Annotated in this window: 101 protein-coding genes and 2 tRNA genes (2 of these 103 running past the window's edge); 40 read left to right on the top strand and 63 right to left on the bottom strand. The window is 69.4% G+C overall.

The window, feature by feature from the left end; translation table 11 throughout:
• A protein-coding gene (locus ACFSVL_RS17380) for a hypothetical protein (RefSeq protein WP_378305327.1) crosses the window boundary here: on the top strand, window positions 1-330 show its 3' portion. 147 nt of this gene lie to the left of the window's left edge; the window shows 330 of its 477 coding nt (coding positions 148-477); its start codon lies off the left edge, out of view; it ends in the stop codon at window positions 328-330.
• A 2-nt stretch (window positions 331-332) separates the two neighbouring features.
• On the opposite strand, the gene ACFSVL_RS17375 is transcribed toward ACFSVL_RS17380, so the two are convergent.
• Complete coding sequence (locus tag ACFSVL_RS17375; RefSeq protein WP_378305325.1) at window positions 333-1,577, bottom strand: FAD-dependent oxidoreductase; 1,245 nt, start codon at window positions 1,575-1,577, stop codon at window positions 333-335.
• A gap of 95 nt (window positions 1,578-1,672) precedes the next feature.
• Between ACFSVL_RS17375 and ACFSVL_RS17370 the strand changes: the two genes are divergently transcribed.
• Complete coding sequence (locus ACFSVL_RS17370) at window positions 1,673-2,296, top strand: TetR/AcrR family transcriptional regulator (RefSeq protein WP_378305323.1); 624 nt, start codon at window positions 1,673-1,675, stop codon at window positions 2,294-2,296.
• Here ACFSVL_RS17370 and proB read toward each other — a convergent pair.
• From proB to ACFSVL_RS17345, 5 genes are all read right to left on the bottom strand, one after another.
• A complete protein-coding gene (gene proB, locus ACFSVL_RS17365) occupies window positions 2,293-3,399 on the bottom strand; it encodes a glutamate 5-kinase (RefSeq protein WP_378305321.1) in 1,107 nt (368 codons plus the stop codon). The genes ACFSVL_RS17370 and proB overlap by 4 nt on opposite strands.
• Window positions 3,396-4,916: a GTPase ObgE gene (gene obgE / locus ACFSVL_RS17360; RefSeq protein ID WP_378305319.1), complete on the bottom strand. Its 1,521-nt coding sequence runs from the start codon at window positions 4,914-4,916 to the stop codon at window positions 3,396-3,398. Before obgE ends, proB begins: the two co-directional genes overlap by 4 nt.
• A gap of 120 nt (window positions 4,917-5,036) precedes the next feature.
• Window positions 5,037-5,294, bottom strand: a complete 258-nt coding sequence (rpmA, locus tag ACFSVL_RS17355) for a 50S ribosomal protein L27 (RefSeq protein WP_116200471.1) — start codon at window positions 5,292-5,294, stop codon at window positions 5,037-5,039.
• 48 nt (window positions 5,295-5,342) lie between these two features.
• The gene (gene rplU, locus ACFSVL_RS17350) at window positions 5,343-5,657 is read right to left on the bottom strand and encodes a 50S ribosomal protein L21 (protein ID WP_009081084.1); all 315 of its coding nucleotides are present in this window, start codon (window positions 5,655-5,657) and stop codon (window positions 5,343-5,345) included.
• A 161-nt stretch (window positions 5,658-5,818) separates the two neighbouring features.
• Window positions 5,819-9,115: a translation initiation factor IF-2 N-terminal domain-containing protein gene (locus ACFSVL_RS17345; RefSeq protein ID WP_378305317.1), complete on the bottom strand. Its 3,297-nt coding sequence runs from the start codon at window positions 9,113-9,115 to the stop codon at window positions 5,819-5,821.
• 510 nt (window positions 9,116-9,625) lie between these two features.
• On the opposite strand from ACFSVL_RS17345, the gene ACFSVL_RS17340 reads away from it, so the two are divergent.
• Entirely contained in the window at window positions 9,626-11,059 is a 1,434-nt protein-coding gene (locus tag ACFSVL_RS17340; RefSeq protein ID WP_378305315.1) for a S8 family peptidase, read from the top strand.
• Window positions 11,060-11,077: 18 nt separating this feature from the next.
• On the opposite strand, the gene ACFSVL_RS17335 is transcribed toward ACFSVL_RS17340, so the two are convergent.
• The 6 genes from ACFSVL_RS17335 to ACFSVL_RS17310 all read right to left on the bottom strand — a co-directional run bounded on the left by ACFSVL_RS17335 (window position 11,078) and on the right by ACFSVL_RS17310 (window position 18,978).
• Window positions 11,078-11,917 (bottom strand): ABC transporter permease, encoded by an 840-nt coding sequence (locus ACFSVL_RS17335; protein WP_378305313.1) that lies wholly within the window; start codon window positions 11,915-11,917, stop codon window positions 11,078-11,080.
• Window positions 11,917-12,723 carry an ABC transporter permease gene (locus ACFSVL_RS17330; RefSeq protein WP_378305311.1) on the bottom strand — a complete coding sequence of 269 codons (807 nt, stop codon included), beginning with the start codon at window positions 12,721-12,723 and terminating at the stop codon, window positions 11,917-11,919. The genes ACFSVL_RS17335 and ACFSVL_RS17330 overlap by 1 nt, the downstream gene beginning before the upstream one ends.
• Entirely contained in the window at window positions 12,723-13,664 is a 942-nt protein-coding gene (locus tag ACFSVL_RS17325; protein WP_378305309.1) for an ABC transporter ATP-binding protein, read from the bottom strand. The genes ACFSVL_RS17330 and ACFSVL_RS17325 overlap by 1 nt, the downstream gene beginning before the upstream one ends.
• A gap of 279 nt (window positions 13,665-13,943) precedes the next feature.
• Complete coding sequence (locus ACFSVL_RS17320; RefSeq protein ID WP_378305307.1) at window positions 13,944-17,297, bottom strand: phosphodiester glycosidase family protein; 3,354 nt, start codon at window positions 17,295-17,297, stop codon at window positions 13,944-13,946.
• A 106-nt stretch (window positions 17,298-17,403) separates the two neighbouring features.
• Window positions 17,404-18,129: a maleylpyruvate isomerase family mycothiol-dependent enzyme gene (locus ACFSVL_RS17315; RefSeq protein WP_378305305.1), complete on the bottom strand. Its 726-nt coding sequence runs from the start codon at window positions 18,127-18,129 to the stop codon at window positions 17,404-17,406.
• A gap of 9 nt (window positions 18,130-18,138) precedes the next feature.
• A complete protein-coding gene (locus ACFSVL_RS17310; protein WP_378305303.1) occupies window positions 18,139-18,978 on the bottom strand; it encodes a helix-turn-helix transcriptional regulator in 840 nt (279 codons plus the stop codon).
• 86 nt (window positions 18,979-19,064) lie between these two features.
• On the opposite strand from ACFSVL_RS17310, the gene ACFSVL_RS17305 reads away from it, so the two are divergent.
• A complete protein-coding gene (locus ACFSVL_RS17305; RefSeq protein ID WP_378305302.1) occupies window positions 19,065-19,835 on the top strand; it encodes an SDR family NAD(P)-dependent oxidoreductase in 771 nt (256 codons plus the stop codon).
• 62 nt (window positions 19,836-19,897) lie between these two features.
• Here the strand turns inward: ACFSVL_RS17305 and ndk are convergent, their stop codons facing one another.
• The 3 genes from ndk to ACFSVL_RS17290 form a co-directional block, all read right to left on the bottom strand.
• On the bottom strand, window positions 19,898-20,308 hold the full coding sequence (gene ndk / locus ACFSVL_RS17300; RefSeq protein WP_020660996.1) for a nucleoside-diphosphate kinase: 411 nt from the start codon (window positions 20,306-20,308) through the stop codon (window positions 19,898-19,900).
• Window positions 20,309-20,379: 71 nt separating this feature from the next.
• A complete protein-coding gene (locus tag ACFSVL_RS17295; protein WP_378305301.1) occupies window positions 20,380-21,939 on the bottom strand; it encodes an alkaline phosphatase D family protein in 1,560 nt (519 codons plus the stop codon).
• Window positions 21,940-22,036: 97 nt separating this feature from the next.
• Window positions 22,037-22,510, bottom strand: coding sequence for a GNAT family N-acetyltransferase (locus ACFSVL_RS17290; RefSeq protein WP_378305299.1), 474 nt, complete (start codon window positions 22,508-22,510; stop codon window positions 22,037-22,039).
• 53 nt (window positions 22,511-22,563) lie between these two features.
• Here ACFSVL_RS17290 and ACFSVL_RS17285 point away from each other — a divergent pair, with 53 nt between their 5' ends.
• Window positions 22,564-22,944 carry a VOC family protein gene (locus ACFSVL_RS17285; protein WP_378305297.1) on the top strand — a complete coding sequence of 127 codons (381 nt, stop codon included), beginning with the start codon at window positions 22,564-22,566 and terminating at the stop codon, window positions 22,942-22,944.
• Here ACFSVL_RS17285 and ACFSVL_RS17280 read toward each other — a convergent pair.
• Genes ACFSVL_RS17280 through folC form a run of 3 tightly spaced genes read right to left on the bottom strand, consistent with a single transcriptional unit; the run spans window position 22,928 to window position 25,287 of the window.
• Window positions 22,928-23,194, bottom strand: a complete 267-nt coding sequence (locus ACFSVL_RS17280) for a hypothetical protein (protein WP_378305295.1) — start codon at window positions 23,192-23,194, stop codon at window positions 22,928-22,930. The two genes, ACFSVL_RS17285 and ACFSVL_RS17280, sit on opposite strands and share 17 nt — an antisense overlap.
• 3 nt (window positions 23,195-23,197) lie before the next feature.
• Window positions 23,198-23,611, bottom strand: a complete 414-nt coding sequence (locus ACFSVL_RS17275; RefSeq protein ID WP_378305293.1) for a DUF4233 domain-containing protein — start codon at window positions 23,609-23,611, stop codon at window positions 23,198-23,200.
• Window positions 23,608-25,287 (bottom strand): bifunctional tetrahydrofolate synthase/dihydrofolate synthase, encoded by a 1,680-nt coding sequence (folC, locus tag ACFSVL_RS17270; protein WP_378305292.1) that lies wholly within the window; start codon window positions 25,285-25,287, stop codon window positions 23,608-23,610. The genes ACFSVL_RS17275 and folC overlap by 4 nt, the downstream gene beginning before the upstream one ends.
• A 168-nt stretch (window positions 25,288-25,455) precedes the next feature.
• On the opposite strand from folC, the gene ACFSVL_RS17265 reads away from it, so the two are divergent.
• Together ACFSVL_RS17265 and ACFSVL_RS17260 are read left to right on the top strand one after the other, a co-directional pair.
• The gene (locus tag ACFSVL_RS17265) at window positions 25,456-26,088 is read left to right on the top strand and encodes a class I SAM-dependent methyltransferase (protein ID WP_378305290.1); all 633 of its coding nucleotides are present in this window, start codon (window positions 25,456-25,458) and stop codon (window positions 26,086-26,088) included.
• Between the two features lie 94 nt (window positions 26,089-26,182).
• A complete protein-coding gene (locus ACFSVL_RS17260; protein WP_378305288.1) occupies window positions 26,183-27,061 on the top strand; it encodes an SGNH/GDSL hydrolase family protein in 879 nt (292 codons plus the stop codon).
• 265 nt (window positions 27,062-27,326) lie between these two features.
• Here ACFSVL_RS17260 and ACFSVL_RS17255 read toward each other — a convergent pair whose 3' ends face one another.
• Window positions 27,327-29,954 (bottom strand): valine--tRNA ligase, encoded by a 2,628-nt coding sequence (locus ACFSVL_RS17255; RefSeq protein ID WP_378305286.1) that lies wholly within the window; start codon window positions 29,952-29,954, stop codon window positions 27,327-27,329.
• A gap of 60 nt (window positions 29,955-30,014) precedes the next feature.
• Between ACFSVL_RS17255 and ACFSVL_RS17250 the strand changes: the two genes are divergently transcribed.
• A complete protein-coding gene (locus ACFSVL_RS17250; protein WP_378305284.1) occupies window positions 30,015-30,353 on the top strand; it encodes a hypothetical protein in 339 nt (112 codons plus the stop codon).
• 4 nt (window positions 30,354-30,357) lie between these two features.
• Here ACFSVL_RS17250 and ACFSVL_RS17245 read toward each other — a convergent pair whose 3' ends face one another.
• Complete coding sequence (locus tag ACFSVL_RS17245; RefSeq protein WP_378305282.1) at window positions 30,358-30,855, bottom strand: hypothetical protein; 498 nt, start codon at window positions 30,853-30,855, stop codon at window positions 30,358-30,360.
• 81 nt (window positions 30,856-30,936) lie between these two features.
• On the opposite strand from ACFSVL_RS17245, the gene ACFSVL_RS17240 reads away from it, so the two are divergent.
• From ACFSVL_RS17240 to ACFSVL_RS17230, 3 genes are all read left to right on the top strand, one after another.
• Window positions 30,937-31,383 carry a MarR family winged helix-turn-helix transcriptional regulator gene (locus tag ACFSVL_RS17240; protein WP_378305280.1) on the top strand — a complete coding sequence of 149 codons (447 nt, stop codon included), beginning with the start codon at window positions 30,937-30,939 and terminating at the stop codon, window positions 31,381-31,383.
• A 72-nt stretch (window positions 31,384-31,455) separates the two neighbouring features.
• Window positions 31,456-32,799 (top strand): MFS transporter, encoded by a 1,344-nt coding sequence (locus ACFSVL_RS17235; RefSeq protein WP_378305278.1) that lies wholly within the window; start codon window positions 31,456-31,458, stop codon window positions 32,797-32,799.
• Window positions 32,800-32,845: 46 nt separating this feature from the next.
• Window positions 32,846-35,158 carry an FdhF/YdeP family oxidoreductase gene (locus ACFSVL_RS17230; protein WP_378305276.1) on the top strand — a complete coding sequence of 771 codons (2,313 nt, stop codon included), beginning with the start codon at window positions 32,846-32,848 and terminating at the stop codon, window positions 35,156-35,158.
• Between the two features lie 297 nt (window positions 35,159-35,455).
• Here the strand turns inward: ACFSVL_RS17230 and ACFSVL_RS17225 are convergent, their stop codons facing one another.
• The 3 genes from ACFSVL_RS17225 to ACFSVL_RS17215 are packed head-to-tail and all read right to left on the bottom strand — an operon-like array spanning window position 35,456 to window position 38,099.
• Window positions 35,456-36,880, bottom strand: a complete 1,425-nt coding sequence (locus ACFSVL_RS17225) for an LCP family protein (RefSeq protein WP_378305274.1) — start codon at window positions 36,878-36,880, stop codon at window positions 35,456-35,458.
• Window positions 36,881-36,936: 56 nt separating this feature from the next.
• The gene (locus ACFSVL_RS17220) at window positions 36,937-37,680 is read right to left on the bottom strand and encodes an SDR family NAD(P)-dependent oxidoreductase (RefSeq protein ID WP_378305272.1); all 744 of its coding nucleotides are present in this window, start codon (window positions 37,678-37,680) and stop codon (window positions 36,937-36,939) included.
• Window positions 37,677-38,099: a VOC family protein gene (locus ACFSVL_RS17215; protein ID WP_378305270.1), complete on the bottom strand. Its 423-nt coding sequence runs from the start codon at window positions 38,097-38,099 to the stop codon at window positions 37,677-37,679. Before ACFSVL_RS17215 ends, ACFSVL_RS17220 begins: the two co-directional genes overlap by 4 nt.
• A 71-nt stretch (window positions 38,100-38,170) precedes the next feature.
• Between ACFSVL_RS17215 and ACFSVL_RS17210 the strand changes: the two genes are divergently transcribed.
• Together ACFSVL_RS17210 and ACFSVL_RS17205 are read left to right on the top strand one after the other, a co-directional pair.
• Window positions 38,171-38,839, top strand: coding sequence for a GntR family transcriptional regulator (locus ACFSVL_RS17210; protein WP_378305268.1), 669 nt, complete (start codon window positions 38,171-38,173; stop codon window positions 38,837-38,839).
• Window positions 38,840-38,962: 123 nt separating this feature from the next.
• Window positions 38,963-39,310, top strand: coding sequence for a hypothetical protein (locus ACFSVL_RS17205; protein ID WP_378305266.1), 348 nt, complete (start codon window positions 38,963-38,965; stop codon window positions 39,308-39,310).
• Here the strand turns inward: ACFSVL_RS17205 and ACFSVL_RS17200 are convergent.
• The 4 genes from ACFSVL_RS17200 to ACFSVL_RS17185 form a co-directional block, all read right to left on the bottom strand.
• Window positions 39,294-40,538: an MFS transporter gene (locus ACFSVL_RS17200; protein WP_378305264.1), complete on the bottom strand. Its 1,245-nt coding sequence runs from the start codon at window positions 40,536-40,538 to the stop codon at window positions 39,294-39,296. The two genes, ACFSVL_RS17205 and ACFSVL_RS17200, sit on opposite strands and share 17 nt — an antisense overlap.
• Entirely contained in the window at window positions 40,535-41,077 is a 543-nt protein-coding gene (locus tag ACFSVL_RS17195) for an ArsR/SmtB family transcription factor (protein WP_378305263.1), read from the bottom strand. Before ACFSVL_RS17195 ends, ACFSVL_RS17200 begins: the two co-directional genes overlap by 4 nt.
• Before the next feature lie 69 nt (window positions 41,078-41,146).
• Complete coding sequence (locus ACFSVL_RS17190; RefSeq protein ID WP_255443335.1) at window positions 41,147-41,278, bottom strand: MFS transporter small subunit; 132 nt, start codon at window positions 41,276-41,278, stop codon at window positions 41,147-41,149.
• Entirely contained in the window at window positions 41,278-42,630 is a 1,353-nt protein-coding gene (locus ACFSVL_RS17185) for an L-lactate MFS transporter (RefSeq protein ID WP_378305261.1), read from the bottom strand. The genes ACFSVL_RS17190 and ACFSVL_RS17185 overlap by 1 nt, the downstream gene beginning before the upstream one ends.
• Window positions 42,631-42,780: 150 nt before the next feature.
• On the opposite strand from ACFSVL_RS17185, the gene fdhD reads away from it, so the two are divergent.
• The gene (fdhD, locus tag ACFSVL_RS17180) at window positions 42,781-43,605 is read left to right on the top strand and encodes a formate dehydrogenase accessory sulfurtransferase FdhD (protein ID WP_378305259.1); all 825 of its coding nucleotides are present in this window, start codon (window positions 42,781-42,783) and stop codon (window positions 43,603-43,605) included.
• On the opposite strand, the gene ACFSVL_RS17175 is transcribed toward fdhD, so the two are convergent.
• Window positions 43,606-44,919, bottom strand: coding sequence for a carotenoid oxygenase family protein (locus ACFSVL_RS17175; protein WP_378305257.1), 1,314 nt, complete (start codon window positions 44,917-44,919; stop codon window positions 43,606-43,608).
• A gap of 66 nt (window positions 44,920-44,985) precedes the next feature.
• Between ACFSVL_RS17175 and ACFSVL_RS17170 the strand changes: the two genes are divergently transcribed.
• Entirely contained in the window at window positions 44,986-45,636 is a 651-nt protein-coding gene (locus ACFSVL_RS17170) for a TetR/AcrR family transcriptional regulator (RefSeq protein WP_378305255.1), read from the top strand.
• A 48-nt stretch (window positions 45,637-45,684) separates the two neighbouring features.
• Complete coding sequence (locus tag ACFSVL_RS17165) at window positions 45,685-46,614, top strand: alpha/beta hydrolase (protein ID WP_378305254.1); 930 nt, start codon at window positions 45,685-45,687, stop codon at window positions 46,612-46,614.
• Window positions 46,615-46,656: 42 nt separating this feature from the next.
• Here the strand turns inward: ACFSVL_RS17165 and ACFSVL_RS17160 are convergent, their stop codons facing one another.
• The 5 genes from ACFSVL_RS17160 to tig form a co-directional block, all read right to left on the bottom strand.
• On the bottom strand, window positions 46,657-47,049 hold the full coding sequence (locus ACFSVL_RS17160; RefSeq protein WP_378305252.1) for a hypothetical protein: 393 nt from the start codon (window positions 47,047-47,049) through the stop codon (window positions 46,657-46,659).
• 70 nt (window positions 47,050-47,119) lie between these two features.
• On the bottom strand, window positions 47,120-48,415 hold the full coding sequence (clpX, locus tag ACFSVL_RS17155; protein ID WP_009081145.1) for an ATP-dependent Clp protease ATP-binding subunit ClpX: 1,296 nt from the start codon (window positions 48,413-48,415) through the stop codon (window positions 47,120-47,122).
• 223 nt (window positions 48,416-48,638) lie between these two features.
• Window positions 48,639-49,292 carry an ATP-dependent Clp protease proteolytic subunit gene (locus ACFSVL_RS17150; RefSeq protein ID WP_378305250.1) on the bottom strand — a complete coding sequence of 218 codons (654 nt, stop codon included), beginning with the start codon at window positions 49,290-49,292 and terminating at the stop codon, window positions 48,639-48,641.
• Between the two features lie 25 nt (window positions 49,293-49,317).
• A complete protein-coding gene (locus ACFSVL_RS17145) occupies window positions 49,318-49,923 on the bottom strand; it encodes a ClpP family protease (RefSeq protein WP_378305248.1) in 606 nt (201 codons plus the stop codon).
• A gap of 142 nt (window positions 49,924-50,065) precedes the next feature.
• On the bottom strand, window positions 50,066-51,448 hold the full coding sequence (tig, locus tag ACFSVL_RS17140) for a trigger factor (RefSeq protein ID WP_378305246.1): 1,383 nt from the start codon (window positions 51,446-51,448) through the stop codon (window positions 50,066-50,068).
• 175 nt (window positions 51,449-51,623) lie between these two features.
• Between tig and ACFSVL_RS17135 the strand changes: the two genes are divergently transcribed.
• The 6 genes from ACFSVL_RS17135 to ACFSVL_RS17110 all read left to right on the top strand — a co-directional run bounded on the left by ACFSVL_RS17135 (window position 51,624) and on the right by ACFSVL_RS17110 (window position 60,336).
• Window positions 51,624-52,472 (top strand): fructosamine kinase family protein, encoded by an 849-nt coding sequence (locus tag ACFSVL_RS17135; RefSeq protein WP_378305244.1) that lies wholly within the window; start codon window positions 51,624-51,626, stop codon window positions 52,470-52,472.
• Between the two features lie 563 nt (window positions 52,473-53,035).
• Window positions 53,036-54,532 carry a sensor histidine kinase gene (locus ACFSVL_RS17130; protein WP_378305243.1) on the top strand — a complete coding sequence of 499 codons (1,497 nt, stop codon included), beginning with the start codon at window positions 53,036-53,038 and terminating at the stop codon, window positions 54,530-54,532.
• 39 nt (window positions 54,533-54,571) lie between these two features.
• Complete coding sequence (locus ACFSVL_RS17125) at window positions 54,572-56,383, top strand: glycosyltransferase family 39 protein (RefSeq protein ID WP_378305241.1); 1,812 nt, start codon at window positions 54,572-54,574, stop codon at window positions 56,381-56,383.
• Between the two features lie 68 nt (window positions 56,384-56,451).
• Complete coding sequence (locus ACFSVL_RS17120; RefSeq protein WP_378305239.1) at window positions 56,452-57,717, top strand: glycosyltransferase; 1,266 nt, start codon at window positions 56,452-56,454, stop codon at window positions 57,715-57,717.
• Complete coding sequence (locus tag ACFSVL_RS17115) at window positions 57,714-59,546, top strand: ArnT family glycosyltransferase (RefSeq protein ID WP_378305237.1); 1,833 nt, start codon at window positions 57,714-57,716, stop codon at window positions 59,544-59,546. The genes ACFSVL_RS17120 and ACFSVL_RS17115 overlap by 4 nt, the downstream gene beginning before the upstream one ends.
• Before the next feature lie 88 nt (window positions 59,547-59,634).
• Window positions 59,635-60,336: a PP2C family protein-serine/threonine phosphatase gene (locus tag ACFSVL_RS17110; protein WP_378305235.1), complete on the top strand. Its 702-nt coding sequence runs from the start codon at window positions 59,635-59,637 to the stop codon at window positions 60,334-60,336.
• A gap of 6 nt (window positions 60,337-60,342) precedes the next feature.
• Here ACFSVL_RS17110 and ACFSVL_RS17105 read toward each other — a convergent pair whose 3' ends face one another.
• From ACFSVL_RS17105 to ACFSVL_RS17095, 3 genes are all read right to left on the bottom strand, one after another.
• A complete protein-coding gene (locus tag ACFSVL_RS17105) occupies window positions 60,343-60,828 on the bottom strand; it encodes a DUF2127 domain-containing protein (protein ID WP_378305233.1) in 486 nt (161 codons plus the stop codon).
• A gap of 85 nt (window positions 60,829-60,913) precedes the next feature.
• The gene (locus ACFSVL_RS17100) at window positions 60,914-61,891 is read right to left on the bottom strand and encodes a hypothetical protein (protein ID WP_378305231.1); all 978 of its coding nucleotides are present in this window, start codon (window positions 61,889-61,891) and stop codon (window positions 60,914-60,916) included.
• 574 nt (window positions 61,892-62,465) lie between these two features.
• Window positions 62,466-63,092: a maleylpyruvate isomerase family mycothiol-dependent enzyme gene (locus ACFSVL_RS17095; RefSeq protein ID WP_378305229.1), complete on the bottom strand. Its 627-nt coding sequence runs from the start codon at window positions 63,090-63,092 to the stop codon at window positions 62,466-62,468.
• Window positions 63,093-63,578: 486 nt separating this feature from the next.
• Here ACFSVL_RS17095 and ACFSVL_RS17090 point away from each other — a divergent pair, with 486 nt between their 5' ends.
• The 5 genes from ACFSVL_RS17090 to ACFSVL_RS17070 all read left to right on the top strand — a co-directional run bounded on the left by ACFSVL_RS17090 (window position 63,579) and on the right by ACFSVL_RS17070 (window position 67,406).
• The gene (locus tag ACFSVL_RS17090; RefSeq protein WP_378305227.1) at window positions 63,579-63,917 is read left to right on the top strand and encodes a hypothetical protein; all 339 of its coding nucleotides are present in this window, start codon (window positions 63,579-63,581) and stop codon (window positions 63,915-63,917) included.
• A gap of 628 nt (window positions 63,918-64,545) precedes the next feature.
• Window positions 64,546-64,857 (top strand): DUF397 domain-containing protein, encoded by a 312-nt coding sequence (locus tag ACFSVL_RS17085; RefSeq protein ID WP_378305225.1) that lies wholly within the window; start codon window positions 64,546-64,548, stop codon window positions 64,855-64,857.
• A gap of 155 nt (window positions 64,858-65,012) precedes the next feature.
• Window positions 65,013-65,891, top strand: a complete 879-nt coding sequence (locus ACFSVL_RS17080) for a helix-turn-helix domain-containing protein (protein ID WP_378305223.1) — start codon at window positions 65,013-65,015, stop codon at window positions 65,889-65,891.
• Between the two features lie 56 nt (window positions 65,892-65,947).
• On the top strand, window positions 65,948-66,817 hold the full coding sequence (locus tag ACFSVL_RS17075) for an SAM-dependent methyltransferase (RefSeq protein ID WP_378305221.1): 870 nt from the start codon (window positions 65,948-65,950) through the stop codon (window positions 66,815-66,817).
• 40 nt (window positions 66,818-66,857) lie between these two features.
• Window positions 66,858-67,406, top strand: a complete 549-nt coding sequence (locus tag ACFSVL_RS17070; RefSeq protein WP_378305219.1) for a phosphoribosyltransferase family protein — start codon at window positions 66,858-66,860, stop codon at window positions 67,404-67,406.
• Between the two features lie 88 nt (window positions 67,407-67,494).
• On the opposite strand, the gene ACFSVL_RS17065 is transcribed toward ACFSVL_RS17070, so the two are convergent.
• A complete protein-coding gene (locus tag ACFSVL_RS17065) occupies window positions 67,495-68,334 on the bottom strand; it encodes an MmyB family transcriptional regulator (protein ID WP_378305217.1) in 840 nt (279 codons plus the stop codon).
• A gap of 101 nt (window positions 68,335-68,435) precedes the next feature.
• On the opposite strand from ACFSVL_RS17065, the gene ACFSVL_RS17060 reads away from it, so the two are divergent.
• Complete coding sequence (locus ACFSVL_RS17060; protein WP_378305215.1) at window positions 68,436-69,200, top strand: SDR family oxidoreductase; 765 nt, start codon at window positions 68,436-68,438, stop codon at window positions 69,198-69,200.
• Window position 69,201: 1 nt separating this feature from the next.
• Here the strand turns inward: ACFSVL_RS17060 and ACFSVL_RS17055 are convergent, their stop codons facing one another.
• The 5 genes from ACFSVL_RS17055 to ACFSVL_RS17035 are packed head-to-tail and all read right to left on the bottom strand — an operon-like array spanning window position 69,202 to window position 75,775.
• A complete protein-coding gene (locus ACFSVL_RS17055) occupies window positions 69,202-70,473 on the bottom strand; it encodes a transporter (protein ID WP_378305214.1) in 1,272 nt (423 codons plus the stop codon).
• Window positions 70,474-70,475: 2 nt separating this feature from the next.
• The gene (locus tag ACFSVL_RS17050; protein ID WP_378305212.1) at window positions 70,476-71,000 is read right to left on the bottom strand and encodes a hypothetical protein; all 525 of its coding nucleotides are present in this window, start codon (window positions 70,998-71,000) and stop codon (window positions 70,476-70,478) included.
• Window positions 70,997-73,129 carry a hydantoinase/oxoprolinase family protein gene (locus ACFSVL_RS17045; protein ID WP_378305210.1) on the bottom strand — a complete coding sequence of 711 codons (2,133 nt, stop codon included), beginning with the start codon at window positions 73,127-73,129 and terminating at the stop codon, window positions 70,997-70,999. The genes ACFSVL_RS17050 and ACFSVL_RS17045 overlap by 4 nt, the downstream gene beginning before the upstream one ends.
• A 28-nt stretch (window positions 73,130-73,157) precedes the next feature.
• Window positions 73,158-74,774 (bottom strand): FAD-dependent oxidoreductase, encoded by a 1,617-nt coding sequence (locus ACFSVL_RS17040; protein ID WP_378305209.1) that lies wholly within the window; start codon window positions 74,772-74,774, stop codon window positions 73,158-73,160.
• Between the two features lie 8 nt (window positions 74,775-74,782).
• Window positions 74,783-75,775 carry a LacI family DNA-binding transcriptional regulator gene (locus ACFSVL_RS17035; protein WP_378305207.1) on the bottom strand — a complete coding sequence of 331 codons (993 nt, stop codon included), beginning with the start codon at window positions 75,773-75,775 and terminating at the stop codon, window positions 74,783-74,785.
• A gap of 189 nt (window positions 75,776-75,964) precedes the next feature.
• On the opposite strand from ACFSVL_RS17035, the gene ACFSVL_RS17030 reads away from it, so the two are divergent.
• On the top strand, window positions 75,965-76,966 hold the full coding sequence (locus tag ACFSVL_RS17030; protein ID WP_378305205.1) for a hypothetical protein: 1,002 nt from the start codon (window positions 75,965-75,967) through the stop codon (window positions 76,964-76,966).
• Here the strand turns inward: ACFSVL_RS17030 and ACFSVL_RS17025 are convergent.
• Window positions 76,963-78,417 carry an amidohydrolase gene (locus tag ACFSVL_RS17025; RefSeq protein ID WP_378305204.1) on the bottom strand — a complete coding sequence of 485 codons (1,455 nt, stop codon included), beginning with the start codon at window positions 78,415-78,417 and terminating at the stop codon, window positions 76,963-76,965. The two genes, ACFSVL_RS17030 and ACFSVL_RS17025, sit on opposite strands and share 4 nt — an antisense overlap.
• Window positions 78,418-78,965: 548 nt before the next feature.
• On the opposite strand from ACFSVL_RS17025, the gene ACFSVL_RS17020 reads away from it, so the two are divergent.
• Genes ACFSVL_RS17020 through ACFSVL_RS17010 form a run of 3 tightly spaced genes read left to right on the top strand, consistent with a single transcriptional unit; the run spans window position 78,966 to window position 80,400 of the window.
• Complete coding sequence (locus ACFSVL_RS17020; RefSeq protein WP_378305202.1) at window positions 78,966-79,304, top strand: ArsR/SmtB family transcription factor; 339 nt, start codon at window positions 78,966-78,968, stop codon at window positions 79,302-79,304.
• Window positions 79,301-79,771 carry an SRPBCC domain-containing protein gene (locus ACFSVL_RS17015; protein WP_378305200.1) on the top strand — a complete coding sequence of 157 codons (471 nt, stop codon included), beginning with the start codon at window positions 79,301-79,303 and terminating at the stop codon, window positions 79,769-79,771. The genes ACFSVL_RS17020 and ACFSVL_RS17015 overlap by 4 nt, the downstream gene beginning before the upstream one ends.
• Entirely contained in the window at window positions 79,771-80,400 is a 630-nt protein-coding gene (locus ACFSVL_RS17010) for a dihydrofolate reductase family protein (protein WP_378305199.1), read from the top strand. The genes ACFSVL_RS17015 and ACFSVL_RS17010 overlap by 1 nt, the downstream gene beginning before the upstream one ends.
• 32 nt (window positions 80,401-80,432) lie before the next feature.
• Here the strand turns inward: ACFSVL_RS17010 and ACFSVL_RS17005 are convergent, their stop codons facing one another.
• Entirely contained in the window at window positions 80,433-81,653 is a 1,221-nt protein-coding gene (locus ACFSVL_RS17005) for an alkaline phosphatase (protein WP_378305197.1), read from the bottom strand.
• 136 nt (window positions 81,654-81,789) lie between these two features.
• Here ACFSVL_RS17005 and ACFSVL_RS17000 point away from each other — a divergent pair, with 136 nt between their 5' ends.
• Window positions 81,790-82,512 carry a dienelactone hydrolase family protein gene (locus ACFSVL_RS17000; protein ID WP_378305195.1) on the top strand — a complete coding sequence of 241 codons (723 nt, stop codon included), beginning with the start codon at window positions 81,790-81,792 and terminating at the stop codon, window positions 82,510-82,512.
• Here the strand turns inward: ACFSVL_RS17000 and ACFSVL_RS16995 are convergent.
• On the bottom strand, window positions 82,509-83,642 hold the full coding sequence (locus ACFSVL_RS16995) for an ROK family transcriptional regulator (protein WP_378305193.1): 1,134 nt from the start codon (window positions 83,640-83,642) through the stop codon (window positions 82,509-82,511). The two genes, ACFSVL_RS17000 and ACFSVL_RS16995, sit on opposite strands and share 4 nt — an antisense overlap.
• Before the next feature lie 79 nt (window positions 83,643-83,721).
• Here ACFSVL_RS16995 and xylA point away from each other — a divergent pair, with 79 nt between their 5' ends.
• The gene (gene xylA, locus ACFSVL_RS16990; RefSeq protein ID WP_378305192.1) at window positions 83,722-84,870 is read left to right on the top strand and encodes a xylose isomerase; all 1,149 of its coding nucleotides are present in this window, start codon (window positions 83,722-83,724) and stop codon (window positions 84,868-84,870) included.
• 289 nt (window positions 84,871-85,159) lie between these two features.
• Window positions 85,160-86,395 carry an aspartate--tRNA(Asn) ligase gene (aspS, locus tag ACFSVL_RS16985; RefSeq protein ID WP_378305190.1) on the top strand — a complete coding sequence of 412 codons (1,236 nt, stop codon included), beginning with the start codon at window positions 85,160-85,162 and terminating at the stop codon, window positions 86,393-86,395.
• A gap of 385 nt (window positions 86,396-86,780) precedes the next feature.
• Here the strand turns inward: aspS and ACFSVL_RS16980 are convergent, their stop codons facing one another.
• Window positions 86,781-87,233 carry a MarR family winged helix-turn-helix transcriptional regulator gene (locus tag ACFSVL_RS16980; protein WP_378305188.1) on the bottom strand — a complete coding sequence of 151 codons (453 nt, stop codon included), beginning with the start codon at window positions 87,231-87,233 and terminating at the stop codon, window positions 86,781-86,783.
• A 245-nt stretch (window positions 87,234-87,478) separates the two neighbouring features.
• Here ACFSVL_RS16980 and ACFSVL_RS16975 point away from each other — a divergent pair, with 245 nt between their 5' ends.
• A complete protein-coding gene (locus tag ACFSVL_RS16975; protein ID WP_378305186.1) occupies window positions 87,479-88,777 on the top strand; it encodes a serine/threonine-protein kinase in 1,299 nt (432 codons plus the stop codon).
• Window positions 88,778-89,417: 640 nt separating this feature from the next.
• Here ACFSVL_RS16975 and ACFSVL_RS16970 read toward each other — a convergent pair.
• On the bottom strand, window positions 89,418-90,929 hold the full coding sequence (locus tag ACFSVL_RS16970; protein ID WP_378305184.1) for a PP2C family protein-serine/threonine phosphatase: 1,512 nt from the start codon (window positions 90,927-90,929) through the stop codon (window positions 89,418-89,420).
• 155 nt (window positions 90,930-91,084) lie between these two features.
• Here ACFSVL_RS16970 and ACFSVL_RS16965 point away from each other — a divergent pair, with 155 nt between their 5' ends.
• On the top strand, window positions 91,085-95,806 hold the full coding sequence (locus ACFSVL_RS16965) for a HAMP domain-containing protein (RefSeq protein WP_378305182.1): 4,722 nt from the start codon (window positions 91,085-91,087) through the stop codon (window positions 95,804-95,806).
• Here ACFSVL_RS16965 and ACFSVL_RS16960 read toward each other — a convergent pair.
• Window positions 95,775-95,848 (bottom strand) — tRNA-Gly (locus tag ACFSVL_RS16960). The two genes, ACFSVL_RS16965 and ACFSVL_RS16960, sit on opposite strands and share 32 nt — an antisense overlap.
• Window positions 95,849-95,966: 118 nt before the next feature.
• On the opposite strand from ACFSVL_RS16960, the gene ACFSVL_RS16955 reads away from it, so the two are divergent.
• Window positions 95,967-96,040: transfer RNA gene (locus ACFSVL_RS16955), tRNA-Pro, on the top strand.
• 583 nt (window positions 96,041-96,623) lie between these two features.
• Here ACFSVL_RS16955 and ACFSVL_RS16950 read toward each other — a convergent pair.
• The 13 genes from ACFSVL_RS16950 to ACFSVL_RS16890 form a co-directional block, all read right to left on the bottom strand.
• A complete protein-coding gene (locus ACFSVL_RS16950; protein ID WP_378305180.1) occupies window positions 96,624-97,031 on the bottom strand; it encodes a hypothetical protein in 408 nt (135 codons plus the stop codon).
• An 850-nt stretch (window positions 97,032-97,881) separates the two neighbouring features.
• Window positions 97,882-98,457 carry a hypothetical protein gene (locus ACFSVL_RS16945; RefSeq protein WP_378305178.1) on the bottom strand — a complete coding sequence of 192 codons (576 nt, stop codon included), beginning with the start codon at window positions 98,455-98,457 and terminating at the stop codon, window positions 97,882-97,884.
• 12 nt (window positions 98,458-98,469) lie between these two features.
• Window positions 98,470-99,456 carry a hypothetical protein gene (locus tag ACFSVL_RS16940; protein ID WP_378305176.1) on the bottom strand — a complete coding sequence of 329 codons (987 nt, stop codon included), beginning with the start codon at window positions 99,454-99,456 and terminating at the stop codon, window positions 98,470-98,472.
• Between the two features lie 458 nt (window positions 99,457-99,914).
• On the bottom strand, window positions 99,915-100,823 hold the full coding sequence (locus ACFSVL_RS16935; RefSeq protein WP_378305391.1) for an ROK family protein: 909 nt from the start codon (window positions 100,821-100,823) through the stop codon (window positions 99,915-99,917).
• The gene (locus tag ACFSVL_RS16930) at window positions 100,726-101,169 is read right to left on the bottom strand and encodes a hypothetical protein (protein WP_378305175.1); all 444 of its coding nucleotides are present in this window, start codon (window positions 101,167-101,169) and stop codon (window positions 100,726-100,728) included. The genes ACFSVL_RS16935 and ACFSVL_RS16930 overlap by 98 nt, the downstream gene beginning before the upstream one ends.
• Window positions 101,170-101,295: 126 nt before the next feature.
• Window positions 101,296-102,204: a phytanoyl-CoA dioxygenase family protein gene (locus ACFSVL_RS16925; protein WP_378305173.1), complete on the bottom strand. Its 909-nt coding sequence runs from the start codon at window positions 102,202-102,204 to the stop codon at window positions 101,296-101,298.
• Window positions 102,204-103,475: an SDR family oxidoreductase gene (locus ACFSVL_RS16920; protein ID WP_378305171.1), complete on the bottom strand. Its 1,272-nt coding sequence runs from the start codon at window positions 103,473-103,475 to the stop codon at window positions 102,204-102,206. The genes ACFSVL_RS16925 and ACFSVL_RS16920 overlap by 1 nt, the downstream gene beginning before the upstream one ends.
• Before the next feature lie 4 nt (window positions 103,476-103,479).
• A complete protein-coding gene (locus tag ACFSVL_RS16915; protein ID WP_378305169.1) occupies window positions 103,480-104,943 on the bottom strand; it encodes an MFS transporter in 1,464 nt (487 codons plus the stop codon).
• A gap of 119 nt (window positions 104,944-105,062) precedes the next feature.
• Window positions 105,063-106,067 (bottom strand): glucose-6-phosphate dehydrogenase (coenzyme-F420), encoded by a 1,005-nt coding sequence (gene fgd / locus ACFSVL_RS16910; RefSeq protein ID WP_378305389.1) that lies wholly within the window; start codon window positions 106,065-106,067, stop codon window positions 105,063-105,065.
• Between the two features lie 22 nt (window positions 106,068-106,089).
• Window positions 106,090-107,007, bottom strand: a complete 918-nt coding sequence (locus ACFSVL_RS16905; RefSeq protein ID WP_378305167.1) for a cyclase family protein — start codon at window positions 107,005-107,007, stop codon at window positions 106,090-106,092.
• On the bottom strand, window positions 107,004-107,747 hold the full coding sequence (locus ACFSVL_RS16900; protein WP_378305165.1) for an SDR family NAD(P)-dependent oxidoreductase: 744 nt from the start codon (window positions 107,745-107,747) through the stop codon (window positions 107,004-107,006). Before ACFSVL_RS16900 ends, ACFSVL_RS16905 begins: the two co-directional genes overlap by 4 nt.
• Window positions 107,740-108,597, bottom strand: coding sequence for a TIGR03619 family F420-dependent LLM class oxidoreductase (locus ACFSVL_RS16895; protein ID WP_378305163.1), 858 nt, complete (start codon window positions 108,595-108,597; stop codon window positions 107,740-107,742). The genes ACFSVL_RS16900 and ACFSVL_RS16895 overlap by 8 nt, the downstream gene beginning before the upstream one ends.
• Window positions 108,597-109,034, bottom strand: a complete 438-nt coding sequence (locus tag ACFSVL_RS16890; protein WP_378305161.1) for a Zn-ribbon domain-containing OB-fold protein — start codon at window positions 109,032-109,034, stop codon at window positions 108,597-108,599. The genes ACFSVL_RS16895 and ACFSVL_RS16890 overlap by 1 nt, the downstream gene beginning before the upstream one ends.
• Here ACFSVL_RS16890 and ACFSVL_RS16885 point away from each other — a divergent pair.
• Together ACFSVL_RS16885 and ACFSVL_RS16880 are read left to right on the top strand one after the other, a co-directional pair.
• Window positions 108,986-111,340, top strand: coding sequence for an acetate--CoA ligase family protein (locus ACFSVL_RS16885; RefSeq protein ID WP_378305160.1), 2,355 nt, complete (start codon window positions 108,986-108,988; stop codon window positions 111,338-111,340). The two genes, ACFSVL_RS16890 and ACFSVL_RS16885, sit on opposite strands and share 49 nt — an antisense overlap.
• Window positions 111,337-112,476: a thiolase C-terminal domain-containing protein gene (locus tag ACFSVL_RS16880; RefSeq protein ID WP_378305158.1), complete on the top strand. Its 1,140-nt coding sequence runs from the start codon at window positions 111,337-111,339 to the stop codon at window positions 112,474-112,476. The genes ACFSVL_RS16885 and ACFSVL_RS16880 overlap by 4 nt, the downstream gene beginning before the upstream one ends.
• Here the strand turns inward: ACFSVL_RS16880 and ACFSVL_RS16875 are convergent.
• Window positions 112,443-113,399, bottom strand: a complete 957-nt coding sequence (locus tag ACFSVL_RS16875; protein ID WP_378305157.1) for an alpha/beta hydrolase — start codon at window positions 113,397-113,399, stop codon at window positions 112,443-112,445. The two genes, ACFSVL_RS16880 and ACFSVL_RS16875, sit on opposite strands and share 34 nt — an antisense overlap.
• Window positions 113,396-113,949, bottom strand: partial view of a TIGR03621 family F420-dependent LLM class oxidoreductase gene (locus ACFSVL_RS16870; protein ID WP_378305155.1) — the 3' portion only. The gene runs 364 nt beyond the window's last position; the window shows 554 of its 918 coding nt (coding positions 365-918); its start codon lies beyond the right edge, outside the window; its stop codon occupies window positions 113,396-113,398. Before ACFSVL_RS16870 ends, ACFSVL_RS16875 begins: the two co-directional genes overlap by 4 nt.

Here is a 113,949-nt window from a genome sequence, read left to right as displayed (position 1 = left end):
GGCAAGAAACCCCAGCTCGTGCACCTGGCCGGGCTCCGCGTCACTCCACTGTGGACGACCGTCGGCACCGGGGTCTCCGACGTCGACGTGCGGTACCCGGTGACCGCGCGCCGCCGGTTCACGATCGGGTGGCGCTGGCTCGTCCGGCACGACTACGACGAGTTCCGCGTGCCGATCTCGCTGGTCGCCGACGCCAGCGGCCAGGCGGTGCTGATCGCGCCGGGCGGCCGGACCTTCACCGCGGACGAGACCGGCTGGCAGGCCCTGGCCGGCCTGCTGTACACGGAGTACGCCATGCCGCCCGGCGGTCGCTGGTACGGCGCGGGCTGACTTCAGCCCCGCAGCTTCCGGCGCAGCGAGAGGCCCACCCCCAGCGCGGTCACCGACGCGCGCATCGCCCCGCGGCTGAACCGGCTTTCCGTGACGAACTGCCCCGCGCTGCGCAGCGAACCACGCACTTGCGGGTACGCGTACTTCCGCATCTGCCGCTCGTAGTCGGCGACAGCGGCCGTCACGTCGCCGCCTTGGGAAAGGTTGCGGCACAACACTTGCGCGTCCCGCAGGGCGATGTTCGCGCCGATGCCGCGGAACGGCGTCATGCTGTGCGCGGCGTCGCCGAGCAGGGTGACCGGGCCGGTCTCCCACGCGCGGACGGGCACCGACGTGCGGATCGGCAGCATGCTCACCGTGCCGTCCGGCGAGTCCTGTACGAGGCGGCTGAACGACGGATGCCAGCCGCGGATCCGGTCCAGGATCAGCGAACGCAGCTGGGGAGCGGTCAGCTCGGCGAGGTCGGCCGGGAAGTGCGCCGCCTTCGCGCCATAGGACCACATCACGTAGCTGCCGGTGTTGTCGAACAGCACCGGGTCGACGGCAGCGGTCTCGTCATTCGCCGACGCCGCCGGAAACTCGTGCGGCGCGGTGAACATGCCGCAGCCGGGCGGGGGCAGCACGAGCGTCGGAGCCGTCGCCAGCTGACGCGGAATCAGCGCGCGGGACTCGGCGGTCAGCGGGAATTTGCCGATGACGGTGCGGATTCCGGTGTCGACCCGCTTGGCGTGCGGCAGCAGCTGCGCGCGGACCCTTGAGCCCGCGCCGTCCGCGCCGACCACCAAGTCCGCCTCCGCGGTGGTGCCGTCGGCGAAGTGCAGCACCACGCCTTTCGAGTCCGTCTCGTAGCGCACGAATTCCTTGTCGTACCAGAGGATTCCGTCCAGGCCGGACGACAGCACCTGGTGCATCGAGATCCGGCTGACCGAATGGTGCGCGGCGGCCGGGTCGGCGCTGGACGGAGCGTTGAGGATCGCCAGCTCGCGCATGCGCTCGGTGACGAAGCCGAACGCGCCCTCGCTGACCCCCGTGGCGGCGAGGAATCTCTCCCACGCCGCCGGCGGGAGGCATTCGCGCAACGCGGCGGACCCCATCGGCGCGATGTGCACGCGGTAGCCCTGCAGACGTTCGGTCCGGGTGCGGCTGCGCTCGTACACCGCTACCTCGACGCCAGCTCGTGACAGGCCGTGCGCCAGGCACAACCCGCCGGTGCCGCCGCCTACCACCGCCACCTTGATCTTCTTCACGGTCGCTCCCCTCTCGGTTGCCTGCTGCCATAATTATCCACACGGATGATTGTGTCAACCGTCAGGATGATTAACCGGTCGGTTAGGCTGCGGTGGTGTCCGAGACCACGCCGCGCCGCGCGCCGCGCCCCGCCGAGCGGCAGCGCGATCCCGAACGCACGAAGGCCCGCATTTTCGAGGCGGCGAAGGCCGAGTTCGGCAGCAAGGGGTACGCGGCCGCGCGGGTCAGCGACATCGCGCAGCGCGCGGGGGTCAACAAACAGCTGATCTCGTACTACTTCGGCGGCAAGGAAGGCCTGTACTCCGAGGTCGCCAGCGAACCGTTCGCCGGATTCGCCGCGATGACGACGGCGGACCGGCCGCTCGCGGACGTGGTCTCGGATTTCGCGCGGGGCGGGCTCGCCGACCAGGACCAGGCCCGGCTGTTCCTGCGGGAGAACATGGCCGAGGGCGCGCCGGGCGAGGCGGGGGCGGAGTCGCAGCGCGAGTTCCTGCGGGGGCAGCTCGAGTACATGCGGGCACGGCAGGAGGCGGGCGATTTTCCGTCCGATGTGGACCCGAAAGCGCTGCTGCTGATGCTGATGGCGGCGGCTAGCGCGCCGATGTCGCTTCCCCGGATCGCGCGGGCGCTTACCGGGGAGGATCCGTCGTCAGCGGAGTTCGTGGAGTATTACGCGGAGCAGCTGGCTCGGCTGACCCGGCATCTGGCGGGTTCTTAGCGGCGCAGCGGAACGAGATCGTCGGCATGCACGACCTCCCGGCGGTGCTCCACCGGAACCTCGTGACTGGACCGCCCGATCAACGCGGGCAGCTCCCCCGCGTCGAAGCCGACCACGCCGCGCGCTACCGGGACGTCCGAGGAATCCACGAGGTCGACGACGTCGCCGGCCTCGAAATCCCCTTCCAGGCCGGTGATTCCCGCCGCCAGCAGCGACCGGCGGCGCAGGATCGCCCGCACCGCGCCGTCGTCCAGGCGGAGGCGGCCGGAGGTGTCGGCGGCGTAGCCCAGCCAGAACCGGCGGGCGGACAGGCGGGTGTCGGCGGGCGCGAAGGCGGTGCCGACGTTCGCCGCGCGCAACGCGTCTCCGGCGTCGGCCGCAGCGGCCAGCAGGACCGGGATGCCAGCTCCGGCCGCGGTGCGGGCGGCGGAGAGTTTCGAGACCATGCCGCCGGTGCCGAGGCCTGAGGACGACATCCCGACCGCGATGCCCTCCACATCGGACTCGCCGCGCACCTCGGTGATCTTGCGGGTCGCGCCGTCGCGCGGGTCGCCGTCGTACAGGCCGTCCACATCGGACAGCAGGACCAGTGCGTCCGCGCCGACGAGGTGGGCCACCAAAGCGGCGAGCCGGTCGTTGTCGCCGAAGCGGATCTCTTGTGTGGCAACGGTGTCGTTCTCGTTCACGACCGGCACCGCGCCGAGCGCGAGCAGCCGGGAGAACGTGCGTTGCGCGTTGCGGTAGTGCGCGCGGCGGACGACGTCGTCCGACGTGAGCAGCACCTGGCCGACCGTCAGCGAGTAGCGGCCGAACGATTCCGCGTACGCGTGCGCCAGCGCGAGCTGCCCGACGCTCGCCGCAGCCTGCTGAGTGGCCAGGTCACGCGGACGTTTGCCGAGCTTCAGCGGGGCGAGCCCGGCGCCGATCGCACCCGAGGACACGAGCACGATCTGCGCGTCGCGGGAGACGCGGTCCGCGATGGCGTCGACCAGCGCGTCGAGGCGAGCCACGTCGAGCCCGCTGCCCGCGGTGGTCAGCGCCGAGGAACCGACCTTGACGACCAGCCGGCGGGCTTCCGCGATCTCCTGCCGCGTGCCGCTCACCGGTCGCGCTCCGCCTGCTCCTCGTCGTCCCACACGTCGTCGAGTTCGGCGTCGACGGACGGGATTTCCTCGTCGACCAGCTCTTCTTCCTCGTCGGGGCCGTCGCGGCGGATCCGGCGGGCTTCCTTGCGCTCGGACGCGCCGACGCGGTCGGTGCGCTCCAGCCGGACGTCCGTGCCGCGGCCGGACAGGTGCACCGCCACGCCCGGCGTGGAGGGCTGCCATTCGAACTGGATGTCGCCGATGGTGACCGGGCTGCCCGGCCGCGCGCCGTTCTTCGCGAGCGCTTCCTCGACGCCGAGCCGGTTGAGCCGGTCCGCGAGGTAGCCGACGGCCTCGTCGTTGGCGAAGTTCGTCTGCCGGATCCACCGCTCCGGGCGCGACCCGCGGACGATGAACCCGCCCTCTTCCTCCGGATCGCGTGCGACGGTGAACCCGCTGTCGTCGATCGCGAGCGGGTGCAGCACGATCTTCTCCGGCTCCAGCACCGGCTGCGCCTCGCGATAGGCCTCGACGACCTCCGCCAGCGCGAAGCTCAGCTCCCGCAAGCCCTTGCGCGACGCGGTGGACACCTCGAACACGCGCAGCCCGCGTGCCTCCAGGTCGGGGCGCACGAACTCGGCCAGCTCGGCCGCTTCCGGGACGTCGATCTTGTTCAGCACCACCACGCGCGGGCGTTCCTCAAGCTTGCCGCCCAGGCTCGGCGTGTACCGCGCCAGCTCCTCTTCGAGAGCGTCCACATCGGACAGCGGATCGCGGCCGGGCTCCAGCGTCGCGCAGTCGACCACGTGCACCAGCACGGCGCAGCGTTCGATGTGGCGCAGGAAGTCCAGGCCGAGGCCACGGCCCTCGGACGCGCCCGGGATCAGGCCCGGCACGTCGGCCATCGTGAACACCGACGAGCCGGCGGTGATGACGCCGAGGTTCGGCACCAGCGTGGTGAACGGGTAGTCGGCGATCTTCGGCTTCGCCGCGGACAGCACGGAAATCAGCGACGACTTGCCCGCGGACGGGAAGCCGAGCAGGCCGACGTCGGCGACCGAACGCAGCTCCAGCACCAGGTTGCGGCTCTCGCCCGGCTCGCCGAGCAGCGCGAACCCCGGCGCCTTGCGGGCCTTCGACGCGAGCGCGGCGTTGCCGAGCCCGCCGCGGCCGCCCTGCGCGGCGATGAACCGGGTGCCCGGGTTGGTGAGGTCGGCGACGAGTTCGCCGTCCTCGGTGAACACCACGGTGCCCGGCGGGACCTTCATTTCCAGGCCCTCGCCAGCGGCGCCGTTGCGGTTGCTGCCCATGCCCATTTTGCCGTTGCCGGCGCGGGCGTGCGGGCGGAAATGGAAGTCGAGGAGGGTGTGCACGTTGGCGTCGACGATCAGCGTGACGTCACCGCCGTTGCCGCCGTTGCCGCCGTCCGGGCCGCCGAGCGGCTTGAACTTTTCGCGGTGCACCGAGGCACAGCCGTTTCCCCCGTCCCCGGCGGTCAGATGGATGACCGCGCGGTCCACGAACCGGGACGCCATGGGTCTGCCTCACTTCACGTGCGAAAAAAGTATCCGGACAAAAAACAAACGAGGGGTGGTGCCGGAGTTATTCCGGTCCCACCCCTCGCTTGGAGGTTCTGACGCTGCTGAGACCGTAGATCAGGCCTCGGCTGGCACGATGTTGACCGTCTTGCGGCCGCGCTTCGAGCCGAACTCGACCGCACCGGCGGCGAGCGCGAACAGCGTGTCGTCGCCGCCACGGCCGACGTTCACACCGGGGTGGAACTTGGTGCCCCGCTGGCGGATCAGGATCTCGCCCGCGTTCACCTCCTGGCCGCCGAAGCGCTTCACGCCCAGTCGCTGGGCGTTCGAATCACGACCATTGCGGGAGCTGGACGCACCCTTCTTGTGAGCCATCGCTCAAGCCCCTTCCAGGAAAAGTTTCAGTCTCGAAAGTTCGAAGAACTACTTGGAGATGCCGGTGACCTCGACGCGGGTCAGCTTCTGCCGGTGACCCTGGCGCTTGTGGTAACCAGTCTTGTTCTTGAACTTGTGGATCCGGATCTTCGGACCCTTGGTCTGCTCGACGACCTTGCCGGTGACCGAGACCTTCGCCAACGCGTCGGCGTCCGTGGTGACCTCGCCACCGTCCACGAACAGCACGGCGGGGAAGGTGTGCTCGGTGCCCGGCTCGCCCTCGAGCTTCTCGACCTCGACGACGTCGCCAACGGCAACCTTGTACTGCTTGCCGCCGGTCTTGACGATCGCGTACGCCGACACGGATGTCTCCTGCATTACTCGACAATGGGTTAGGGGGCTGGCGCGGCCGGCCCGCCCGAAGACGGTCCAGGTGCTCGCGCAGCAACTCATGCTTGCGATGAGCCGTACTACAGGTTACGGGAGGCCCCGGGCGCTGCCGCACCCGGGGTACCCGTGGTGGATCAACTCTGGTCCGAAGCCTTCACCGGCGGCCCCGCCGGACGCGAAGCGGCGCGGCGCGGACGCCGCCGGGTGCTCCGCACGGCCGGGGCCGGGACGTCGACCTCGGGTTCCTCGCCCGCGTCCGCCTCAGCGGCTTCGGGCTTGGCTTCGGGCTGCTTCGCCTCGACCTCCGGCGCGGCCTGGCTGACCGCGGGCTCCGGCTGCTGGACGGCGGCCTCAGTCTTCTGCTCAGGCTGCGCGACCGTCTCCGGCTCCTTCGCCTCGACGGGCTCGGCTTCCGGAGCGGGGTGCTCGTGCTTCGCCTTGGACGCGTTGGCCATGGCCTGCACCGCCGACACCACCGACTCGCGCTGCTCCGGCGTCGGGGCCGGGGCGGCCTGCTCCGGCTTGGGCTCCTGGTGCTGCTGCTCCTCGCCCTTGCCGCGGCCGCGGGAACGCCGCGAGCTCTTGGTGTCGCCGCCGTGGCTGTGGCCGTTGTGCCCGTTGCTGCCGTTGTTCCCGTTGCCACCGCCGCCGGTGCGCTGCGGTTCGGTGGACACGACGACGCCGCGGCCCTTGCAGTGCTCGCACGGCGTGGAGAACGCCTCGAGCAGCCCGGTGCCGATCTTCTTGCGCGTCATCTGCACCAGGCCCAGCGACGTGACCTCGGCGACCTGGTGGCGCGTGCGGTCGCGGCCGAGGCATTCGGTGAGCCGCCGCAGCACCAGTTCGCGGTTGGACTCGAGCACCATGTCGATGAAGTCGATGACGATGATGCCGCCGATGTCCCGCAGCCGCAGCTGGCGGACGATCTCCTCCGCCGACTCCAGGTTGTTGCGGGTCACCGTCTCCTCGAGGTTGCCGCCCGAGCCGGTGAACTTGCCGGTGTTGACGTCGATGACGGTCATCGCCTCGGTGCGGTCGATGACCAGGTAGCCGCCCGAGGGCAGCCAGACCTTGCGGTCGAGCGCCTTCGTGATCTGCTCGTCGATCCGGTGGTCGGCGAACGCGTCGCCGGTGCCGGTGTAGCGCTTGAGCCGGTCGGTCAGCTCCGGCGCGACGTGCCGGACGTAGTCGTTGATCGTCTCCCAGGACCGGTTGCCCTGGACCTCCAGCTTCGCGAAGTCCTCGGTGAACAGGTCGCGCACGACCTTGACCAGCAGGTCCGGCTCCTCGTAGAGCATGGTCGGCGCGCCGCCCTTCTTGGCGGACCCGGCCGAGGCCTTCTCCTTGATGACGTCCCACTGCGCCTTCAGGCGGTCGACGTCACGGCCGAGTTCCTCCTCGCCGATGCCCTCCGAGGCGGTGCGGATGATGACGCCCGCGTCCTCCGGGACGATCCGCTTGAGGATGTCCTTGAGCCTGCGGCGCTCGTTCTCCGGCAGCTTGCGGGAGATGCCGGTGGCCCCGCCGGCCGGGACGTAGACGAGGAAGCGGCCGGGCAGCGAGATCTGCGTGGTCAGCCGGGCGCCCTTGTGCCCGACCGGGTCCTTGGTGACCTGCACCAGCACGCTGTCGCCGGTGGACAGCGCCTGCTCGATCTTGCGCGCCTTGCCTTCCAGGCCCGCGGCGTCCCAGTCGACCTCGCCCGCGTAGAGCACGGCGTTGCGGCCGCGGCCGATGTCGATGAACGCGGCCTCCATGCTGGGCAGCACGTTCTGGACGCGGCCCAGGTAGACGTTGCCGACGATCGAGCCGGTGCCCGACGACGTCACGAAGTGCTCGACCAGCACGCCGTCCTCGAGCACGCCGATCTGCGTGGAGTCGCCCTTCTCGGCGACGACCATGGTGCGCTCGACCGACTCGCGGCGGGCGAGGAACTCGGCCTCGGACAGGATCGGGGCGCGGCGGCGGCCCGCCTCGCGGCCGTCGCGGCGGCGCTGGCGCTTGGCCTCCAGCCGCGTGGAGCCGCGGACGCTGCGCACCTCGTCGCGCGCCGGGCGCTCGGCCTCGGCGGCCTTGGCCTGGCGGACGTGCGTGACGGTGTTGGGCGGGTCGTCGCCGCCGGTCGCCTCGGCCCCGTCGTCGTCCCCGCCCTTGCGGCGGCGGCGACGGCGGCGGCGCTTGCTGCCGCCGTCGGACTCGGCGTCGTCGTCGGAGTCCGCGTCGGCTTCGCCCGCCTCGTCCGGCTTCTCGGTCTTGTCCTTGCCGTCTTTGCTGTCTTTGGTGTCCTTGACCGGCTGGTCCTGCTGGCTGTCGGAGGTTTCGTCCTCGTTCTCGTTCTGGGCCTCGTCGCCGCCCTTGCCGCGGCCACGGCCGCGGCGGCCGCGACGGCGCCGGCGACGGCCGTTCGCGTCGTCGCCGTCCTCGTCGGGACGCTCCTCGCGGGACTCGCCCGAGGTCTCTTCTTCCGCGGTGTCGGCGGCACGGTCGGTCCGGCCGGGACGTTCGGCCTGCTCGGAAGCCTCGCCGACGCCGAACACCGGTTCGGGCTTGCTGCGCGTCTGCTGCGCGGGCTCGGGCGGCAGGAAGACCGGCGAGGGCGCGGCGAAGACCGGCACGTGCACCGGGCCGCGGGCCGGGGTGGCCTGCTCGGTTTCCTCCTGCCCGGCCGGGATCGCGGGCGCGACGGCCCGGCGGGCGCGCCGGGTGCGGCCGCGGGCGGGCTTCTCGCCCTCCGGAGCGGACTCCTGCTCGGCGGCTTCGGCGGTGGCGGTCTCCGCCGAGAACGGACGGGACGACCAGCTCGCCGGGACCACGGTGGTCGCCTGCTCGGCGGCGGTTTCCGGGGCACCGGTCTCGGAAGCAGCGGTCTCGGGGGCAGCGCCCGGTGCGGCACCGGTTTCCTGCTTGCCGCTCTGGGCGGCGGTGCCCTGCTCCGCAGCGGTTTTCTGCTCGGCGGCGGTGGCCTGCTCACGGCCCTTGACGGCAGCGTCCTGCTCGGCGGCGTCCGGCGCGGCGGTTTCCGCGGCGGTGCCAGCGCTCGGCGCGGCAGCGGCGTCCTGAGCGGCGGTCGCCTGCTCGGCGGAGTCGCTTCCGGCGACGGCCGCGGCGGTGGCTTCCTGCGCGGCCTCGGCGGTCGCGCTCTGCCCAGCCGCTCCGGCGGGCTCCGGAGCGGACTCGTCGGTGGTTCCGGCGGCCTCCGCGTCGAGGATCACCGCCACGCGGTGCGCGACCTCCTTGGTCACGCTGGACTGGGCGCTGCGGGGGCTCTCCCCCAGCTCGGCGAGCTTGCCGAGCAGGTCGCGGCTGCTCAGGCCGAGCAGCTTGGCCAGCGCGTGCACGCGGATGCGCGGCGGCAGCTCGCCCAGCCTGCTGGTCGTGGGTGCGACGGTATTCCCGCCGGTCTGATCGGCGGGTGTGTCCGCGTTCGACATATGTCTCCTCCGCCCCCGGGCGCGTCAGCCGGTTCGCACCGGTGGTGACGCGGCCGCGCAGGGGCCCTTTCTGTTCCGTGCCCGCCGTGGTGGTGACCAGCGGCGGGAATCCTGCTGGCAGCCGTGCGGTCCGCCGGGTCGGCGGCCGCGCGGTTCCTGGTCTGCTCGGCGGGGTGCCGGCCTGCTCGCGACCCCCGGGCCACCCGCCACGACATCGACCTTGGCCCGGCCTCCCGGGGGCGACGCGCGTGGTGCCGGTCCGGCACTCCTCCGGGCCGCTCACGACGCGAACAGGATGCCCGTCGGCGCAGCGGCCAACGCGAGTATCCCACACCCGGGGGCGCACCCGGTGTAGTCGGTGCCCCGCGGCAGGCGCCCGGGCGCGCCGCGCTCATGCACCCGGGCGAACTTCCGCGCTTCGCTTGTCGCGCCGGGCCCGGGGTGGTTAGCGTGCGGGCTCGGGCGCTCGCGCGGGCGCCCGGCATAACCCCGCGCGCGGTGGGAGGTCCGGTGTCTGTGCTGGCGCGGCCGTTGCGCGCGGCCGTGTGCTCCCTCCTGGTCCTCGCCGGATGCGCCGCGGTTTCCCCGCAGGCCGTCGCGAGTCCGGGATGCGCCTCCGGCGGGCGGGCGGCGCGCTACGTCGTCGCGTTCGACCGCGGTACCCCGGAATCTTCCGCCCGCCAGCAGGCGAGCGCGAGCTGCGGGCAGCTCGCCGGCTATTACCCGCAGATTTCCGTGGCGGTCGTCACGTCAGCCGATCGGGCGTTTCCGGATCGGGTCGGCCCGGAGCGGGCGTTCAGCGCGCAGGCCACCCGGACGGCCGCCGAACAGCCGGGCGTCGCCGCCGCCCAGCCCGCGCGGTCCCAGCTCCCGCTCAGCGACCCGGCGCGGGTCCCGGCCACGGACCTTTCTTCGCAGCAGTGGGACATGAACCTGATCGGGGCCCCGGCCGCGCACCAGGTCACCGGCGGGAACCGGGCGGTGGTCGTCGGCGTCCTGGACTCCGGTGTCGACCCGAAGCACCCCGACCTCGCCGCCGCGATCGACCCGGCCGATTCCGCCGGCTGCCTCACCGGCGTCCCCGACCAGAGCCCGGCCGCGTGGCAGCCGACGACCTCGGTGCACGGCACGCACGTCGCGGGCATCGTCGCCGCGGCCGACGACGGCAAGGGAGTGACCGGCGTCGCACCCGGCGTGCGGATCGCGTCGGTGAAGGTGATCGACGACCGCGGCTACGCCGATCCGGAGGCGGCGGTCTGCGGGATCATGTGGTCGGCGGCGAGGCGCCTGCCGATCACCAACAGCAGCTGGTTCGTGAACCCGTGGTCGCTGTCCTGCGTGCGCGGCAACGACCGCGGCGTGGTGCACGAGGTGCTGGCGCGGGCCGTGGAGTACGCGACCTCGCAGGGCACGCTGAACGTCGCGGCCGCGACCAACGAAGCGGTCGAACTCACGCCCTCGGCCCGCTCGGGTTCGCCGTCCGCCGCCGGGAAGTGCGAGGCGCTGCCCGCCGGGCTGCGGGACGTGGTGACCGCGTCGGCGGTCGGCCCGGACCGCGTGAAGTCGGGCTACAGCTCGTACGGGCTCGGTGTGGTCGATGTCACCGCGCCGGGCGGCGATGACGACCGGTGCGTGGTTTCGACCGTGCCGGGCGGGTACGCGCCGCTGTGCGGGACGTCGATGGCCGCGCCGCACGTCGCGGGCGTGCTGGCGTTGCTCAAGTCGGTGCATCCCACGTGGACAGCCGCCGAGCTGCGCCGCGCGCTGGACTCCCGCGCGACGCCGATGGCGTGCCCGGACAACTACGACCTGACCGGCGACGGCGCCCAAGACGCCTACTGCTCCGGCTACGACGGATACAACGGCTTCTACGGCCACGGCATGGTGGACGCCCGGTCCGCGGTGGCACCCGCGCGGACCGGACTGCCCAGCCCGGCCCGCTGACCGGATCGCCCTCGGCCCTCAGGTAAGCAGCAGTTTCGCGATCCTCCTTGTCGCGCCCCAGATCCCGACCGCAGCCAGCACCAGCAGGTACGCCAGGTTGCCCAGCATGCTCCAGGAGAAGATGCCGGTGGCGAGCCCGCGCATCAGCTCGATCCCGTGGTACAGCGGGAAGCAGCGGACCAGCCACTGCAGCGCCTCCGGGTAGACCGTGATCGGGAAGAACGTGGTGGAGAACAGGAACATCGGCATCAGGACGAGCTGGATGTAGTCGAACTGGGACGTCGACTTCAGGAAGCTCACCAGCGTGATGCTGATGGCCGCGAACGCGAACGACACCAGCAGCGCAGCGGGCAGGAGCAGCAGCGCCCACCACGAGGTGAGCAGCCCCATGCCGCCGGTGACCGCCAGGAACGCGACCGAGTAGAGACCGCCGCGCATCATCGCCCACGCGATTTCGCCGAGCGCGACGTCGAGCGGGCCGATCGGGGTGGCCAGCATCGCGTCGTAGGTCTTGGCGTAGCGCAGTTTGAAGAACAGGTTGTACGTGCACTCGAAGACCGCGCCGTTCATCGCCGACGACGCCAGCAGCGCGGGCGCGACGAACGCGACGTAGCTCATCGGCTGCCCGTCCGGCCCGGGCACGGTGGTGACCAGCTTGCCGAAGCCGACCTGGAACGCGAGCAGGTAGAACAGCGGCTCGAGCGCGCCGGACACGAGGATCGTCCACGACCGTCCGTAGACGGTGAGCGCGCGTTCGATCAGCGCGCTCGCGCGGCCGCTGTACATGCCCGCGGGCAGGACGCGGAGCAGAATTCCGCGCCGCTGCGGGAGAATCGGGGCGCTGCGCAGATCGGTCATCACGCCACCAGCCGTCGGTAGAAGCCGCGGTGCGCGATCGCCCAGCCGGCCGCGACCAGCACTGCCAGATACGCCAGGTGCCCGAGCACGGGCAGCAGGCTGTGCCCGCCGAGCGTGGCGGCGCGGGACAGCTCGGTGCCATGCCACAGCGGGGAAATCCAGGCGAGCCACCGCAGGTACAGCGGCAGCTGCGCGATCGGGAAGAACGTGCCGGAGAACAGCGTCATCGGGATGACCACGAACCGGAAGATCAGCCCGAACCGCTGTCCTTCGTCGAAGGTCCACGCCGCCAGCGCGGTGAGCAGCGAGCCGCAAGCGAGCCCGGTGAGCACGCCGACGAGGATCACCAGCAGCGCTCCCGCGTTCTGCCACGCGCCGAACAGCAGCGCGACGAGCGCGTAGACGGAGCCGGACAACGCGAGCCGCAGGGTGGTCCAGATCTGGTGCCCGCCGAGGACCTGGCCCGGCGACACCGGCGTCGCGGTGACCGCCAGATAGTCCTTCTGCCATTTGAATCCGCTGAGGACGGGATAGCTCGACTCGCCGACGCCCTGCTGCGCCGCGCCGGCCACGAGCAGCGCCGGGGCGACGTACACCAGGTACGACACGCCGCCGGTCGCCGGACCGGCTTGGACCTGCGAGCCGAACCCGAGGCCCATCGCGGCGAGGAACAGCACCGGCTGCAGGCCGGTGGAGTAGAGCGTGCTGACCCAGTGCCTGCGGTACCAGGTCCAGTAGCCCTCGACGCGCAGCCAGGCGCCGTGGAACCGGCCGACCACGCGGCCGGTGGCGGGTGTGGTGGTCATCAGTCCACCAGCGTCCGGCCGGTGAGGCGGAGGAAGACGTCCTCCAGGGAACTGCGCCGCACGAGACTCGACAGCGGGTGCAGGCCGCGTTCGTGGACGCGCTCCAGGGTGGTCTCGCCGGTCATCGTGTAGAGCAGCACCCGGTCCGGGAGGACCTCGACGCGTTCGGCCAGCCCGTCGAGCCGGTCAGCCGCGCCCTGCTGCTCCCCCGGCGCGAACCGCAGCTCGACGACCTCCCGGGTGGAGTGCCGGGCGATCAGGTCGGCGGGCGAGCCTTCCGCGGCGATCCGGCCGCCGTCCATGACGACCAAGCGGTCGCACAGCTGTTCAGCCTCGTCCATGTAATGAGTGGTGACGATGAGCGTGGTGCCGCGGGCCTTGAGCCGGAAAAGCCGGTCCCACAACAGATGCCGCGCCTGCGGGTCGAGGCCGGTGGTCGGTTCGTCGAGCAGCAGCAGCTCCGGGTCGTTGACCAGCGACCGGGCGATGGTGAGCCGCCGCTTCATGCCGCCGGACAGCGAATCGACCGGTTTCTCCGAACGGTCGGACAGCTGCGCGAACTCCATCAGCTCGACCGCCTTGCGCCGCACGTGCGCGCGGGAGAGGCCGAAATAGCGGCCGTAGACGTGCAGGTTCTGCCGGACGGTGAGCTCGACGTCGAGATTGTCCTCCTGCGGCACCACGCCGAGCCGCGCGCGGATCTTCGGCCCGTCGGTGTTCGGGTCCATGCCGAGGACGCGCAGATCGCCGTCGCTGCGCGGAGACACGCACGCGATCATCCGCATCGTCGACGACTTCCCGGCGCCGTTGGGCCCGAGGAAGCCGAACGCCTCCCCTGGCCGCACCTCGACGTCGATGCCGCGCACTGCCTCGAATTCCCCGAACCGTTTGACCAGCGCCTTCGCTTGCACGAGGGCTGGTTCCGTCGCCGAATCTCCCACGAGGAACGACAGTAGAGGGAGGGACCGACAATTCTCGACCGGTTTGCTCGGGACGCAGGATCCCCTCACGGACCCCATGCCTGGGACTCAAGGCGGTGCCATGGGTGCGGTCGAGGCGTGCTGGCCCGGGTCGACGGGACCGGCGCTAGTGCCGGGTTTGGTCGTCCGTGAGGGGAACCCTGACGGACTCTGATTCCCTCAGGGTTCCCCTCACGGACTTGAAGAACCGGTCATATAGGTCAATTCAGTCATTTCACCGTGATGGGTGGCCTTTCCGGATCAGCGCACCGTCACCGGCACCGACTGGGAAACCCCGTTCACGGTCACCGAGATCTGCGCCGTCCCCGGACGCAGCCCCCGCACCGTGCCGGTGGCCGGGTCCAGCGAGACCACGTCCCACGGCGCGGGCGGCCAGCTGCCGATGTGCACCCCGCGTCCGCCCCAGACCGCGCTCACCGGGTAGGCCACCGGAATCGACCGGCCCTCCTGCGTCACCGCGGCGGTCACCTTTCCGGTCCCGCCCCACGGCAGGGCGCCCGGGCCGGTCACGGTCAGCGCGTCGACGTTCGGGCGCGTCTCGAACCGCACCGGCTGGCTGCGGTCGGCCGGGTTGACCTGCAGCAGGGTCCAGCCGACGAACCCGCCGTCGCCGGGAGCGCCGGCGGGGGCCTTTCCGGAGTTGCCGTTCACCAAGTACGGCACGCCGTCCGTGCGCGACAGGCCGAACACGCCCGCGTGCGAAGCCAGCGAGGCGGCCGGTTTGCCGGACTTTTCCTCGAAACCGGTCAGCCACGTCTGCAGCAACGCGGCCTCCTTCCGGTCGCCCAGCTGCGAATTCCCGGTCGGGCTCGGGTCCTTCACCGGGTGGTGCATCGCGACGACCACACCGCGCACCGAACGGTCTTGCGCAGCGCTGTCGAGGGCTTCGCGCATCATGCGGACCTGGTCGAACCCGCCCGCGCGCAGCGAGCCGCGCGAGGAGTCCATCAGGATCAGCCGCACGCCGTGCACGTCGACCACACGGTGCGTTTCCCCGAAGGCGGCCTGGAAGTTCTTCAGGCCGTCGCCGCCCTCGGCCTCATGGTTGCCCGGCACGTAGTACCAGGGGACGCGGCCGTCCAGTTCTTCGGTGATGATCTTGCGCGCGAGAACGAAGTCCGGCGCGGTGCCGCGGTCCACGAAGTCGCCGTTGATCAGGACGAGGTCCGGTTTCGCGGCCACGGCTTCGCGCAGTGCCCGGCGGGCCTGGGCGACCAGCGGGCCGTCCGGGGCGTCGGCGGTGAACTGGGCGTCGCTGACGACCGCGACCTTCAGGCCGCCCTTGCCGAGCGTGCCGTTGGTGACCAGCGCCGGGTCCGGGACGGCCGGATCGTGCGGCACGGACGTGGTCGGCGCAACCTCGAAGGTGAGGTCGTTGAAGACCAACTTGCCCTCGTATTGCTTGCCTGCCACGGTTTCCACGGCGTAGAACCGGGTGAACCGCTGTCCGTCCGGCAGCCCGGCGGGCACCGCGGCGGTCACGTATCGCCAGCCGGTCCAGTCGACGTTGCGCGAAAGGTCCACAATGGACGCGGTGTTGGCACCGTCGCGGAGTTCCGCACGGATCCAGGAACCCTTGCCGTCGCCGTTGATCCACATGCCGATCTTCTGCGTGCCGGCCGGCACCGGGATCGGGTTGGCGGCGTTGACGTACGCGGCGCGGGTTGCGGTGGTGCCGGTGAGGCGGTAGTCGAGCGCCAGGCCCTTCCCGCCATTACGTCCGTCCGCCGAAGAAAGCGCAGCGCCGACGACGGCCGGGTACACGGTGGCAGACCAGCCTTCCGGGCCAGCCAGCGAAGCCGCGACGCGCGCTTCAGTGCCCACAGAAGCCGCTAGGTGCATGGTCTTCCCACCGGCGTGCACAGTGACCGCAGTAGCCCCGGACGCGGTCTTCGCGGTGACTGCGAACCCCTTGCCCGACGGCTCGATCTTCACCACGGCGGGGTCGTATTCAAGCTTCACGTCCGACGGCTCGATCCAGGTGCCGTAACCGTCCGCGTCGTAGCCGTAGACCTGAAACTCACCGCGCGCATCGGAGCCGGACAGCGCGACCTGCTTCGTGCTCGCGCCGAGGCGGACCGGCTTACCCAGCACAGTCAGCTTCGTCTGGCCTTTCACGAAGTTTTGGTGCGCGGTGACCGTCACGTCGGCTCGCGCGTCCGGGTGCAGGAAGTCCGGCTGCGCGGTGAAGACGTTCTTCGTGACAGTGCCGCGGAACGGGTTCGACGTGGTCCAGAACGGCTTAGCGGCGACCGCCGCACCGGTCTCGTCGTGTCCGTTCGGCACAAGCGCACGGCTCAGGCCGGACAGCACGCGGGTCGAGTTGTCGCCCTCCTGTGCGGGGGCGGGCGCGAAGCCGCGAAGCCGTCCGCTGCCGGGGACGGTCGCGACGCCGATGCCGTTGGGCACCAAGCGTTCCCCGCCGTCCGAAGGCGAGTTCCGCACCGCCGGCGCGGCCTCTCCCTCGCCACGCGCGAGCAGCGTCGAGGAACCGCCGCCGTCGAGGTTGATCGCGTCGTTGGCGCCGAGCCGCTTCAGCTGCCGGGCCATCTCCAGCTCGGTCATCCCGCGGCTGTCGGCCTGACGGCCGTCGACGGTGACGAGCCACATCCGCTTGCCGTCCGCGGAGAAGCCGACGCCGGTACGCGGCGCGAGGGTGACGTCGTCGAGCTGCTGGAGCTGTCCGTCCTTCAGCAGCGTCTTGTTGCCGCCGACCGCGACAGCGATCTTGCCCGCGTCGGACCGCGGCGCGTACGAAACGCCTACGCGGTCACCAGCGTGCAGGGCCGACAACGCATCCGCGCCAGCCTCACGGCCGAGCAGCAGCGTGCTACCAGCCGGAATCGGGCCGTCGGCGGGCTTCGGCCGCACCTGCGTCACTACGCCGTCTCGGACCTCTACCTCGGCGACGCGCTGCGCGCCGGCAACCGACGTGGCGCGCGCCGAAGCGCCCCAGAGCGGCGTGTAGACACCGAGAGCGTCCTTCGCGAGCACCGGGCTGTTGAAGTTCGTAGCGGGGACAGCGCGGCCGTCCGGCAGCGTGACCGACGCTTCGAGGAAGATGTCGGCGAGCTTCGCGCGTCCCTCGGCGGTGATCGCGGCAGTGGTGTTGTGACCGGACGCGGGCGCGTTGTGCAGCTCGCCCTTGTCGATGCCGACACCGAGCGGCGCGCCGGAGGCGTTGATGTCGAAGAAGTCGCCGTTGACGCCCGCGACCGCACCGGCGCGAGCGACCTGCTGAGACAGCGGGGTGCGCGCGGAAACGGTGCCCGGGCTGAGGTAAGTCGGCTTCAGGACCTTGCTGGTGAGGTCGACGCTCAGCGCGTCGCCGCGGATCCAGCCCTTCGGGTCGAAGCGGTCGAACTGCGTGAGGTTCAGACCAGGCGCCACCGCGTTGGTGGCGCTGCTGGTCTCAAGCCCGTCGTCGGCGACAGGCGCCGCGGCGACGGCCGGGGCCTCACGAGCGGAAGAGAAGGCGGATGCGCTCTCGACCGGCGGCGGGCCGAGCGGAGCGGAGAGCGGGTCGGCTTGCGCCGGAGTGGCCAGCGGCAGCGTCAGCAGGACGCCGAGCAGCACGGATCTTGATCTTTTCACCAGGTACCCCACGATCGCGAAAATGGCTCAGACCAGCCAAATCCATCGGCGCGACCGCCGGAAGGCCCTGCGGTGAACGGGACCTGAATGGCGCAGGATGTTCAGCTCAGGGTGTCATGCGCGCGGCGAGAAACTCCTTCGCGACGCTCTCGTCGCCCGCGATCTCCGGCTGAAGGTCGGTGCGATTCCACAACAGCACCAGCAAATCCCGCGCGGGCGCCGCGACCGTGGCCACCGCTTCGCCCTCGCCCAGCTCGGGCGGTTCGCCGGGCACGACCGTCCACGCGTGCCCGGTGTCCGTGGCACGCAAGGCGATCGGCGCGGCGAGCGGAACCACGTGCTTCCAGCGGGCGACGCGCGGCAGCATCGTGCCGAGGACTTCGTGCACGCCGTCGGCGGCGATCAGCGGGTCAAGCTCGGCCACCGCGCCGCGGGCACCGAACAAGTCGACCAGGTGGACGGCCGTTTCGTGCACCTGGCGACGGAACCAGAACGCTTTCGTCTTCGCCGCGGCACCGAAAACCCAGCACGGATCGGCGGGATCGGCCGCTTCGAGCGCGTCCAGCAGCTCGGCGGCGCTCTCGGCGTACCAGGGCGCGAGATCGCCGCTCGGCGAGACGTCGAATTCCTGCTGGCTCAGCTCGCCGGTGCGGACGATCCCGGCGGCCCAGCGGTGCACGTTGCCGAGGTGCGTGACGAGGTCGCGTTTGGTCCAGTCGCCGCAGTAGGGCACCGGATTGCCCAGGTCGCCAGGGGCTTCCGCGGCGAACGCGCCGGTGAGCGAGCGGAGGTGCGGCAGGTAGTCGCGGGGCGGCAGCGGCAGAGCAGTCACCGAGGGAGGTTAACCGATGCGCTGGGTTCCGAGCACCGACAATAATCGCATCGCCTCCTCCCCCGGCGAGCCCGGCGCGGCGGTGTACAGCACTACCTCCTGGTCCCGGTCGGCAATGCCGAGCACGTCGCAGTCCACCGTCACCGTCCCGACGACCGGATGCTCGAACGTCTTGCTGAACGTCGATTCGGCCACCACGTCGTGGGTCGCCCACAGTTCGGCGAACTTCTCGCTGCCGGCGAGCAAATCCGCCACGAGAGTCCGGACCTCGGGGTCTTCCGGGTACTTCGCCGAAGAAGCCCGCAGCCGATTGGCCATGACACGGGCGAACGCCTCGGCTTCCACCAAGCCGTACAGGCGCGCCCGGCCGTGTTCCGGCGCTAGGAAGACGCGGCGCGGCAGGCTGCGCTCTTCCCGGGACAGCGCGGAGAAGTCCTCCAGCAGCGCGGCGGCGAGCGGATTCCACGCGAGCACCTCGTAGGTCGCCGAGAACACGATCCCGGCCGTCTGCGGCAACCGGTCCAGCAGGTCGAGGATGGTTTGCCGGACCGCGCGCGACGGGCCCCGCGCGGGCCGCGGCGCACCGGCGAGGTCGTGGAGGTGGTCGCGTTCGACGTCCGAGAGCCGCAGCGCGCGGGTCAGCCCGGCCAGCACCTCGTTCGACGGGTTCGGGCCGCGCGCCTGTTCGAGCCGCGTGTAGTACTCGACCGAGATGAACGCCAGCCGCGCGACTTCCTCGCGCCGCAGCCCGGGCGTGCGGCGACGCCTTCCGGCGGGCAAGCCCACGTCGGCAGGGGCGATGCGTTCGCGCCTGCTGCGCAGGAAACCCGCCAGTTCCGTTCGGTCCACCTGTCCAGTCTGCGCGGTCCGGACGGGCTAAGCCAGGTACACCCGATGCCTGGCTGCCGTCGCCGCGCCGAAGAACCCTCGTAGCCATGACCGAAACACGAACGAACAGCCTGCTCGACGGCAAGATCGCGTTCATCACCGGAGCCGGGCGCGGGATCGGTGCGGCGGCGGCGCGGTTGTTCGCCGAGGAGGGCGCGAAGGTCGTCCTGGCCGCGCGGACCGAAACGCAGTTGAAGGCAGTGGCCGAACAGGTGCGAGCAGACGGCGGCGTCGCGGACTACGTGCGGTGCGATCTCGCCGACCCGGACAGCGTTCAGGCCGCGATCGACCGGGTGCTGGAGCTGCACGGCCGCCTTGACCTCGCCTTCAACAACGGTGCGATCGCCACGCGGCCAAGGCCGCTGGACCAGGTGCCGCTGGCCGATTTCGACCGCCTGTACGAGGTGAATCTGCGCGGACCGTGGCTGGCGATGGCCGCCGAGGTGAAAGCGATGCGGGCCGGCGGCGGCGCGATCGTGAACACGTCCAGCATCGGCAGTTTCGGCGCGAACCCCGCGCTGCCTGTTTACGGAGCCGTGAAACGTGCGCTGAACAGCCTGACCGAATCGGCGGCGGTCGCTTACGGGCCGGAGGGAATCCGGGTGAACGCGATCACGCCCGGCACGACGATGACCGAGATGATCCGGAGGTGGGAAGCGGAATCGCCGGGATTGCTCGACCAGCTCGCCGAGACCACTCCCCTCGGCCGCGCGGCCGAACCCGCCGAAATCGCCGAAGCCGCGGCGTGGCTGCTGAGCGACCGCGCTTCCTACGTGACCGGCGCCGTCCTGCGCGTCGACGGCGGCGCCCGGGTCTAAAACCACGAACGCCGGGCGGGAACCGAAGTCCCTGCCCGGCGTTCGCGAGGTCTAGCTCCGGATCACAGGTCCGGGAACCACAGCTTCAGCTCGCGCTCGGCCGACTCCGGCGAGTCCGAGCCGTGCACCAGGTTGTACTGGGTCTCCAGCGCGAAGTCGCCGCGCAGCGTGCCCGGGGTGGCCTTCTCGACCGGGTCGGTGCCGCCGGCCAGCTGGCGGAACGCGGCGATCGCGCGGGGGCCCTCGACGGCCAGCGCGACGAGCGGGCCCGACGTGATGAACTCCAGCAGGTCGCCGAAGAACGGGCGCTCCTTGTGCTCCGCGTAGTGCTCCTCGGCGACGGAGCGCTCGACGGTGCGCAGTTCCAGCGCGGCCAGCTTCAGGCCCTTGCGCTCGATGCGCGAGACGACCTCGCCGACGAGGCCGCGCGCGACGCCATCGGGCTTGACGAGGACCAGCGTGCGTTCAGTCACGACGGTATTTCTCCTTGTACGGATTCGTGTTATTCGGGTGCCGAGCCTATCCGACGTGCTGGCCGGGCCGGTCAGCGACGCCGCGGCTGCAGCGTCTTCGACCACAGCGACGCCCCGGTCGCGTCGCGCAGGTCGACCGTCAGCGCGCCGCTCGCACCGTCCACATTCAGCTCGCCGAAGTGCTGGAACCCTTGCACCGGCGAGGAATTCTGCGTCTGCGGGGCGTGCACGAACACCGCTTCCGGACCGAAGGTCGGGTCGAGTTTGTTCGGGCCGAACGCGCCGGCGTTGAGCGGGCCGGACACGAATTCCCAGAACGGGTCGAAGTCCTGGAACGCGGCGCGCTCGGGCGAATAGTGGTGCGCGGCGGTGTAGTGCACGTCGGCGGTCAGCCACACGACGTTGCGCACGCGGTGGCGCGAGATCTGGTTCAGCACCCAGGCCAGTTCGGTCTCGCGGCCGCCGGGCGCGCCGGGCAGGCCGTTGGCGACCGCCTCGATGTCCTTGCCGTCCGGCACGACGAGGCCGATCGGCATGTCCGCCTGCACGATCTTCCACGTCGCGGTGCTGCGCCGCAGCGCGTCGGCCAGCCAGCGGGCCTGCGCCTCGCCGAGGATGTGGCCGGGCTTGGTCTGGTCCGAGGTGTTGGCGTCGCGGTAGGTGCGCATGTCGAGCACGAACACCTCGACCCGGCTGCCGTAGCGGAAGTTCCGGTACACCCGGCCGTCCACCGCCTGGCGCCGGTCGATCGGATGCCATTCGTGGAACGCCTGGAACGCGCGCCGGGCGAGGACGTCGGCCCGCTTCTCGGTGTATTCGGGGCGGTCGTTGAGGATTTCGCCCGGGTACCAGTTGTTGACTACTTCATGATCGTCCCACTGCACATAGGCGGGCACCTCCGCGGCGAACCGGCGGAAGCTGGCGTCGAGCCGGTTGTAGGCGTGCTGGCCGCGGTACTCGTCGAGGGTTTCGGCGACCTTCGACTTCTCCGGCGTCACGATGTTGTGCCAGGTCCCGCCGCCGCCCGGCAGCGTGACGGTTTCGGTGAGCGGGCCGTCGGCGTACACCGTGTCGCCGCTGTGCAGGAACAGGTCCGGACGGCGGTCGGCCATCGCGGAGAAGATGGTCATGCCGCCGAGCGCCGGGTTGATGCCGTAGTTCTGGCCGACGACGTCGCCGCTCCACAGGATCCGCGTGTTCGCGCGGCCGATCGGCGCGGTGGCGAAGCGCCCGGCGACCGGCTCGCTCGCGCTGCGGCCGTCGAGGTCCACCGCGGTGACGCGGTAGTGGTACTCGGTGCCCGGAGCCAGCCCGGCGACGCGCACCTTGCCGGTGCCGCCGGTCGCGGGCGTGACGAACGGGCCGGGCACCCGCCGCGCGTGCCGGAACGACGGGTCGCGCGAGATCTCGACCATCAGCCGCGCCGGGCGGTCGGCCTTCGACCACACGATGCCGGAGCCGGTCGTCACGTCCCCGGACGCGACGCCGTGGGCGAGCACCGGACGGTCGCGGCGGACGAGCGGGGCGGCCGAGGCGGAGCCGGGCAGCAGCAGCCCGCCTGCCGCGGCGAGCGCGGGCACGGCGATCCCGGCTTTGAGCACGGAGCGCCGCGAGGGGGTCGTTTCGGTCATGGCGGTGGTTCTATCCGGCGACCACGGCCAAGCGGCCAACTCGGGCTGACCGCCGGGTGAACGGGTCACTCGTAAGGAGGAAGCTCACAGCCGGTCGTCACGCTCGGTGGGCTTCCCGAACCATCTCGTGCTCGCACTCGCTCGGTTCGGACAGCGGGCGCGCCACGAACCCGTGCCGCTGATACAGGGCCAGCGCGTGCTCGTTGCCGCCCGCGACGCGCAACGCCAGCTCGCCCGCCCCGCGCCCTTCGCTCCACCGCACGACGGCCCGGACGAGCGCGTCCCCGACTCCCCTGCCGCGCGCCGACGGGGCGACCCACATCGACATCAGCTCGGCTTTGTCGCCGCGTTCGGAAAGGTGCCCGCTGACCATCCCCGCCGGAACGCCGTCGAGATCGGCGAGGACGTTGAGCGACACGTCGCGCAACCGGGCGCGCCAGCGCGGTTCGCCTTCGCCTTGCCAGTCCGCGAGTTTCGAGCTGAACGCCTCCGGGTCCGCCCGCAGCGCGGCCAGCCGGAGGTCGCGCCACTCCGCCCAGTTGTCCACGCTCAGCTCGCGCACCACGATCACACTTGCACCGTCGTCGTGGCGGCCCTTCCGTTACATCGGAATAGGGTGAACCCATGCGCATCGACCGGCTCGACCACCTTGTCCTCACCGTCGCCGACCTCGCCGCGACGGTGGATTTCTACACCCGCGTGCTCGGCATGACCGAGGTGACGTTCGGGGCCGGGCGCAAGGCGCTGACGTTCGGCACCAGCAAGATCAACCTGCACGAGGCCGGGCACGAGTTCGAGCCCAAGGCGGAGCGGCCGACGCCGGGCAGCGCGGACCTGTGCCTGATCACGGCCGACACCTTGGAGCAGGTGGTGGCGGATCTGGCGGCGGCCGGGGTGCCGGTCGAAGAGGGACCGGTCGACCGCACGGGGGCCACCGGGCCGATCCGCAGCGTGTACTTCCGCGACCCGGACCAGAACCTGATCGAGGTCAGCGTCTACCGCTGAGCCGCACCTCGCGGGAGTACACCGGCTCGGCGCCGGGTTCCGGGAAGCATTCGAGGCGCAGATCGCCGCGGAGGTCGTCGAGTTCGCCCGGCGCCTCCTCCAGCAGGGCGTCGGCCCACGCTTCGAGCGAGCCGTTCTTCAGCGCGTCGTTCGGGACCCGGCTGAACTCGCCCGGCCCCAGCGCCGCCCATCCCGGCTCGCCGTCCGCGCGGAACGACAGCCGCCACCAGTACGGTTGCCAGTAAGGCACCGGTCAGGCCTGCGGCTGCTGCTGGCTCGGCAGCGTCCCCGCGGCCATCCGGCGCGCGACGTCCCGGCGCAGCCAGAGGAACCACAGGAACGCGGCCAGGAAAATGATGCCGATGATCGCGATCGCCGGCTGTGTGATCCCGACTCCGATGATCGCCAGCTGCAGCAGGAGCACGACCGGCACCGCCCAGACGTGCTTCAGCATCCGGCACAGCACGATCAGCACCACGGCCAGCGCGATGATCGTCCAGCCGGTGAAGCTCGTGATGCCGCCGCCGAGTTTCGCGACGACCGGCAGCGCCAGCGCGACGGTGATCGCTTCCATGATCAGCGTTCCGGCCAGCACGCCGCGGAAGCCCTTCATCGGGTCCTTCGCGGGCGGCTTGGCAGGCTCATTGGCGGCGGGAGTCTCGCTCATGCCGGCTCCTTCCCGAACAGCGTCCGCGCGTCGCCCGCGGTGACCACCGAGCCGGTCACCAGCACGCCGCCGCCCGCGAGCGGTTCCTCCGGGTCGTCGTTCTGCTCCACGAGGCCGATCGCGGTCTCGATCGCGGTCTCCAGGTCCGGTTCGGCGAGCACGCGCTCCTCGCCGAAGATCGACGCGGCCAGCTCGGCCAGGTCCTCCACCGGCAGCGACCGCGGCGACGAGCTGCGCGTGACGACCACGTCGGTCACCACCGGCTCCAGCGCGTCCAGGATGCCGCGCGCGTCCTTGTCGGCCAGCACGCCGACGACCGCGACGAGCCGGCGGAAGTTGAACTCGTCGGTGATCGTGGTGGCGAGCGCCCGCGCGCCCATCGGGTTGTGCGCCGCGTCGACCAGCACCGCCGGGGCGGCCCGCACGCGTTCGAGCCGGCCGGGGTTCTCGACCTCGGCGAACGCCTCGCGCACCGCCTCCACGACGAGCTGTTTGTCTTTGCCCGCCCCGAAAAACGCCTCGACCGCGGCCAGCGCGAGCGCCGCGTTCGCCGCCTGGTGCGCGCCGTGCAGGGGAAGGAAGATCTCGTCGTACACGCCGCCGAGGCCCTGCAGCTTCAGCATCTGCCCGCCGACCGCGACCTCGCGTTCGAGCACCCCGAACTCGCTGCCCGCGCGCGCCACCGCGGCGTCGACCTCGACCGTGCGCTTCAGCAGGACGTTCAGCACCTCGGGGTCCTGCTCGCCGATCACCGCGACCGACCCCGGCTTGATGATCCCGGCCTTCTCCGCGGCCGCGTCGGCGGGCGTCGGGCCGAGGTATTCGGTGTGGTCCAGCCCGATCGGCGTGATGACCGCGACCTGGGCGTCGGCCACGTTCGTCGCGTCCCACGCGCCGCCCATGCCCGCCTCGACCACCGCGGCCTCGACCGGGGCGTCGGAGAACGCCGCGAACGCCATCCCGGTGAGCACCTCGAACTTGCTCATCGGCACGCCGTCCTCGCTCGCGCCGTCCACCATCGCCACGTACGGCGCGATGTCCTGGTACAGCTCGGCGTAGCGGGCGGCGGACACCGGACGGCCGTCGAGTGCGATCCGCTCGGTGACAAGCTGCAGGTGCGGGCTCGTGTAGCGGCCCGAGCGCAGGCCCATGCGGGTCAGCAGCGAATCGACCATCCGCGCGACCGAGCCCTTGCCGTTCGTGCCCGCGACGTGCACCACCGGATACCCCTGGTTCGGCTCGCCGAGCAGCGTCATCAGCGCCTGGATCCGGGCGAGCGACGGTTCGAGCTTCGTCTCCGGCCAGCGCTGGTTCAGCTCGGCCTCGGCGGCCATCAGGTCGCGGCGGGCCTCCGGGCCGTTCTCGTCGCCGAACTCGGCGGGCGCGCCCTCGTCGTCGAGTTCGTGCAGCTCGGCGCCCTCTTCGGCCCGCAGGTCCGGGACCGGGCCGAGCGCCAGGTTGTCCCCGAGCTGGCCGATGCCGCCGATCCCGCCGCGCGAACCGCCGCCGACGGTGTACGCCGCGTCCGGCGCGTCGAGGTCCGGCTCCAGCTCGTTCCCGGCGTCGTCCTCGTCTTCGCTGTGCGCCTGCGCGCCCAGTTCGTCGACCCCGGCGAAACTGTCCGGATCGGCGAGATCCGGCCGCCGGGTCTCCTCGGGCTCGTCACCGCGCGGCACTCGTGCACTCCTTGAAGTCGCTGTCCCGGCGCGGTCGCGCGACCGGGAAGACCAGGCGAAAGGTTCGGCCCAGCACGGTGTCGAGGGTACCCGGCGCCCGCCGCGCCCCCGGCGGCCCGGGGCCTCGGCGTGATCACGCCCGCGGTGACCCGTGGCAAAGTCGGGCGCATGCCCTTCGACCACAACCACCACTACCACCCGGCCCTGCTGCGGCTCCTGCCGCCGGGCCCCGGCCGTGCCCTGGACGTCGGCTGCGGCGACGGCCGCTTCGCCCGCAGGCTGGCCGCCGCCGGAATGACCGTCGAAGGCATCGACACGTGGGACGAAATGGTCGCCAGGGCCATCGCCGCCGGTTCCCCAGGACCGGGCACAGTGGAATACCGCCGCGCGGACGTGACCACCGAACCGCTGGACCTCGACGCGTACGCCTACATCTCCTGTCTCGCCTCACTGCACCACGTCCCGTTCGACACCGTCACGAGACTGCGCGACGCCCTGGCCCCCGGCGGCGTCCTCGCGGTGCTCGGCTGCGCCCGCCCCAGCAGCCTGAGCGACTACGCCCGAGAGTTCGTCTCCGCCCCCACGAACGCCCTGGCCAGGCTCATCGTCTTCGCCGGAGACCAGCTCAACGGCGGCGCGGACCCGGTCGCCAAGGCCCCCGTGCACATGAAATTCCCACCGCTGAACGACGTCCGCCGAGACGCGGCTCGCCTGCTCCCCGGCAGTACGGTCCGCCCCCTGGTGTTCTGGCGGTACCTGCTGACCTGGCGAAAACCCACAGATCACCCCGCAGCCGGGTGAAAACCCGCCGCGACCACCCGATCGGCGGAGAGCGCTCGCGCTCCGCTTGCCGAAAGGTAAGGCGGGTCGTACCGCTAGGGAGGACGGGGTTCGCATGCGCATCATCCGCATCGTGCTCGCCGCAATCGCGGCGATCGCACTGCTTCTGTCGACGGCGGCGGCCGCCAGCGCCGCGCCAAGGCACTATCGCCACTACGTCGCACTGGGCGACTCCTACACGTCGGGCCCGCTCATCCCGCTGCCCCGGCTGGACCCATTCGGCTGCTTCCGCTCGACGTCCAACTACCCGTCGCTGCTCGCCGACGCCCTGGACGTGGACCGCTTCACCGACATCAGCTGCGGCGGCGCCAACACGTCTCACATGACCAACCCGCAAAACGTCACGCTGGGCCAGAACGCCCCGCAGTTCTCCGCCCTGCGCCCGGACACCGACCTGGTGACGGTCGGCATCGGCGGCAACGACTCCAGCCTGTTCGGCACCCTCATCGACACCTGCCCCGGCCTGCGCGCCTCCGACCCGACCGGCAACCCGTGCCAGCAGCACTTCACCGTAGGCGGCGTAGACACAATCAAAGCCCTGCTGCCGAAAACGCAGGCAAGCATCCAGCAAGTACTGGCCGGAATCCACGAACGCTCGCCCCACGCGAAGGTGCTGGCCATCGGCTACCCGCGCATCGCCCCCGCAGAAGGCTATTGCCCGGACGTCCTGCCCTTCGCCAACGGCGACTACGCCTGGCTTTCCAGCGTGGAAGAGGCACTGAACGCAGCGGTAAGCAACGCGGTGGAAGCAGACGGCGATTCGTCCTATGTGGACACCTACACCCCGTCCTTCGGCCACGACGCCTGCCAGCCGCACGGCGTCGCCTGGATCAACGGCAAAGACCTGAACCTGCTGGCCGCAGCCCCCTACCACCCCCTCTACGCAGGCATGGCAGGCGAAGCAAAAGTAATCCGCCAACACCTGCGCAACTAACCCCAAGTCCGTGAGGGGAACCCTGAGGGAATCAGATTCCCTCAGGGTTCCCCTCACAGCCCTAAACCGCACCAGCGCACCCAACCCAGCGAGGCACCCACACCACCCCCGCACCCCGATACGAAGCCCAAATGCGGACGGCGGGTGCTTGTCAAGGCATCTTTCCCGCCTTGACAAGCACCCGCCGTCCGTCATCACAATTGGCTTCGGGGTGCCCTCTCAACCAGACAGGGCGCAATGTCGCCGCCAGGCGACGAGCCGCCCCTCAGGAACCAGGCAACGCAGCCAACCGAGCCTCAATCCGCCCGATATCAGCCACCGCGGTCTCCCGCCGCCCCTTGATCTTCTCGATCACATGCTCCGGCGCCTTCGCAATAAACGCCTCATTCCCCAACTTCCCCTCAGTCTGCGCCAATTCCTTCCGCGCAGCCCCGAGGTCCTTCTCCAACCGCTTCCGCTCCGCAGCAACGTCAATGGTCCCGGACGTATCCAGCTCCACCGTCACCACACCACCGCCGAGCGCCACTTCCAACGAAGCACTGACCGAGAACCCGTCCTCCGGCTCAGTAAGCCGAACCAACGACCGAATCCCGGCCTCATGCCCACCCGGGAACGCCTCCCCGGCCAACCGAGCCGCAACCTTCTGCCCCGGCTTCAACCCTTGATCAGCCCGGAACCGCCGAATCTCGGTAATCAGCTTCTGCACATCCGCCACCCGGGCATCCGCAACGGGATCGGCATACCCCTCAACCGCCGCAGGCCAAGCCGCAATCACCAACGACTCGCCACCGGTCAGCGCAGTCCACAACTTCTCAGTCACAAACGGCACGAACGGATGCAGCAACCGCAGCACCGTGTCCAGCACATGCCCCAGCACCTTCCGCGTAGCCTCAACTCGCGCGGAATCCCCTTGATACAGCTGAACCTTCGCCAGCTCCAAGTACCAGTCACACAACTCATTCCACGTGAACTGATACAGCGCATTGGCGACCTTGGCGAACTGGAAGTCCTCGAACAGACCGTCCACTTCGGACACCAACGCCGCAAGCCGCCCGAGAATCCACCGGTCCGACTCGGTCAGCTCATCGGCCGCGGGCAGCTCCCCGGAGACCGTAGCCCCGTTCATCATCGCGAACTTGCTGGCATTCCACAGCTTGGTGCAGAAATTCCGCGACCCGGCGGCCCATTCGTCGGCCAGCGCCATGTCCGCGCCCGGGTTGGCCCCCCGGGCGAGCGTGAACCGGGTGGCATCCGCCCCGTAAGCGTCCATCCACTCCAGCGGGTCAATGACATTCCCCCGCGACTTGGACATCTTCTTGCCGTTGGCGTCGCGAATCAGCCCGTGCAGATACACGTGGTCGAACGGCTGCCGCCCGTCCATCTCCTGCACGCCGAACATCATCATCCGGACGACCCAGAAGAACAGAATGTCGTACCCGGTCGACAGCACGCTGGTCGGATAGAACTTGGCCAGATCGTCCGTCGCACCCGGCCAGCCCATCGTCGACATCGGCCAGAGCCCGGACGAGAACCACGTGTCGAGCACGTCCGGGTCCTGCGTCCAGCCCTCGCCCGACGGCGGCTGCTCGTCCGGGCCCACGCACACGACCTCGCCGTCCGGCCCGTACCAGACCGGGATCCGGTGCCCCCACCACAGCTGGCGCGAAATCGTCCAGTCGTGCATGTTGTCGACCCAGTCGAAGTACCGCTTCTCCAGCTCCGCCGGGTGGATCTTCGTGCGCCCGTCCCGCACCGCGTCGCCCGCGGCCTGGGCCAGCTCGGCGACCTTGACCCACCACTGCAGCGACAGCCGCGGCTCGACGACCGTGTCGCAGCGGGAGCAGTGCCCGACCGCGTGCACGTACGGCCGCTTCTCCGCGACGATCCGGCCCTGCTCGCGCAGCGCGGCGACCACCGCGGGGCGCGCCTCGAACCGGTCGAGGCCCTCGAACGGACCGGGCACGGTGACCTCGGCGCGCTCGTTCATGACGGTCAGCATCGGCAGGTCGTGGCGGCGGCCGATCTCGAAGTCGTTCGGGTCGTGCGCCGGGGTCACCTTGACCGCGCCGGTGCCGAACTCCGGGTCGACGTGCCGGTCCGCGACCACCGGGATCTTCCGTCCGGTGAGCGGCAGCTCGATCTCGGTGCCGACCAGGTGCGCGTAGCGCTCGTCGTCCGGGTGCACGGCGACCGCGGTGTCGCCCAGCATCGTCTCCGCGCGCGTGGTGGCCACGACGATCGACGCGTCGCCGTCGCCGTAGCGGATCGACACGAGTTCGCCGTCGTCGTCGCTGTGGTCCACCTCGATGTCCGACAGCGCCGTCTGGCAGCGCGGGCACCAGTTGATGATCCGCTCGGCGCGGTAGATCAGGCCGGCGTCGTAGAAGTTCTTGAACACCGTCTGGACGGCCTTGGACAGGTTCTCGTCCATGGTGAAGCGCTCGCGCGACCAGTCGACGCCGTCGCCGAGCCGCTTCATCTGGCCCAGGATCTTGCCGCCGTACTCGGCCTTCCACTCCCAGACGCGCTCGACGAACTTCTCGCGGCCGAGGTCGTGGCGCGAGAGACCCTCGCCGGCCAGCTGACGCTCGACGACGTTCTGCGTCGCGATGCCCGCGTGGTCCATGCCCGGCAGCCACAGCACCTCGTAGCCCTGCATCCGGCGGCGGCGGCTCATCGCGTCCATCAGGGTGTGGTTGAGCGCGTGGCCCATGTGCAGGCTGCCGGTGACGTTCGGCGGCGGCAGTACGATCGAGAACGGCGGCTTTTCCGACGAGGCATCGGCCGTGAAGTACCCGGCCGCTACCCAGCGGTCGTACATCGGGGCTTCCTCGGCGGCCGGGTCCCAGGCACCCGGAAGGTCGGTTTTCTGCTGCGGAGCGTTCTCGGTCACAATGGACAAGTCTACGAACCCGCCGCGGCGGGGTTACGCAGGGGGAAAGGCGGTGCGCCGATGACTCGGCCGGAGGATCCGGACGACCGGATGGAAACCCATCCCGACCTCATGGACCCCGAATGGCGCAAGCACGCCCAGCGGGACGCCTGGCTCGGCGCGAAGAAGGACCTGAAGAAGCGGCGCAAGCGCGAACGCCGCAGCGCGCCGGCCCCGGTGTACGGCCGCGGCGGCGCGGCGCCGAGCCGCTGGCCGGGCATCGCGGCGATCGTCGGGCTCGTCCTGCTGCTCGCCGCCGCGATCGTGGTGCACCAGGTGCAGCCGGTCGGCGTGAACGACGGGAAGATCGGGTACATCGTCGGGCTCGGCTCGTCCGCGGAGACCAGCCAGCCGATCTAGGACGTCATCCGGATTTCAGGCTCAGGATCGCGGTGCCGTCCGCGATGCTCTTCACCGTCACCAGGCGTTTGACCTCGGTGCCGGGCATGTCCGGCGGTTCAGCCGAGCACCAGGTGATGTAGGCCGCGGCGGGGCCGCCCGCGAAGAAGGTAGCCGTGCAGCCGTTCTTGACGGTGGTGCCGATACTGGGCCCGTGGGACAGAACCATGCCCACCTCGACGCTGTCGGCGTTGATCTTCAGCACTTTCAAAGAACTGAGCCGTGCATCGGCCAACGGGATGGTGACCGGACCGGTCACGGCGACCTCGCAGGCACCGCCGGAACAAGCCGCGTAGTTCGTCCCGTCGCGGGCGCTCGGCGGCGCGGGCTTGGTCGTCGCAGGGCTCTTCGAGGCAGTCGAGGGCGTGCTCGCGGAACCAGTCACCTGCGTGCTGCACCCCGCCGCGACAGCTGTCGCCATCGCCACGCTCACCGCCCGGAAACGAAACGCCTGCCTCGTCATGCCGTCATCGTGAACCGCCCGTACCGGGACCAGTCCCGGCCGAGGATGCACAGGCTGAACTCAACAGGCTAGACTGTGCTTATGTCCGAAGACCCGTCCGTCCCGCCGCGCGTCGCCGAGTCCGCCGGCTGGATCCGCGGCGTCGTCGGCCAGCTGCACCGCAGGCTGCGGCAGGTCGACAACGCCGAGATCCTCACGCCGACCCAGACCGCGGTGCTCAACCGGCTGCACCGCGAGGGCCCGGCGACGCAGGCCGAACTGGCCGCGGCGGAGCACGTCCGGCAGCAGTCCATGGCCGCCACGCTCGGCGTGCTCGACACGCTCGGCTATCTGAACCGCACGCGCGACCCCGCCGACGGCAGGCGCGTCGTGCTTTCGCTGTCCGATCTCGGCGCCAAAACCGTCATCGGGATCCGGCAGCACCGCGACGAATGGCTCGCCGCCGCGCTGGCGGACGAACTGACCGAGGACGAACTCGAAACGGTCCGGCTCGCGCTGCCTCTGCTGCAGCGGATTGCCCAGCGCTGACCGGCCGAAACCTGAGGAGCACTGACGAACACCGCCACCGCCCCCGCGAAAACCCGCTTCGGCGCGCGCCTGGTGACCCCGCTGGTCGCGAGCGCCGTGCTGAATCCGATCAACTCCACGCTCATCGCCGTCGCGCTCGTCCCGATCGGACAGGCCTTCGGCGCCGGACCGGGCCGGACGGCCTGGCTGATTTCCGCGTTGTACCTGGCCACCGCGGTCGGGCAGCCGGTCGTCGGGCTGCTGGTCGACCGTTACGGCGCGCGCCGGGTACTGCTCGGCGGCGCGTCCGTGGTGATGGTGGCCGGGGTCGCCGGCATGATCCCGGTCTCGGTCGAATGGCTCACCGGCGTGCGCGCGGTGCTCGGCATCGGGACCTGCGCCGGGTTCCCGGCCGCGATGGCGGTGCTGCGGCGGCGCGCCGATCAGAACGGCGAAGGCGTGCCCGCGCGGGTGCTGTCCGTGCTGGCCATGTCCTCGCAGACGATCATGGTGATCGGCCCGACGCTCGGCGGCGTGCTGATCGCGCTCTTCGGCTGGCCGGCGATCTTCGCGGTCAACCTGCCGCTGGCCGGGATTTCCCTGGTGCTGACGCTGTTGTGGGTACCGAAGGACGCGCCGGCGGAGAAGCCTGCCGAGCGGATCGACGTCGCCGGGATCGCGCTGTTCTCCGCCGCGCTGCTGGTGCTGCTGTGCTACCTGATGGCGCCCGGCATCGGCGATCTGTGGCTGCTGGTGGCGGCGATCGTGCTCGGCGCGCTGTTCGTGCGGGTGGAACTGCGCGCCCGGAAGCCGTTCATCGACCTGCGGATGCTCGCCGCGAACGGACCGGTCCTGCGCACGTATTTGCGGCAGGCACTGAGTTTCCTGGCGATCTACACGATCATGTTCGGCTACGTGCAGTGGCTCGAAGAGGCGCGCGGGTTCGCCGAGTCCGCCGCGGGGCTGCTGCTCCTGCCCATGTCCGGGGTCGCGGTGGGTGCGGCCGCGCTGTCCGGCCGCCCGACCGGCGTTCGGTTGCGGCTGCTGCTGGTCGGTGCCGCACTCCTGGCCGGATCCGTCGCGCTGCTGTTCGTGGACGACGGCACCGCGCTGATCTGGCTGCTCGTGCTCGCCGCGCTGTTCGGCTTGGCGCAAGGGCTCACCAGCGTCGCCAACCAGACGACGCTCTACCGCGAAACTCCGGCCGAGTCGATGGGCACCGCGAGCGGTCTCTTCCGGACCGCGCAATACCTCGGCGCGATTGTCGCCGCCACGGTCATCGCCCAGTCCTATGGCGGGCACGCCGATTCCGGCGGGCTGCACCGGCTGGCCGTCGTGCTGATCGTGACCAGCGGGTTGCTGCTGGTCGTGACCGTCGCGGACCGCGCGCTGCTCCGGGCCGAGCGCCGCGAACGGGACCGCCACCAGACAGTGTGACGACCCCCCGCTTGGGTTCTCGCACTCCAAGGCGGACGATGAGCGCATGACTCGCGAAGCTCCGACTGGTGACGTGGACGAAGCCCGCCTCGAGGTGGGCAAGCCGAAAGGCTGGGCAGCCGGGATTCCGGGCGTCGCCGTTTCGCTCGCGCGCGGGGTGGAGCAGATGGGCCCGGTCCGCACCGCGCGCACGCTGCGGCTGCTGAACCAGCGCGAGGGCTTCGACTGCCCGGGCTGCGCCTGGCCCGAACCGCGGCAGGTCGACGGCGAGAAGCGCAAGATGGCGGAGTTCTGCGAGAACGGCGCGAAGGCGGTCGCCGAAGAGGCGACGAAACGCCGGGTCGGCCGTGAGTTCTTCGCCGCGCACCCGGTGTCCGAGCTGAACGAGCGCACCGACTACTGGCTGGGCCAGCAGGGCCGGCTCACCGAGCCGATGGTGCTGCGCGAGGGCGCTTCGCACTACGAGCCGATCTCCTGGGACGACGCGTTCGGCGTGATCGCCGACGAGCTGCGCGGGCTGGCGAGCCCGGACGAGGCGATCTTCTACACCTCCGGCCGCACCAGCAACGAGGCCGCGTTCGTGTACCAGCTGCTGGTCCGCGCGTACGGCACGAACAACCTGCCGGACTGCTCGAACATGTGCCACGAATCGTCCGGCGCGGCGCTGTCGGCGACCACCGGCATCGGCAAGGGTTCGGTGTCGCTGGCCGACATCCACCACGCCGACCTGATCGTGGTCGTCGGGCAGAACCCCGGCACGAACCACCCGCGGATGCTGTCCGCGCTGGAGCAGGCGAAGGGCAACGGCGCGAAGGTCGTCGCGGTCAACCCGCTGCCCGAGGCCGGGCTGATGCGGTTCAAGAACCCGCAGAACGTGCGCGGCGTGGTCGGCAAGGGCACGCCGCTGGCCGACGAGTTCGCGCAGATCCGGCTCGGCGGCGACCTCGCGCTGTTCCAGGCGGTCGGGCATCTGCTGCTGGAGTGGGAGGACGCCGCGCCGGGGTCCATTGTGGACCGCGAGTTCGTGGAGAAGTCCACGCACGGCTTCGAGGACTGGGCCAAGCAGCTGCGCGAGATCGACTGGCCGGAGACCGAGAAGGCGACCGGGCTCCCGCGCGAGCAGATCGAGCACATCGCGCGGATGATCGCGACGTCCGAGCGCACGATCTACTGCTGGGCGATGGGGCTGACCCAGCACAAGCACGCGGTGCCGACGATCGCCGAGGTCGTGAACCTGGCGCTGGTGCGCGGGATGATCGGCAAGCCGGGCGCGGGCCTGTGCCCGGTGCGCGGCCACTCGAACGTGCAAGGCGACCGCACCATGGGCGTGTGGGAGAAGATGCCCGAGCCGTTCATGGACGCGCTCGACCGCGAGTTCGGCATCACCGTGCCGCGCGACCACGGCTGGGACACCGTCGACTCGATCCGCGCGATGCTCGACGGCCGCGGCAAGGTGTTCTTCGCGATGGGCGGCAATTTCGCTTCCGCCACCCCGGATTCCGACCGGACCGCGGACGCGCTGCGCTCGTGCTCGCTCACCGTGCACGTGTCGACGAAGCTCAACCGCTCGCACGTCGTCCCGGGCCGCACCGCGCTGATCCTGCCGACGCTCGGCCGCACCGAACGCGACGAGCAGGAGTCCGGACGGCAGTTCGTGACCGTCGAAGACTCGATGTCCCAGGTGCACGCCTCGCGCGGACGGCTGGCCCCGGCGAGCGACGAACTGCTGTCCGAGGTCGCCATCGTGTGCCGGCTGGCGGAGCGGCTGCTCGGCGCGGACCACGCGGTGCCGTGGCGGTCGTTCGAGAAGAACTACGACCTGATCCGCGACCGCATCGCCGCCGTGGTGCCGGGCTGCCACGACTACAACCAGCGCGTCCGCGAGCCGGACGGTTTCGTCCTGCCGCACGCGCCGCGCGACTCGCGGGAATTCACCGGCACAGCCACCGGCAAGGGCACGTTCACGGTGTCCGAACTGGAGTACCCGCAAGCGCCCGAGGGCCGGTTGCTGCTGCAGACGCTGCGCAGCCACGACCAATACAACACCACGATCTACGGCCTGTCCGACCGCTACCGCGGCATCGAGGACGGCCGCCGGGTGGTGTTCGTGCACCCGGACGACCTGGCCGCGCTGGGCGTCACGGACGGCGAGATCGTGGATCTGGTCTCGGAATGGCGGGACGGAGACCGGCGGGCCCCGAGCTTCCGCGCGGTGGCGTACCCGACGGCTCGCGGGTGCGCGGCGGCGTACTTCCCGGAGGCGAATGCGCTGGTGCCGCTGGATTCTGTCGCGGAGAAGTCCAATACGCCGGTGTCGAAGGCCGTGGTGATCCGGCTGGAGCCGCACCGCCACGCGTGACCCGCTCGTGAGTGTTTATCCCGGTTAGAACCGGGATAAACACTCACGACCCCCACCCAGCAAGCTTCCGCTCCCGCCGCGCGCCGCCCGCCGCTGCGCCTCGCCGCCCCACTGCACGCCTGCTCCGGCGGGTCTTCGTCGCCGCCGATCTCGTGAGTGCGCATGCCGGTTAGAACCGGCACCAGCACTCACGAGCACTGCCTGGCGTCGCGGACTTCTACCCTGCCTCACGACAGCGCGCCTGTCCTGTCGTGAGTGGCTACGCCGGTTCTAACCGGCATAGCCACTCACGACCAGTCAGTCGATGCAGTTGTCGCCTTCCGACGTCACCGGCGGCGGCGCGTCGGCCTTCGCCGGGCTGCCCGCGGAGGAACCGCCGTCCGACACCCCCGGTCCGGAGTAGACCTTCCCGAGCACCACCTGGATGTGCCCGGCCGGCACGTCCGCGGATTCCTTAGTGGACAGTCCGCCCAGCTCCTTCGCCACCTCCGCGCCCTCGGCGGCGAGCGCGGCCGGGTAGCGCACGAGCGACGTCCGCTGCGACGGCGCGTTGCCCGCGGCGGTCGCGGCGAATCCCTTGCCCTTCAGCACTTCCGCGACCCGCGCCGCGAGCCCGGACGCTTGGCCTGCGTTGGAAACCTCCACCGCCGCCTTCTGCGCGTCGGGCTGGCCGGTGGGCGGTGCGGTGCCGACCAGACCGGCCGCAAACGCTTTCACCTGTGCCGGATCCACCTGCACCGCGGTCGCGGTGGGATGGGACTTGTCGTACCGGTAGTCCGGGTTCACCACCGGGACGGTCGTGAACTGGATGCCTCCGCCGGACACCCCGCGCATCTTGCTGACGAAGTCCAGGATGTCCCACGACTGGTCCAGCACCACCGACCGCTTCACCGCGTCGATGAGATCGCTCAGCTTGCCCGGGTCGGCGAGCGTCCCGGCCGAGAGCACCTGGTGCGCCATCGCGGCGAGGAACACCTGCTGCCGCCGCATCCGGCCGAAGTCGGTGCCCGGCAGGTTGTCGCGCTGCCGCACGAAGGCGAGCGCGGCCCCGCCGGAGAGCTTCTGCTTGCCCGCCGGGAAGTCCGCGCCCGAGTTCTCGTCCTTGGTGGCCTTCTTCAGGCACACCTCGACCCCGCCGACGGCCTTGCTGATCTCGGAGAAGCTCAGCAGGTTGACCTCGGCGTAGTGGTCGATGGTGACGCCGGTGAGGTCCTCGACCGCCTGCCGCGTCGACTTGCGCGCGGCGGTCATCGAGTCCTTCTCGATCTTGTCCTTGTCGGTTTCCCCGGCCGCGCGCAGTTTCGACGCCTCGGCCGCCTTGCCCCGGCCGAACGCGGCGTTGATCTTGCCTTTCCCGCCGGGCATCGAGACGTACGAGTCGCGCGGGATGGAGAACGCCTTGACCTCCTGCTGCCCGTCCGGGATGCGCAGCACGATCAACGTGTCGGTGAGGTCGTCGCCGTTCGCGCCCGCGCGCAGTTCGTCCAGCACGCTCTGCGGCAGCGGGGTCCCGTCCGGGCCTTTGCGCGCGTCCCGGCCGACCAACAGGATGTCCATCGCCCCGTCGGCGTGCTTCTGGCCTTCGTCCACCGATCCGCCGCCGCCGATCACGTCGCTGCGCGTGATGTCGTCGAGCGCGCTGAGCGTCGAAAACCCGTAAGCCGTGCCGGCGAACACCACGGTCGACAGCGCGCCGGCGATAACTTTCCCTGCGATCCGCACGCCCCCTGGACGCTTCAGGGTCACCCATCTGCTGCATTCGTGACACAGCTCACAGCTCAGCGCAGGTGCGAGGCTCCGTTCATGTCCAGAATCGCCCCGGACGCCCAGGTCGCCTCCGCCGACGCCAGGAACACCACCGCTTCGGCGATCTCCTCCGGCTCGGCGACCCGGCCGAACGGGCTCTGCCGCCGGACCTCGTCGGTGACCCGGTCCGCGACCCGCTCGGTGGCGGTGAAGCCCGGGGCCACCGAGGTGACCGAAATCCCGTGCGGAGCCAGCTGGACCGCCAGCGACTGGCCGAACGAGTGCAGCGCGGCCTTGCTCGCCCCGTACGCCAGGTAATCGGGCTCGCCGCGGAACGCCCCGCGCGAACCGATGTTCACGATCCGGCCGGGCACGCCTCGGCTGATGAGGTGGCGGGCGACGTGGAAGGAAACGTTGGCCGCGCCGAGGAGGTTGACGTCCATCGTGCGCCGCCACGCGTCCTGCCAGTCCGCATAGGACATGTCGGCGATCGGCGTGCGGGTGGCCGGGGTCGTCCCGACCGCGGCGTTGTTGACCAGCACGTCGACGCCGCCGAGCTGTTCCTCGGCCACGTCGGCGATCCACTGCGCGGCCTCGGGGTTGCCGAGGTCGCCGGACACGAGCACGTGCCCGGAGCCGGGCAGCGCCTCGAGCGTCTCGCGCGCGGCCTCCCGGTTGGATCCACAGTGGACAGCGACCCGGTAGCCCTTGGTCGCGAAGCCGACGGAAATGGCGCGGCCGATCCCGCGCGAAGCACCGGTGACGAGAACGTTCATTTCGCGAACAACTGGGTCTCGTCGCGGAACGCCTTGAACTCCAGCGCGTTCCCGGCCGGGTCGTGCAGGAACATCGTCCACTGCTCCCCCGGTTCGCCGGCGAACCGCTGATACGGCTCGATCACGAACTCGGTGCCCGCCGCGCGCAGCCGACCGGCCAGCTCGTGGAAGCTGTCGACGTCGAGCACCAGCCCGAAGTGCGGCACCGGCACGCTGTGGCCGTCGACCGGATTGCGGCCCGCTTCCGCGCGAGCGCCCGGGACGACGTGCGTGACGACCTGGTGGCCGTGGAAGTTCCAGTCGACCCACGCGTCGGCCGAGCGGCCCTCCGCGAGCCCGAGCACGTCGCCGTAGAACGCGCGGGCCTTCGGCAGGTCGTCGACCGGTATGGCCAGGTGGAAGGCGGGGCGGACAGCCATGGGCACTCCTTCGACGCGGGGATCGGTGCTTCCACGTTGACTTGCCAATGTCCGAATGTCAACATTAGCCCGTGGAAGTCACCCCCCTGAGGAAGGCGGCGCGGCGCGGGCTCGCCGACGAGGCAGCCGACCGGGTGCGCGAAGCGATCTTCGCCGGGCATTTCCGGCCCGGCGCGCCGTTGCGCGAGGTAGAACTGGCCGCGTCGCTGGAGATCAGCCGCGGTTCGGTGCGCGAGGGCATCGCCCAACTCGCCCGCGAAGGCCTGGTCCGCGTCGGCTGGCACCGCCCGACCACGGTGGTCGATGTCACCGCCGAGGACGTCGAAGAGGTCTACTCGGTCCGCGCCGCACTGGACCGGCTCGCCGCGGTCACCGCGCGCACCGCCGCGTCCCCCGGGGATCTGGACGCCCTGGACGCGCTGGTCGTCGACCTGGAGAAGGCGGTCCGGTCGAAGGCGGACGGGCCGCAGTTGCTGGCGCTGGACATCGCGTTCCACGACCGCGTCTACGCGGCGGCGGGCAACGGACGGCTCGCCGAGGCGTGGGAAGCCGTGCGCTCGCAGGTGTTCCTGTTCCAGCTGCAGCGGGTTTCGCTGGGACACGAGCATTACCGGGCCCGGGTGGTCGCCGAACACCGGGAACTGGCGGAGCTGATGCGCGCCGGAAACCGGGACCGGTTAGCCCAAGTGGCCGAAGCGCACGTCCATTCGGCGCGGGAAAGCCTGCTCGCCGGATTGTGACCCGGACGCCCGTCTCGGCGCTCACCCTGGGGTATCCGGTCTTCCTGGTCCTCGCGCTCGTCTGACCCGGCACGACAGCCGGTTTCTCCTCCGCCAGCCCCCGTGACCTGGCAGGATCATCAGGTGACCACCGAAACCGTCCAGCCAAGCAGGGCCCGCGTCGCGCTCATCGGCGCACTGCACGGCCTCAGCGCGCTTTTCGTCTGCGTCCTCGTGCTGTGCGGAATCTCGGCCGTGCTGCTGACCGCCGCGAAGGTCCTGAGCGTTCCGGCCATGGTCGGAGTCATCGTGCTCGGCATCTATCTGCATTTCGGGATCTATCTGGTGCCCATCGCGGCCGGAGCCGGAGCGCTCGCCGCCTCGCTCGGGGTGCCGGAGCGAGCGAAGCGGCGAGTGTGGATCACGGTCTCAGTGCTCTCCGTACTGTTCCCGATCGTCGTATTCGCCACCGCGACTATGCAACGGGCGTAACCGCTTTCGCCCGCGCGAGGGCCTCTTCGATCCGCTTGTTGCTCGTCATGCTCATCGTCACCACGGTCATCGACACCAGCACCACCGAAGCCGCCACGTACGGCACCCGCACCCCGGCCGTCGCGGCGAGCCAGCCGCCCAGCACGGCACCCGCCGGGGCAGCCGAAGCCGAGACCAGGCGCGACGCCGCCGCCACCCGCCCCATCAGCCGTGCCGGCACTACGACCTGCCGCAGCGAAGAGCCCAGCACCATCGTCACCGCCATGGCGCAGCCGCACAGCGAGAACATCGCCCCGGCGAACCACGGGTTCTGCGCAAGACCGAACATCAGCACCGCGCCGCCCTCGACCACCGCGGTGACGGTGAGCGCGGTACCCGTGCCCAGCCATTTCTCCAACGGCCCGGCGAGCACCATCGCGCCAACCAGTCCCCCGACGGCTTCCACCGCGAGCAAGAAACCGTAGCCCGCGGAGTGCAGCCCGAGCGCGTCCTTCGCGAACACCACCAGAACCGCCCCGAAAGCGCCGAACGCCAGGTTCCCCACCGCGGGCCGCAGAGCGAGGCCGAGGAGCAGCCGATCCTTGACTACGTAAGCGAAACCCTCCTTCGAGTCCGCCCACACCGAGCGTCCCGGCGCACGCTCAGGCACCGGTGCCGACGGCAGCGTCCGGATCAGCACCGCACTGGCCACGTAGGTCACCGCGTTCGCCGCGAACGGCAGCGTTCTCGCCACGGTGAAAAGGAAACTCCCGATCGGCGGCCCGGTGAACTGCCCGGCGGCGGTGGACGCCCCGCGCAGGTAACCGTTGGCCCGGCGGAGCAAGGTCTGGTCCCGCGCGAGCAGATCCGGCAGGTACGCCTGCGCGGCGGTGTCGAAGAACAGCGTGCCGGTGCCGAGCAGGAACGCCACCGCGAGCAGCACCGGAATGCTGAGCCAGCCCAGCGCGCCCGCGGCCACCGTCAGCAGCAGCAACCCCGCCCGCAGCAGGTCCGCGACCCACATCGTGCGCCGCCGGTCCCAGCGGTCGACCAGCGCGCCGGCGAACAGCCCGGCCACTGGATACGGCGCGAGCACCGCCACCGTCACCAGGCTGACCACCAGCGGATCGCTGTCCAGCAGCACCGCCAGCAATGGCAAGGCCGCGGAATACGCGCCGTCGCCGAGAGAACTGATCGTCGCCGCTGTCCACAAGCGACTGAACGCGGGCGGCATCTTCGGTTTGGTCATCTGGCCGCACCCGGCCCCGGCCGGAAGAACGCGACCGCGACGGTGGCGGCCTGTTCGTCGGCGTCGCGTGCGTCCCGCATCTCGTCGAGCAGCTCGGCCAGCCGGCGCTCGAACTCCTCGAACTGCGCCTCGCCGATCCTCGTGTGCTGCATCCGGACGTACCGGCGCGAGCCCTCGGGCGCGGTCGAGAGGTCGTCGATCGCGTGCTGCAGCAGCACGTCCCGCTGCCCGGCGGCCGGCTCGGGCAGCTCGATGCTGCGCCCGACGTGCGCGTAGTAGCGCTCCAGCACGCCGCGCACCTTCCGGGTGCGCACGACGTGCACGATCCCGGCCCGCTCCAGCACCCGCATGTGGTAGCTGGAGCTGCCTTTCGCGATCCCCAGCTGCTCGGCGACCTGCGTGATCGTCGCGGGCCCGTCGCGCAGCACCGCGAGCACGCGGTGCCGCACGACGTTGCTCACGGCGCGCAGCTGATCGGTCGTCTCGACATGGACAGTGTCGTGCGGCGGGACATAGCCCGCCTGATCGTCCCCAGTCACGGGGACAATGGTCAACGACTCTTGACCATTTGTCCAGTGCTTATTTTCCCGGGCCCTTCCCGGCCGTCCTCAGCCGCCGAACAGCCCGACCACCTTCCGGATCAGCTCGACCACGCCGTAGCCGAACGGGGCGAGCACCCACAGCCAGGCGATCACCAGCAGGACGGTCCGGCCGCTCGAACGGCCCTCGGCACTCGTCATCAGGCCTCACTCCCCACCGCGGCCTCGCCGGCCGGTTCGTGGAACTTCTCCTTGACCGGGCGCACGCACTCGTTCGCGACGAACCCGACCACCAGCAGGCCGATCATGATCCAGAACGACAGCTGGTAGAGGTCCGGCCCGGTCTTGCCCGCGGCCTTCTGGCTGTCCGCGATCCCGTCCACGATCAGCGGCCCGAGCACGCCCGCCGCGGACCACGCGGTCAGCAGCCTGCCGTGGATCGCGCCGACCTGGTAGGTGCCGAACAGGTCCTTGAGGTACGCCGGAAGCGTGGCGAACCCGCCGCCGTAGAAGGACAGGATCAGCATCGCGCACAGCACGAACACGAGCTTCGAGGAGTTGGTGGTCAACGCGATCACCAGGTACAGCAGCGCGCCGACGCCGAGGTAGAACCGGTAGATGTTCTTGCGCCCCACCAGATCCGACGTGGACGACCAGACGAACCGGCCGAGCATGTTGGTGAGCGAGAGCAGCGCGACGAACCCGGCGGCGGACGCGGCGCCGACCGGGGCCGAGGTGCCCTTGAAGAAGTCGGTGATCATCGGCGCGGCCTTCTCCAGGATGCCGATGCCCGCGGTCACGTTGAGGCACAAGACAATCCAGAGACACCAGAACTGCGGTGTCTTCAGCGCGTTCGCCGCCGAGACGTTCGCCGTGGAGATCAGCGGTTTGGCCGCCGCCTGCTTCACCGCGCCCGCCGGACGCCAGTCGTCGGCCGGGACGCGGACGATCAGCACGCCCATCGTCATGAACACCGCGTACACGATCCCGTGAATCAGGAACGCCGTCGCGATGTCGCCGGTCGCAGGCGAGGAGCCGAGCATCGCCGACGACCACGGCGAAGCGATGAGCGCGCCGCCGCCGAAGCCCATGATCGCGATCCCGGTGGCCATGCCCGGCCGGTCCGGGAACCACTTGATCAGCGTCGACACCGGCGAGATGTAGCCGATGCCGAGCCCGATCCCGCCGACCCCGCCGTAGCCGGCCACCACGAGCCAGAACTGTCCGGTCGCGACGCCGAGCGCGGCGAGCAGGAAACCGGTCGAGAAACACACTGTGGCGACTGCCATGGCCCAGCGCGGGCCGTTCTTCTCCACCAGCGTCCCGCCGAACGCGGCGGACAGGCCCAGCATGACGATGCCGAGCTGGAAGGGCAGCCCGGACTGCGTGCCGGACAGTCCCAGGGTCTTCTCCAACGGCGTCTTGAAGACGCTCCACGCGTAGGCTTGGCCGATCGACAGATGGATGGACAGCGCGGCGGGCGGCACGAGCCAGCGGGTCCAGCCGGGCGGTGCGACGATGCGGGAACGGGCAAGGAAGCCGGGGACAGCCATCGGCGGTCTCCTCCCAACAGAGACGAGGTGCTGGGAATGGTTTACCAGATCCTCGGCGTTGCGCTGGATGACTGTCGAATGACTTGAGAATGTCTTGTCGATGACAACAAAAGACCGCACTAAAGGCGACAAAACGAGTGGAGCGGGCAGATGGGCAGAGTGACCGTGCGGCGGCCGGTACGGCGGATCTCCGCGACCGGCGAACGGCGCCGGCCGGACTCGCTGGCCGCCGAAGAACCGCTGGAGCTTCGGGTCGGCGGCAAGGCGCTGGCAGTGACGATGCGCACGCCCGGCCACGACGTCGAACTGGCGCACGGCTTCCTGCTGTCCGAGGGCGTGCTCGGCTCCCGTGAGGACGTCGCCGTGGCGCGCTACTGCGACGGCGTCGACGACCAGGGCCGCAACACCTACAACGTGCTCGACATCGCCCTCGCCGAAGGAGTCGCCCCGCCGGACACCGGCGTCGAGCGGAACTTCTACACCACCTCGTCGTGCGGTGTCTGCGGCAAGGCAGCACTCGACGCGGTGAAGCTGCGCAGCCGGTTCTCCCCCGCCGCGTCCGAGTTCACCGTGAAGACCGACGTCCTCACGCAGCTGCCGGACCGCCTGCGGGAACAGCAAAAGGTGTTCTCGTCCACCGGCGGCCTGCACGCCGCCGGACTGTTCACTTCGGACGGTCAGCTGGTCGTGGTGCGCGAGGACGTCGGACGGCACAACGCGGTGGACAAGGTGCTCGGCTGGGCACTGCAGGCGGGCCGGATCCCCGCCCCGGACCTGGGGCTGCTGGTCTCCGGCCGCGCCTCGTTCGAGCTGGTGCAGAAGGCCGCGATGGCCGGCATCGGACTGCTCGCCGCGGTGTCCGCGCCGTCCTCGCTCGCGGTCGAACTGGCCGAGGAGAACGGCATGACGCTGATCGGTTTCCTGCGCGGCGACAGCATGAACCTCTACACCGGAGACCAGCGCCTGCTCACGTGATCAGGTTTCGGCCGGCACCCAGTTGCCGTGGAAACCGTGCGGGACGCGGTCCGGCAGATGCACGGCGGCGACAGTTTCGAGGGTTCCGGCGTCGAGCAGCACGAGATCGCTGCGCGCCTCGGCCGCGTCGTAGACGTAGCCCATCAGCACGCCTTCGTCCTCGCCCGCCTCCGCACTGGACGGAACGAACACGAACTCGCCCGGTTCGCGTCCGGGACCGAAGCGGTGCGCATCCACCGAACCCTTGCGCAGGTCGTGTTTGTACACCGCGCCGACGCTGCGCGACACGTCGTCCAGCGCCGTCGCGTAGCCGTACCGGTGCGGCAGCCCGACGAGACGTTCGTCCACTCGCGGGAATTCCTGGCCGTGCTCGTCGAGCCGGTCTTCAATCACCTTCCCGAGCGTGAGGTCGACCGTCCAGCGGTCCAGCGTCGGCTCGCCCTCGGCCGGGCCGTGCAGGGCGCGGTCGAACATCTTCGGGTGCCGGACCACGTCGAGCACGATCCGGTCGTCCTCGTCGTAGGCGTTGAGCGGGTGGAAGACGTAGCACTGGCCGACGTCGAACCACCGGACGTCGCCGTTGTCCCCCTCGCGCGGCATCACGCCGATGCGCGCCGGGTAGTCCGGATTCCAGCGGTACGGCAAGGAACTCACGCCGCGGCCGGTCCGCGCGGTCAGCGGGTCGGGCACGTCGACCGGCACCGGGGCCTGGTCCGGATCGAAGGTGACCGGCAGGTCGTAGAAGACCACGTACCGTTCGGTGAGCGAGAAATCGTGCATCATCGGCGCACCGGTGACCTCGACGTCGACCGTGCGCCGCGCCCGGCCGTCGGTGCCGACCACTGAGTACTGCACCCGGTTCCCCAGCCCGAATTGGTACGAGACGGCGTGCAGCTCGCCGGTCCGCGGGTCGCGTTTCGGGTGCGCGGTGTACCCGGAGAGGGTGCCGCCGAAATCGCAGACGCCGAGCGTGTCCAGCTCCTCGCTGAGTTCCCACTGCGGCGAGCCGCCCTCGACGAGCGCGATCGTGCGCCCGGCGTGCCCGATGACGTTGGTGTTGGCCCCGGATTCGTCCGTGCCGACCCGGCGGCTGCGGTACCACTCGGCCCGGCCGTCGCGCAGCCGCACGCCGTGCACCATGCCGCGGCCGAGGAACCAGTGGTGCGCTTCCGGGTCCGGATCGGCCGGGTTCGGCCCGTTGCGCAGGTACCGGCCGTCGAGATAGCCGGGCAGCTGCCCGGTCACCGTCAGCCGGGTGCTCGTGTACTCGCGCTCGACCGGCGCGAAGTTGCCTTCGAGGAAGGGGTTTCCCATGACGCGCTCCCGTCCATAACTTGGTTATGAGAACCGGTATAACAGGGTTATGGGATACTGGCAACCATGAGCGAGAGGACCCGGGGCGAACACGCGCGGACACAGCTGGTCGAGGCGGCGATCCGGCTGCTGGCCGACGGCGGCGCCGAAGCACTGCAGGCCCGCAAGCTGGCGGCCGAGATCGGCGCGTCCACGATGGCCGTCTACACGCACTTCGGCGGAATGGCCGCGCTCACCGAAGCCGTTGCGAGAGAAGGGTTTCGGCGGCTGATCGCGAACATGGCGACCGTCGGGCAGAGCGATGACCCGGTGGCCGATCTGTACGGCCTCGCACTGGCCTACCGCCGGACCGCGGTGGAGCACCCCGAACTGTTCACGCTCATGTTCCGGGAGGCAGGCGCGAGCGGGCAACCGGTGGGCGACCTGCTCAAGGAGAAGGAGGACACCGAAGCCGCGACGTCGTTCCAGGGCATGGTCACCGCCGTCGAACGCGCCATCGACGCCGGACGGCTCACCGGCCACCCGCTCTCCGTCGCCTCACAGGTGTGGAGCGGCGTCCACGGTTACGTCACCCTCGAACTGCTGGGCCACTTCGGCCGGGGCGACCGCGGCGTGACCGAGGTGCTCGCGCCACTCTGCGTGACCTTGGTCGTCGGCCTCGGAGACAGCCATGCCGCCGCTCGGGCGTCCGTGGGACTGATCACAACGACGGAGTGAAGATCTTCGGAAGGCAACGTTTCGTCCCTTACTCACGTCTTACGCTATATGGGTGAGGGGGAATGGGTGAACGAGGAGACTGAGGGCCGAAGGCGGGTGAGCCGCCGGTCCATGCTGATCGCCGGCGCCTCGGGCCTCGGCATCGCCGGGCTCGCGGTGGGAAGCGCGACCGGCGTGGTGCCGTTCAACCAGGCGCTGCAGCGCGCGCTGGGCGTCACGTCGTCGACTCCGGTCACCCAGCTGGGCAGCATGCGGGTGGAACGGGTCTACTCGCACGCCCGCGGCCGCGAGGTCGATCTCGTGTTCCTGCTGCCGAGCAAGAAGCCCCCGGCCGGCCTGCCGATGTCGCTGATGCTGCACGGCCTGCACGGCACCGCGCGCTCCGCCTCGCCGAGCGGCCTGCTGAAGCAGTTGGGCAGCGACGTCGCGCGGAAGGCCGTGCCCGCGTACGGCTTCGTCGCGGTCGACGGCGGCGACAACTACTGGCACCAGGTCCGCCCCGGCGACGATCCGATGGCGATGCTGCTGGAAGAAGTCCCGCAGTGGCTGCGCGCCCGCGGTTTCGGCGGCACGGACGGCCTGCCGTTCGCGTGCGCCGGAGTGTCCATGGGCGGTTTCGGGGCGCTGCTGTACGGCCGCCGCCGGGCCGAACGCCGCCAGCCGCCCGCCGCGATCGCCGCGGTCGCCCCCGCCTTGATCACGTCGTGGCCGGAAATGGCGAAACGCCGGATTTTCACCGGGATGACCGACTGGACGTCGCTCGACCCGCTGCGTCATCAGTCGGCGCTGCAGGGCATTCCGACGGCGGTCTACTGCGGCACGGAGGACCCGTTCATCAACGGGGTGCGGCGGTATATCGCGGAAACGCATCCGACCATCGGGTACACGGCGCACGGGAAGCACAGCGACACGTTCTTCCGGACCACGGTGCCGAGCATGGTGGGGTTCCTCGGGAAGCACCTGCGGCAGAAGGCGTAGGTCCTCGTGAGTGGCAATCCCGGTTCTAGCCGGGATAAACACTCACGACACCCAGCGCGCCACCACGGACATCACCCAGAACCCGACCATCGCGGCGAGCGCGGTCAGCAGCGACCAGCGCAGCTGCTGGGCCCGGGTCTCCGACGAGCGCAGGCGGCGCAGGAACAGCCACGACACCGCGAACAGCGGGATCGGCAGCAGCGGCAGCGCCGACAGCCGGGTGCCGACCGCGACCAGGCACGCCAGCGTGAACAGCACCAGCATGATCTCGGACGCGCGGACCAGCCACGGGAACCGCGTCAGCACGGACGCGGCCACCCGTTCGCTCAGCTCGAGGATGCCGACCGGCGCGGCCGCCGCGGTCTCAGCAGGGACCGCTTCGCCGGGGTCGGCGGTCTCGTCCCCCCGGGGTGCGGTCAGCGGCACGGTTGTCATCCTGTCCATTATCGCGCCTGCCGCCGACACCCGGACAGCCGACTCCTGCTAACGCCCGGCGGACGCCGGGTCAGGCCGACTTCTCGCCGCGCTCGCTGCGGGTGCGGCGCGACGGCTGGCGAGCCACGATCGTGGGGTTCACGTTCTCCCGCACGGTCTGCTCGGTGATCACGACCTTCGCCACGTCCTCGCGGCTCGGGATGTCGTACATGACCGGCTGGAGGACCTCCTCCATGATCGCGCGCAGGCCGCGGGCACCGGTGCCGCGCAGCACGGCCTGGTCGGCGATCGCCTCGAGCGCGGTCTTGGTGAACTCCAGCTCGACGTTGTCCATCTCGAAGAGCTTCTTGTACTGCTTCACCAGCGCGTTGCGCGGCTGCGTCAGGATCGAGACGAGCGATTCCTTGTCCAGGTGGTTCACCGTGGCGACCACCGGGAGGCGGCCGATGAACTCCGGGATCAGGCCGAACTTGATCAGGTCCTCGGGCATCGTCTCGGAGAACACGTCGCTGCCCTCGATCTCGGCCTTGGTGCGGATCTCCGCGCCGAAGCCGAGGCCGCGCTTGCCGACCCGCTCGTTGATGATCTTCTCCAGCCCGGCGAACGCGCCCGCGACGATGAACAGCACGTTCGTGGTGTCGATCTGGATGAATTCCTGGTGCGGGTGCTTGCGCCCGCCCTGGGGCGGCACCGACGCGGTGGTGCCCTCGAGGATCTTCAGCAGCGCCTGCTGCACGCCCTCGCCGGACACGTCGCGGGTGATCGACGGGTTCTCGCTCTTGCGGGCGATCTTGTCGACCTCGTCGATGTAGATGATGCCGGTCTCGGCGCGCTTGACGTCGTAGTCCGCCGCCTGGATCAGCTTCAGCAGGATGTTCTCGACGTCCTCGCCGACGTAGCCGGCTTCGGTGAGCGCGGTGGCATCGGCGATCGCGAACGGGACGTTCAGCAGCTTCGCCAGCGTCTGCGCGAGATACGTCTTGCCGCAGCCGGTGGGGCCGAGCATCAGGATGTTCGACTTCGCCAGCTCGACCGGCTCGTCCTTGGAGTCCTTCGGCCCGGACTTGTCGTCGGCCTGGATCCGCTTGTAGTGGTTGTACACCGCGACCGCGAGCGTCTTCTTCGCGTCGTCCTGGCCGATGATGTACTGCTCGAGGAACTCGTGGATGTCGGCGGGCTTCGGCAGCTCGTCGAGCTTCACGTCGCCGGCTTCGGCCAGCTCCTCTTCGATGATCTCGTTGCAGAGGTCGATGCACTCATCGCAGATGTAGACCCCTGGCCCGGCAATGAGCTTCTTCACCTGCTTCTGGCTCTTGCCGCAGAAAGAACACTTCAGCAGGTCGCCGCCGTCACCGATCCGTGCCATGGCCGTTGACCTCGTCCCCTCCGGTGCGCGAGGCGCACCTGCACTACTCTCTGGCGGCCCCGGGACTGCCAGGCGTTCCCGGGACCAACACGCATTGCCATCGACGGTACCCGCCCGAAGGCGCGGGCGGGAACACCCGACCCCAGTCGGGGGCGTCGACGACCGACAGTAGACCAGCGGACCGGTGCGCGTCGCGGATTCGCCGCGCACCGGCCCGTCGCGGTCAGTTCGCCGACGCCTTCCGGTACGGGAGCACCTCGTCGATCAGGCCGTAGGCCTTGGCCTCTTCGGCGGTGAGGATCTTGTCCCGCTCGATGTCGGCCTTGATCTCGTCCGGTTCCTTGTTCGTGTGCTTGCCGAGGATGATCTCCATCTGGCGGCGCACGCGCTGGATCTCGTTGGCCTGGATCTCCAGGTCCGAGACCTGCCCGTAGGTGCCCTCGGTGGCGGGCTGGTGGATCAGCACGCGCGCGTTCGGCAGCGCCATGCGCTTGCCCGGCGTGCCCGCCGCCAGCAGCACCGCGGCGGCCGAGGCGGCCTGGCCGAGGCACACGGTCGAGATGTCCGGGCGGATGTACTGCATGGTGTCGTAGATCGCCATCAGCGACGTGAACGACCCGCCCGGGGAGTTGATGTAGATGCTGATGTCGCGGTCCGGGTCCTCGTGCTCGAGGTGCAGCAGCTGGGCCATCACGTCGTTCGCCGACGCGTCGTCCACCTGCACGCCCAGGAAGATCGTCCGCTCCTCGTACAGCTTGTTGTACGGGTTGGACTCCTTCACGCCGTAGCTGGTGCGCTCGACGTAGGACGGGAGGATGTACCGCGACTGAGGAGTCTGCGGGGCCCGGAAGTCACCCGGGAGCCGGAAGTTGCTCATAACGCTCTCCTGTGTGCTTCGGGGCTCAGTTGCTCGAGTTCAGGCCGCTGTCGCGGGTCAGCACGTGGTCGACGAAGCCGTATTCCTTCGCCTCCTGCGCGGTGAACCAGCGGTCGCGGTCGCCGTCCTTGATGATCTGCTCGGTGGTCTGCCCGGTCTGCTCGGCGGTGATCTTCGCCAGCTCCTGCTTCCACTTGTTGAACAGGTCTGCCTGGATCGCGATGTCGGAGGCGGTGCCGCCGACGCCCGCGGACGGCTGGTGCATCAGGATGCGCGCGTGCGGGAGCGCGTAGCGCTTGCCGGGGGTGCCCGAGGAGAGCAGGAACTGCCCCATCGAGGCCGCCATGCCCATCGCGTAGGTCGCCACGTCCGGCTTGATCAGCTGCATGGTGTCGTAAATCGCGAACCCGGCGGTCACCGAGCCGCCCGGCGAGTTGATGTAGAACCGGATGTCGGACTCGGAGTCGTCCGCGTCGAGCAGCAGGAGCTGCGCGGTGAGCCGGTTGGCGACCTCGTCGTTGACCTCGGAGCCGAGAACGACGATGCGCTCCTGGAGCAACCGCTCGAACACCGAGTCGGTGAGGTTGAGCCCCGCGGTGCCGGTCCGCCCCTCGGGCATGTGCTGCTTCACGTCTGCCTGCCTTTTCACCGGCGGCGGGCCGCCTGTGAAAGCCGCGCCGCCGCTGTCGTGTTCATGCTTGAGATCTTGCAACCGACCCTAACGAACTTGGGCGGTGCAGAATGCCTGACACCGCCCAAGTTCGCTCACAGCTTTACTCGGCCGGGGTCGCCGCCGCTTCTTCGGTGACCTGCGTCTCCTCGGCGGGGGCTTCTTCGTCCGCGCCGAACAGCTCGCTCAGGTCGACCTCGGCCCCGGACGCGTCCTTCACCGTGGTGCCGCGCACGACGGAGGCGAGCGCCTTGCCGCGCCGGACGTCGGCGTAGATCGCGGTGAGCTGGCCGGACTGCTGGGCCCGCTGCACGTACTCGTCGGGGCTGACGCCGAAGCGCTGCGCCTGGTAGATGATCCGCTCGGTCAGCTCGCCGTCGTTGACCGACGTCTGCTCCTTGTCGGCGATGGTGTCCAGCAGCAGCTGCGTGCGGACGGCCTTCTCCGACTCTTCCTTCACCTCGGCGTTGAACTCGTCGAGGGTGCGGCCCTCGGCCTCCAGCGCCTTGGCGAACTGCTCCTCGTCGTGGTCGAACGGGTGAACCGCGTCGTGCTTGCGGTTCTCGATCTCGGCCTCGACGACCTTCTCCGGCAGCGGCACGTCGGTGCGCTCCAGGAGGATCTCCAGGACCTTGTCGCGCGCCTGGACGCCCTGCTGCATCGTCTTGACGCGGCCGAGCCGGGTGCGCAGGTCCTCGCGCAGCTCGTCGATCGTGTCGAACTCGCTCGCCAGCTGGGCGAACTCGTCGTCGGCCTCGGGCAGCTCGCGCTCCTTGACCGACTGCACGGTGACGGTGACCTCGGCGTCCTGGCCGGCGAACTCGCCCGCGACCAGCTTGGTGGTGAACACCTTGGTCTCGCCTGCGTTCGCGCCGACGATGGCCTCGTCGATGCCGTCGACGAGCTGGCCGGAGCCGATCTCGTAGGACAGGCCGGTGGTGGAGGCCTCCTCGACGGCCTTGCCGTCGACGCTGGCCGACAGGTCGATCGACACGAAGTCGCCGGTCTGGGCCGGGCGCTCGACGCCGGTCAGGGTGCCGAAGCGGGCGCGCAGCTCGTCGAGCTGCTCGGCGACCTCTTCGTCGGTGGTCTCGACGTCGTCGACGCTGATCTCGATGCCGGCGAGGTCGGGCAGCTCGATCTCCGGCCGCACGTCGACCTCGGCGCTGAACTCCAGCACCTCGCGGTCCTCGAGCTTGGTCACCTCGAACTCGGGCTGGCCGAGCGTCCGGACCTCGCCCGCGCGGACGGCCTCGATGTACTTGGCCGGAATGGCCTCGTTGACGACCTCGTCGAGCACCGGCGCGCGGCCGATCCGGCTTTCCAGGACGCGAGCGGGGACCTTGCCGGGACGGAAACCGGGGACCCGCACCTGCTGGGCGATCTTCCGGTACGCGGCGTCGAAGTTCGGCTTGAGCTCGTCGAACGGCACCTCGACATTGATCTTCACTCGCGTCGGGCTGAGCTGCTCGACGGTGCTCTTCAAGGTCTTCTCCTCGAGCGGTAAACGATGGGGGCGGACAGTCCCTCAGGACCGCCCCGGTCACCTGCTGACCGGGATATCCGAGTCTAGGCCAGAGGGTTGACAAGACTGGCTGCGGGGCACCTGCCGCATCCCCGCCGATCAGCAACGGTCGGCGAGCACCCGTAGCGTCGGAGACGTGGTTTCCGGGCAGCAGAGCGAAGGTCCGGCCGCAGCGGCGGCGCGGCTAACCGGGTTCGAGACAGTCTCACACGGCCCCGCAGGCACCCTCAGTGAGGTCGTATTGACCGACGGCCACCACGAGTTCGACGCCGTGGTCAAACGCGGCCACGCCCCAGGCGCCACCCGCGCCGAAGCAGCCGGACTCCGCTGGCTTGCGTCAGCGGACGCCGTACGAATCCCCCAGGTCCACGGCGCAGACGACGAGTGGCTAGTCCTGGACCGGGTCACGGAGACCACCCCGTCCCACGCGGAGGAGTTCGGCCGAGCCCTCGCCCGCCTGCATTCCGCCGGAGCACCGACGTTCGGCGCGCCTCCCCCAGATGGCCCAACGGAGGCATGGATCGGAACAGCCCCCATGCACAACTCCCCAGGCGACTCATGGCCAGAGTGGTACGCAGAGCACCGAGTCCTCCCGTACGTCCGAATGGCCGCCGGCCTTCTGGATACGGCGGTATTCGAACGAGCCTGCGCACGAATCCCGTCGATGGCTGGCCCGCCAGAACCACCCGCCCGCCTCCACGGCGATCTATGGAGCGGCAACGTCCTGTGGGACGCAACCGGAGCAATCCTGATCGACCCAGCCGCACACGGCGGACACCGAGAAACCGACCTGGCAATGCTGCACCTGTTCGGCTGCCCGCAACTGGACCGAATCCTGGCCGCCTACAACGAGGTCGCGCCCCTGGCAGACGGCTACCGAGACCGAATCGCCCTGCACCAGCTTTTCCCGCTCCTGGTGCACACAGTCCTCTTCGGCCGTTCCTACGCCAACCAAGCAACCACCGCAGCCCTCTCCCTGGGCTGACCCCGTCCGTGAGGGACCCCTTCACGGACGGAGATTCCAATGCCGGGGACTTCGGACGGCGGAAACTGAACGTGTCGTCCGTGAGGGGAACCCTGAGGGAATCAGATTCCCTCAGGGTTCCCCTCACGGACATTAAGAAACGGGCATTCCGGCATTAATTGGGCATTTCACCGGCAGCGGCGTCCTTTGTGGACGGTCAGCAGGCCGACGCCACCCGGCCTAACCCCGAGCACTGGCCCTACGCCGTCCGTGAGGGCCACCTTCACGGACTTGGATTCCCTCAAGGAGTCCTTCACGGACCGAAACCGCCACCAACGCACCCAACCAGCGAGGCACCCAGCCCCACCCCCGCACCCCGATACGAAGCCTCCCTGCGCTCGGCGGGTGCTTGTCAAGGCATCTTTCCCGCCTTGACAAGCACCCGCCGAGCGTCAGCACAATCCGGCTTCGGGGTGCCCCACGCAAACCCCCGGGCGCAATGTCGCCCCCAGGGCGACGAGCCCCACAGCCCCCACACAGCCACCACACACCTCCCCCACACCCGCGCCCCACACCCTCGACCCATGACCAGCGCCCGGCCCGCCCACTCCGGCCGCCGATCCCTGCGCACCAAACTCACCCTCTCCACCGTCACCCTCCTCTCCCTGGTCTGCCTCACCATCGGCGTAATCAGCGAATTCGCCCTCCACGCCTTCCTGCTGACCCAAACCGACACCCAACTCTCCGCCGCCACCGCCCGAGCCCTGGACTTCTCCACCCGCCCCACCCCACCCGGCGAGGAACGCACCCCCCTAGACGCCCCAGGCCAAGGCGCCGGCACCGTCACCGCCCACTTCACCCAAACCGGCACCAACGGCACCGGCGGCTGGCTCTCCCCCTACGGCCAGCGCATCACCCTCACCCCCGACGAACTCACCGCCCTGCAAGACCTCCCCACGAACGGCCGCCCCTACACCCGCACCATCGGCTCCCTGGGCGACTACCGCCTCGCCGCATTCCCAGTCCCAGACGGCGTAGTCATCACCGGCGTCCCCCTAGCCCCGATGCAGCAAACCCTCCTCACCGTCGGCCTGATCCTCTTCGGCGTCGCCGCCGCAGGAGTGACCGGCGCGGCGTTCCTAGGCGCCTTCGCCGTCCGCCGGACCCTCCGCCCGCTGGAACGCGTCGCGGAAACCGCCGCACAGGTCTCCGAACTCCCCCTCGACCGAGGCGATGTCGACCTCTCCGTCCGGGTCCCGGACCAGGACACCGACCCCCGCACCGAAGTCGGCCAGGTCGGCGCGGCGCTGAACCACATGCTCGGCCACATCTCCTCCGCCCTCGAAGCCCGGCACGCCAGCGAACTCCGCGTCCGCCAGTTCGTCGCGGACGCCAGCCACGAACTGCGCACCCCGCTCGCCGCCATCCGCGGTTACGCCGAACTCGCCGGCCGGTCCAGCACCTCCGCACCGCCGGACGTCGCGCGCTCGATGACCCGGATCGAATCCGAAGCCGACCGGATGACCGCGCTCGTCGAGGACCTCCTGCTGCTCGCCCGCCTGGACGCGGGCCGTCCGCTCGACGTCGCCGAGGTCGACCTGTCCCGGCTGGTCGCGGACACCGTCAGCGACGCGCACGTGGCCGGTCCGCACCACGTCTGGCAGCTCGCCCTGCCGGACGAGCCGGTCCTCGTGCCCGGCGATGTCCAACGGCTGCACCAGGTATTGGCGAACCTGCTCGCGAACGCCCGCGTCCACACCCCGCCCGGCTCGACGGTCCTCACCACTCTCACCCGATCCGCGGACGGCAGCGCCGTGGTGACCGTGACGGACAACGGCCCGGGCATCCCGGCCGAGCTGCAGCCAGCGGTGTTCGAACGCTTCGCGCGCGGGGACTCGTCACGCTCTCGGGCGGCCGGTTCGACGGGGCTCGGCCTGGCGATCGCGGCCGCGGTTTTGACCGCGCACCACGGCGCTATCGCGATGCAGAGCCGCCCGGGCCGCACCGAATTCGCTGTGCGGCTGCCGATCGCCGTCCCGGCGCAGCGCAACCCCCGGTCGCACAGCGGGCACACAGGGTAGGCACATCCCCGCCCCAGGTCAGGCCGCGAGGCTGACCGCATGACCGCAGTCGCGACCCCTTCGACCGTTCCCGCCGCGCCAGTCCGGCGCGCCGAACCGAGGTGGGTCCGTCCCGCGCTCGTGCTGCTCCTCGTCGCCACCGCCACGCTGTATCTGGGGGATCTGGGCGCGTCCGAGTGGGCGAACGCGTTCTACTCCGCCGCCGCACAAGCCGGGGCACAAAGCTGGAAGGCACTGTTCTTCGGCTCCACTGACGCGGCCAACGGCATCACGGTGGACAAGACGCCAGCCGCGCTGTGGGTGATGAGCCTTTCCGCACGGCTGTTCGGGGTCAACGCGTGGAGCATCCTTGTGCCGCAAGCGTTAATGGGCGTCGGATCGACGTGGCTGCTCTACGCGACCGTCCGGCGCACTTCCGGCGCGGCTGCGGGATTGCTCGCGGGCGCGGTCCTTACTCTCACCCCGGCTGCGGCGTTGATCTTCCGCTTCAACAACCCGGACGCGCTGCTCGTGTTGCTGCTGATCGCCGGTGCCTACGGCACGGTCCGGGCGATCGAGAAGGCCAGCCCGAGGTGGCTCGTTTTCGGCGGCGTGGCAATCGGATTCGGCTTCCTCGCCAAGATGCTGCAGGCGTTCCTCGTGCTGCCCGCGTTCGCCCTCGCCTACCTCGTGGCCGCGCCGACGACGCTCGGCAAACGGCTCCTGCACCTGCTCGCCGGACTGGCCGCCGTCGTGGTCTCCGCAGGCTGGTACCTCGCCGTCGTAGCGTTGTGGCCAGCTGCGGACCGTCCGTACATCGGCGGGTCGCAGAACAACAGCCTGCTCGAACTCACCTTGGGGTACAACGGTTTCGGGCGCATCACCGGCGACGAGACCGGCAGTGTCGGCGGAAGTCCGGGCGGCGGCTGGGGCAGCACCGGGCTGTTCCGGCTGTTCGGCAACGAAATGGCGGGTGGCATCGCGTGGCTGCTGCCCGCGGCCGTACTCGGGCTCGCCGCCGGATTGTGGTTCACCCGCTACACGCCTCGCACCGATCGCAGCCGTGCGTCGTTGCTGCTGTGGGGCGGCTGGCTGCTCATAACCGCCGCAGTGTTCAGCTTCATGGGCGGGATCATCCATCCCTACTACACCGTCGCGCTCGCCCCGGCGATCGCCGCGCTGGTCGGGACCGCCGCCGTCCAGTTGTGGCGGCTCCGCGGCAACCCAGCGGCGGTCGGGCTGCTCAGTGGTGGTGTCGCATTGACCACGGTGACGGCTTACTTCCTGCTGGACAGTTCTTGGCAACCGTGGCTCGCCCCGACCGTGCTCATTCTCGGGATTCTTGCTGCTATCGCACTGTTTTTCAGCCAGCACTTCGGAAGGATCGCCGCGGTCCTGGGGCTGGTCGTGCTGCTCGCCGGCACCGGCGCGTACAGCATCGCCACGGCGGCGGCTCCGCACACCGGCGCGATTCCGTCCGCCGGGCCGAATAACAGGCAGATGTTCGGCGGCGGCGGTCTGCTCGGCACCACCATGCCCGGCGAGAACCTGACCGCGTTGCTGCGGAAGTCCGGCGACCACCGGTGGGCCGCCGCGACCGTCGGGTCCAACAACGCCGCCGGATACCAGCTCGGCAGCGGCAAACCGGTGCTCGCGGTGGGCGGCTTCAACGGCACCGACCCGTATCCGACGCTCGCACAGTTCCAGCAGTACGTCCGCCAAGGCCAGATCCGGTATTTCCTCGGCGACGGCATGACGATGCGCGGAGACAGCAGCGGAAGCGACGCCGCCGCCCGGATCGTCGAATGGGTGGCCGACAACTACCGAATGACCACAGTGGACGGTGTGTCGGTGTATGACCTGGCCGCCTGATCCGCGGTCACAGGGCAGGCACAGGAACACCACAAGGTGGCCAAAGCCCGGCGGACGACGGTGGTCTCATGAACGCCACCGCCCCCTCCCGCAGCGGCTCCCCGCGGCCCGGGACGACTCCGGTCGGCCTCGGCGGCCCGCATCCCGTGCTGGACGTCGTCATCCCGGTCTACAACGAGGAAACCGGCCTCGAACCGTGCGTCCGCAGGCTGCGGGCGCACCTCGCCGAACGCGCCGGCTACCCGTACCGGATCACCGTCGCGGACAACGCGAGCACCGACAAAACCCTTGCCGTCGCTGAAAGACTGGCCCGCGAGTTCCCCGAGGTCGAGGTGCGCCACCTCGACGAGAAGGGCCGCGGCCGCGCGTTGCGGGCCGTCTGGTCCGCCTCGGACGCAGCCGTGCTGGCCTACATGGACGTGGACCTGTCGACCGACCTCGCCGCGCTGGGCCCGCTCGTCGCGCCGCTGCTGTCCGGACATTCGGACGTCGCGATCGGCAGCAGGCTCGCCCGCGGCGCCCGCGTGGTCCGCGGCCCGAAACGCGAGTTCATTTCCCGCTGCTACAACCTGATCCTGCGCGGCACGCTGGCGGCGAGATTCTCCGACGCGCAATGCGGGTTCAAGGCGATACGGGCCGACGTCGCCCGCGCGCTGCTCCCCCACGTGCGCGACACCGGCTGGTTTTTCGACACCGAACTGCTCGTGCTCGCCCAGCGCGCCGGACTGCGGATCCACGAGGTGCCGGTCGACTGGGTCGACGACCCGGACTCGTCGGTCGACCTCGTCGCGACCGCCACCGCCGACCTCAAAGGCATCGTGCGAGTCACGCGCGCGACCTTCACCGGCGAGATCCCCGTACACCGGCTGCGCGAACAGCTCGGCCGCGAACCGATCGGCGTGGAGGCCCCCGGCGTGTCCCCGAGCCTGGTCAAACAACTCGTGCGCTTCGCCGCGGTCGGCGTCGCCAGCACTGTCGCGTACCTGCTGCTTTTCTTGCTGCTGCGGACAATCGTCGGCGCGCAGGCGGCCAACTTCACCGCGCTGCTCGTCACCGCCGTCGCGAACACCGCGGTGAACCGCCGGGTGACGTTCGGCGTGCGCGGCCGGGCCGGAGCCGGGCGGCACCAGTTCGAAGGGCTTCTCGTGTTCGGCCTCGGACTGGCGCTGACCAGCGGTTCGCTCGCCTTGCTCAACCACACCACCCATCCCGGGCTCGTGCTGGAGACGACCGTGCTCGTGCTGGCGAACCTCGCCGCCACCGTGCTCCGGTTCCTGCTGCTGCGGGGCTGGGTCTTCAATCCGCGCCGTACCGCCAACGAGGAGTCGTCTTGAGCACTGTCCTGTCCGCCCGGCCCGCCGCCCCGGACGCGCCGGATCGCGCTAGGCCGCGCTGGGTCCGTCCGTCGGTGTTCGGGCTACTGGCGCTCACCGCTGTCCTGTACTTCTGGAATCTGACCGCCTCCGGGTTCGGCAACTCGTTCTACGCCGCGGCCGTGCAATCGGGCACGCAGAGCGTGAAGGCGTGGCTGTTCGGTTCGCTGGACGCCGGGAACGTGATCACGGTCGACAAACCGCCTGCCGCGTTGTGGGTGGGCACGGCTTTCGCGCGCCTGTTCGGGTTCTCCAGCTTCACCGTGCTGGCCCCGCAAGCGCTGATGGGGGTCGCCTCGGTCGGGTTGCTTTACCTGACTGTACGCCGGGTTTCCGGGCCGCTGCCGGGATTGCTGGCCGGCGCGATGCTCGCGCTGACGCCGGTCGCCGCGCTGATGTTCCGCTTCAACAACCCGGACGCGTTGCTCACGCTGCTGCTGATCGCCGGTGCCTACTGCACGGTGCGAGCAATCGAGAAGGCCAGCCCGAAGTGGCTCGTTTTCGCTGGCGTGGCACTCGGTTTCGGGTTCCTGACGAAGATGATGCAGGCGTTTCTCGTACTACCCGCGTTCGCACTGGCGTACCTGATCGCCGCGCCGACCGGTCTCGGGAAACGGTTGCTGCACTTGGTTTACGCCGGGATCGCGGTCGTCGTCTCGGCGGGCTGGTTCGTGGCGCTGGTGGAGATCTGGCCGTCGGCTTCGCGGCCGTACGTCGGCGGGTCGACCGGAAACAGCCTGCTGGAGCTGGCGCTCGGGTACAACGGGCTCGGCCGGATCGTCGGCGGGCAGGGCAACGGCGGCGGCATGGTCGTCATGGGCGGCGGTCCTGCTGGCGGCGGGAACACCGCGTTCGGCGGCAGTTCCGGCCTCGGGCGGATGTTCGGCGCGAGTTTCGGCACCGAGGTCTCGTGGCTGCTGCCCGCCGCGCTGATCGGGCTGGCGGCCGGGCTGTGGTTCACCCGGCGGGCCGCGCGCACTGACCGGACCCGCGCGTCGCTGATGGTCTGGGGCGGCTGGCTGCTCGTGACCGGGCTGGTGTTCAGCTTCATGGGCGGGACCGTGCATCCGTACTACGCGGTGCAGCTCGCGCCCGCGATCGCCGCGCTGGTCGCGATTTCCGGGCACGCGCTGTGGCGCGGCCGGGCGCACACCGCGCCGCGAATGGTGCTGGGCGGGATGATCGCGGCGACCGCGGTATGGGACTTCATCCTGCTCGACCGCACTCCGGACTGGTTCCCCGCGCTGCGCTGGGCGATCGTGGTGCTGGGGCTGCTCGTGAGCACCCTGGTGGTGGTCGGCGTACCGCGAGCGCGGACTGTGCTGATCGCGCTGGCGGCGGCGATCGTCGTGACGCTCGGAGTCGGCACCACCGGGTACGCCGTGGAGACGGTTTCCTTGCCGCACAGCGGTTCCATCCCCACCTCGGGTCCGCGTACGGACGACATGGGCGGTTTCGGGATGATGGACGAGACCAGCGCCGCCGTCGGGCAGTTGCTGGGCGGCACGACGACGAAGTGGGCCGCGGCGACGACCGGGTCGCAGTCGGCGGCGAGCCTGGAGCTGGCGAGCGGCAAGTCGGTGATCGCCATCGGCGGCTGGAGCGGCCGCGATCCGGCCCCGACGCTGGAAGAGTTCAAGCAGTACGTCGCGGCAGGCGAAGTGGCGTACTACGTGGACGGCGGCCGCGGCGGTCCCGGCGGCCGGTCGAGCGACATCTCCGACTGGGTGGCAGCGAACTTCACCGCGACCACTGTCGGTGGCGAGACTGTTTACCAGCTCACCCGGTAAGTCCGGAAATCCTCAGCCTCCTCCCAGGAACGAGGCGCATTCTGGAGAGCACGGGGAGTCACCCGCCGCGAACGTCCGGGAGGTCACGATGGCCGGATATCCACGCTGGCACACCGCGAGCGAGCAGGGGCCGCGCGAGCGCAACGCCGACGCGGTGAGCGCCTACGCGGCCGCCGGGGCGCGCGGCATCACCTTCGCGCTCGCCGACGGCGTCGGGGACGACCCCGGCGCCGGGCGGGCCGCACAGGTCGCCGCCGCGGCCGCCGCGCGCACCCCGGTCGAATCCGGCCCGGTGAAGGCGATTCTGGCCGCTCAGCAGGCCGTGCACCGGCTGGGCGGCACCGGGGACGCGGTGCTGGTGGTGGCGATGCCGTTCGCGGGCGGCTACCGGATCGCGTGGGTCGGCGACGCGCGGGCGTACGCCTGGGACGGGTCGATGATCCACAAGCTCACGCGGGATCACACGATGGCCGAGTACTTCCGGTCTCGGCACCAGCCGTATTCGCCGCGGATGGAGCACCTGGTGACCACGAGCGTCCGCACTACGAAGCCGGAGGAGATCGGCACCACGGAAACCCCGGGCGGCGGCCTCCTGCTCACCAGCGACGGGGTGCACAAGGTCCTGACGCCCGCCACCATCGACGAAATCCTCGCCGACCCGGCACGCGGCGCCTCGGCGTTGGTCGCCACCGCCATCGCCTTGGGCGGCCGGGACAACGCGACGGCGCTGTTCGTGGAAGCTCCGGACGTGGCCACGCTGGTCACGGAGAGGTTTCCCGCGGCCGCCTGAGCCGGGTCAGGCGTGAGCGCGTTTGAGGGTCCGGTACTCGCGGTAGACGAGCACGATGATCACCGCGTCGAGCGCGGCGAAGAACGGCAGCGCGATCGAGTGCGTTTCGACGGCGCGGTAGATCTCGTACACGACGAACGCGGCGAGCACGACCATCGCCACCGGATAGGCGCGCACCCACTTGCGCGCGAGCGCCCACACGAGCCCGAGTTTGAGCAGCCCGTGCGCCAGGAGGTAGACGACGGCGAACGTCTTGGTGCCCCCTCCGGCGAAGTGCTCGGCGGCGGTGGTCAGATGCCGCGCGAGCGTGCCGGAGGGGTCACCAAGGAGGTCACGGGTGATGACCGCGTGCGCGAACCCGGTGACGGCTGTCGCGGGAACGAACGCCAGTACCAGGGCGCCGATCAGCTGGAGGGCTCCGTCGAGGCCCTTCAGCGTGATGGCGATCCGGAACAGCCGCTCGGTGGAACGGGTGGAGGTCTCCTCGCTCATCGGTACAGGAAACCGGAAAACCCCGCGAGTCGCTGGGTTGCGGGCCGGTTTCCGCACCGGTGACCCGGTTCGCGCGCGCTAGGGTTCAGTGCTCAGTTTCCTCCTCTCCGTCCGGCTTGCCCGGCAAGTCGCGGCCCAGCACGGCGCCGCCCTTGCGCTGGCATTCCGCACATCGTTCGTACCGCTTCGTGTGATCGTGCGGATCCCGCCCGAACATCGGAAAACACGCCGCCCCGCACAGCCCGAGATACACCGGCCCGCACCGCAGCGGACGCCGCCCGACCTGATGCGCCGTCCGCGGCGCGTTCTCCGGCGCACCTGCCTGGGGCAGCCAGCCGTGCGCGGGCAGACTGGCCAGGACGGTCTCGTTCAGGTGATCGGCCCGCCGGACGAGCGCCCGCCCGAGATCGAGAAGCCGCTCGCCGAGATCCCGCACCGCGTCGGGCCGCGGGGAGCGCTCGTCGAGGGCGCGGGACAGGAACGCGAAGTCCAGCGCCAACGTCGCCTGCAGGTCCCGAAGCCAGGTCACCAGCTCGGGCCCGGTGAGCCGCACCGCCGAACCGCGCTGCTCCGGAAGCCTGCTCCAGCCGCCGCTCATGCGCCGGTCCCCGTCGGGGCGGGGCGCCGCATGGGCCGGAGATGCGCCGTGCGGCGCGCTGGATCCCGGAGTTTCGGCGGCGGGGCGGCTTCCGTTGCCGGGCTTTTCGCCGCTGGCGCGGAACGCAGTGCCGAACGCGGGCTTCTCGCCGCCGGTGCCGAACCCGGTGCCGAACCCGGGCTTCTCGCCGCCGGTGCCGAACCCGGTGCCGAACCCGGGCTTCTCGCCGCCGGTGCCGAACCCGGTGCCGAACCCGGGCTTCTCGCCGCCGGTGCCGAACGCGATGCCAAACCCGGGCTTCTCCCCACTGGCGCCGAACGCGGGCTTTTCGTCGCTAGTGCCGAACGCGATGCCGAACCTGGTGCGAGGACTGCGGCGGGCGTGGGATCCGCGCCTGCCCCGGCTCGCGCGAGCAAGGCCGTCACCGCCACGTCCGGCACCAGCGCCGGACACCGAACGTTTCACCTGGTCTCAGTGCGGACGGCCCGTCCAGTGCGTGCCGTATCCCTTCCGCCTGTTGCCCTCTCAACACCGGACTCCTCCCCTTGTGGTGCTTGGAGTCCTATTCCGGATGTCGCCGACAAGTAACGCAAGCCCCCGGTCCGGGTGATCATCGGGGCCGCGCTTTTCGCGCAGCCGCAAGCACTTTCGGCGCATACCGGCAGCCGAGCAGGGGCTACCGGCGGGTTAGGCGTCACCAGGTGGTGACACCCCCGCGGCGCCTCGGGGACGGACGCCGCCGCGGCTGGTACGGGACCCGCGCTGCCGAAGCGATGCGAGGCGCGGCGGCAGGACGGGCACCGCGAGGGGGAAGGCGGCGGGCGTCCGTCCGGGGCATCACCTCGCTTCCGGGAGTGCGGTCGCGCCATGACTGCTGTCGCCAAGCGCATACGCAAGCCTGGAGCGAGGGTTGTCACACGACAGTGGAGCCCGGCTCACGTCGCGACGCAGCGCCACAGCCAGGCCAAGCCACGGCATCCCGCTGTGCAACACGCCGAAGCCAAGACTCACGCGCCGTCGAGGTTGCCCATCGGCCGAGTCACACGACAGTGGTGCGACTGATCAGAACGTCCAGCCCCGGGCCGCTCAGGTCGTCGGCCGCCGCGCGGCGACCAGCAAGAGCCAGCAGCAGTGCCTCCGCCGGGCCGCGGACCTCGATCCCCTTCCCGGCCGTCCAGTCCACGTCGGTCGCGACCGCGCGCAGGCCGGTCAGCCGGCGCGGCACTCCGATCGGCGGCGCGCGCAGCGACAGTTCCAGCGCCCGGCGCAAGCGCACCGCCGGGATCGTGCGCGCCAAGCTAAGCGGGCGGCGGATGTCCTGTTGATGAATCAGGCCGTCGAGGAAGCCCACCATCCCGCCGAACGCACCGAGGGTCCGGCCCGGCTGCGGGTTCCGCCGCATGACGCCGATCAGGTCCTCCGGCGCGCGCACGCGGTACTCGGCGAGGCCGATTTCGTTGGACCGTTTCAGCGACAGCCCCGCGCGGACGAGCCGCTGCGCCAGCTGGCGTCCGCCGAGTTCGTCGTAGCTCACCACGTGTGCGACGACGTCGCGCACGTTCCAGCCGGCACACAGCGTCGGCGCGTCCCATTGCTCCGGCGAGAGCGTCTCCAGGAAGTCCGCGAAGTCGGCCCGCTCCTCGCGAGCCAGCGACCGTACGTCCATGCGCTCCCCTGTCTCCGGCGGACACTCACCGTAGCAGTCCCCCCGTCGCGTTCGCTGGGTTGACCAGGACAGCGGCCCCCAAAGTGGGCTTCCGTGCACATTCACTCGATCGGGTTGAAGATGTCCGCATTGATAACGCGCGGAATAGTCCGGCGGATAGTGAATACCCGTTCCGGAAACAGCAGGCGAGAGCACTTCCCGGAGAAATTTCCGGCCCCGGGTTAGCGCGACCGGCCCGGTGCGTGCCAAGATGGCATTGCCGCAGGCAGGAGGGGTTAACGAGGTGGAATATTCCGCACCCCGGACGCTCGCCGCGGCCGCCGGAACCAGTTCCCCTCGGGGGCGGGCTGGGAACTGTGTTCCGGCACTTTTCCGGCGGGCAAGAAAGGATCCACAATGACCAGTCCTGGCGCGAACAATGCAGGCCAGGCGTGCCGTCGGACAGAAAATTCGGACACTGTCGGCGACGGACCGTATGCCGTCGCCGTGCGTCAACGCCCCGGCCGGGTGACCGTGACGTTTCACGAACCGGGCATGCCGTGCCCAGTGCCGCCGTCGCCCGCGCCGCGGCCGAGCACCCGCCCGGCCTACCCGTCGTGGAAGACCGCGGTCACGTCGGTCGAACTGGCCGCGCGGCAGCCGGACAGCGGGACGCGGCCGTGGCAGCTGATCGCGCTGCTGCTGGTCCTGCTCGTCGGCGCGACCGCGATCGTCTTCGCGACCGCCGGAGCACTGGCCGGCCTCGCGACCGCGGGCGGAGTGGCGCTCGTGCACGTCACCGGAGCCGTGCTGCGCAAGCGGCACACGGCGAACCGGGACGCCTGACCACCCTCGAAGCGGACGCCGGCGGCGGCTCACGGCCGCCCGCGTTCTGCGCTCCCGGTGCCCGGTCGGGCAGGGCCGGGCACCGGGAGACGAGGGTCGCATGACCGAGATCGCCGCAGTCCGGGAGGACACCGCGCAGGGTCGGCACTCTCGCGCTGATCCGGGCGCTGCAGTCGAATCAACGGCGCCGCAAGGCTTCGAGCCACCGCGAGCCATCCACGGCACCACACGGTTCAGCCTGATCAAGGCACGCGCGAGACACGGCCGACACCCGCACCGCCATGCCAACCAACACTCACGCATGGCACCGCCGAAGCACACCACAAGTCACCGCTCGCGAGCCGCCACGCGCCCCCAAAACCCGCCCCCAACAGCCCAGCCAATAACTCCCCAGCCAAAACTGATCAGCCACCCCCACCCCATCCGCACCAAACAACGGAAAAAGCACCCGCCAACCACCCCTGCAACGAATTCCACACAACACCTTCGTATTGCACGTGCGAAAGCACCCCCCAATGCACGAGAAGTGTCCATTCAGGTGAAATCCCCCCGGCACAGCGCGATTGATCCACGGCACCACTACCCTCAGGAATATTCCGAACACATTCCGTACTCTGCGGAATATTCCATGAGCCAACCGAAACGAGGGGTTGCAGTGGACGCCTACGACCCGCACGAGCAGCAGCACGCGCACCAGCACCGGACTCCGGGACATCGTTCGCCCGCGGCCGGGCCTGGTGCGCGCTTCCCTGACCACGCCTGGCAAAAGCCCGCCGCCTGCGGGCCGAACTCCGGCAACTGCGTCGAGGTCAACCTGGCCGCGCGCGGGCTCGTCGGGGTGCGGGACAGCAAGATCGACGGCTCCCCCGTGCTGACCTTCGACCGGGGCGAGTGGGCCGAGTTCGTCGCCGCCGTCCGGCGCGGGGAATTCGACGGCTGACCAGCCACGACAGTGGAAGAAGCCGGGCGAAACCGCCGTCCGGACCCAGAGGACCTTACGAAAAAGGCGCCGACCCGGCGTATTGCCGGCCGGGTCGGCGCATTATCATCGGAAGTTCTCACAATCGGCCCCTTGACGAAATTACGGAGCCCCTGGTGACCTCGCCGATCCGGCAACCGCCGCCGTCCCTGCGGACCCAGCGTTCCCGGCTGGGCTCGCGGATCCTCAAGTGGCGCACCGAACGCGGGCTGACCCAGGTCGACCTCGCCGACGGGATCGGCTGCAAGCAGCCCAAGATCCAGAAGATCGAATCCGGCAAGGCGGGCACCCGGCCCGACGACCTCGAGCGGATCGTCGAGATCCTCGACATCCCGCCCGCGGAGGCCGACCAGCTGCGGGAACTCAACCAGGCCAACGATCCTTCCGCGCGCCGGGCCGAGCGGCGGATGATCACGCCGCAGTGGTTCCGCGAGATCCTCGAACGCGAACAGGCCGCGGCGGAAATCCTGAGCTGGACCGGCAACCGCATTCCGGGGCTGCTCCAATCGGAGTACTACATGCTCGCGCAGTTCCAGGCGAGCCGCCAGGAACGGGTCACCGACCGGGTCGCCGAACGCAAGGCGCGGCAACGGCTCTTCGAGCGCGGACCCGGTCCGCGGGCGGTGTTCATGCTGGAGTACAGCTGTATCGAGAAACTCGTCTACGGCAGCAAGGACAGCATCGTCACCGACCAGCTCGAGCACATGATCCGGATCGTCGAGACGCATCCCTTCGCCGAGGTCCGGATCCTCCCGCGCGACGCGGCCGCCTATCCGGACGAGGACTTCACCATCCTCCGCTTCGCCCAGCCCGACCTCCCCGATTTCGCCTACCAGGAAAGCAAGGTCAAGCTCATCACCGTGGCACAGGGCCAGGACGAGTTCGCCTCCTACGAGGAGTCGTGGGAGGCGCAGCTCGCCGCGACGCTCTCGCGCGACCAATCGCTGCAGTACCTGAAGGAATGGGCGAGCCGCTGCGCGCCGTTCGCCCGCTGACCGAAGACCCGACTGAGCCGATGTCCAGACTGTCCCGACGAAAGGAACCGTGGCCGGTGGCCGACGAACCCTTCCCGCCTCCCGGGGTCGATCTCGACCACCCGAGCGTCGCGCGAGTGTATGACTACTACCTCGGCGGCACCACGAACTGGACGATCGACCGGGAGTTCGCCGACGAGGTGATCCGCGAGTTCCCGCTGATCCGCCCGATCGCGAAGGCCAACCGGCTGTTCCTGCACCGTCTCGTGCGGCACCTGGTGAAACAGGGCGTGCGGCAGTTCGTCGACATCGGCTCCGGCGTGCCGACCATGGGCCACGCGCACCAGGTCGCCGACGAACTCGCGCCGGGCGAGAGCCGCGTCTGCTACGTCGACTACGAACCGGTCGCCGTCGCGCACTCGGAAACCCTGCTGCGCGAGTCCGGCGACCTCGACCGGCACGCGGTGATCCACGCCGACATGCGCGATCCGCTGCGGCTGTGGGACCAGATCGCCGCCACCGGGGTGATCGACGTCGACGAGCCGCTCGCGCTGCTGCTGATCGCGGTGCTGCACGTCCAGCAGCCGCCCGCCGAAGACAGCGGCGGCACCGACGATCTCGGCCCGGCGATCGTGGCGCAGTTCCGGGATCTCCTCGCGCCGGGCTCGGTGCTCGCCATCTCGCACATCACCGACCAGGGCGTTCCGTCCGATGTGGACGCCGGGCTGGTCGAGCTGAAACAGCTGTACGACCGGTCGAGCAGCCCGGTGATCTGGCGTTCGCGCGAGGAGATCCAGGCGCTGTTCGGCCCGTTCGAGATGCTGGAGCCGGGGCTCACCTGGACGCCGTCGTGGCATCCGGAGGAGTCCGGGGCCGGTGCGCCGCAGGTGGAATTCCTGACCCCGGCGCATTCGGTGATCCTCGCCGGGGCCGCGAGGAAGCCGTAATTCGCTCGCCTCGCGCGGGTGCCGCTGCGACCATCGACGCATGCGCACGGGCACCGTGGCGGACCGGATCCGCGAAGCCACCGTCGTGCTCGGGGACCGGACGGACGACGGCCGCTACCCCGACCCGACGGGATGGTGGCGTGCGCCCGAGCTGCTGCGGGAGCTGGGACCGGCGCTGGCCGCGTTGTTCGCCGACGAGCGGCCGAATGTCGTGCTGGGGCCCGAATCCCGCGGGTCTCTGCTGGGACCGCTGGTCGCGGTGGCGCTCGGCGCGGGCTTTGTCGAGGTGCGCAAAAACCGGGATCCGGCGTGCGATTCGGACCGGTGGCTGCAGCGCACCTCGCCGCCGGACTACCAGGATCGGCACCTCAAGCTCGGCTTCAGCCGACGGTTGTTGCAAGCGGGCGACCGCGCGCTGCTGGTGGACGACTGGATCGACACCGGCGGCCAGGCCTTCGCCGCACAAGGACTGGTCGCGGACGCCGGAGCGACCTGGGTCGGCGTCGCGGTGATCGTGGACGGCCTGCGCCGCCACGAACCCCGCCGACAGCTCCGCGTACGGTCCCTCCTGCACTCCCGCGATTTCTGATCACCGGAACGCGTCTACGTACACCGGACCGCTACCGCGTTGGGGGGAGGTCGTGAGTGGCAATGCCGGTTAGAACCGGGATTGCCGCTCACGACGAGAACTGCTCGGTCCCCAGCACCCCCAGCAGCTGGATCTTCTCGAACGCCTCGCTCCGCGGCGGCGCGGTCAGCACCAGCAACGCCTGTGACTGGTCCTCGGTGAAGAGCACCTGGCAATCCACTTCGATCTCCCCCAGCTGCGGGTGCACGAGCACCTTGTGGTCCTCGAACCGTTTGGCCACCTGGTGTTCTTCCCACAACCGCGCGAACTCCGGGCTCTCCCGGGTCAACGCGCGCACCAGCTCCCCCGCGCGCGAGCGCGGGCCCATCGACCCGTGCACCACGCGCAGGTTCGCCACCATCGCCCGGCTCTGCCGGTCCCGGTCGTGCTCGGGATAGACGAGCCGCTCGTCCGGGTCGGTGAACCACCGGTAGATCTCGCTGCGCGCCAGCCCGGTGTAGCGCGAGCGGTCCCCGTACAACGCCTCGGCCAGCCGGTTCTGCACCAGCACCTCGCCGAGGTTCGACAGGATGAGCGCGGGCGTGTCCGACAGCCGGTCGAGCACTCGCATCAGCGCCGGCGCGACGTGCGTCGCCGCGACGATCGGGGACGGGGCGTTGCGGCCAGCGAGGTGGAAGAGATAGTCCCGCTCGTCGTCGGTCAGCCGCAGGGCGCGGGCGAGCGCGGCCAGCATCTGTTCGCTCGGCTGCGGTCCGCGTTGCTGCTCCAGCCGGGTGTAGTAGTCGGTGGACATCGCCGCCAGCGCCGCGACCTCCTCGCGGCGCAGCCCAGCCGCCCGCCGGCGCGCGCCCGCGGGCAGCCCGACGTCCGCGGGCCGCAGCCCTTCGCGGCGGGTGCGCAGGAAGACGGCCAGTTCAGCTCGATCCATGAGTCCAGTATCCGGCGGGTCCGGCGCGCCAGCCAGGGATCGCCGATCCCCCGATATGCGGTCTCTGCCGCCGCCGCTTCGGAGCGCCGAAGCTCAATGGCATGAACATCACCGGAAACACCGTCTTCATCCCCGGCTCGACCAGCGGGATCGGCCTCGCTCTCGCCCGCGAGCTGCAGGCGAAGGGCAACACCGTCATCGTCGGCGGGCGGCGCGCCGAACTCCTCGCCGAGATCGCCGCGGACAACCCCGGTCTCGACACCGTGCGGATCGACACCACCGACCCGGCGAGCATCGAGGCCGCCGCGAAGGAGGTGCTCGCGAAGCACCCGGACCTCAACGTGCTCGTCCCGATGGCGGGCATCATGCGGGTCGAGGACTGGCACCAGCCGGAGTCCTTTTTGGACAGTGCAGAAGCGACGGTGACGACCAACGTGCTCGGCCCGATCCGGCTCATCGCCGCGTTCATCGAGCACCTGCGGAGCCGCCCGGACGCCACCATTCTCACCGTGTCCTCGGGCCTCGCCTTCGCTCCGCTCAAGGCCACGCCGAGCTACAACGCGTCGAAGGCCGCGATCCACATGCTCAGCGAATCGCTGCGGCTGCAGCTGGCCGGCACGTCGGTGAAGGTCGTGGAACTGGAGCCGCCGTCGGTGCGCACCGCGCTGCTGCCCGGCCAGGAGGAAAGCGAGTTCGCGATGCCGCTGGACGAGTTCGTCGCCGAGGTCCTGACGCTGCTCGAAACGCAGCCGGACGCCACCGAGATCCAGGTCGAGAACGTCAAGTTCCTCCGGCACGGCGAGGCCCGCGGCGACTATCACCAGGTGGTAGCGATGCTCAACGCCGCGGACCCGCACGGAAAATGAATCACAGATAGAGCACGGCGGTGAGCACCATGCCGCCGAGCGCGACCACCCAGGTGTAGGGCAGCGTCGAGGCCATCGCCCGCTCCGGGCGCACGCCGGAGTACTGCGCGGCCCACACCGTCTGGGTGCTGGTCGGGTCGGACACGCCGAAGACCTGGTTGTACGACGCCATCAACCCGACCACCGCGGGCAGCGGGTAGATGCCGCCGGTTACGAGCACGCCCGCGACGCCCGCGCCGAGGCCGAACACGTTGAGCGGCCCGCGGAACAGGCACAGCGGCACGAGAAGCACGAACACCACCACGAACCAGACCGCGCCGGACGGGCTGATCGCCGCCACGATCGGTGTCAGCGCGTTCTTGGCACCAGGCAGTTTCACCGCGGCGAGCAGCATGCCGATCGCGACGAACAACGCGATCGGCGGGGCGGCCACGTCGAACGCCTTGTACAGCGAACGCAGCGCACGGCCGTTCAGCTCGCCCCATTTCGTGGTGGTGACCAGCCCGTACAGCACGCCGGCCAGCAACGACGGGACGATCGGCACCGCGAAGCCGAGCGCCAGCACGATCGGCAGCAACGGCGTGAGCAGCGCGTACCAGGGCGCGTCGCCGCGCCGGACGCGTGCCTTGGGCCGGTCGAGCTTCACCGCCCACGCGTGCCGCGCGCCGCGGCGGGTCTGGACCAGGACGTAGACGATGCCGACCACCAGCGCCATCGGGAAGAGCTTGATCATGATGGACTTGACGTCGGCGACCGGCGCGCCCAGTGCGTCGGAAAGGAATTGCCACACCGGAAGTTCCAGCGGCGAGCCCGCGGAAATGCCCATCAGGACGGTGCCGCCCGCCGCCACCGGACGCACGCCGACCGCGATCATCGCCGGGATGCCGACGACCCCGGCGAGCATCGCGGCGGGGGCCGAGCCGGTGATGCTGCCGCACAGGATCGACACCGCGAACACGCCCAGCGCCACCACGGACGGCCGTTCCCCGCCGAACTCGACGATCTTGCGCACCAGCGTGCCGGCGATGCCGGTTTCGTCCATCAGCGTGCCGAGCCACGAGCCGAGCAGGACGGCGATCATCGTGGACGCCAGCGCCGCGGCACCGGTTTGCAGGACGCCGGTGAGGATGCTGTTCTTTCCCTCGGCCAGCGGCGCGCCGGCGAGCAGCGAGATGCCGATCGCGAGGAACACCAGCGCGAACGCCGTCGGCAGCACGCGGGTGAGCATCAGCACCACGCCGACCGCCATCAGGACCAGAATCGCGATACCCATGGTCAGTTCCCTCCCGCGAGTGCGGTGGTGAGCAGCAGCGGGCTGACGTCCAGGCCGCTGCGGTGGTGGGCGAAACGGTGCGCGGCGATCTCTTCGGCACCCGCAACGTGCCCGCGCACGCGGAACGGGCCGAGCCGGAGCGCGGTGTGGCCGAGCCGGCGGTTCAGTTCGCGGACGTCGAGGCGGTGGTGGGCCAGTTCGTGAGCGATGGCAGCCGTTCTCAACGCTTCGCGGGAGACTTGAAATCCGTTCTCAGCGGCGAGCTTCGCCAGGTGGGTCAGGGAGTCCGTGTACACCGTGACGGTGCCTCGGTGGTGTTCGGCGAGCAGGATCTCGTCGCGGCGGACTCCGCCCTCTCGCTCGACGATCTGTATGTCTTCGTCGGTTCCTTCGTCGGTTCCGGCCGCCAGTTCGTCGCCATAGGCGAGGGCGACCGCAGCCCATTCGCGGAGCTGTTCCTCGCTGCGGTTCTCGTGGGTGGGCGTCGCGCGCAGCAGGTCGACGGCCAGGTCCAGGTCGGTGCTCACCGGCGGTCCTCCAGGATCAGGACGACCGGTTCGTCCGCCGCGCGGGTCTTGACCTCGGCTCCGGCCAGCGCGACCAGCTGGTCCCGGTCGAGCACGCCGGACAGGTCCGCGATCTTCGGCCCGACCAGCAGCCACACCGCCGGTGCCTGGGAACCGCCGTCGCCGTAGCGGGTGTGCTGGTCGGCCAGGGCCGCGAGACGGGCCTGCGCGGAACCAGCGTCCGTGTTTTCCACGACCGCGCCGGTGCTGTGTAAACGGATCACACCCTCGCCGTCGACCACGCGTACCTGGTCAACAGGCTTGGTGAACCGGCCCAGGAACCCCGTGCGCCGCGCTTTCGCGCCGAATACCCGGTGCTGCGCCGTGCCGTCCAGTTCCCGCACTTCGCCGGGCTGGACCCCGATGCTGCGCGCGACCTCGGCCCGGACCGCGGATTCGTCCACAGTGGAGGATCGGTCTTTGGTCCGCAGTTCGGTGGCCCCAGTGGCAATCGCGCTGATGAGGTTGCGCTGCGGGTCCACCGTCACGTCCACTTCTACGCCCGCCGGATCCGCACCTTGGGCCACCACAGCGGATTCCGCTTCGGTGCGCACGGCGAGAATGTCCGCATTGGACGGACTCGGCACGATCCGCTCGACCGACTCCCGCACCAGCGCGAGCGCCGCGCCGAGTGGGCTGATCACTTCGGCGTGCGCCGCGAGCCGCCAGTCGTGTGAAGATTTCACACCGAGGAACGGCGTGACTGCGGCGGCTCCACCACCGCCGCCGACCAGCGTCGGCCGTTCCAGCCGGTACTCGGCGACCAGCCCGTCCACGACTGCCCGGACCGGTTTGACCGCCTGCTCCAGCACGGCTCGCGCGGCCTCGTCGACCGTCACTCCCATCGCCACGGCCAGCGGTTCCACTGCCAACCGCGCTGATTCACGCCCGGCGTACGCGTAGGCGTCCTCCGGGACCACGCCGAGCGCGTTGGCCGCGCACGTGAGCGTGAGCGCGCAGCGACGACCACCGGACAGCTCCAGCGCGACGTAATCAGCCGGGTCGTCCGGCCTCGGCGACACCGTGACCAGCTTCGCGCCCGCCAATGCAGCAGCAGGCTCGAAGGACGCGTACGGCAGCCCCGCGATGTGCGCGCTGCGCGGCCCGACCTCGGTGACCGCGCGCCCGGAGAACCGGATGAGCGAACCGCCGCCGATGCCGACCGTACGCACGTCGAGCGCCGGCATGTACGTCTCGTGCCCGCCGAGATGCGCGTGCCGCACCTGGACGCGACCGCGCCGGATGACGCTGATGTCCGTCGAAGTCCCGCCGGTCTCCAGGAAGACGCCCTCGCTGAGCTTCTCCCCCATCAACGCGCCCGCGACGCCCGCCGCTGGCCCGGACAACGCGGTCAGCAGGGGCCTCCGCCGCATTTCCGGCAACGACATCACCCCGCCGTCGCCACGCACGACCATCAGCGGCGCAGTGATGCCAGCGCGCTGCACGCTGGCCTCGACCAAGTCCGCTGTGGACACCATCCGCGGCATGATCCCGGCGTTCAGCACCGCGGTGCGAGCCCGTTTGGTCAGCCCGTACAGCCCGGTGATCTCGTGCGTCGCGGTCGCAAGGACTTCGCGTTCCCTCGCCGCGGCCGTCACCGCCCGCTCGCCCTCGGGATCGTCCACACTGAACGGTTCGACGGCGACGATCACCTCGGCGCCCTGTTTGACCAGGTCATCGACGGCGTCTCCAGCCGCCGCGAGGTCGGCGACCGGCGCGAACCGCACCGGCATCCGCCGTCCGGGAGCCAGTTCCATTTTGCCGAGCGAGGTGAGCCGCCGGGTGGCGAACGCGTCGAAGCCGGTGCCGACGCCCGCGATGCCCACCGTCGCGACGTCGCCTTCCAGCAACGCATTCGTCGCCTGGGTGGTGCCGTGCGCGAGGAATGACACGTCCTCCGCGCCGACTTCCGCCTGCAGTTTTTCCAGGGCTTCCAGAATGCCGTGCGCGACGCCGTCTTCATGGTCGTGACTGGTCGGCACCTTTACCTGGCCGAGCAGTTCGAACGTGCGCGCGTCGACGGCCACGGCATCGGTGAACGTGCCGCCGACGTCGATACCGACGCGCACGGGGCCGGGATGGAACGCCATTGTCCGCACCTCCTGAGGGAAATCGTGATCAATAGCCGCGGACTTCGGGCCAGCGCCGTTCCACCCCGGCGCGGTCCAGCACGCGGGCGAACTCGTCGAAGCGGTCCTCGCGGATCTGGTGCGGCGGCAGTCCTTCGCGCAGCGCGAACCCGGCGAGATGGCCGGCGACCTCGCCGACGTTCCACTCCACCGGATGCAACCGGTGGCAGCCATTGGTGATGTGGGTGGTGCCGATGTTTTTGCCTGCTGGCAACAGGTTGCGCATCCGCTTTGGCAGCAGTGCGCCCAATGGCAGTTCAAATGGAACGCTCGGCACGTCGATGTAGCTGTCCCCGGCGGTCGACGGATGGAGGTCGATCCGGTAGCTGCCGACGCCGACCGAATCCTCGCGCCGCTTGCGTCCAGTCGGGCCAAGGATGTCGAGCGATACGTCCTGCTCGATAATGGTGGTGACCGCCTGAATCCGCCGCGCTTCACGCACGTACGCGGATTTCGCCAATCCGTCCTCGGTGCCGACGATATCCGGGCGGAGCTTGAGCCCGGGGAAACCGGTGCCGCCGTCGAGCCGGGGCGCCTCGGTCTGCAGCCAGTACAACACTGACAGCGAAAGCTGTTTTGCCTCATAGTGTGCACGGGCGACGTCCTCAGCGGTGGTGACGCCGTCGATCTCCAGCGCGGGCCGCAGCCAGTAATCGTTGAGCGGCCAGTTGACCAGGGTGATGTCGGAGTCGAACGCGCCCGGCTGGTGCAGTTTTCGAGCCAGGATCCGGCGGAAGCCCCACAATTCCTTGTCTCCGGCATCGGCGCTCTGATCGGCGCTCACCGCGAGCGGGTCCGTCTCCGGGTTCGGGTCGAAGGTCCGCGGCACCGGCTCCAGCGACCGCGGATCCGGAGCGAGGAAACCGAGCAGCGGGCCGGGCCAGAACTCCGGCTGGTACTCGCTCCAGACGCCATACAGCTCCGGGCGGTCAATCGTGTGGTCTTCGCCAGCATGATGAGACAGCGCGAAGCAGTAGGTGATGCCCTGGAGATTGGCCGGGTTGGCTTGCTCCGGCGCATGTGGTTCGCCGTATTCGGACTGTGCTTCGGCCCCGACCGCGAATTCGGTTCCGGTGAGGGGCAACAGATCGCCGTTCTCAGTAGCGTCCAATGTGTACTCCGCGCGGACCGTCGTACGGTTCCCGTCCGACCCCTCGAAGGTGACAGCCTCGACACGGTCGCCGGTGACGTCCGCAGCGACCGGCCGGTGTCGCAAAAGGACAGTCAACCGACCGGACGAGCGATGCGGGGCCAGCATCGATTCCAGCACCGCGAGCGCGACGCGCGGTTCGTGGCACAGCTTGCTGACCCGCCCCGCCCCGGGATTCAGGTTGGCGAGCGCGGCCGCTTCGGCGCGCAACGGGTAGTGCCGCCGGTAATAGTCGCGCACTCCCTCGCGGAACCGGCGGTACGTCGCGGTGCCGCCGAACTGTTCGATCCACGGGTTTTCGTCCGGGGGCACCGCCTGCGCGGTGAACTGGCCGCCGAGCCAGTCGGTCTCCTCGGTCAGCACGACGCGGTGTCCTGCCGACGCGGCGGCCAGCGCGGCGGCGACGCCGCCCACCCCGCCGCCCGCGACGAGGATCTCCGTGCCGAGTTCAGCCATGCTCTGTCCTAATGGGATCGTGGTGCGCCGACGTCCTCGCCGGCCACCGGTGGGCACCACAGCAGCTGCTGCCGCGTGGTCGTCTTTTCGGTGACGAGGTCCACGAGCAGGCGCACCGCACGCCGGCCCATCTCCCGCATCGGGACCTCGAATCCGCTCGCCCCAGCGGGTCCGCCCAGCACGGCGAGCGAAAGATCGTCCGGAGTGGACAGACCGGCCTCGTCGATCGCTGCCCGCACCGCACGATGCGCGGCCCCGGTGTCGGTACCCTCCACGACCACCGCCGTGACGCCTTGGCCGAGCCATTCCCGGATCGGGACCGGCTTTCCGTTGAGCCGGACGATCGTCGTGTCCGGAGCCGCGCGCAGCACGCCGAGCTGACGGTCCTCTGAGGACGGTGCTTCGTCCGCCTCCCGGACGTACCGGATTTCGCGGTGCCCGAGACCGAGCAGCCGCTCCATCACCTGCGCGGAGGCGGTGACGTAATCCGCGCCGATGTACGGGATCTGTCCGTCCAGTTCGGGCCGGCGTCCGATATAGACCAACGGGAAGCCGGACGCCATCAGCCGCGAAACCGGTCCCTCCGGCACGTGGCGGCCGAAAAACAGGCAGCCGTCGGCCATCCGCGTGCGGCGGATCGCCTCCTCCTGCCGCGCGTGCGGACCGCTCGTGCCGGTGAACAGGATCAGATCCTGGCCCAGCGCCGCGGCTTCCTCCTCGACGCCGGAAAGGATCGGGTGGTACGAATCGGCCTCGTCGGTGGGGAACGCCGTGCGGAAGGTGTATAGCCCGAGCAGATTGGTCCGAGACGACGCGAGCCGGGTCGCCGCCGGATTCGGCACGTAGCCCAGCTCCTCGGCCACCCGCAGCACCCGGTTGCGCGTCGACTCGGCCATCCGCACCGTCCGATTGCCCGCCAGCACAACCGAAACCGTCGCCTGCGACACCCCGGCGATGCGGGCGATGTCGGCTTGGCGCGGCAGGCGGTTGCGGCCGGGCACGGGGCACCTCCAGTGGGCTAATGCGGATTAGCCGAGGATCTGCGCCGTCCCGCGACCCGTCAAGGCTTGCGGGTCATTTCTGTCCGGTTTGACCTCCGCAGGGGACTAATACGTATTAGCACCTTGACAGCGCCTCAGCGGTGCCCGAAGAGTCGCTCCGGGTAACCGCCGACGACAGGGAGCGTCCGCATGACCGAACTTTCCCGCCGCACTGCCCTGCGCGGCGCCGCCGGAGCGAGCTTCGCACTGGCCGCGCTGCCCCTGCTCGGGGCCGGAACCGCGAGCGCCGCGCCCGCCGGTTTCCCGGAGTACCGGTTCCTGCGCACCGCGTTCGACAAAAGCAAACTGCAGTACCCGCCCGCCCGGCGCGAGGTGATCTTCCCGTGCATCCGGGGCGTCTACGACAAACTCGCCAACCCGCTCGGCCGCTACTACCTCTACTACGCCCCGCACGACGCGCCGGGCGGCATCTGTCTGTCCTATGCGGACAGTCTCGAAGGGCCGTTCATCGAATACCCGCACAACCCGATCGTCAAGAACGTCTGGAAGCCGCACTACGACGTGTCACACGTTTCGTCGCCGCATGTGCTGTGGCACGAGCAAAGCCGTGAGCTATGGCTGTATTTCCACGGCGAGAACACCACGACTCGCCTCGCGCGCTCGAAGGACGGAATCCACTTCACCTACGACAAGACCGTGCTGTCGACGTCGATGCTGCCCAAGGGCACCACCGAAACCTCCTACGCCAAGGTGTTCGAGCACGACCTGCCGTCGCGCGGCGCGAAGTACGTGATGGTGTTCATGATCAACACCACCGCGAACCACCGCGGCATCGGCTGGGGCTGGTCGGCCGACGGTCGCAACTGGACGTTCTCGCAGACTCCGCTGATCCGTCCCGAAGACGTCGGCGCGAGCAACATCGCCGCGCCGACCGTGGTGCGGCGCAACAATTCCACTTACGTCGTGTACCACGAAAACATCGAGGCCGGCGGGAACATGCTGATCACCGAGGTCGGCAACGATTTCAGCAAGCGCAAGCACCTCGGCGTCTTCCACGCCCCGCTCAAGGGCGCGCCGGACAACGGCCGGTGCGCCGCGGCGTCGTTCGGCACGATGAACGGCAAGGAGTACATGTTCTACGAGGCGGGCGAACGGCTCAAGGGAGCGATCGCCATCGCCCGCGCGGTCTAGGCCAGATACGTCGGCCGCCCGGCCACGATCGTCGCGGACACCGGCATTTCCCGCAGCTCCGTTGTGGACAGTCCACTCGGGTCGGCTGCCGTGAGCACCAGATCGGCCACGTCGCCGACCCGCACCCCACGGCGGCCGCCCGAGGACGCCGCCAGCGCGTCCGCGAGCGGAATGGCCTGCTCGGGATGCCACGGCGGCCGCTCGTCGTCCGTCCGCCCGACCGCCGCGGCGATCCCGTCCCACGGATCGAGCGGCGCGACCGGCGCGTCCGAACCGAGTTCCAGCCGGGCACCGGACTCCAGCAACGCCCGGTAGGCATACGCGCGATCAGTGCGCCCGTGCCAATGCCGATCGGCGACGTCGCGGTCGTCCGGCTGGTGCGCGGGCTGCACACTCGCGACCAGCCCGAGCGCGGCGAACCTCGGCACGTCCTCGGGCCGCAGCAACTGCGCGTGCTCGATCCGCCCCGGACAGCCGACCTCCGCGAACGCGTCCAGCGCGATCGTGTTGGCGTGGTCGCCGATCGCGTGCACCGCCGGAGCCAGTCCGTGCTCGTGCGCGCGGCGCATCAACGGCACCAGCTCCTCCGGCGGCAGCTCCAGCAACCCGTTCTCCCCGGACCCCGGGTATGCCTCGTGGCAGTAGGCGGTGCGGGTGTTGAGCGATCCGTCCACAAACAACTTGAACGGCCCCACCGTGAGCAGCCCGTCCCCCGCTTCGAGAACGTCACCGGTCCGATGTCCTCTTTGGATTGTCTCGTCCAGCAAATACCGTGCGATCACACAGGAAACCCGAGTCGCCGGTTTCGCCTTGCCCGCGCGCCGAGCCCAGTCCGCAACGGTGTCCGCGTACTCATAGTCCACAACAGACGTAACACCCCGCTTCGCCGCTGCAGCCAATGCATCCGCAACCCAGCCGTCCTGAACCTCGACCGGTGCCGACGGCAACGCTGCCGTGGCGCTCATGCAATCGTTCTCCAGCAAGACACCCGTCGGATGATCACGGCCGATCAGCTTCAACGCGGCCGGGCTGAGCCACAAGGTGTGCAGATCCGCACTGAACAACGCCACCGCGCGCCCCGGAAGCGCCCGTTGCAGGAGATCCTTGTGCGGCCGATCGGGCCACAACCCGTCCCGAAACCCGACCCCGACCACCACTTCCTGCGGCGGAGCCCCAATCAGCTTCTCCATCAGCAACTCGACCGCACCCGCGGCGGACTGCGCACTGTCCAACGGAATGCGCCGACGGAAGCCCGCCCACTGAACGAGATGCGCGTGCGCGTCGACGAGCCCGGGCAGCAAAGTGCCGCCGTGCCCGTCGAGCACGCGCGCGGCGAACCCGGCCCCAGCACCAGGCTCCTCGACAGCCGACACGACACCGTCACGCACCCGAACGTCAGCGAGCGGCCCGCGCAACCCGACCCGGACGCGGCGGAGGAGAAGATCGTCCATGCGCCCAGCCTGCCAGCCCACCCCGTTCGGGTGAAGCGGGAATTCCGGGGCGGGGGTGGGCGTTGGAACGTGTGTAAATGAGGCAGCCGTCGCCCGCCGAAGGGTTAGGGCCGGTCAGGAGCGCCGCCTTCACAAGCCGCGCAGGGTTCAACTCCCTCGGTTGCCACTTCTTTCGCCGGGTCACGGGTTCGGGGCCGGTGGCTGAGGGCGTTCCCGAACCGCGACTCGCGCTCCCACCGCGAACCGCGCATGGCTCGTCGCGCCGGACAGTCAGCCCAGCCCCCGGGCGGCCGGTCGACTGATCTCGCCGCCCGGACAAAACCACAGTTCGCCGACCCGCGCTTTCCCTTGCCGGTTCGGCCTGCCCCGCCGCCTCCGGGTCCTTCTCGCCTGCTTCGCGCGCGCCGGATCCGACCCGGTCGCCGAGGCCCTTGGCCAGGCGATCCGCCGCACAAACAGGCCCCCGACCTGCCGTTTCCCCCATCGCCCACACGTCCCGAAACACTTAGCCCTTGCGCTAACCATCTCCACCGGCAATACTTAGCCTCATGGCTCAGTATTCGACCACGCTCGACGGGGTCTTCGCCGCCCTCGCCGATCCGACCCGGCGGGCCGTCGTGCGGCGGCTCGGGCAGGGGCCGGCGAGTGTCGGGGATCTCGCGGGCGAGGCGCCGATGACGTTGCCTTCCTTCATGAAGCACGTGCGGATGCTCGAGGCGCACGGGTTGATCCGCACCGCGAAGTCCGGGCGGGTGCGGACGTGCGAGCTGAACCGCGAGCGGTTCGCGCTGGTCGAGGACTGGCTTGCCGAACAGCGGCGCGTCTGGGCCGGGCGCACGGACCGGCTCGAGCACTTTGTCACCACCCAGGAGGAGCAGCAGCAGTGAATCCCGACCTCGATCTTTCCCTCGACCGCGTCATCCGCGCGCCCCGCAAGCGCGTCTGGGACGCCTGGACCGACCCGGCCAGTCTCGCGCGGTGGTGGATTCCCGCCCCGCTGCGGTGCCGCGTCGACGCGCTGGACGTGCGCGCTGGGGGTGCGTTCGTCACCAGGATGAGCGAGGACGGCCAGAAGTTCGTCCCGCATCTCGACGCGTGTTTTCTCGTCGTGGAGGACGGCGAGCGGATCGTGTTCACCAACGCGCTCGACAGCGCCTGGCGTCCGGCGACCCCGCAGCCGGTGGCGATGACGGCCGAGATCGTCCTCAGCGACCATCCGGACGGCACGGACTACCGCGTCGTCGTCCGGCACGGGGATCCGGCGGCCCGGGAACGGCACGCTGACCTCGGGTTCGCGGACGGGTGGGGCACGGTCACGGGCCAGCTCGCCGAAATCGCCGAAAGCGGGTCCTGATGCAGGTCGTGATCACCGCGTTCGTCACACTCGACGGGGTCAGCCAAGGGCCCGGTTCGTCCACAGAGGACACTAGCGACGGGTTCGGGCGCGGCGGGTGGTTTGTGCCGCACCTCGACCAGGCGTTCGTCCAGCGTGCGTCGGAGTGGCTGGAGCTGGCTGACGGGTTGCTGTTCGGCCGCCGCACTTACACCTCGTTCGCCCGCGACTGGCCCGCGGTCACCGATCCGGATGATCCGTTCGCCGAGCGGATGAACTCGCTGCCGAAGTACGTCGTGTCGAACACGCTCGAAACCGGAAGCTGGGTGTCGACGACGGTGTTGCGCGGCGATCCCGTGACGGCCGTCCGCGAAGTGAAGGCACAGGCGGGCCGGGAGCTGCAGATTCACGGCAGCGCCCGGCTCGGCAATACCTTGCTGTCCGCGGGGGTCGTGGACAAGGTCCGGTTGGTGATGACGCCGACGGTGCTCGGGTCGGGACGCCTGCAGTTCCCGCATCCAGTATCGGCGACCGGGTTGCGGCTCGTCCGGCACGAAGCCACGCCTAGTGGGCTGGTGTTGCTGGAGTATGACGTTATCGGCGAGGCGGCGGTCGACAATTATGACGGGGTGACTAATTTGGCCTCGTGAGTGGCAATCCCGGTTCTAACCGTGATTGCCACTCACGAGAGGCGAGCAGCGGACACCATCGCCCGGTAAACGTCGGTGTTGTCCAGCGTCCCGTCGAGCCGGTCCGAGCCAGGCCCGGTCGCGGTGACCGGGGTCGGCACGCCGCTGTGATCGCCGGTCGTCCAGTCGACGGTCAGCGAGAGTTTGGTGCCAGGCACGGGAAACGGACCGTCCTCGTCGCCTTCGGGTGCACCGTCAGTGTCCTCAATGGCCAGGCCGCCGGTCTCATGGTCGCCGCCGATGATCACCAGCGTGTCCGGATGCGAGCGAGTGAAGCGCAATACTTCGGACACAGCCGCGTCGAGAGCCCGGCCCGCGTCGAGGACGCCGTGCGCGTTGTTTTCGTGCGACATTCCGTCGATGCCTTCTTCTTCCAGGAAGAGGAAGAAGCCGCGCGGATTGGCGGAAAGCGTGTCGAGCGCCTTCTTCGCCATTACCGGAAGCGCGACCTTCGGCTGGTACGCGCCCTTGCCGTCCGGGCCGTAGTCGACCATGTCCTCGTTCGCGAACAGTCCGAGCAGCCGTGGCGCGCGGGTCGCGGCGAGTTCGCTGGCGTTGCGGACGTAGGTGTAGCCGGACCGTTTCGCTTGCTCGATGAGATTGCCGTGCGTGCTGCGGCTTTCCTCGCCCGGCTTGTCCGGCCACGCACCGGGGTCGCCCTTCGGGAGCCACCAGTCCTCGCCGCCGCCGAGGAGGACCTCCGGGCGGCTTTCGGTGATGTACTGCTTGGCGATGTCGCTCTGCAGGTCCCGGGAGGGCACGTGCGACGCGAACGCGGCCGGCGACGCGCCGGTGACCTGCGCGGTGGTGACCAGACCGGTGGACTTGCCGGCGCGTTTGGCCTGTTCGAGCACGGTCAGCAGCCGGCGGCCGCGCGCGTCCTGGCCGACCGCGCCGTTGCGGGTCTTGTGCCCGGTGGCCAGCGCGGTCGCGGCGGCGGCCGAGTCGGTGACGAGTTCCTCCGGGTCGTCCGGGTCGGTGTGCACCATGCCGGTGACCGGGAGCCGGTTCATGACGAGGTCGCCCGCGCGGCCGGTCGTCGCGAGCCGGATGAACTCCCGCTGCGCCGCGCCCATGCCGTCGCCCTGGATGTAGACGATGTTGCGCGCTTTCGGATGCCAGTCCGCGGCGGGACCGTCCCCCGTCGTCGCGAACGCGGGCACCGCTCCGGCCACCGCGAGCATCGCGGCGGTGAGCACCATCGTCTTGCGCATCCCGGAACCTCCTTTAGTTAGGAAGCTTTCCTAACATGTTAGACGGCACCGCCGCGAGCAGGTCACCTGAATGGACGTGTCCGCCGACGGTGAACAGCACCCCGGCGGGACACGGTGCTCACTACGGTTGGTTCCCATGGAGACCGTCACGACGCGCACCGTCGAGTACCCGGCCGACGGGCTCACCATGGTCGGACGCCTCGCGCTCCCCGCGGGCACCGGCCCTCGGCCCGCAGTCCTGATCGGACCCGAAGGCACCGGCCTCAACGACTTTCAGCGCGCCCGGGCCGACGCGCTGGCCGAACTGGGCTACGTGGCGCTCGCGTTCGACATCCATGGCGGCCGCTGGTTCACCGATCCCGACGAGATGCTGGCCCGCTGCCTGCCGCTGCTCGAAGACTCCGACCGGATGCGCGACATCGGCCACGCGGCGCTCGACGTGCTGCTCGCCGAACCGCGGACCGACCCCGGCCGGATCGCGGGGATCGGCTACGGCACCGGCGGCGCGATCGTGCTGGAACTCGGCCGCGCGGGCGTCGATCTGCGTGCGATCGGCACGGTCAACGGGCTGGTCACCGGCCGTCCGGGCGAGGCCGCGAACATCCGCTGCCCGGTGTGGGCGGGCGTCGGCTCGGAGGACCCGATCATGGCGCCCGCGCAACGGGACGCGTTCGCCGCCGAGATGCAGGCCGCGGGCGTCGACTGGCGTCTCACGGTCTACGGCGGCGCTCTGCACGCCTTCCACCATCCGCCGGTCGGCCCGGAGCAGCGGCTCGTCCCCGGCGTCGGCCATCACCCGCTGCACGCCGAGCGGGCCTGGCGCGACGTCGTGACTCTGCTCGCCGACAACCTGGGCTAACGGGCAAGGAACGGCCCCGGATCAGCCAAAACGCCATGGATGATGCGGCCGGCGGCACCCAGCGTCGCGGCGGAATCGCCGAGCGCGGAAGGACTCAGCACCGGCACCGAGCCGCGCAGGCCGGTCAACCGCGCCCGCAGCACGGCCTCCGCCGCTGGCGCCAGCCACGGAAACAGCGGCCCGAACACCCCGCCGAGCACCACCCGGTCCACGTCCAGCACATTGACCGCCGACGCCAGCGCCAGCCCCAAAGCGTCCCCCGCCGCCGAGGCCGCCGACAACGCCACGGCATCAGCACCGGTCAACGCGACGATCAGATCGTCCACTGTGGATACTCCAGCAGCGGCCAGCATCGCTTCCTGCCCCGCATAGGTCTCCAGACAACCGACCGCACCGCAACGACAAGGCGGCCCGGACGGCGAAACCAGCACGTGACCTAACTCCCCGCCAGTGCCGCGAAACAGCCCGGAGTCCACCACCATTCCCGCACCGATGCCGATTTCCCCGGACACATAAAGGAAATCCGCCGCACCGGCACCGAACCACAGCTCACCCAACGCACCGAGATTCGCCTCGTTGTCCACCGAAACCGGCACCGGCAACTCCAGCGACACGGGCACATCCCGCCATCCCAGGTTCGGTGCGCTCAGCACTACCCCGTCCCGCACCGGGCCCGAGACCGCGAGCACCGCCCCGGCGACCGTCAGGCCAAGCTCGCGTGCCTCGGCCAGCTCCGCGGAAGCCAGCTCCCGCACCGCGTCCAGCACGGTTTCCGCTGGCAGCCCACGGTTGTCGCGCTCGATCCGGGTGGCTCGGCGGACCGTGCCGGTCAGATCCAGGACACACGCGGCGAGATAGTCCACATTGGCCTCAAGCCCCAGCGAAGCCATCCGCGCACCGCTCAGCGACACCTCGACGCCAGGACGGCCGCGCTCCCCCGCCCGCACCGCGGCGGTCTCGGCCAGGAAGCCCGCGTCCAGCAGCGAACCGACCAAAGTGGACACCGTCGATTTGGTCAGCCCGGTCAGGTCCGCCAGCGCGGCGCGGGTCAGCGGACCACCGCGGCTGATCTCGCCGAGCACCAGTTCGAGGTTCCGCGCGCGCATCGCGTCGTGCCGGACCGCTTCCATGCGCATCTCCCCTCTTGACGGCCCGGGCGGCCGCGGCGCAGTATTTAGTCTACAACGTGAACTAAATGAAGGGACGGGCATGGACGACTACGCCCCCACGCCGGACGACAAATTCTCGTTCGGGTTGTGGACCGTCGGCTGGCCCGCGGCCGACCCGTTCGGCGTCGCGACCCGCCCGCCGCTCGACCCGGTCGAGAGCGTGCACCGGCTGGCCGAACTCGGCGCGTACGGCGTCACCTTCCACGACGACGACCTCCTCGCCACCGAACCGGACCGCGACGTCGCGATCGCCCGGTTCCGGAAAGCGCTGGACGAAACCGGCCTGCGCGTGCCGATGGCGACGACGAACCTGTTCAGCCACCCGGTCTTCAAAGACGGCGGCCTGACCAGCAACGACCGCGACATCCGGCGGTACGCGCTCACCAAGGTCCGGCGCAATCTCGACCTCGCCGCGGAACTCGGCACGCAGACCTACGTCCTGTGGGGCGGCCGGGAGGGAGCCGAATCCGACGCCGCGAAAGACGTCCGCGCCGCGCTCGCCCGGTACAAGGAAGGCCTCGACGTCCTCGCCGACTACGCCGTCGCACAGGGCTACGACCTCCGCTTCGCACTGGAACCGAAGCCGAACGAACCACGCGGCGACATCCTCCTGCCGACGATCGGCCACGCGCTCGGCTTCATCTCGCAGCTGGACCGGCCCGAGCTGTTCGGGCTGAACCCGGAGGTCGGCCACGAGCAGATGGCCGGGCTGAACTTCGTGCACGGCATCGCGCAGGCGCTGTGGCAGGGCAAACTCTTCCACCTCGACCTCAACGGCCAGCACGGCCCGAAGTACGACCAGGACCTGATCTTCGGACACGGCGACCTCACCAGCGCGTTCTTCCTCGTAGACCTCCTGGAACACGGCGGCTACGACGGTCCGCGGCACTTCGACTACAAACCACTGCGCACCGAAGACCCCGAGGACGTCTGGGTTTCCGCCGCCGCGAACATGCGCACCTACCTGATCCTGCGCGAGAAAGCCCGCGCCTTCCGCGCCGATCCGGAGGTCGCCGACGCGCTCGCCGCGTCCCGGGTACCGGAGCTGTCCACCCCGACGCTCGCCGAAGGCGAAACCCTGGACGACCTGGCCGCCGACGAGTTCGACGTCGAGGCAGCCGGCCGGCGCGGCTACCACTTCACCCGGCTCAACCAGCTGGCACTGGAGCATCTGCTGGGCGTCCGATAAATCAGGCGACGCGGGCCGCAGCGGTGTTCTACCGTTGCGGCAACGCGTTGACGGAGACAAGTAGCGCAGGGCATCGCGAGGGACAGAGAGCTGCCGCCAGTGAGAAGGCAGCGTCGCGCCCGGCGTGAAGACACTCCTGAGTGCGGGGAGGAAATGCCCCGCCGGCCCCGGCCGCCGTCATCCGGCCCAGACGAGGCTGCCTTTCCGGCGGCGAAGGTGCGGTGGCACCGCGAGTTTCCCTTCTCGCCCGCACCCCCAAGGGTTGCCGAGTGCCCGCTCAGGAGAAAAATTGAGTACCCGCACCCCGGTGGCCTGCCTGCGTGACCACGTAGGCTCCACCGTAACGATCGCCGGCTGGGTGCACCGCCGGCGCGTGCTGAAATCCGTGTCATTCCTCGTCATTCGCGACCGATCCGGAACCGCGCAAGCAGTATTCGCCAACCCGCCGGACGTCACCGAGGAGACCGTCGTCCGCCTAACCGGACCAGTCGTCGCCACCTCACAAGGCGCCGAACTGCGGGACCCCACAGTAGAAGTGTTGTCCACAGCGGACAAACGGCCGCCGTTCGACCTCTACCGCCCCGAGGTATCTGCCGGGTTGCCGGTAGTGCTGGACAACGCCGCAGTAGCCCTACGACACCCGTTGCTACGCAGGCGTTTTGAGGTCGCGGCGGCAAGCGTTGCGGCGTTCCGACGAGCATTGGACAACCAGGGCTTCACCGAGATCCACACCCCGAAAATCGTCGCCACCGCAACAGAATCCGGGTCGAACGTATTCCAGCTCGACTACTTCGGACGCCCGGCCTATCTGGCGCAGTCCCCGCAGTTTTTCAAACAAGCCATGGTCGGCGTCTTCGAGCGGGTGTACGAGGTAGGCCCGGTTTTCCGAGCCGAACCCCACGACACCGCACGACATCTGGCCCAGTACACGAGCCTGGACGCGGAACTGGGCTTCATCACTGACCACCGCGACGTGATGACAGTGCTGCGCGACGTCATCGCCGAGATGGCCACCGCCGCCGGACCAGACGCACCATTCGTGCCGGAAGAGATCCCGTCGATCGATTTCGCTGCGGCACAAGAACTCCTGACCCAGCACACCGGCGAAGACCCCCGAGGCGAACCGGACCTGGCCCCCGCCCACGAACGCTGGCTCTGCGAATGGTCCGAGCGGGAACACGGTTCGGAATTCCTGTTCGTCACCGGATACCCGATGGCGAAACGCCCGTTCTACACCCACCCAGACCCGACGAACCCGACTAAATCGAACAGCTTCGACCTACTATTCCGGGGCCTGGAGCTGGTAACCGGCGGCCAACGACTACACCGCTACTCCGACTACCTGACCGCACTAGGCGATCAAGCCGGGCAGTACTCGGACTACCTAGCCGCATTCGCCCACGGCATGCCCCCACACGGCGGGTTCGCAATCGGCCTGGAACGCTGGATCGCCCGAGTACTGAACGTGGCGAACGTACGCGGAGCAACGCTTTTCCCTCGCGACCTCCACCGCCTACGCCCCTGACCAGATCCGTGAGGGGAACCCTGAGGGACTCTGATTCCCCCAGGGTTCCCCTCACGGACCGCTGCCGCCAACGCACCTAATGTGGCGTTCGGTGCGTCGCATGCCCCCAATGTGGCGTTGGTTGCGTCCCACGCAACCAACGCCACATTGGGGCGCTAGCCCCACCCCTCACCCAACCGCCGCCGACGCACCCAACCCACCAGCGCACCCACACCACCCCCGCACCCCGATACGAAGCCCCAATGCGGACGGCGGGTGCTTGTCAAGGCATCTTTCCCGCCTTGACAAGCACCCGCCGTCCGTCATCACAATTAGCTTCGGGGTGCCCTCTCAACCAGACAGGGCGCAATGTCGCCGCCAGGCGACGAGCCCCCCACCCATCCGCTCACTGACCAGCGAACGTCAACGCACCCAACGCGGTAACCAACGGAGCCAGCTCAGGCAACTCCTCCGCCTCCCCCAACGCCGCCGACAACGCCGCGTCATGCGTAGGCCGAGCCGCCGCCAGCAGCTTCTGCCCAGCAGGAGTCACCTCGGTATAAATCCCCCGCCGATCGTCCTGGCACAGGTACCGGGACAACAACCCCCGCTCCTCCAGCCGGGTCACCAGCCGCGTAGTAGCCGACTGACTCAGCACCACCGCATTGGCCAGCTGGCTCATCCGCAGATGGAACCCGTCCTGCCGCCCGAGCACGTCCAGCACCGTGTACTCGCTCACCGAAAGCTCGTGCTCGGCTTCCAGCGCGCGGTTCAGCCGGTCCTCGATCCGCGCGTGCAGCGCGGCCAGCGTCCGCCAGCCTTGCGCGCGTGCCTCGACGGCGTCGTCCGACACTGACATGGTGCACCTCCTCCTGGCGGCCCAGGTTGCGGGCGGCCGCGGCCCCGGGCAGCACCGGCCGCACCCAACTAAATGTACCTGCAAGTATTGCGCGCGCCTGTAATACCCAGTTGTCACTGTACCCGCGAACCGCCGGAAGGGTCTCCCCCGCTGGGCCGGGCATCCCCCGGGACCGCCGTGCCGCTTTTGCCCTGGCCGGTCGGCGAGTAAGTTGACCCCGCTACTCGGGGGAAGGTGATCGGCGGATGACCGGCGCTGGCGATGCGGACGCGGGCACGACCGCGCGACGGTTCGCGCTGGGCAGGTACGGACCGGCCCCGCAGCTGCTGGCCGGCCGGTACGAGCTGGTCGAGCGGATCGGCGAGGGGGCGACGGCCTGTGTGCACCGCGCCGAAGACCGGGAAACCGGAGCCTCGGTGGCGGTCAAGCTGTTCCACGCCGGAGCCGTCGAACTGGGCCGCAACCGCCGTGACCAGGAGATAGCGGCCCTGCGCGCGGTGCGGCACCCGGGGCTGGTGGGGTTCGTCGACGCCGGGGTCGACGAGGGGCACGCGTACCTCGTCATGGACTGCGTGCACGGGCCGAACCTGTCCGAATGGCTGCGGTCCGGGCCGCTGCCGGCCGACCGCGTCGTAGAACTGGGCGCCCAGTTGGCCGAGGCGCTCGCCCACGTGCACGCCCACGACGTGACCCACCGAGACCTCAAACCGGCCAACATCCTCATGTCCGACGACGGCCCGCGGATCGCCGACTTCGGCGTCGCGCGCTTCGTGGACGCGACCCGCGTGACCGACACCGGCGCGGTCGTCGGTACGGCGGCGTATCTCTCGCCGGAGCAGGTGCTGGGCGAACATCCCGGCCCGGCTTCGGACGTGTACGCGCTGGGGCTCGTTCTGCTGGAATGCCTCACCGGCGTCCGCGAATACCCCGGCACGGCGGCGGAGACCGCGGTCGTGCGGCTGCATCGGGCGCCGCGGGTGCCGTCGGACGCGCCGGAACCGCTGGCGAGGACTCTGCGCGCGATGACCATGCGCGACCCGGAAGAACGGCCGACCGCGACCGCGGTGGCGCGTGCGCTGCGCGGCACGGAAACGTTGCGGCTTCCGCTAAAGACCCGGCTGGCTGTCTTCCGCCGCCGCCATCGCGTCGCGTCCCGGCGGCGCGTGCTGCTCGCGGCGGGCCTTCCGGTGGCCTTGGTCGCGGCCGGGACGCTCCTGCTGGCCACCCCGCTCCGCCCGGGCACCGGCTCCGCGCCGGTCCGCGAACCGGCTCCGATCCCGGCTTCCCCACCCGCTTCCACGCCGTCCGATTCCCCGGACCTGGCACCGCGGCATTCGCCGTCCGCGCCGGCGACCCGTTCGCCGAAAGCGGATCCGCCCGCGCAAACGACGACGCTCCCGCCCGAAACGACGGACCGCACCTCGCCGACGCTGCCGAGTCAAGCGAGCCAGACCGGCCGGACTCCGCCGAAAACCCCGCCAGGACAGACAAAACAGCCCCGGGACCCCAGCACCGGCCCGCCGAGCGGCAAGTCTCCACATTAGACAGTCCGCTGCTGCCGCACTCGAGCCGCCGGACCACCCGGACGGCTGACGCGCCGCAATTCGGTGGCGAAGTCCGCTCCGGCGCGCGATCCTGGAGGCGAGGCGGGAGGTGGGACCGATGACCGTACACGCACGTCGCTACGGACGGCAGTGCCGGGAACACTTCGAGTGCCCGAAAGCCGCTCGCGCGGCCAAACCGGAACGGGACGCCAAAGCCGCCCCGGCACCGGATCAGGCGGCAAAGGCCGACCGGGCACCCGAAGGGCGAATCCGGCGCGGACACTGAACGCGGCGCGGCTTTTGCTTGCGGGGAAAGGGATCCGGCTAGGTCAGTCCGCGCGACGCGGCCTCGATCGCGAGCACCGCAATGTCGCCGTGGACGGACTTACCGAGCCACTCACGCACCGCACCGCCCTGCCGTGCAAGGGATCCGGCTAGGTCACTCCGCGCGCGGCGCGGCCTCGATCGCCAGCACCACGAGGTCGCCGTGACCGGAATTGCTGAGCCATTCACGCACCGGCTCGCCCGGCCGTGCAAGGAATCCGGCTAAGCCACTCCGCCCGCGGCGCAGCCCCGATCGCCAACACCACGAGGCCGCTATGACCAGAATCGCCCAGCCCGCGCAAGGAATCCAGCCAGCTCACTCCGCGCGCGGCGCAGCCTCAATCGCCAACACGGCAATATCGTCATGCCCAGAATTCCCCAGCCACTCCCGCACCGCCTCGCGCAGCCGGCGCACCACTTCGCGCGCCGGCTGCCCGACGCAATCCTCCAGCACCGTGTACAGCCGCTCGTCGCCGAACAGCTCGGTGGATTCGGTGCGGTTGCGGGCTTCGGTGACGCCGTCGGTGTAGAGCAGGCAGACGTCGCCCTCGTCGAGATGTGTCGTCGCCTCCGCGAAACGCGCCTGCGGCGACACCCCGACCAGCGTGCCCGGCACACTGACCTCTTCGACCCTTCCCCCGCGCCGCAGCACGAGCGGAGCGGGGTGGCCACCGGAGGCGAGAGTGACGTCGAGCCCGGATTCCGCAGCCGCGACCGAACCGAGCACGAGCGTCGCGAACCGGTTGCTGCCGCCGGAGATCAGGAGTTCGTTGAGCAGCCGCAGCATGGTCCGGCCGTCGCGTTCGACCAGGTGCAGCGCGGCCAGCGAATGCCGCACCCGGCCGGTCAGCGCGGCCGCCTCGGCTCCCTTGCCGCAGATGTCGCCGACGACCACGAACGCGCTGCCGTCGTCGCGCGGGAGGACGTCGTAGAAATCGCCGCCGACACCGAGCACTCCGCCCGCGGGTTCGTACCACAGCTCGAAATTCGCCCCGTCGATCTGCGCGGGCGGGGTCGGCAGCAACGTCGATTCGAGCCCGCGCGTCGCTTCCTCCTGGCGGGCGTAGCGCTGCGCGTTGGCCAGCGCAGTGCCCGCCGCGTCCGCGAACGCCTCGACCGCCTGGCCCTGCGCGAGCCCGAACGCGGCTTCTCCGCGCCTGCCGAGCAGCACCGCACCGGCCATGCCCGAACCGAACGAGACCACCGAAATCTCAAGGTGTCCTTCGAAAGGCTCGGCGACCGCCGCGGGCAGCGCCGCGACCTCAGTGGCCGGCACCGCGCGCACCTCGGGCCGGGCGAGGTCGGTGACCGCGTCGGACACCACCGGCGCGAGCTGCGCCGGCACCCGGCGGATCCGGCCGTGGCCCGCCGCGCCGTGCTCAGTACAGCTCCACCACTCCCAGCGGCCACGGGTCGTCGGCAGCAGCACGAAGGCGCAATCGCCCAAAGCGGACGCCGCCAGCTCCGCGATCACCCGTGCCGTGCCGTGCCGTCCGCGCGCGAGCGCCAGTTTCGGACCGGCCTCGGCGAGGAACTCTTCCGGACGGCGGCGGCCGTCGTCGACCACCGTCCAGGCACGCCAGCCGCCGGGCAGCACGCGGATCTTGGCCGGCCGGTGGCCGACCTTCCCGGTGGTCTCGGTCACGCTGACGAGTTCGGCGGGGCCGAGCCGCTCGCCGGCCGCGTTCGCCCAGCGCAGCGCGCCTTCCGGGTCCTGCAGGAAGACCGGGTCGCGGACGTCGTCGAGCACCGAGCGCCAGAATCCGGCGTGCCCGGGCAGCTCGGCGCCGGGTGGCAGGGCCGACGCCGGAGCGGGCCGTGACACCATGCACGAACCTCCTGCCTCCGGGTCGACCTGACGGTCCTGGTCCTTCCAGGTTGGCACAGTGTGCGCGGGCGGACTGGGTCGAAGTGTAGGGCGAACCGTGGCAGGCTGGGTCGACGACCATGGCTGGCACACGCGTGGTGGGAAGGTCGGCAGAGATGACAGAGACTCCCCAGACTTCCGGGAGCCCCCGGAACTCCGGGGCCGCGGAACCGGATTTCGTCCCGGCGAGCGAGGTCGCGGCGCTGGAGCGGCTGCTCGCGGCGGTCCACGACCTCGGGGACGGCAACTTCCGGCGGCGCTTCGTCGCGCACGGGGACGGGATCACCGCGCGGCTCGCGTCGGCGTTCAACGACATCGCCGAACGCAACCAGCGGCTGGTGACCGAACTCATGCGCGTGCGCGGCGAGGTGGGCCAGGAAGGCAAGCTCACCGAGCGCGTCCGCACCGAAATCGGCCCCGGCGGCTGGGCCACCGCCGTCGACACGGTCAACGGGCTGATCGAGGACGTCAGCCGTCCGGTCGTGGAGCTGGACCGGGTGCTCGGCGCGGTCGCCGAGGGCGATCTGTCGCAGCCGATGGCGCTGCAGCTGGACGGCCGTCCGCTGCGCGGGCAGTACGCCGAGCTGGCGAAGACCGTGAACGGCCTCAACGCGCAGCTGTCGCGGTTCGCCGCCGAAGTGATCCGGCTGTCCCGCGAGATCGCCGGGGAAGGCCGCCTCGGCGGTCAGGCAGAAGTCCCCGGCGTGGCCGGGACATGGCGCGACCTCACCGACTCGGTCAACTTCCTCGCCGACAACCTCACCGAGCAGGTCCGGAACATCGCCTCGGTCACCACCGCCGTGGCCCGCGGCGACCTCACGCAGAAGATCAACGTCGACGCCCGCGGCGAGATCCTCGAACTCAAGAACACCATCAACACGATGGTCGACCAGCTCTCGTCCTTCGCCGACGAGGTCACCCGCGTCTCGCGCGAGGTCGGCTCCGAAGGACGCCTCGGCGGCCAGGCGCGCGTGCCGGGCGTCGCGGGCACCTGGCGCGACCTCACCGACTCGGTGAACCTGATGGCGGACAACCTGACCGACCAGGTCCGCAACATCTCCCAGGTCGCCACGGCGGTCGCGGCCGGCGATCTGACGAAGAAGATCGACGTCGACGCGCGCGGCGAGATCCTGCAGCTCAAGACGACGCTGAACACGATGGTCGACCAGCTCTCGTCCTTCGCCGACGAGGTCACCCGGGTCGCCCGCGAGGTCGGCAGCGACGGCCGCCTCGGCGGTCAGGCGGAGGTCCCCGGCGCGGCCGGCACCTGGCGCGGGCTGACCGACTCGGTCAACCAGATGGCCGACAACCTGACCGACCAGGTCCGGAACATCTCGCACGTGACCACCGCGGTCGCGAAGGGCGATCTGACGCAGAAGATCACCGTGGACGCCCGCGGCGAGATCCTTGAGCTCAAGACCACGATGAACACGATGGTCGACCAGCTCTCGTCCTTCGCCGACGAGGTCACCCGGGTCGCCCGCGAAGTGGGTACCGAAGGGCAGCTGGGCGGCCAGGCCACCGTGCCCGGGGTCGCCGGCATCTGGCGCGACCTCACCGGCTCGGTGAACTTCATGGCCAACAACCTCACCGCGCAGGTCCGCAACATCGCACAGGTCGCGACGGCGGTGGCGCGCGGCGACCTGACGAAGAAGATCGCGGTCGACGCGCGGGGCGAGATCCTCGAACTGAAGACGACGCTGAACACGATGGTCGACCAGCTCTCGTCCTTCGCCGACGAGGTCACCCGGGTGTCGCGAGAGGTGGGCACGGAAGGGAAGCTCGGCGGTCAGGCCACCGTGCCGGGCGTGGCGGGGACCTGGAAGGACCTCACCGACAACGTCAACTTCATGGCCAACAACCTGACCGACCAGGTGCGGAACATCTCCCAGGTCACCTCCGCCGTGGCGCGCGGCGATCTGACGCAGAAGATCACCGTCGACGCGCGCGGCGAGATCCTCGAACTCAAGAACATCCTCAACACGATGGTCGACCAGCTGTCCGCCTTCGCGGACGAGGTCACCCGGGTCGCCCGCGAGGTCGGCACCGAGGGCAGGCTGGGCGGCCAGGCGCGCGTGCCCGGCGTCGCGGGGATCTGGAAAGACCTCACCGACAACGTGAACGTCATGGCGGACAACCTGACCGTCCAGGTCCGGAGCATCGCCACGATGGCGAGCGCGGTCGCGAACGGCGACCTGTCGAAGAAGATCTCCATCGACGCGGCGGGCGAGGTCGCGGCGCTGGCCGGGACGCTGAACGACATGGTCGAGACGCTGCGCGCGTTCGCCGACGAGGTCACCCGGGTCGCCCGCGAGGTCGGCACGGAAGGCATCCTCGGCGGTCAGGCGCGGGTGCCCGGCGTGGCCGGGACCTGGAAGGACCTGACCGAGAACGTCAACTTCATGGCGCACAACCTGACCAGCCAGGTGCGGAACATCTCGCAGGTCACCACGGCGGTCGCGCGCGGCGACCTGTCCCGCAAGATCGACGTCGACGCCCGGGGCGAGATCCTGGAGCTCAAGACCACGATGAACACGATGGTCGACCAGCTGTCCGCGTTCGCCGCGGAGGTCACCCGCGTGGCGCGGGAGGTCGGCACCGAAGGCAAGCTGGGCGGCCAGGCCGAGGTCGAGGGCGTGTCCGGCACCTGGAAGCGGCTCACCGAGAGTGTGAACCAGCTGGCGGGCAACCTGACCACGCAGGTCCGCGCGATCGGCCAGGTCGCCACGGCGGTGACCGCGGGCGATCTGACCCGGCACATCACCGTGGACGCGTCCGGCGAGCTGGCGGACCTCAAGGACAACATCAACCAGATGATCGCGAACCTCAAGGAGACCACCTCCGCGAACCGCGAACAGGACTGGCTGAAGACGAACCTGGCGCGGCTGTCCGGGCGGATGCAGGGCCACCGCGACCTCGCGTCGGTGGCGACGCTGATCCTGTCCGAGCTGGCCCCGCTGGTCAGCGCGCAGCAGGGCGCGTTCTTCATCGCCCACGACGACGAGGACGCCGGCGACCCGGACAAGCTGCTCGACTGCATCGCGGCCTACGGACTCGCCCAGGCCCGCACCGGCCTGCGCTTCCGGCTCGGCGAATCGCTCATCGGCCAGGCCGCGGTGGACCGGCGGACGATACTGGTCAACGGCGCTCCCCCGGAGTACGCGCTGGTGTCGTCCGGGCTCGGCTCGGCGCCGCCGGTGAACGTGATCGTGCTGCCGGTCCTGTTCCAGGGCGAGGTGCTCGGCGTGCTGGAACTGGCGTCGGTCAACGAATTCTCCGCGGTGCACCTGGACCTGCTGGAACAGCTGCGGCACACGATCGGCGTCAACGTCAACACGATCCTGTCGAACTCGCGCACCGAGGCCCTGCTGACCGAATCGCAGCGGCTGGCCCAGGAACTGCGCGCGCGATCCGAGCAGCTGCAGGCCCAGCAGGGCGAACTGCGCCGGTCGAACACCGAACTGGCCGAGAAGGCGGCGCTGCTGGCCCAGCAGAACCGCGACATCGAGGTCAAGAACATCGAGATCGAACAGGCCCGCCAGGAGCTGGAGGAACGGGCCGGGCAGCTGACCGTCGCGTCGCAGTACAAGAACGAGTTCATGGCGAACATGTCGCACGAGCTGCGAACTCCGCTGAACAGCGCGCTGATCCTCGCGAAACTGCTGTCGGAGAACCCGGAGGGCAACCTCACCGAGAAGCAGATCCAGTTCGCGAAGACCATCTGGGCGGCCGGCTCCGACCTGCAGCAGCTGATCAACGACATCCTCGATCTGGCGAAGGTCGAGGCCGGCAAGCTGGACCTGCAGATGTCCGACGTGACGCTGCCGGAGCTGGTCAACTACGTCGAATCCCTGTGCCGCCCGCTGACCGCGGACAAGGGCCTGGAGTTCGCGGTCCTGATCGACCCGCCGGTGCCGGGCAGCGTGCACACCGACGAGCACCGCCTGCAGCAGGTGCTGCGGAACCTGCTGTCGAACGCCGCGAAGTTCACCGACGAGGGCGGCGTGCGCCTGCACATCCGCATGGCAGACCCCGAAGAGGTCGAACAAGAGTCCCTGCGCTCGGCCGCCGGCATCATCGCGTTCGGCGTCGAAGACACCGGCATCGGCATCCCCGAGGAGAAGCTGGAAGTCATCTTCGACGCCTTCCGCCAAGCCGACGGAACCACCAGCCGCAAGTACGGCGGCACCGGTCTAGGCCTGTCGATCAGCCAGCAGCTCACGGAACTGCTGAGCGGCGAACTGCGCGTCAGCAGCGTCCCCGGCCGAGGCAGCACCTTCACGCTGTACCTGCCGGTCGGCGCCGCGAACCTGATCGCCCCGACGACCCCCGTGCGGCCCACCCCCAAGCTGCCGGTCCTGCCGAGCACCATCACCGTGGCCGAACCGAACAGCGCCCCGAAACGCTTCAACGGCGAAAAGGTCCTCATCGTCGACGACGACCTGCGCAACGTCTTCGCCCTAGCCGCAGTCCTGGAACAGGCAGGCCTCGAAGTCATCTACGCCGACACCGGCGTGGCCGGAATCCGAGCCCTGGAACGTCACGAGGACACCGCATTGGTCCTGATGGACGTGATGATGCCGGAACTGGACGGCAACGCCACCATCGCAGCCATCCGAGCCGAAGCGGCCCACGAAGACCTGCCGGTGATTGCCGTCACAGCGAAAGCGACGGAAGAAGACCGCGAACGCACCCTCGCCTCGGGTGCCGACGACTACATCACGAAGCCGGTGGACACTGACCTGCTGCTGGACGTCATCGCCGCCCGTCTGGAGGCGGACGCGGCATCGTCCGAGGTAGAAAGCTTGGAGCGGGTGACGGGAATCGAACCCGCGTAGCTAGTTTGGAAGACTAGGGCTCTACCATTGAGCTACACCCGCAGCGCCCCTGGTGACCCGGGAGCGAAGCCAGCTTAGCGTGCCCGCTAGGGTGGGTCGTACACCCCCCGGGTACACGGGTTCTTCACCACTTGGGAAGGCCCCGGAGGCTTGGGGGTGCCGGGATGTGGCGCAGCTTGGTAGCGCATCCGCTTTGGGAGCGGAGGGTCGCAGGTTCAAATCCTGTCATCCCGACCGAGAGGGGCTGGACCTGCGGGTTCAGCCCCTCTTTCGTGCCGTCGCGTGCGGGGCGGGGGCTTGGTGATGCTCCTATTTGAGGTTTTTCACCTGCGCACCCGAGCCCTGGCCCTCGCTCCGCCAGCCTGGCAGGCGTTGATCAACGAGTGGGCCATGTCACTCGAAGCCGAGACCAAGAGCGCCCGCACGATCCGCGGCTACTGCGACTCCGTGCGCTACTTCCGCAACTGGCCCGCCGATCCCGGCTGCACCCGCGGAAGCCGCCAACCCGGAATTGTCGACGGCGTCGGCACCGCCCGAGCCCAAAGCACGCTCCGCGTGCGAGAGACTGCGAGCCGAACCACGTCAAGCGATGAACCGCCTACCACCTCGCCACCACCAGCCCCAGCAACGCGAACAACAACAGGGCACTGAGCGCATGGTTCAGCCGACCCCATCACCCCCAGGTGGAATTCATCAAACAGGGGCTCCGGAACTGCCAGTGCCGCAACTTCCACAGCCGCCGAGACGAAGCGCCCATCTAACCTATCTGAAATACCGGCGACCAACCCTCCCGGAAAATAAAACATTTTCAGCCAAATTACACGCGCAACAATACATCTGAAATGTAAACATGTTTGCCAATTCGGACTACCAACTCCCCGCGAAAACCGTACCCGCCGGACCAGATCCAGAACTCGATCCGGTCCCGCTCCTCGCGAACCGAAATCTTGGACAGCCCCTCCCGCTCGACAATCCATTGAACGTCATCCGCCCGCTTCCAGCAAATACGTGCCGAACCGGCTGTCACATCCCATGTCAAGGCAACGCTTGAGCCGTCGTGCGCCGAAGCCTTCACATTGACGACACCCGGCTCGTCAGCCAAGACAACCTCGACTGGGTACTCGTCCAGATCGGAAACGTTCGGAACCTCCAAAAGAGGATTCATCACCCACCACCCATCGGGATTATGGTAGTCAACCGCAATCCCCCTGATGTAAGCTGCCAAGTCGACTGAATCTTCAGTATACCATTGGGGCCAGCGAGCAGGGATTCGCGGATCTCACTTTTTCCGTATTGATCCTCAAATCGCCTGACAATATTATCGCCCTGGGAGGCCGCTTCCTCAAGATGCTCCCTGAGAATCCGTCGCCCCGCAGTATTGTCATAAATGCCGGCGCGCGCAAGCTGTGAACCATTCTGCGCTGAGCGCGCGATGTTATGCGATGACCCTGCGGCAGCGTCCTCCCGGCATCGTCTCGCCGCGATGCGGTCTACTGCAGCGACGCGTGCCGCGGCCGCCATTGGCGCTGGACCCAACGCAGCCGACGACGCGTGTCGGCCCTCCGCGAAGAGCAACGCGAACGACAGACCTGCCCCGAATGCGGATCGACCTGGATTGCGAGACTCGATCGCAAGACCGGAGCCCGATACTGTTCGCATCGCTGCCGGAAACACGCCTGGCGCGGAAGCCGTTCGCCGCAAACGTCACGGCACTGCCGACCTCCTCGACCACGCCGACGTACTCATGCCCCATCGGAGCAGGGCTGGAAACGTCCTCGATGCCGCGGTAGGGCCACAGATCCGACCCGCCAGACACAGGCCGCGGAGACCTTGATGACCGCGTCGGCCGGCTCGACGATCCGCGGATCCTCTCGCGTCTCCACCCGCACGTCACCGGGGGCGTTCAGCACCACGCCACGCATTCGCTCGCTCCCTTCTGCTAGGCCTGTTCGGCCATGGCGCTAAGCGCTTCTTGCAACACGCCCTGTGTCAGCAGACCGAAGCCACCCGACAGAGTGACCGAGCACTACGGGCAAAGTTCTCAGAAGCCGCCCAACGCGTATGCAGACAAGCTTTCACTCCTTCGCACGGCGCGGTTGCGGTTCCTCCGGCGATGGTTTGGCCAAGAAGTCTCCCTTGAACAAGTCCTCGTAAATCGCGAACAGCCGGCGCAGGACCGCAGCGAGAGAGATCACGAGGTGGATCAGCAGCGCGACGCATACGCTGGAGGCGACGTTGCCAGGGATCCCGTCCGCTGCCAGAAGCGGCCACGACGCCATCAGCGCCAAGCCGAGCGCCAGCAGCATCGCCATCAACGACACGTGCAACGCACCGACCGCGGACGAAGCGACCAGCTCTTTCAATCCCGAACGGACGCGGTAGTCCGGCACCTCTTGGATCTTGATCCGCAGATTGGCCAGGAACACAAAAGTGCTGAGCATCGCTCCGACCAACAGCGACGTCGCCGAGAGGAGTTGGGCAATCCCGCCGAGCTGGAGACGGAATGCCAGGAAAAGCACCAGGCCAACGGTCGGAGTACCGTACAGCAAAGCACGCTCGGCCCACGTCAGCCGGTCGCTGTCCGGTCCGCGCATCGCCTTGCTGTTGTAGAGAAAAATCGGCCACGGATTGAACCTGCGCAGCTTGTCCATCCCGGCCAGCTCTCAATCGTCGACTACCGGGCGCCAGTTCGCGGCCACGTCCACGTTCAGGAACGTCAGCGCATCCCGCGCCGTCGAAGCCACTTCGTCAACGAATTCAGCGGCCGTCAGTCGTTCTTCCGTGTCGATTCGGTATGTGAACCGCGGCCACGAAGAGCGCACGTCGAGCTTGCGTTCTTTACCGTCGCGGACGGTGATGATCCGTTCCTCGTCGAAGTCTTCGTCAGCGAAATCGCGCAGCCCTACCAATCCGACAAGGCGCGGTCGCCGGTCCGGCTGACCGATCATCGCGCGCAGCGCGTTCACCACCTTCGCCTTGAGCTGCGAGCCGTTCTCGAGGTCAAGGTGCAGCCACGACCGGCGCACGTTTTCGCTGGTGAACCGCGTGCGGTCCGGCGAAGGAGTGGACTGCACCAGCTCCACGCCCGTCACCCCGACCGCATCATCGGCGAGAAACTCGCGCCATGCCTGCGCGTCGACGGCGTCGGACGTGATCCGCAAGAAAACGCCCAGGTCACGGAGCTTGTAGTTCAGCTGGCGCAACGTCGCGCCCTGCAAGTGCGACCGCCCCTTCACCTCGGTGATCAGCAGGCCGGACTCCCCGTACGGAGGGATGATCAGCAATGAATAAAAGTCGCTGAGCACCGCGTCGCTCTGCCCGATCGAGCGTGGATTGCCAAGGGTCTCGTCTGCGTCGACATCGATTACCTCGCGGGGTTCCCCGTAGTCTCCGCCCTTGACCGTCAGCAGAATCCCCCACGCGTCCGCGCGGACCTGCGAGATGCGGGTGTAATGCCGGCGAACCTCGTCCTTCTCGCCCCGGGCTAAAGCATCGTTCGCCGCTTTGAACACCGCCTGGTAAAGACCGCCCGCCGCCTCCGGCTCAGTCAGTGCGATCCTCGGCGTCTGCTTGCGTGGCCGCGTTATGAACAATTCCGCGACACGGTAGCCATAAGTTGTCATTTCCCCGCCCTCGGTCGCTCTCCGCAACGACCGAGGGTCATCCACTTCGACAACTCCAGTCAAGATCCACACCCCCGAGGCAACCATTCAGCCCATTCATTCGAACAGATGTTCTATCGTGATTCAAGGCTGACCACCCACACGGACGAACCGGACGATGCTTGCGCCGACTGCCGTGCCGCCGCTTCAGATATCTTGACCCGGCCTCCCCTGGCTTCTTCCCCGAGTGCGACAGGCTCTGTCGCACGTCCGTCGCCATCCCGCGCACCGCAGCCTGCGCCACAAGGGCCTGTCCGGCCTCGTCGGCGAGCTATGCACCCGCCGAACTCGCCCTTGAATTCGAGGCTATGCAACTGACCACCGACGCCAGCCTCACCCGACCACCGCGCCCGACAGCGCCGACGAAGAACGGCTTCGGCTTCTTGCCAGCTGGGCTGCGCCCGAAATCAGCATGGCGAACAGACGGCAGCGAACGGAAAACAGAGCTACCGCTTGAGCGCTATCTCCGCCGCGTTCCGCCGCACCTGCTGGAGTGCCAAGGCGACTGCACCCGTCAGGATAATCTCGTCACCGAGCTTCGAAGCCTGCACCGCCGGACCGTCCGCGCCGTCGAGCAGCCGGCTTACCTCCTCGTCGATCAGCGGGAGCACGTCCGACGCGAGATGAGCTGCGCTGCCGCAGATCACCACGGTCTCGGGGTCCAGCATCGACGCCATCGCCGCGATCGTACGGCCGAGCCGGCGGGCGGCACCGGCCATGGCCGCCTTCGCGACCGGATCCCCTTCCCGAGCAGCGGTGCGAATGCTCGCCATGGTCAACTCTTCCGCAGCAAGCCCGCGCAGGCAGGAAGCCTGTTCCCCGTCCGCCAGCGTGTGACGGCATTGGTCGATCAGCCAGTAGCTCGCCCCGACGGTGCTGCCGACCCCCTCGACCTGCTGGAGCCAGCGAAGTTCGCCAGCGCGCCCGGCCCGTCCCCGCACCAGTTCGCCGCCCGCGATGATCCCCGCGCCCATGCGGCAAGCCGACAAGAGCGCGACGAGGTCCCGGCTCCGAGCCGCCGGGTTGTAGCTCCGCTCCGCCAACGCGGCGAGTTCGCGTCGTTCTCCACGACCACGGGGATCCGGAGCCACTCGCCCAGCACGCCGGTCAGGTCGGCGTGCATGACCGTCCAGAACGGATCGTCGCCCGGCACCGTCCCTTCGCGACCGACAGGGGCCGGTATGCCCAGGACGACGTGCACGACGGAAGCGAGGTCGACGTCCGCATTCACAAGCGCGTCCTCGACCGCGCCACGTACTAACGCTGCTCCGCTTCGATCCACTCCGGATAGGAGTCGAATCCGCGGCCGGTGATGACCGAGGAGCGGTCGAAGATGAGCCATTTGCGACCTGCATGGGGTTCTTCATGCAGCCGAAGCCGAGCTGCGCTCGCCGCATCGAGCGCGACGCCGTCCATCGTGTACTGCAGCCTCAACCTCACACGCAACGCTGTCGCCAGATAGCCAGGCAACTGCGGCAGAATCGCTTTCATCTTGGCATCGTTCCTCGATGCATCTCCTGCGCCGACCGCATCGAAGTGCAGCGCGGGCAGCTCGCCGAGCAGAGCTCCCCGTGCTCCCGCCGCGGCATCATCCTTGTCCTGCTCCGCTCTCTGATCGGATCTCCGCCAGCCAGCGATGGCGATCCCCAGAGCGACGACGGACGCAACCAGCGAACCGATGATTCCAAAGTAACCAGTCATGGCCGGGAAGGTAGACCGGACCACCGACATTTTCGCCCTCGCGCCTCATGCTCGGCAGGGAATGCACACCGTTAACTCCTGGCCAATCACTGGCCCGTTGGATTCGGACCCCGTTGCGTCCTGTCGTCAGGCCCGTGCTCCCGGCTTCAGCTCCGGGATGTAGGGATAAGAGACGTTGAGATTGGCGCGGCGGTCTCCTCGGTACCGTGGCCCGATCGCTCCGGCATACTCCCGGACCACTTCGAATCCGAGCACGCGCTTGTCCTCGTCGGACAACGTGTCGTAGACGTCATCGTGCACAACAGCAGGGAAGAACGTTTGTGGTTTGATGAAATGCAACGCCCACGCGCACCCGATCGAAATCCGGTCCTGGTCGGAAGTGGACGTGCCCTGCCGATGCCAGGTCCGGCTCTCCCACAGCGCTACCGAACCGGCGGGCGCCGTGATCGGCATGAACTCGGCATCGCGCTCCGCCACCTGCTCCTCGGGAGACCGCTGCAAGTCCGGCGCGGGAAACCGATGGGATCCGGGAACCACCTCCGTGGCGCCCATGTCCGGGGTGAAGTCCGACAGGCAGACCATCATCACGAACATCACCGGGCGATCCAGTACCAGGGGAATCGCCTGCTGATCGGCGTGCAGGACCTGCGCGGTGCCGCCCCTGCGCAGGATCACGCCGGCTTCCGAGGCGAGGTTGTACGGCTCCCCGCGGAACAAGTGCGCCGCGTACTCGTGGATGACCGGCTTGTGCAGCAGGTCCAGGAACGGCCGGCCCTTGTTCGGAAGGAAATCGACCGACTGGAAGGTCGGCACGGTACCGGATTTCGGACGCCCGACATACTTGCCCGCCGCGTGGCCGCCATTCGCGAGCGTCGCAACGCCTGCCTCGCACTCTTGCTCGGCCTGCTCTACCAGCCGCGAACGCAAGGTCTGGACCTCAGCGGTGGGCAGGAAGTTCTCGTGAACGGTATAGCCGTACTGGTCGAGGTTCTGGATACCCTCGCTCACTGCCGACGCGAAATGAGGTTTGCCCATCACTGCCTCCTTGAGACGTGCTGCTGGTGTTCTTCTTGTCCACAACGCCGAAGATGCGTCCGGCCGGTTGAGGGCATCCAGCCGCCGCCGACCACCAAGACTTGCCCGCTGAGGTAATCGGCTTCAGGCAAGCAGAGCAGCCGGACCGCACCGCCGACGTCCTCAGGAGCCCCGATCCGCCGGAGCGGGACCTGCGTTTCCAGTTCAGCGAGCGGAACGCCGGTGAGCGGGGCCGTTCCTCCGTCACTGACCTCGATGGATTCATGGCCGGCCGCTGGCCCCTCTGTCTGACGCGTGCGGATCAGTCCAGGCGCCACGGCGTTGACGGTGACGCCGTACGGTCCCCGCTCTTTCGCCAAAGTCGCCGTGAGACCGTGAATTCCTGCCTTCGCGGCGGAGTACCCGACGGCATTGGGAGATCCGGCAATGCCGCCGACTGAAGAAACGTTCACGACCTTGCGCACATGCGACGCCGGCCGGACCAACTGCCGGCCCGCCGCGCGCAGCAGTCTGAAGGGTGCGGTCAGCAGCAGATCGAGCATTGGCTGCCATTGTTCGTCCGTCATCTCAAGTGCCGCGCCGTACGTCGAATAACCAGCGTTGCTCACGACGATGTCGATGGTGCCGAACTGGTCGACCGCGCAGGAAACCAGGTCGGACGGTGCTTTGTCGTGGGTGATGTCCCCGGCATGCCCGACAGCCCGCAAGCCCGCCGCATGCAACACGCCGACAGTCTCTTCAACCACGTCCACAGTCAAATCGTTGACCACCGCCGACGCACCGGCCTCGGCAAGGGATGTCGCTATCGCGCGGCCGATGCCGCGGCCCGCTCCGGTGACGACAGCGACTCTCCCGTCCAACGGGCCAGCTGGCGTTGTGGCTTTCCTGGCAAGCGCGGACTCATCGAGATACTCCTCGATCCGGGTGATCAAGCCGTCTCGCGTTTCGACCACCATGCAGGCCGGAACACGCACCGCTTCGTGCGCACCGGTCGTGCGCACCACGAGGACGTGCTGCTGGACATAACCACGCGGGGCCGGCAACACCCGCATTTCCTCGTACCGCACCTCCGCGACTTGCCCGAAGAACGTTGCCGCCTCGGCCACGGCAGCCGGCCGATCCCGCACTCTGCCGTCAGTGTTGCGCCATATCGTCGCGTCAGCGGTCAGCAAGCCAGCCACCGAGCCGACATCCCGAGATGAGATCGCTGCTGCGGGACGTTCAGCCGATTCCGGTGTGTCAACGGCTCCTGCCCCGTTCCAATGGCTCATCCCGTCAACCAGCCAGATGGTGACGCAGCGGTGACGTGGTGGTCCTCGGAGTGGCTGACCGGTTCCTGGGCATCAAGAAAGCCGCTGTCGAACTGACCAGAGCGATTGCCGCGGCGATCGCGAATCCGATGGAGAGCCCTGCACCGGAGTAGATCGCAGCGGTCCCGTGCGCGGGCGACGCCGTCGCCGCCAGGACTGCGAAGACCACCTGTGTGGCGATCGACGGGCCCAGGGACTTGGCGCACTCCATCAAGCTGGACATGACTGCCTGCTGCTCCGCGGGAACAGAACTGATGATCAAATTCGGTGCCGCGCCGAACGTCGTACCCTGCCCGATCGCATAGACGAGCGCCGCGACGACGAGCTGCCACGGCTGGTCGTGCCACAGTGCCGCGATCGCCAAGCCGGCGGCGACGAACAACGCTCCCACAGCCATCGTGAGCCGGGGACCCGCAGCGGAGACCGACCGTCCCGCCACGTATCCGAAGACGAGCAGGCAGATGCCGATCGGTGCGGTGTAGAGCGCCACGCCGGTCGCGGACGCGCCGAACCCATAGCTTCCGCCCACCTCTCTCGGGACGGTGACCATCAACGGGATCAGCGTCAACATGAGCCCGCACGCCGCGGAAATCAGTCCGGCGGAGACGACAGACAAGAGCACCGGCCGCGCACCCAGCAGCCGGAGATCGACGAAAGGCTCCGCGATGCGCCGGTCCAGCAGCAACCACCCTGTCAACAGAACGACCGCGACGGCGAAGACCAGAATCGTCACCGCGGATCCCCAGCCCCACTTGGTTCCGCGGCCAAGGCCCAGCAGCAGGAAGCCGAGGCCGAAGCCGAGCAGCGCGGCTCCCGCCCAGTCGATCCGAGACTTGTTCCGGAGCGGTGATTCCGCGACGAACGCCGCAATTCCTGCGGTGAACAGGGCCGCGTATGCGGCGAGGAACCAGAACACCGCTTGCCATCCGAACTCGTCCACCAGCCACCCGGTGAGGAATGGCTGGATCACCGTCATGACACCCATCCCGGTCACCGACAAGCTCGCCGCGACCGGCACAAGCCGGGCTGGGAAAATGTCGCGCAGCAGCGAGTAGGACAGAAACACGACCGCCGTGATGAAGCCCTGCATGGCACGACCGATGAGAAGCAGCGGGAAAACCGTGGCGGTGGCGGAGATCAACCCGCCCGCGGAGATGAGGACGCCTGCCACGACCAGCATTCGCTTCTTGCCGTACCGGTCGGCCAGCTTCCCGAACACCGGCGTCAGCACTCCGCCGACCAGCGGCTGCACGCTGATCACCCACTCCGCGGGGGCGCCCGGGAAATCCCGGCGCAGCATGGGCAGTGCGGTCGACACCGCGGAGAACACGAAGATCGTCAGTTCGCCGAGACCGGCCAGAAGAATGAGCGTGAAGACGCGACGGGACGTCCAACCAGGTGATGTCGCGTGCGAATCGGCAGTCGTCATTGAGCACCATCCAGCGACGGGCGGACACGCCGGCGCATCCGCTTGCGGGACAACAATTCAGTTAACCGAGCGCTCCTTACTCGCGGGACTTCCTCCTCCGTTGAGGACGACAGGTGAGTTCAGGTCAGATTGCGCAGCCGGGGCAGCACGTCCTCGGCGAACTGCGACAGGTAGCGCTCCTGGTCGTGGCCGGGGCCGTGGAAGACCAGGTGGTTCAGGCCCGCGTCGAGGTACGGCTTGATCTGCGCGACCGCCTCGTCCGGGTCCGACGCGACGATCCACCGCTTCGCGACCTGCTCGATCGGCAGCTCGTCGGCCAGCCGCTCCATCTCCTCCGCCGACGACACCGTGTGCTTCTGCTCCGCGCTCAACGACAACGGGGCCCAGAACCGGGTGCTGGCCAGCGCCTTCTCCGGATCCCGGTCGTACGACATCTTGATCTCGATCATCCGGTCCACCCCGGACGCATCGCGCTCAGCAGCGGCCGCGCCGTCCGCCATCGCCGGCATCAGCTTCTCGGTGTACAGCTCCATGCCCTTGCCGGACGTGCAGATCATCCCGTCCCCCGCGCGGCCCGCGTACTTCGCCACGACCGGGCCGCCCGCCGCGATGTACACCGGCACCGGACGCTCCGGCCGGTCGTAGATCTTCGCATTGACCAGCTGGTAGTAGTCGCCCTCGAAGTCGACGCCGTCCTTGCTCCACAGCTCCCGCATGAGCCGCACCGACTCCCGCAGCCGCGCGAACCGCTCCTTGAACTCCGGCCACTCCCGGCCCGACACCGCGATCTCGTTCAGCGCCTCGCCGGTGCCCGCCCCGAGGATCACGCGGTCGCCCGACAGCAGCGCCATCGTCGCGAACGCCTGCGCGATCACCGCCGGGTTGTACCGGAACGTCGGCGTCAAAACGCTGGTCCCGATCAGCACCCGGCTGGTCCGCTCCGCCACCGCCGGCATCCACGCCAGCGCCCACGGCGCGTGCCCGCCCTCGTGCCGCCACGGCAGGAAATGGTCCGACACCCACACCGAGTCCAGCCCCAGCTCCTCGGCCCGCACCGCGAACTCCACCAGCTCGCGAGGCCCGAACTGTTCCGCCGACGCCTTGTACCCGACCTTCAGCTCCACAATCGCCCTTCCCCGCACCCAATCACAGCACTGCCAACGGGTTCAGCGGACTCGCCGTGCCGCCTTCGATCGGCAGCGGCGCTGCCACGAACAAGAACTCCGGTTGCGCGGCAGCAGCGAGTTCCTCCAGCCACAGCATCTCGATCAGGTGCACGCCTCGCTCCCACAACGTCAGCAGGTGGATGTCTTCCTCGACCGGACCGGCGAACCCGCCGTCCGAGCCGATCGCGCCGACCGCCGCGTTGTCGCACCCGATCGCGACGACATCGTGATCGACCAGCCAACGGCCGGCCGAGTAGTCGATCCCAGGCTGAGCTCCTTGGTACCTCGCAGGGCTGTCCGCGAACACCTTCGGCCAGCCGGTGCGCACCAAGACGACGTCCCCCGGCCGGGGTTCGACGCCCGCAGCCGCAGCACATCCCTGAAGAACCCTCTCGTCGATCGCCGTAGCCGGGTCGACGTAGTCAGCACCCAGATAACCAGCGACGTCCAGGAATAGCCCGCGAGTGACGATCGCGCCGAGCTTGTCGATGCCGCACCGCGTCGCTCCGTAGCTGCGAACGCGCTCTGCCGGATGGTCGTTGTAGAGACGGTCGTCGCGCCATACGTGCGCGAGCGCGTCGATGTGAGTGGTTGTCCCGTGCGGGGAAAGCACCAGTGCGTCGTCCGCGATCGCCATGACGTCCTTGACTTTGCGCGCACCAGTGGCGTAGTCGCCACCGTCCACGGCCATGAAGTGCTGCGGCAACGGACGTCCGGGCAAATGCGGTACCCGCCGAGCGCCTCCGTTCGAGGTGGCACCACGGATGGGCATCGCCAGCGAAAGCACCTTGCCCGCACGGATCGATCCGACCGCGCTCAAAACCACTTCGGGAGTGAGGAGATTGGCGGCTCCTCGCTGGTCCTCGAGGCCCCACCGCTGCCAGTTTCCGGTACTCATGCCATCGTCACCCCTCCGGACACGCTCACCGTCTGGCCGGTCACGTACGCCGCGCGAGGACTCGCCAGAAAACCCACGTACGCTGCCACCTCGTCGACCGTCCCGGCCCGACGCAGCGGAATCGTCTTGAGCAACGCAGCCATCAGGCTGGGGTGCCGGTCAGCGTGTGCTCGCAGCATCGGGGTATCCACGAGCCCAGGGCACACGACATTGCTCGTCACGCCGTGTTTGGCGGCTTCCCGCGCCAGGGTCTTCGCCAGTCCGAACAAGCCCGCCTTGCACGCCGCATAAACGCTCTCTCCGCCTGCCCCCGCACGAGCGCCGTCCGTGGACACGAAAAGCAACCGTCCCCACGTTCGTTCCGCCATTCCGGGCATAAACGCTTGCGCGAGCCGCATCGGAGAGCGCAGGTTGATGCGCCACATCCGATCCCAGCCGGCCGGATCGCTGTCGAGAAACGGTTCTACGGCCGACACCCCGGCGTTGTTCACGAGGACATCGACTCCGTCGCCACTGAGGTGAGCCACGACCGCCTCCACGCTGTCGTCACTGGCGAGGTCGACTTCGATGGCTGCACCGCCGTGCTCGGCGGCGACCCGCTCAGCGCCGGCCAGGTCCAGGTCAGCGATGATGACGTGTGCCCCCATGCCCGCCAGCTCGGCGACGATCGCCGCGCCGATCCCGCTCGCCCCGCCGGTGACGAGGGCGCGCCGTCCGGCCAGCGGCTTGACCTCAATCACGGTTCACCCCGTATTGCTCGGCGAAGGTCCGCAGGGCGTCGATCGCCCCGGTGGTGCGGCGATAGGGACGGACGATGAGCCGGTCGACACCCAGCGCCTCCCACTCCGCCAGTTCCTCAGGACCTCGGGTTTCGAACGCGCTGACCGTGATCTCGAATGCGGCCCGATCCCGGCCGGACTCGTCGAGCAGCTGGGTTAGCCGATCCAGCTGCGGTTTCACGGACTCAAGCGTGTGCGGCATGCTCACCCAGCCGTCACACAGCCGGACCGCGCGCCGCAGCGCGGCCATCGACTCCCCGCCTGCCACAAGCGGCGGATGCGGCCGCTGCACCGGTTTGGGTTCGAAATGGACTCCCCGGAACGAATAGAACTCGCCGGAGTGGTCGACTTCCGGCTCAGTCCACAGCCGTTTCGCGACCCGAAGCGATTCGTCGAGGCGGCGGCCGCGGGTGCGGAAATCGAGCCCGAGCGCTTCGTACTCCCCGGCCAGCCACCCGGCCCCGACCCCCGCGATCGCACGGCCGCCGGAAAGGACGTCCAGGGTCCCGAAGGCGCGCGCACCGATGATCGGATGACGCAGACCGAAGAGGTAGACATAAGTACCGAGGCGGATGCGCTCAGTGGCTTCCGCGATCGAAGAGAGAAAAGCGGGCGCGTCGAATAAATGCGCGTCCAGCGAGACCGGCGGGGTGCCGTCCGCGGAACCCGGATAGCGCGACTGCCCGATGTCCGAGGTGAAAACCAAGTGCTCAGGCACCCACAGCGACTCGAACCCGATCCGGTCCGCTTCGACCGCGAAATCGCGCCACATCCCCGGGTGCAGCAGACCCAAGGTGACTCCGATGCGCATCAACACTCCTCCCGCACCGGCCGGAAATTCGGCACAGTCCCGTATCCCTCGATGTCCTCGAATAGCACCTCGACCCGCAGGCCGATGTGCATGTCGTCCGGTGCCGTGCCGAGCACGTTCCCGAACATCCGCAATCCGGCTTGGACGTCCAACGAGATCCACGCGATCACGTACGGAACCCGTTCGGCGAACCCCGGCGCGAAGGTCCGATGCACGACGCTGAAAGTCTCGACCGCACCGTCGCCCTCCACCGGGACAAAAACCCGTTCGCTGCTTCCGCATTCGGCGCACCACTCGGCAGGAGGATGAGTAAGACGCCGGCAGGCTACGCACTGCTGCAAGACCAGCGCTCCGCGACGCGCTGCGTCCCAGTAAAGGGCCGCGACCGGTGTCGGGCTCGGCGCCAGCCGTGCTTTTGCCGCCGCGGATCCGCTCACGGAAGCCTCCCGGCAAGAGTTTTAGCAAGCGGTTGCTTGGTCTGCGGACCGTAACACCGGCCCCGCAACCGGTCAATCGCCGCAGCCTCCTTGCCGAACCCCGGCGACCCGTCGTAGCGTCTTTAGCAAGCGCTTGGTCTAAGGAGTGGTTCATGACGATCGAAGGCCCGGTCGCCGCCGCGGGCTTCCCGCTCGGCCCGCAGGGAAACGGCATCGCAATCCCCGAACACGTGGTGAAAAAGCTCCTCGCCGAGCACGGGGTCGCGGTTCCCGCCGGGCGGACGTTGACCGATCCGACGGACTTCGCCGCGGCGGAGTCGCTTCGCGGCCCCCTGGTGCTGAAAGCCTGGGGGCCGGGACTGGTCCACAAAAGCGACGTCGGCGCCGTTGAACTGGGCGTTCACTCCTCCGGCCTCGCCGAGGCGATGAGCCGCATGGCAGCGCGCGTCGCCGAACACGGCTTGACTCCGCGTGGCTATCTGGTCGAGGAACAGCATCCAGGAGGAACCGAGCTGATCGTCGGCGTCGTCCGCGATCCCACGTTCGGGCCCGTCGTTCTGCTGGGACTCGGCGGGACGGCGACCGAACTGCTCAACCTCACCGCGCTGCGGCCGTGCCCGCTCTCTCCCTCCGACGCCGAGAATCTTGTCGCAGCCTTCCCCGGTGCGCCGCTGCTCGATGGAGCCCGCGGCCGCCCCCCTGCCGACCGCGCGGCGCTCGTGCGGCTGTTGCTGTCCATCGCAGGCGAAGGGGGACTCGTCGAGCAGATCGGCCCGGACCTCGCCGAATTCGAGTGCAATCCGGTCGTGGTCACCACGGAAGGCGCTACCGCGCTCGATGCACGGCTCATCCTGGATTCCGGGTCCGCGCCTACGCCCGCTCCGCCATCGAACACTGACTTCAAACCGCTCTTCGCACCCGGACGAATCGCTGTCGCCGGCGCGTCGACCGGAAAGTCCGGCTTCGGCAACCGTTTCCTTGCCGCATACCGCCAGGCTGGCTGGACCGACGGGCTCTTCGCCTTGCACCCCTCCGCCAGCGAGGTCGACGGCGTCCCGGCGGTCCCCCGCATCTCAGACGTTCCCGGCGGAGCCGACTACCTGCTGGTGGCTCTGCCCGCCGCGCGCGCGGTCGATGTCGTGCGGCAAGCCGCCGCCGAGGTGCCGTTCATCCAGGTGATCAGCGGTGGTTTCGGCGAGATGGGCGAGGCCGGCGCCAAGCTCGAGGACGAACTCGCAGCAGCTGTATCAGGGACGAAGACCCGGCTTCTCGGCCCGAACTGCTTGGGCGTCTTCAGCCCGGACGGACGGCAGACCTTCACGCTCGGTTCGCCCCGGCAAGCGGGCCACGTGTCCGTGGTCTCGCAGAGCGGCGGGCTCTCCGGGGACATCGTCACGGTCGGAAACCGGCGTGGCCTGAAGTACGCAAAGGTCGCGAGCATCGGCAACGCGATCGACGTAACGCACGGGGACCTTCTTGAGTGGCTGGTCGATGACGACGACACTCGCGTGCTCGGGGTCTATCTGGAAGGTACGCGCGACGGGGCGGCGCTCCTGCGCGCGCTTAGGCGTGCCGACGGCCGCAAGCCGGTCGTCCTCTTGCGCGGCGGGTCGAGCGAACAAGGCGCTCGCGCTGTCAGCTCCCATACCGGATCGCTCGCAGGAGAGGACAAAGTCTGGCAGGCTATCGCCGAATCGACGGGAGTCTCACTGGTCTCCAGCTTCGAGGACCTGCTCGGCAGCCTCGCGTATCTCCAAAGCCATCCCGAGGAACTCCCGAAGGGCTCGTCCGGCGTCCTCGTCATCGGACTCGGCGGCGGTGCATCGGTGCTGGCGACCGATGCGTGCGACCGCGCAGGGCTCACTCTTGCTCCGCTGCGCACCGAGTTGCGCGAACGGCTTCGGGAGATGGGGCACGGGGCAGGGACCAGCGTCGCGAACCCGCTCGAGGTACCGGTCGGGCCGGTGTCCCCGCCAGGTCTCCTCGGCGACGCCCTCGCGCCCCTTTTCGAACCCTCCGGCCAGGCTTACCGCGACGTGCTCGTCCACGTGAATATCGCGGCCTACTACAACTACGGCGACGCTGGTTTGCGTCCCCTCACCGAGGCGCTCGCCGACTTGCTCGACCGCGGCTACCCAGCGCGCATCGCACTGGTCACGCGCAACTCCGAGGTCGCCGTGCCGGCCGACGCGGCCCTGCTCGCGGAGTTCGCCGCTCACCGCGGCATCCCGGTCTTCCGGACTTTCGACGAAGCCGCGACCGCCATCGCCGCCGCACAGCGATTCGACCGCAGGCGCCGGCAATGACACAATCCTTCACCGGACGCGCGGCGGTGACCGGGATCGGCATGACAGAGCTGTCCCGGCGGTCCGGCCGGACCGAACTGGAACTCGCGGTGAGCGCCTGCCAGGGTGCGTTGACCGACGCCGGGCTCACCGCCGCCGACGTGGGCGCTGTCTTGTGTTACCACCTCAGCGACTCCGCGGGCGTCAACCAGGTCGCCGCTGCTCTCGGCGTCCCGTCTGCAGTCTGGACGAACGAACTGTACGGCGGCGGGACTCAATCCGCGTCCGTCCTCGGAGACGCCGCGATGCTGATCGACGCGGGCATCGCCGAGCACGTGCTGGTGTTCCGTGCGCTCAACGGGCGCTCCGGCGTGCGAATGGGACAAGCCCGGCTCGCCCTCGACCAGCAGTTCACGCTTCCCTACGGGATGGCGGGGCCCGTCCACCTCTTCGCGCTCGCGGCGCGGCGATGGATGCACGACACGGGAGCGACGGAGAAGGATCTGGCCGCGGTGGTCAGGCAATCGCGCGAACTCGCCCGGACCAATCCCCGGGCACTGCGCCGCGACGGTCTCGACGAAGCCGGATACTTCGCCAGCCCACCGGTCGCAACGCCGTTGCGCAGGGTCGACTGCTGCCAGGAAACCGACGGAGGCGCGGCCCTGATCATATCGGCGACGGCCACCGCGGACGTGCTCCGCCCCGGCAGTCCGCGTATCCACACCGTCGTCCGCGGCGGCGGGCCCGGTGCGACGACCATGAACGCCGCGTCCGACGTCAGCAGGTTGTTCTCGGCATACTTGGCGGATCCGTTGTATCGCTCCGCGGGGATGAAACCGTCCGATGTGGATCTTGCGCTCCTGTACGACGCGTACTCGCCAATCGTGCTGCAGCAGCTGGAGGATTTCGGCTTCGCCGAGCGTGGCTCCGCCGGCAGCTGTGTTCGTTCCGGTGATACCTTGCCGTCCGGCAGGCTCCCGCTGAACCCGCACGGCGGGCTGTTGTCCGAGGGCTACGTGCACGGCCTCAACAATGTCGTCGAGGCCGTGCGGCAGCTGCGCGGTGAAGGAACGAATCAGGTCCGTTCTGCCGAAGTCGCATTGTGCACCGGATTCGGCGGCAGCTACGGCAGCGCGGCGGTGCTCGTCGCAGGCTGACCAAGCGCTTTTACCAGGGCACCGCAGTATTCCGCGATGGTCCGGCGTGATGTCGGTGCCGTGATCGCGATCGCGTCGAAGCCGTGCGGCACATCGGGAACCAGATGCAGTTCGACGCTCACCCCGGCACGGTCCAGCGCCAGGGCATACTCCGCTCCCGATTCCCGGAGGTAGTCGAGACCCGCTACGAGGACGTAAGCAGGCGGCAAGCCGCTTAGGTCGTCGTCTGCTGACGGAACCGCGTAGCGGGGAACGGGTTTGCCCGTGCTGCCAAGGTAATGGCGCAAGATGTGCGGGTTGTCCTCCGGAACGACTACCGAGGTCGCTCGTTCGTAAACCCGGCCAGAAGGCTCCCTCCCCTCCCCCTGCACCGCAGGACACAGCAGGACTTGGAGAGCGAGCCGCGGACCGCCGCGATCGCGTGCCATCAATGCGACGGCGGCCGCGAGATTGCCGCCGGCACTTCCTCCCGCGACTGCCAGTCTGGCACCGTCCCAGTGCGCGTCCGCCGGCCGCCCAGCGGCCCAGCAGGTCGCGAGGTAGCAGTCCTCGACACCAGCGGGGAACGGATTTTCCGGAGCCAGCCGGTACTCCACCGACAGCACGACCGCACCCGCTCGCACCGCCAGCTCGGCACAGTAGAAGTCGTCCACGTCAACGCTGCCGAAGACGAAACCGCCGCCGTGAAACCACATCACCGCGGGCAATGCGCCCGACAACTCGCGAGGCCGGTACGACCGCACGAGCAGGTGGCTGCCGTCCGGCCGGACGACAGAGTGGTCCTGGGTGGACACCCGCGGATCCGGGGGCACCGGATCCGCGGCCAATTCCTGGAACGCCGCGCGCTGCGCGACCGGGTCGGCGAAATCGATCACCGGCAAAGCGGCGAGTGCCGCGGCGATCTCAGGCTCGACGGCGCTCATGACCCAGCCAGCTCCTTCACCACCGGGGCGAAGGTGTCGAGGTCTTTGTCGTTGTGCAGCACGTAGTACGACAAACCGTGCTCATCACGCCAATAACGCAGCTTGTCCACCATTTGGGCAGTGTCGCCGAGGAGCACCTGCGGCGTGCTGTCCTGACGGGAGATGTTCACGGCACTCCAGGTTTCCTTCTCCGCCGGGACACCCACCTGCTGTACGCTCGTCCCGATCTCGATCTGGCCGAATCGATCGCCCGCGCCCTCGCGGATCAGTTCCACCTTGCGAAGAAACGCGTCAAGACCTCCGTCGGTTTCGTCGGGAGCCGTACCGTCGGCTTTGACTCGCAGGGTCAGGTTGACGTAGTCGGCGTAGCGCCCGGCCAGCCGCAGCATCTTCGGCCCGCCGCCAGGCAACATCAGCTTGGGGAACGGTTTCTGGAGCGGCTTCGGTTCCTGGACGAGGTCGGTGATCCGGTAATGCTTGCCCTCGAAAGAAAACGGCCCGTCGCTCCACACTCCCCGCAGGACTTCGATCGCCTCCGCGAACCTCTCGA

This window comes from Amycolatopsis silviterrae (genome assembly GCF_042684085.1).
GTDB classification, from domain to species: domain Bacteria; phylum Actinomycetota; class Actinomycetes; order Mycobacteriales; family Pseudonocardiaceae; genus Amycolatopsis; species Amycolatopsis silviterrae.
This window is presented reverse-complemented; position numbering and strand designations above follow the sequence as displayed.

Excerpts from the sequence above, each read along its gene's own strand:
- ACFSVL_RS16945 (WP_378305178.1), bottom strand. The coding sequence starts at position 98,457 with ATGGACAAGCTGCGCAGGTTCAATCCGTGGCCGATTTTTCTCTACAAC.
- ACFSVL_RS16905 (WP_378305167.1), bottom strand. The coding sequence starts at position 107,007 with ATGAGTACCGGAAACTGGCAGCGGTGGGGCCTCGAGGACCAGCGAGGA.
- ACFSVL_RS16925 (WP_378305173.1), bottom strand. The coding sequence starts at position 102,204 with ATGGGCAAACCTCATTTCGCGTCGGCAGTGAGCGAGGGTATCCAGAAC.
- ACFSVL_RS17150 (WP_378305250.1), bottom strand. The coding sequence starts at position 49,292 with ATGAGCAACTTCCGGCTCCCGGGTGACTTCCGGGCCCCGCAGACTCCT.
- ACFSVL_RS16965 (WP_378305182.1), top strand. The coding sequence starts at position 91,085 with ATGACAGAGACTCCCCAGACTTCCGGGAGCCCCCGGAACTCCGGGGCC.
- ACFSVL_RS17165 (WP_378305254.1), top strand. The coding sequence starts at position 45,685 with ATGGGTGAGGGGGAATGGGTGAACGAGGAGACTGAGGGCCGAAGGCGG.
- xylA (WP_378305192.1), top strand. The coding sequence starts at position 83,722 with ATGGACGACTACGCCCCCACGCCGGACGACAAATTCTCGTTCGGGTTG.
- ACFSVL_RS17250 (WP_378305284.1), top strand. The coding sequence starts at position 30,015 with ATGACTCGGCCGGAGGATCCGGACGACCGGATGGAAACCCATCCCGAC.
- ACFSVL_RS17330 (WP_378305311.1), bottom strand. The coding sequence starts at position 12,723 with ATGACCACCACACCCGCCACCGGCCGCGTGGTCGGCCGGTTCCACGGC.
- obgE (WP_378305319.1), bottom strand. The coding sequence starts at position 4,916 with ATGGCGTCCCGGTTCGTGGACCGCGCGGTCATCCATCTGACCGCCGGG.
- ACFSVL_RS17085 (WP_378305225.1), top strand. The coding sequence starts at position 64,546 with ATGAGCCAACCGAAACGAGGGGTTGCAGTGGACGCCTACGACCCGCAC.
- ACFSVL_RS17240 (WP_378305280.1), top strand. The coding sequence starts at position 30,937 with ATGTCCGAAGACCCGTCCGTCCCGCCGCGCGTCGCCGAGTCCGCCGGC.
- ACFSVL_RS17000 (WP_378305195.1), top strand. The coding sequence starts at position 81,790 with ATGGAGACCGTCACGACGCGCACCGTCGAGTACCCGGCCGACGGGCTC.
- ACFSVL_RS16980 (WP_378305188.1), bottom strand. The coding sequence starts at position 87,233 with ATGTCAGTGTCGGACGACGCCGTCGAGGCACGCGCGCAAGGCTGGCGG.
- ACFSVL_RS17005 (WP_378305197.1), bottom strand. The coding sequence starts at position 81,653 with ATGCGCAAGACGATGGTGCTCACCGCCGCGATGCTCGCGGTGGCCGGA.
- ACFSVL_RS17175 (WP_378305257.1), bottom strand. The coding sequence starts at position 44,919 with ATGGGAAACCCCTTCCTCGAAGGCAACTTCGCGCCGGTCGAGCGCGAG.
- ACFSVL_RS17060 (WP_378305215.1), top strand. The coding sequence starts at position 68,436 with ATGAACATCACCGGAAACACCGTCTTCATCCCCGGCTCGACCAGCGGG.
- ACFSVL_RS16915 (WP_378305169.1), bottom strand. The coding sequence starts at position 104,943 with ATGACGACTGCCGATTCGCACGCGACATCACCTGGTTGGACGTCCCGT.
- ACFSVL_RS17130 (WP_378305243.1), top strand. The coding sequence starts at position 53,036 with ATGACCAGCGCCCGGCCCGCCCACTCCGGCCGCCGATCCCTGCGCACC.
- ACFSVL_RS17215 (WP_378305270.1), bottom strand. The coding sequence starts at position 38,099 with ATGGCTGTCCGCCCCGCCTTCCACCTGGCCATACCGGTCGACGACCTG.
- ACFSVL_RS17055 (WP_378305214.1), bottom strand. The coding sequence starts at position 70,473 with ATGGGTATCGCGATTCTGGTCCTGATGGCGGTCGGCGTGGTGCTGATG.
- ACFSVL_RS16975 (WP_378305186.1), top strand. The coding sequence starts at position 87,479 with ATGACCGGCGCTGGCGATGCGGACGCGGGCACGACCGCGCGACGGTTC.
- ACFSVL_RS17220 (WP_378305272.1), bottom strand. The coding sequence starts at position 37,680 with ATGAACGTTCTCGTCACCGGTGCTTCGCGCGGGATCGGCCGCGCCATT.
- ACFSVL_RS16895 (WP_378305163.1), bottom strand. The coding sequence starts at position 108,597 with ATGCGCATCGGAGTCACCTTGGGTCTGCTGCACCCGGGGATGTGGCGC.
- ACFSVL_RS17020 (WP_378305202.1), top strand. The coding sequence starts at position 78,966 with ATGGCTCAGTATTCGACCACGCTCGACGGGGTCTTCGCCGCCCTCGCC.
- ACFSVL_RS17295 (WP_378305301.1), bottom strand. The coding sequence starts at position 21,939 with ATGACCGAAACGACCCCCTCGCGGCGCTCCGTGCTCAAAGCCGGGATC.
- ACFSVL_RS16920 (WP_378305171.1), bottom strand. The coding sequence starts at position 103,475 with ATGAGCCATTGGAACGGGGCAGGAGCCGTTGACACACCGGAATCGGCT.
- ACFSVL_RS17265 (WP_378305290.1), top strand. The coding sequence starts at position 25,456 with ATGCCCTTCGACCACAACCACCACTACCACCCGGCCCTGCTGCGGCTC.
- ACFSVL_RS17335 (WP_378305313.1), bottom strand. The coding sequence starts at position 11,917 with ATGACCGATCTGCGCAGCGCCCCGATTCTCCCGCAGCGGCGCGGAATT.
- ACFSVL_RS17120 (WP_378305239.1), top strand. The coding sequence starts at position 56,452 with ATGAACGCCACCGCCCCCTCCCGCAGCGGCTCCCCGCGGCCCGGGACG.
- ACFSVL_RS17260 (WP_378305288.1), top strand. The coding sequence starts at position 26,183 with ATGCGCATCATCCGCATCGTGCTCGCCGCAATCGCGGCGATCGCACTG.
- ACFSVL_RS17345 (WP_378305317.1), bottom strand. The coding sequence starts at position 9,115 with ATGTCGAACGCGGACACACCCGCCGATCAGACCGGCGGGAATACCGTC.
- ACFSVL_RS17030 (WP_378305205.1), top strand. The coding sequence starts at position 75,965 with ATGACCGAACTTTCCCGCCGCACTGCCCTGCGCGGCGCCGCCGGAGCG.
- ACFSVL_RS16930 (WP_378305175.1), bottom strand. The coding sequence starts at position 101,169 with ATGACTGGTTACTTTGGAATCATCGGTTCGCTGGTTGCGTCCGTCGTC.
- ACFSVL_RS17125 (WP_378305241.1), top strand. The coding sequence starts at position 54,572 with ATGACCGCAGTCGCGACCCCTTCGACCGTTCCCGCCGCGCCAGTCCGG.
- ACFSVL_RS16935 (WP_378305391.1), bottom strand. The coding sequence starts at position 100,823 with ATGCAGGTCGCAAATGGCTCATCTTCGACCGCTCCTCGGTCATCACCG.
- ACFSVL_RS16880 (WP_378305158.1), top strand. The coding sequence starts at position 111,337 with ATGACACAATCCTTCACCGGACGCGCGGCGGTGACCGGGATCGGCATG.
- ACFSVL_RS17045 (WP_378305210.1), bottom strand. The coding sequence starts at position 73,129 with ATGGCGTTCCATCCCGGCCCCGTGCGCGTCGGTATCGACGTCGGCGGC.
- ACFSVL_RS17070 (WP_378305219.1), top strand. The coding sequence starts at position 66,858 with ATGCGCACGGGCACCGTGGCGGACCGGATCCGCGAAGCCACCGTCGTG.
- ACFSVL_RS17095 (WP_378305229.1), bottom strand. The coding sequence starts at position 63,092 with ATGGACGTACGGTCGCTGGCTCGCGAGGAGCGGGCCGACTTCGCGGAC.
- ACFSVL_RS17040 (WP_378305209.1), bottom strand. The coding sequence starts at position 74,774 with ATGGCTGAACTCGGCACGGAGATCCTCGTCGCGGGCGGCGGGGTGGGC.
- ACFSVL_RS16970 (WP_378305184.1), bottom strand. The coding sequence starts at position 90,929 with ATGGTGTCACGGCCCGCTCCGGCGTCGGCCCTGCCACCCGGCGCCGAG.
- ACFSVL_RS16995 (WP_378305193.1), bottom strand. The coding sequence starts at position 83,642 with ATGGAAGCGGTCCGGCACGACGCGATGCGCGCGCGGAACCTCGAACTG.
- ACFSVL_RS17065 (WP_378305217.1), bottom strand. The coding sequence starts at position 68,334 with ATGGATCGAGCTGAACTGGCCGTCTTCCTGCGCACCCGCCGCGAAGGG.
- ACFSVL_RS17185 (WP_378305261.1), bottom strand. The coding sequence starts at position 42,630 with ATGGCTGTCCCCGGCTTCCTTGCCCGTTCCCGCATCGTCGCACCGCCC.
- rpmA (WP_116200471.1), bottom strand. The coding sequence starts at position 5,294 with ATGGCTCACAAGAAGGGTGCGTCCAGCTCCCGCAATGGTCGTGATTCG.
- clpX (WP_009081145.1), bottom strand. The coding sequence starts at position 48,415 with ATGGCACGGATCGGTGACGGCGGCGACCTGCTGAAGTGTTCTTTCTGC.
- ACFSVL_RS17190 (WP_255443335.1), bottom strand. The coding sequence starts at position 41,278 with ATGACGAGTGCCGAGGGCCGTTCGAGCGGCCGGACCGTCCTGCTGGTG.
- ACFSVL_RS17110 (WP_378305235.1), top strand. The coding sequence starts at position 59,635 with ATGGCCGGATATCCACGCTGGCACACCGCGAGCGAGCAGGGGCCGCGC.
- ACFSVL_RS17160 (WP_378305252.1), bottom strand. The coding sequence starts at position 47,049 with ATGACAACCGTGCCGCTGACCGCACCCCGGGGGGACGAGACCGCCGAC.
- ACFSVL_RS17230 (WP_378305276.1), top strand. The coding sequence starts at position 32,846 with ATGACTCGCGAAGCTCCGACTGGTGACGTGGACGAAGCCCGCCTCGAG.
- ACFSVL_RS17170 (WP_378305255.1), top strand. The coding sequence starts at position 44,986 with ATGAGCGAGAGGACCCGGGGCGAACACGCGCGGACACAGCTGGTCGAG.
- ACFSVL_RS17285 (WP_378305297.1), top strand. The coding sequence starts at position 22,564 with ATGCGCATCGACCGGCTCGACCACCTTGTCCTCACCGTCGCCGACCTC.
- ACFSVL_RS17200 (WP_378305264.1), bottom strand. The coding sequence starts at position 40,538 with ATGACCAAACCGAAGATGCCGCCCGCGTTCAGTCGCTTGTGGACAGCG.
- ACFSVL_RS17010 (WP_378305199.1), top strand. The coding sequence starts at position 79,771 with ATGCAGGTCGTGATCACCGCGTTCGTCACACTCGACGGGGTCAGCCAA.
- ACFSVL_RS17245 (WP_378305282.1), bottom strand. The coding sequence starts at position 30,855 with ATGACGAGGCAGGCGTTTCGTTTCCGGGCGGTGAGCGTGGCGATGGCG.
- ACFSVL_RS17305 (WP_378305302.1), top strand. The coding sequence starts at position 19,065 with ATGACCGAAACACGAACGAACAGCCTGCTCGACGGCAAGATCGCGTTC.
- ACFSVL_RS17105 (WP_378305233.1), bottom strand. The coding sequence starts at position 60,828 with ATGAGCGAGGAGACCTCCACCCGTTCCACCGAGCGGCTGTTCCGGATC.
- ACFSVL_RS17025 (WP_378305204.1), bottom strand. The coding sequence starts at position 78,417 with ATGGACGATCTTCTCCTCCGCCGCGTCCGGGTCGGGTTGCGCGGGCCG.
- ACFSVL_RS17275 (WP_378305293.1), bottom strand. The coding sequence starts at position 23,611 with ATGAGCGAGACTCCCGCCGCCAATGAGCCTGCCAAGCCGCCCGCGAAG.
- fdhD (WP_378305259.1), top strand. The coding sequence starts at position 42,781 with ATGGGCAGAGTGACCGTGCGGCGGCCGGTACGGCGGATCTCCGCGACC.
- ACFSVL_RS16875 (WP_378305157.1), bottom strand. The coding sequence starts at position 113,399 with ATGAGCGCCGTCGAGCCTGAGATCGCCGCGGCACTCGCCGCTTTGCCG.